Raw genomic sequence first — 113725 nt, 5'->3', positions numbered from 1 at the left:
CGAAGTGCGTTTCCCCGACCCGATGCAGTCGGGCTACCTGGTGTTCACCGCGCTGATGATGGCCGGCCTGGACGGCATCATCAACAAGATCGACCCGGGCGCCCCGGCCGACAAGGACCTGTACGACCTGCCGCCGGAAGAAGAGAAAAACATCCCGCAGGTCTGCTCCAGCCTTGATGCCGCGCTGGAAGCGCTGGACAAGGACCGTGACTTCTTGAAGGCCGGCGGCGTGTTCACCGATGACTTCATCGATGCCTACATCGAAGTGAAGATGAAGGAAGTCACCAAGTACCGCGCCAGCACGCACCCGCTGGAGTTCCAGATGTACTACTCGCTGTAACAGGCGATTCATGCGGGAAGACCACGGACGCTGCGGCGTCCGTGGTCGTTTTGGGGCGGCGGATTCGGGCACACTTTCGCCCACGTTTCATGTGGTCGGCGTAACCTTGGTGGTTGCCGTTGGCCGCATCTCGTGGCGCGGCCGCCCCTCACATCCCCGCAGGAACAACGCCATGGCCAACGCAAACGCCGCCTCATCGGGCACTTTCAAGATCGGCGGAAATACCGCCATCCATCGCCTTGGTTTCGGCGCCATGCGCATCACCGGCAAGGGCATCTGGGGGCCACCGGCGGACAAGGCCGAATGCCTGCGCACGCTGCGGCGGTTGCCCGAGCTGGGCGTCAATTTCATCGATACCGCCGATTCCTACGGGCCCGATGTGTCCGAGGGGTTGATCCGCGAAGCGCTGCATCCGTATCCCGGCATGCTGGTGGCCACCAAGGCCGGGCTGACCCGCAGCGGGCCGGACCAGTGGCAGCCGCTGGGTCGCCCCGAATACCTGCGTCAGCAGGCGCTGAAAAGCCTGCGCTGGCTGGGTGTGGAGCAGATCGGTCTGTGGCAGTTGCACCGCATCGACAACAAGGTGCCGCGCGATGAGCAGTTCGGCGCGATCAAGGCGTTGCTGGACGAGGGCATCATCGCCCACGCGGGCCTGAGCGAGGTGTCGGTGGATGACGTGGTCGCGGCGTCCGCCGTGTTCCCCGTGGCCACCGTGCAGAACCGCTACAACCTGGTCGATCGCGGCAGCGAGGACGTGCTCGACCATTGCGAAAAACACGGTATCGGCTTTATCCCGTGGTATCCGCTGGCCGCCGGCAGCCTGGCCGGCAAGGGCGGGCTGCTCGATCGCATCGCCGCCGCGCATGACGCCACGCCCGGCCAATTGGCGCTGGCCTGGCTGCTGCGGCGCAGCCCGGTGATGCTGCCGATCCCCGGCACGTCGAAGGTCAGCCATCTGGAACAGAACGTGGCCGCGGCCGGCATCACGCTGTCCGACGAGGAATTCGCGGAACTGGACGCGGGCGGCAAGGCGGAGTCCAGCTCCGCCACGCCCGACTGATCAGCGACGTCGGCGCGAGCGTCGCCAGCGCAGCCAGCGGCGCTCCACCCACAGCAGGGTCCGCAACATCGGGCGGCGCAGAAAGGGCAGGTCCTCGGCCAGCAGCAACAGCCCCAGCGGCAACATCCACAGGCCCAGTATCGGCAAAACGCTGAAGATGCCCCCGGCAATCAGCAGCAGGCCCACCGGCACGCGGACCCAGCGCGACGAGGGCACGCGCAGCCATCGTATCGGCCGCGCAATCCACCCGGGCAACTGGGTTTCCATGCGATGGAAATGGCGGTTGAGCCGTGTCTCGTCCTTGTCGATCATGCGGCGCGGCAATCGGCGGTCATCATGCAGGCATTGTATGTCGCGACCTGTCCGCTGACCGGCTGCGGAGGGAGTGGCAGATGCCGTGGTTCATCTATCGAACCTTGTCCGGACGCCGCTATTCCTCCTCATCGACCCCGTTGCCGCGCGCCTGGTAGGAGGGGTCCGCCGCATCGCGCACATGGCGTGTCGCCTCGCGCAGCCGTGGCTCCAGCCGCGCGCAGTCCAGCACCACCTTGCCCGAATGCACGCCGCGCACCGCCGACAGCGGCAGCTCGAAGTCGCCCGCATTCTCGATATAGATCACCAACTCCGGCGGCTCCGGCCGGATTTCCCGCACCGAGCCGATGCCCTCGCCCCCGTCGGAGACGAAAACCATGTCGCCCAACTGGATGGATTCGTGCATGGCCAAGGCCCTCTTTTTTGTGGTCGCCGCATGCCGCCCGGATGCGCGGTTGCGTGCTTGCAGCATGGTTCGACACAGTGGCGGCAATGCGGTGAATGGCCGGTAAAAAAAGCGCGCGACGGCGCCGTGACAGGAGGTCGTAGCCGTTCACCGGTCTTCCGGATGCCGTCGTACGGCACTTATAGCGCCGCACGAAACTCCACACCCCAGCGGCGTGGCGGTGTGATGTACGCCCACGGCGTGCCCAGCACATCGTTGGTGACGTTGCCCAGCGATTCCACGTAGCGGTGGTTGAACAGGTTGGTGGCGTAAAGCGCCACGCCCCAGTGCTCGTTCACCGCCGACCAGTCCAGCCGCAGGTCGGTGCGCTGGCGTGCGCCGCCCACGGCGAACGGCGTGGCGGGCGCGCACTGGCCCTGCAGGCGCGAATCGGCATTGCAGCGGTTGGGGCCGCGGTAAGCGTGGCTGGCAGTGAATGTCACGTCGCCGCCGGCCACGTCGTGCCAGCGGTAGTGGCCATCCAGCGCGTAGGCCAGCGTGGGCTCGCCGGCGGGCTGGCCGGCCAGGTCCAGGCCCGCCGCGGTGACGGCGTGGCGATACGTGGCATCGGTCCAACTGGCGCGCAGGCCCAGTTGCAACGCCTCCAGCGGCTGCCAGCGGGCGGCCAGCTCCATGCCGTGGGCCTGCTGGTCGGTGTTGCTGACACGGTATTGCGGCACCCCGGCGCCGCTGCTGGTGGGGATCAGCACCAGCGCCTGGCGGTCGTTGTAGCGGTAGGCGAAGGCGGCCACATCGAGCAGCAGGTGCAGGCCCGGGTACGCGGTCTTGAGGCCGCCCTCGAGGTTCCAGACCTGCTCGGGCGCGAACACCGAATTGACCTGCACCGCGTTGTAGCCGCCGGCCTTGTAGCCCTTGGCCAGCGAGGCGTAGGCGGCGGCGTTCGGGGCCAGCGCCCAGTTCAGCGCCAGCCGCGGGCTGACGTCCCGCCAGCGATCGTGCCGCCGCACGTGCTGGCCCACGGCGTCGGCGTACAGCAAATTGCGCGACAGCGCCGCGCGCAGCATTTCCGGCGTGGTGTGGGCCGCCTGTGCCGCCAATGCCAGCACGCCCGCCTGAGCCATCGCGTCGAGGCTGCGGTCCAGGCCGGGGGCCAGCCGCATCGGCGTGAACCAGGAAAAGCGCCGCGTGTCGCGGGTGTAGCGCAGGCCCGCGGTGAGGTCGAGGCGGGTGCCCACATGCCAGGTGGTGTCGGCGAACGCGGATACCGCGTGGCTGCGGCTACGATTGTCGATGCGCTCGGTGATGGGCTCACCCAGCAAGCGCCACGGCAGGCCGAACTGGCGCAGCAAGCCATCGAAGTAGGCGTACACGCTGCCGTCGGGCGTGCCGGTGGGCAGGCCGCGGTTGCGCGCCAGTGTGTCCACCGTGTCGGTGTTCGAGCGGGCCAGGCTGGTCTGCACCGCGTCCTCGTACCAGAGGCTGCTGCCGACGGCCCAGTCCAGGCGTGTGGTAGCGCCGGAGAGCCGCAGCTCCCCGTAGCCGCTGTGCCCACGCCCTTCCACGCCGGTGTCCAGATGGGTGACTACATGGTTGGTGGCATCGGCGTCCTCGGTATGCGAGAGCGTGTAGCCGGTCCACGCGGCCAGCGCCTGCAGCGTGGCGTCGCCGAACCGGTGGCGGACGTCGAGTTTGAATGCATCGTAGCGGCGGTCGGAGTGGCCATTGCCGCTGTCGTCGTGGAATGGGGCGTGCCGCGGGTCGCGGTAATCGCGGGGGGCGGCGGGGAATGGCGCCGGTTCGCGCGGGTCATCACCCAGCGGCGCCACGCCGATGCCCACGCTGGCGGGTTCGGCCAGCCGATCGTGCGTCCACGAGGTCAGCACGCGGGTCGCCGGAGAGATGTCCCAGCGCCAGGTGGCGCGGGTGCCCCATTCGCCGTTCCTGCCGTAGCGACGGCCGCTGTCAGCGTCGCGGATCCAGCCGTCGCTGCGGTTGTCCAGCACGCTCAGTCGCAGCGCCTGGTGGGTGGACAACGGCAGGTTGAGCAGGGCGTCGGCATAGCGCTGGCCCTGGTTGCCCAACCGCAGCCGCGTGTTCGCTTCCAGCGTGTCGGTCGGTTCGCGGGTCACGATGGCGATGGCGCCGGCGGCACTGTTGCGCCCAAGCAGCGCGCCCTGGGGGCCCTTCAGCACCTCCACCCGCTCGACGTCATTGAGCGCCAGCAGGGCGCCGCCCGCGCGGGTCTGGTAGACGCCGTCGATGTACACGCCCACGGCCGGCGCGGTGCCGATGCCGTAATCCAGCGTGCCGATGCCGCGCAGGCTGAACATCGGTTCGGTGGGCTGGTGCGCGCGGATGTCCAGCCCCGGCACCAGCAGGTCGAGGTCGGAAAGATCCACCGCCGCGGCATCGTCCAAGCGTTCGGCGCCGATCACGTCCAGGGTGATCGGCACGGTTTGCGCGTCCTGCGCGCGGCCCTGGGCGGTCACCAGTACCGGTTGCAGTGCGGTGGCCTGCTGCGCGCGGACGGGCGCGGCGAGTGCGGTGGCGAGAAAGGGAAGCAGCACAAGGCGACGCGTCATGGCATGTCCGGGCAGATCAAACGGTGGTGGCGAGCACGCCCTGCGCGGCCATGCCGTCGAGGTAGCGCCGCGCGAATTCGATGAAGGCGTCTGCGGAGGTGGCTTTCCGCGCGCTTGCATGGAACGGCAATGGCCGCGCCTCGAAACCCTCGAACAGGGTCTGCAGGCGGCCGGCCTGCAGGTCGTCGTGGCAGGCGTACATCGGCAGTTGCACCAGGCCCATGCCCGCACGGGCCGCGAGCAACAGCGCCGGCAGGTGGTCGCTGACCAGTCGCGGCTGCAGGGTGCGGGCGGCCACGCCGCGCAGGTTCCAGGGTGCGCCGGCGAACGCCAGCCAGTGGCGATCCTCGACCAGCTCCGGCCGGGTCGGGTTTTTCAGGAGCTGCAGCAACGCCGGGCTGGCCACCACTACCAGGCGCAGACTGCCCAGCGGATGCGGCTGCAGTCCGCTGGCCTGCGTGGGCACGCCCACGTCGAGCAGCAGGTCGGCACGTTCGCCCTGCACCGCGGCCACGTCGGCGTCGGCCCAGCGCGACACCAGCCGTTCGTCCGGATGGGCCGCGCCCCAGGCGCCCAACAGTTGATCGAGCAGCGGTCGCAGCAAGGCGTGCGCACCGACCCGCAACAGCCCGCTGCGGCCACTGCCCGCCGCGTGCAACGCGGCCTGCGCGGCCTCACACATCAGCACGGCGTGGCGGTAGACCTCCTCGCCGGTGGCGGTGACGCTGAGCCCGCGGGTATTGCGATTGAGCAGTTTCGCGCCCAGCCGCGCCTCCAGCGCCAGCAGCCGACGGCTTACCAGCGACCGGGTGGTGCCCAGCGTTTGCGCGGCGGCGGCCAGGCCGCCGGCATCGATCACTTGCACGAGCAGATGCAGGTCGGCCAGATTGTCGGCCTGTTCCATTTCCATCCCCGCACGATAGCAGCCGACGATGCGAGGCTAGAATGATGGGCTCGCATGGGGGAGCCATGACCGCTACGCCGCCACACATCCTGGTGATCGACGACGAGCCCGACTCGCTGGGCGCGGCATTTGCCGCCATGCGCGCCAGCGGCTGGCGCGTGAGCCTGGCCACCGATGGCGCGCAGGGTTGCCGCCGTGCGGAACTGCTGGGGCCGGACCTGATCCTGCTGGACGTGCGTATGCCGGCCATGGACGGCTACGTGGTGTGCCGACGCCTGCGTGAATCCTCGCGCACCTGTGCAATCCCGGTGTTGTTCCTCACCGCCGCGGGTGCGTCCGAAGAGCGCCTGCAGGGGCTCACCCATGGTGCGGTCGACTACATCGTCAAATCGTGCGCACCGGCCGAACTGCTGGCGCGCATCCAGATCCACCTGGAGCTGGCCCGCCGCAACGCCGCGCCGGTGCGGCAGGCGATGGCGCCGATGCCCGATGCCGAAGTGACCTTGCGCGCCGCGATACGGCTGATCGACGAGGAGCTGGCGGCGCTGCCGCCACTGGCCGACATCGCCGCCCGCGTGGGGGTCAGCGCGCACCAGCTTTCCAACATCTTCCGCAGCCAGCTCGGCACCACGGTATTCGCGTGGATCCGCGAGGAACGCCTGCGCCAGGCCCGGCGCCTGCTGGCCGACACCGCGCTGGACGTACAACAGATCGCCGGCGCCGTGGGCTTCCACGGCGCCGGCAACTTCAGCACCGCGTTCCGCGAACGGCACGGACTTACGCCCAGCCGCTACCGCGAGGAACTGCGCGCGGGACAGCCCGCGGGAGATACCGGGCCGTGATGGCAGTGCCGGCGGGGCGGATGGTAAGAGGTCTGCTGCTTGCCCTGATGTTGGGTCTCACGCCGCTACTGGCGCACGCTGCCGTGCCCTCGTGCGCGGTAACCAGCCGCGACCTCTCGCCGATGACCGAGGTGCTGGAGGACCCGCAGGGCGTACTTACCCCCGACGCCGCGCTGCATGCCGCCGACTGGACCCCTGCCAGCGTACGCACCTTGCAGCCCGGTTACAGCGCATCCGTATGGTGGTTGCGCATCCGGTTGCGCAATCCGTCGCACACTGCCTGCTCTGCCTGGTTGCTGGCCGGCCCTGCGCAACTTCACGATGTGCGCGCCTTCCTGCCACGTCCGGCTGGGGGCTGGACGGAAAAGGTCGCCGGCGCCGGCCATCCGTTGGCGGCCTGGTCGGTGCCGGTGCGGCAGCCGGTATTTCCCCTGGTCTTGCCGGATGACGGCGATTCGACCGTGTTGTTGCGGATAAGCAGCCCCGGGCGACGCATGGCTTTCACCCCGCAACTGTGGTCGGAACACGCGTTCGAGCGTGCGGCCGTGTTCGAGAGCCTGGTCGACGGTGCGGTGTTTGGCGCCATGCTGCTGCTGGTGTGTTTCGGCGTGGCGCTGGGCCGGGTGTTCCGCCGGCCACGGCTTATCTACCTGGCGCTGGCGGTGTTGTCGTACACGATCTACGTGGCGGTGCTCTACAACTATGGTTACGTGCACCTGTGGCCCGGCAATGGCGCGTTCAACAATTGGCTCACCCGCTGCGCGGTGGCGATGACGTTTTTCGCGGGCAACCTCTATTTCTGCGACGTGTTTCGGGTGGCGCGCCTGCACCGCGGTTTTGGTCGTGCGTTCGCGGCCTTCCGCTTCGCCTATCTGCTGCTGGCGCTGGCCAGCCCCTGGATCGAGCCGGGCTTGTGGCAGCTCATGGTGCATAGGATCGACCGGGTGGCGGTGCTGTTGTTCATCGTGGTGCTGGTGATCCAGTGGCGCCGCCGTGCGCTGGGCTGGTTTCCACCCACCCTGCTGGCATTGGGCCTGATGGAGCCCCTGATGCGGGCGGCGTATCGCGTGGGTCTGCATACGTTCTACACCGCCGACAACCACCTGTTTTCGGTCACCGTGTTGCCGGGCGGAGTGATCCTGATCGCCACCCTGATCAGCCAGATCGCCAAAGCGCGACGCAACGAGCTGCGCGCCAAGGCGGCGCTGGAGCGCAAGCGCGAAACCGACCGCATCCGCCTGGAGCAACTGGTGAGCCTGCGCACGGGCCAGTTACAGCAGGCGTTGCGGGCGCGCAGCGGCCTGCTGGCGCGCATCGGGCACGACCTGCGCGCGCCGTTGGCGGCGATGCTCGATTCAGCGCGGCAATGGCAAGCGGGCGTGGACAGCAAGGACTTCCCACGCGCGATCGAGCGCAGCGCGCGCCAGCAGATGGAGCTGATCGACGAACTGGTCGAATTTTCCCGCGACGAGCTGGCCGAGCTGGAGCTGGTGGAGGCACCCGGCTATCTGCACAGCTTCCTGCACGACGTGGCGGACCAGGCGCAGCGCGATGCGGCCCGCCGCGGCAACCGTTTCGAGTGCCGCCTGGATCCGCGTCTGCCGCACGTGGTGGTGGCCGACTTCCGCCGCCTGCGGCAGGTGCTGGCGAACCTGCTGGGCAACGCGGCCAAGTTCACCCGCGACGGCCGCATCGAGTTCGCGGTGGACGTACAGCCGGCGCCGGCGCCGGACCAGGTCCGGTTGCGGGTGACGGTGCGGGACAACGGCATCGGCATCGCGCCGGACGACCGCGCCCGCCTGCTGCTGCCGTTCACCCGCGGCAGCAATGCACTCGGCCACGAAGGCAGCGGGCTGGGCCTGTCGATCGTGGCGCAGTTGCTGCAACTGATGGGTTCGGCCCTGCAGATCGATGCCGCGCCCGGTGGCGGCAGCCGGTTCTCGTTCGAGCTGCACCTGTCGCTGGCGGGGGAGGAGGCGATCGAGGCGGGTACCGACCTGCCGGCCGGCACGGTGGATGGCGGCGGCCGGGTGGTGCTGGTGGTGGACGACCAGGTGCAGAACCGCGAGCTGCTGTGCGACCTGCTCGATGGCAGCGGCTTCGTGGCCCTGGCCGCGGCCGACGGCCACGCCGCCCTGCGCCTGCTGCATGAAAAGGAGGTGGCGCTGGTGCTCACCGACCAGCGCATGGATGGCCTGGATGGCTGGGGCCTGCTGGCCGCGGTGCGCCGCCAATGGCCCAGCCTTCCGGTCGTGTTGTGTTCCGCTGCGCCGCCGCAGCGTCCAGTGGGTTTCGATTCGGCGCTCTCGTTCGACGATTGCCTGCTGAAGCCGGTGGCGTCGAGCGAACTGCTGGTGCGGGTGGACGCGCTGGCCGCCAAGCTGGCGATCGATGGCCAGGGCGACAAGGAGTCTTCTCGCGCCCGCGCGGCCGGCTCGGCCCGCCGCTCCCAGGGTGGAGCCGGGCACGGCGATACCGACGGCTGAAAAAAATTGCCGCTTTTCGCGCCTGCAGGCGTGTGTTGCGGCAAAAGTGGGGTGCTCCGCCAAATCGCGCGGATAGTGAACTCCGTCCATTTCAGCTTTTGAGATTCGCAAATATTGTCACGACCTTCGTGACATAGAGTCGCCCAATAACGCGTTCTTTACGCTGCGCAATACGGCTAGGATGCGCCAGCGCGGCATTGCGTGGTCGATTCCATCGTCCACGCCCGCGCCTCGGGCAAAGCCTTCAGGGGGCTCCTCCCAAGTCATCCAACCGGCCGGCAACGGCTGGATGGGCGTGTTTTGTCGATCGAAAACCGGCACGTCGGAAGGCGCACCGGTTTGCCGTGCAGGCCAGCCTGCGCGCGCGCAGCAGCGAGAGCCGGGTCCATGTCCAGTCAATTGCAGGGTTTGTTCCGTCGCCGCGGTACCTCACCAGCCGCGCGCAGACCGGCCAGGCACACGTGGCGCGCCGTCATGGCGCTGGCCGCGATGTTGTGCAGCGCGCAGGCGTTCGCAGCGGTGGACCTGGTGCTCAACCACAGCGATACCGGCTTCGACCCGGTACCCGCCGGCGGCATCGTGGAATACGTGCTGCGAGTGGACAACAACGGCAGCACCGGCGCCAGCGCGGTGGTACTGACCGACAACCTGCCGGCCGGCACCAGCTACGTAGGCAGCACCAGTACCCAGGGCACCTGTTCCGCACCCGTGGGCGGCGTTCTGACCTGCAACCTGGGTTCGATCGCCGCCAGCGGTACGGCCACGGTGACCGTACAGGTGCGCGCGCCGACGGCGGGCCTGATCAATGCCATCGCCTCGGTGGTGTCGATCGAGTCGGATACGGATACGTCCAACAACTTGAACATCGGCCAGCAGACGACGGTCACGCGCGGCGCGGACCTGGGCCTCTCGCTGGCGGCAAGCGCCCCGGACGTGCAGGCCGGCGGTGCACTGGCGTATACCTTCACGGTTGCCAACGCCGGGCCGGACGACGCCACCAATGTCCGCGTAAGCGGAGGCTTGCCCACGGGCTTCGTCCCTTCCGGTTCGCTGCCCGCCGGCTGCAGCGTGGCGGGCTCGACGCTGACCTGCGACGTGTCGGGCACGATCGCCAGCGGCGGCTCGCGCATGATCGGCCCCATCAACGGCATCGTCGCCACCGCGGGCGGCTCCACGGTGACCTTTGCCGCGACGGTCACGGTGACCTCCGGCGCCGCGCCGCAGGACCCGAACAACGCGAATGACACCGCCACTGTCGATACCGCGGTCACTGCGGGCAGCGACCTCCGGTTGGTCAAGCAGGCCAGCGTGTCCCCGGTGGTGCTCACTGGCACCGACTTCACCTACACGCTGAAGACCTTCTACACCGGCGACATCCCGCAAAACCTGGTGGTGAACGACGCCGTCCCGGCCAACTTCCAGATCCTCAGCCCCGCGTCGTTCAACAGCAACGGCTGGGCCTGCTCGGTCAGCGGACAGAACCTCAGTTGCACGCGCGCTTCCGGCGGCAGCGCCGCTGGCAACAACGTGAGCATCGGCGACATCGTGCTGTCGGTGAGGGCGGTAGGCACGGGCAACGGCGTGATCAACCAGGCCGAGGTCTCCAGCAGCACCGGCGACCCGAACCCGGTCAACAACAACGGCCAGACCACGCTCGATGTGCTGGCACCCACCGCCGACCTGCGCGCCAGCAAGACCGGCCCCAACCCCGCGCTGGCCAGCGCCGGCTCGCACTGGAGCTGGACTATCGGCATGGGCAATGACGGCCCCGCCGCGCTGGTCGGCAATGCGGTGATGACCGACACCTTGCCGCTCGGCATCACGCTGGAGAGCTACACCGCCCTGAACGGCTGGAGTTGCCTGCCGGCGGCGCCGTTCACCGCCACCGCGGGCAACCGCACCATCACCTGCACGCGCGCGTACACCGGCGCCGGGCTGGCGGTGGGCGGCAATACGCCCAAGGTCAGCTACGAAGTCAGCGCCGCCAGCGATGGCAGCTACAGCAACTCGGTCTGCGCCTCGGCCACGACCAACGGCAGCGACATTCCCGCTGCCGACGGCAACAGCGGCAACGATTGCGCCAGCTCGGGCGTGGGCGTGCAGCCTTCCACCGAATCGGCCGACCTGCAGTTGCACAAGAGCGTCAGCCCCGCCACGGTGCCGGCTGGCGACGTGCTCACCTACACGCTGGAGATCGTCAACGCGGGCCCGGTCGCCGCGGCCAACGTGGTGTTGAGCGATACGCTCGACACGCTCATCAACAACGGCGCCGGCGCCACCGGCCAGGGTTTCATCGACGCCACCATCGCCGCGGGCAACGCCACCGGCGGCAGCTGCAGTTCCAGCGCCGCAGGCACCAACCGCCGCGCGCTGAGTTGCAGCTTCACCAGCCTGCCGGTTTGCGTGCAGGGCAGCACCTGCCCGGTGGTGACCGTGCGCGTGCGCCCGGGCGGCGACGGCGGCACCCGCACCAACAGCGCCCTTGCGGTATCCAACACCACCGCCGATCCGGATTACGCCAACAACGGCGATGACGCCTCCAGCCAGATCGATCCGCGTGCCGACGTCAGCGTGACGAAGAGCGCCACGCCCACAACCGCGGTGGCCGGCCAGACGCTGACCTACGTGGTCACCGCGCGCAACGCGGGCCCCAGTCGGGCAGCAAACGTCGGCATCATTGATACCTTGCCGCTGGACGTGACGTTCGAATCCGCCGTTGCCAACGGTGGCGGCACCTGCGGCACCCAGCCGGCCGCCGGGGCCACCATCATCGGCGCCAACAACACGCTGGCGTGCAGCTGGGGCAGCATCGGCAATGGCGGCCAGCAGACGGTGACGGTGAAGGTCCGCCCGAACACCGGCACGCGCGGCACCACGCTGAGCAACAGCGTGACCATCAGCACCGCCACCGTCGAAACCGACGCCACCAACAACAGCGCCTCGGTCGACACGCCCGTCTCGGTGCCCGCGCTGGACCTGCTGGGCAACGTGGTCGACAACCCCGACCCGGTGGCCGTCGGCGACCAGATGACCTACACGCTGCGGGTCACCAACAACGGCCCCTCGTTCGCCGAGAACGTGCACATGTCCGATGTGCTGCCGGCGACCAGGCTGAGTTTCGTGTCGATCGCCGCCCCCGCTGGCGCCACCTGCACCACGCCGGCGGTAGGCGCCACCGGCGGCACCGTCGACTGCCAACTGGGCGGTCTGGCGTCCGGCGCCAGCCTCAACGTCACCGTGACGATGAAGGGCGAAGCCAAGGGCACCGAGGACAACGTATTGACCGTGAGCTCGGACGAGACCGTTGCCGGTTTCGACAGCCAGCCGGGCAACAACGTCGTCACCGAAAAGACCACGGTGCGCCCGAAAGCCGACATGGCAGTGGTCAGCAAGACCGCCACGCCCGGCACGGTGGGCCTGCGTGAGGCGTTCAACTACCAGATCAAGGTCACCAACCACGGCCCCGGCGTGGGCGACGCCGTGCAGGTGAGCGACAACCTGCCCGCGGGCATGGTGCTGGCCGGTGTGCCCAGCGTGACACTGGGCAACGCGTCCGATTTCCCCTCGCTGCCGCCCACCCAGTGCACGGGCAACGCCGGCGCGGCCAGCTTCGTGTGCAGTTTCGGCGACGACGTCGCGATTGACGCCAGCGCCACGATCAACGTGCCGGTGATCATCACCGCGGCCAGCGCCACCAGCTTTACCAACAGCGCCACGATCAGCACCGTGTCCAAGGACGAGGTGCCCGGCAACAACACCAACTCCGGCGACGTGCAATTGCAGACGGCCAGCCTGGCCGGCCACGTCTACAACGACGCCAACAGCAATGGCAGCCGCGATGGCGGCGAAGCGGGTATCGCCGGCGTCACGGTGAAGATCGCCGGCACCGCGCCCGACGGTACGGCGGTCACGTTCACCGCCACCACCGCGGCGGACGGCAGTTACAGCTTCAGCAAGCTGCCGGCTGGCAGCTACACCGTCACCGAGACCCAGCCGTCCACCTGGCTGGACGGCGGCGACAGCGCGGGCAGCGCCGGCGGCACCGCCCTGGCCACGCCGGGCGACCAGATCAGCGGCGTGACCCTGGCTTCCAACACCAGCGCCACCGGCTACAACTTCGGCGAGTACACGCAGGGCACGCTGGCCGGCGTGGTCTACCGCGACCTCAACAACGACGGCGCACAGGGCGGTGCGGGGGAAACCGGCATCGCCGGCGTGGCGCTGGCGCTCAGCGGCACCGATGACCTGGGCGGCGCGGTCAGCCTCACCACCACTACCGCCGCGAACGGTAGCTACAGCTTCGGCCCGCTGCGCCCGGGTACCTATACGGTGACCGAAACCCAGCCCGCCGGCTTCCTGCCCGGCCGCGCCACGCCCGGCACCGGCACCGCCACCGCGGGCACCGCGGCCGCTGACGGCAACAGCATTGCCACCATCACGCTGACCGCGGGCCAGGCCGGCGCCGCATTCAACTTCGGCGAGCTGCCGCCGACCGGCATCTCCGGCTTCGTCTACGTCGATTCCAACCGCAACGGCAGCCGCGACGGCAGCGAAACTGCTGGCATCGCGGGCGTCACGGTGACCCTCACCGGCACCGACGACCGCGGCACGGCGGTCAGCCTCACCACCACCACCGACGCCAGCGGCGCCTACCACTTCGACAACCTGCGCCCGGGCAGCTACACCGTCACCGAGACCCAGCCGCCCGTGTGGGACGACGGCGGCGACAGCGTCGGCGTCGTGGGCGGCACGCCGCGCGGCACGCTGGGCAACGACAGCGTCAGCGCGATCACGCTGGCCGCCGGCGAAAGCGGCAGCGGTTACAACTTCGGCGAACTGGGCCAGGGCCTGGGCGGCTTCGTCTACGTCGACAGCAACGGCAACGGCGTGCGTGATGCCAGCGAGCCGGGCATCGCGGGCGTGACGCTTACCGCCACCCCGCTGGGCGGCGGCGCGGCCGTCACCATCAGCACGGATGGCAGCGGCGCCTACCTGTTCGCCGACCTGCCGGCGGGTAGCTGGCGCATCGACGAAACCCAGCCGGCCGACTACCTCGACGGCGGCGACAGCGTGGGGTCGCTGGGCGGCTCGCTGGCGGGCAACGACCGCATCACCACCATCCCGCTGGGCGTGGCCCAGGTGGGCACCAACTACAACTTCGGCGAACGCGCGGGCCGCGTGGCGGGCAGCGTCTACATCGACGGCAACGGCAATGGCGTGCGCGATGCCGGTGAGCCGGGCATCGCGGGCGTCAGCGTCAGCCTGACCGGCACCGACGTGCACGGCACGGCGGTAAGCCTTACGGCGATCACCGATGCCAGTGGCGGCTACCTGTTCAATGACCTGCTGCCCTCCAACGGCGCCGGCTACACGCTCACCGAAATCCAACCTTCCGCCTATGCCGACGGCCTGGAACACCCGGGCAACCTGGGTGGCAGCGCGGGCGCCGCCGGCACCAGCACCATCGGCGGCATCGTGCTGGCGGCGGGCGGGCAGGGCAGCGCGTACGACTTCGGTGAATTGACCGGCGGCATTGCGGGCAGCGCCTACGTGGATGCCAACAACGACGGCGTGCGCGATGCGGGCGAGAAGGGCATTGCCGGCGTCACCGTGCGCCTCACCGGCACCGACGTGGACGGCAACGCGGTGGATCGCAGCGCGGTCACCGGGGCCGACGGCAATTACGTGTTCGACGGCCTCACCCATGCCGGCCCCGGCGGCTACACCGTCACCGAAACGCAGCCCGCGGGCTACCTGGACGGCAAGGCGGTGCCCGGCATGGTCGACGGTGCGCCCTGCGCCAGCTGCGACATCGCCACCACCAATCGCATCGGCACCATCGCGTTCGATCCGGCCAAGGCGTTTGCCGGTTTCGACTTCCCCGAGCTGGCGCCGGGCTCCCTTGCCGGCAGCGTGTATGACGACGTGGACGGCAACGGCGTACTGGGCGCAGACGAGGCGCTGGCCGGCGTCACCGTGACCCTCACCGGCACCGACGACCAGGGCCACGCGGTCAGCCAGACAGCAACCACCGCCGCCGACGGCAGCTACCGCTTCGACCACCTGCGCCCGGGGACCTACGTGGTCACCGAGACGCAACCGGCCGGGCTGGCCGACATCGGCAGCCACGCGGGCAACCTCGGTGGCAGCACGGCGACCAACGCCATCTCCGCCATCGTGCTGACGTCCGGTGCGGCCGGCACCGGCTACGACTTCCTCGAACAGGGCGGCGTGCTGGCCGGTTCGGTGTTCTTCGACAAGAACGCCAATGGCCAGCGCGACGCCGGTGAACCGGGCCTGCCCGGCATCGCCATGACGCTGTCGGGCGACGCCAGCCGCAGCACGGTCACCGATGCCGACGGCCGTTACCGCTTCGTGGGCCTGGTGGGCGGCAACTACGTCGTGGGCGAGACGCAACCGCTGCTGTACAAGGACGGCGGCGTGCACGTGGGCAACGTGGGCGGCACCGCGGCGACCAACGCCATCGTGGCGATCGCGCTGCCGGCCGGCGGCCACGCCAGCAATTACGACTTCCCCGAACTCACCGGCGCCGACGGCAGCATCGCCGGCACCGCCTGGCTCAACCAGCCCACTGGCAACCCGGTGGCGAAGGATCCGGGCGAGACCAGTCTCGCCGGCTGGCAGGTGGAGCTGTACCAGAACGGCAAGCGCGTGCCCGGCGTGGATGCGGTCAGCACCGATGCGGCCGGCCATTACGTGATCACCGACGTGCCGGCGGCCAGCGGCTACGAGATCCGCTTCCTCAGCCCCAATGGCGTGCATTACGGCTATCCGGTGTCGCAAGGCCCGGATCCGCAATGGAACGGCACGGTCGATCATGACGCCGCCATGCCCGCGATCACCGGCGTCACGGTAGGCTCGGGCGTGGCGGTGATCGGGCAGGACCTGCCGGTCGATCCCAGCGGCGTGGTCTACGACAGCGTTACCCGCAAACCGCTGGCCGGCGTGCGGGTGACCCTGATCGACCCCTCCGGCCAGCCGGTGCCGCCGCAATACCTTGCTGGCGGCGCGGGCAACGTCACCCAGACCACTGATACCGACGGCTACTACCAGTTCCTGCTGTTGCCAGGCGCGCCGGCAGGCGCGTACAGCCTGCGCATCGAATCGCCCACCGGCTACCTGCCGGCGCCTTCGGGCATCCATGCACCGGCGGCCAACGCGCTGACGGTACCGGCGGGCAATACGCCATACCACGTGTCGCCGCTGGCCGGTCCGCCGTCCGAGGGCGAGCTGCCGCCGTATTACCTGAGCTTCGTGCTCAACGGCCTTTCGGCTGGCGTCACCGGCAACCACGTACCCATCGACCCGGTGCTGCAGGGCGCGCTGCGCGTGCGCAAGTCCACGTCGAAGGTCAACGTGACCAAGGCCGACCTGGTGCCGTACACGATCGAGATCACCAATACGCTGGCGGTGCCGCTGGGCAGCATCGCGGCGCGTGATCTGGTACCGGCGGGCTTCAAATATCGCAGCGGCAGCGCACGCGTGGACGGCGTGGCCCGCGAGCCGCAGATTCGCGGTCGCGAGCTGAGCTGGCCCGACCTCAGCTTCGGCCCCAATCAGACCCGCAGCGTGCAGTTGGTGCTGATCGTCGGCACCGGCGTGGGCGAGGGCGAGTACACCAACCAGGCGTGGGCGCTCAACACCATCGCCGACCGCGTGGTGTCCAACGTGGGCACCGCCACCGTGCGCATCGTGCCCGACCCCACGTTCGACTGCGCCGAGCTGATCGGCAAGGTGTTCGACGACCGCAACGGCAATGGCTACCAGGACCAGGGCGAACCCGGCCTACCCGCCATCCGCCTGGTCACGCCGCGCGGCCTGCTGGTCACCACCGACGCGGATGGTCGCTACCACATCCCTTGCGCGGCAGTGCCCGAGCATGAGCGTGGCGCCAACTTCGTGATCAAGCTGGACGAACGCACGCTGCCCACCGGCTATCGCCTCACCACCGAGAACCCCGGCGACGCGCGCGTCACCGCGGGCAAGATGGTCAAGATCAACTTCGGCGCCACCATCCACCGCGTGCTGCGGGTGGACGTGAACGCGGCCGCGTTCGACGGCGAGCACCTGCTGCCGGCGTTCGAGGCGCAGCTCTCGAAGCTCTACGCCACCTTGCAGGGCACGCCCTCGCTGGTGCGCATCGCCTACCACCTGACCGGCAGCGAAAACCGCGACCGCGCACAACCGCGGATCGACGCGCTGCGCCGGCGCATCACCGACGACTGGAACAGCCAGGGGCGTCAGTACCCGCTGACCGTCGAGCAGGAAATCATCGAGGTACAGCCATGATCGCGGTTCCCCGCAAGACCCTTGCCGCGCTGGTGTGCCTGGCACTGGGCACGCCGCTGGACCACGGCTTTGCCGTGTACGCGCAGGCCGCGATGCCGGCCTGCGCCGATGGCGATGCGCTGTGTCATGAGCGGCACCACGGCCGCGTGGTAAACGATGCCGACGTGGTGCGCGCGGATGCGCCGCCTTCCAGCGAAGCGGAACTCGCCACGCTGGCGGCCAGCGGGCTGGCACCCAGCGAACTGCGGCGCATGCGCGCCGATGCCGTGCAGCCGCCCCCGGCCACGCCTAGCCAGGTGTCGGCCCAGATGGGTGACGACGCGCAGGCCAATTTCATCTCCGGCCGCGCCGAGCTCACCCAGGCGGCGAAGGCCTCGCTGGAGGCGCTGGCCGCGGAGCTGGATGGCTATACGATCGAGCGCGCCATCGTGGTGGGCCACACCGACAGCCAGCGCATCAGCGCGCGGCTGAAGCCGGTCTATCCGGACAACCAGGCGCTGTCCGAAGCCCGCGCCGCCGCGGTGGCCGGCTATCTCAAGCAGCGCCTGGGTCTGTCCGCCGACGCGTTCGCCATTGCCGGCAAGGGTCCCAGTGAGCCGCTGGCCAGCAACAACACGCCCGCGGGCATGGCGCGCAACCGGCGCGTCACCATCGAGGTATGGGGCACGCGCAAGGCCGCCGTTGCCACCGCGCCCGCATCGTCGGCACAAACGCCGTGTGGCCCCGCCGACGGCAGCGTCCCCACCACGCTGGCGCAACCGTTCCAGCTCAGCGTCGACGGCGCGCCACTGGACGGCCAGGTGCCGGCCGAGGCTGATCGCGAGCGCTGCGTGGACGTGGCGCTGGCCAGCGATACGTTGCAGGTGCGCTACGACCCGATGGATATCGCACCGGCACTCAACGCCTGGGCCGCCAGCGGCGCCGAGCGCAGCCAGCCGGTGGTCTTCCGCAGTTGGAGCAACTACGCCGCCTGGGTCGAGCACGCCGAGATCCGTGTGTTCGAACGTGGCCAGAGTACGCAGGACACGCCGCTGGCCGTGCTGCCGATCCCGCTGGGTGGGCAGGCGCCGTGGCAGGCGCCGGTCGACGCGCCCGAGCAAGTGTTCTACGTGCTGCGGGTGAGCGACGCCAAGGGTCGCTTCGACGAAACCACGCCCAAGGCGCTGACCCTTGTCGAGCACCTCACCGCGCACGGCGACGTCGAAAGCGCCGAGCGCGAGGCATTGATCGGCTATGGCGAGAACACCCGCGAGGTGGCCAACATCCCCGTGCATGGCGGCACCGTGACCGTCAACGGCCACGTCGACGATGCCGCCACCACGGTGGCCGCACTGGGCGAGCAGGTGCCGGTGGGTCGCGACGGCAAGTTCGCCATGCAGCAGATCCTGCCCGCAGGCAGCCACGCGGTGGTGGTGACCACGCGCACGCCCGACGGCACCGAATCCAGCTACCGCCGCAACATCGTGATCCCCGGCAACGACTGGTTCTACGTGGCCGTGGCGGATGTCACCGCGGGTCACGGCAGCGCCAGCGCCAACGCGCTGGTGGTCGATCCCAGCCTGAAAGACGAGACCAAGCACAGCTTCGTCGATGGCCGTCTGGCCTTCTATACGAAAGGCCAGTTCGCCAACGGTTACCAGCTGACCGCCTCGGCCGATACGCGCGAGCAGCCGCTGTCGGACCTGTTCAGCAATTTCGCCAGCAAGGACCCGCGCTACCTGCTGCGGCGCATCGACCCGGACCAGTACTACCCGGTATACGGCGACGATTCGACAGTGGTGGACGACGCGCCCACGCAGGGCAAGTTCTTCGTCAAGCTGAAGAAGAACGACAGCGAGCTGATGTGGGGCAACTTCCTCACTGCGTGGACCGGCAGCGAGCTGGTGCAGTATTCCCGTGGCCTGTACGGCGCCAACCTGCTGTGGAAATCGCAGGACAGCACCACGCAGGGCGAGCGCCGCAGCAGCCTCAACGCGTTCGCGGCCGATCCCGGCACGGTGGCCTCGCGCGAGGATTTCCGCGGCACCGGCGGCTCGCTGTACTACCTGCACCGGCAGGATGTCACGGTCGGCTCCGAACGCATCTGGGTGGAAATCCGCGACCGCGACTCGGGCATGGTGCTGCAGCGCACGCTGCTGGTGCCGGGTGCCGATTACGACCTCAGCTACCTGCAGGGCCGCATCCTGTTGCGCGAGCCGCTCTCCTCGGTGGCCGACGGCAGTGGGCTGGTGCATACCGGCAGCCTGTCCGGCAACCCGGCCTACCTGGTTGTGAACTACGAGTTCGTGCCCGGGATCACCGCGATCGACCAGCTCGCCACCGGCGCGCGCGGCGAGCACTGGTTCAACGACCATTTCCGCCTGGGCGCCACCAGTTACCACCAGGCCGGCGATGGCACCGACCAGAGCCTGGGCGGGCTCGACGCCACCCTGCGCTACAAGCCGGGCACTTTCCTGCGCGCGGAGTCCGCACGTTCGAAGGGCGACGGGTTGGGCAGCTTCAACTCCATCGACGGCGGTTTCGGTTTCCAGCAACAGGCGGCTGGCGATGTCGGTGGTTTGTCCTGGGCGCAGCGCATCGAGGGCGCGCTGTCGCTGGCTGATTTCGTCAAGAACTCGCGCGGACAGGTCAGCGCCTATTGGCAGGACCGCGACGCGGGCTTCTCCGCGCCGGGCCAGATCACCCTGGGCGGCGAAGCCACCCGCCAGGCCGGCGCCCGCGCCGACCTGCCGCTGGGCGAGCGCACCGATATCTCGCTGAAGGCGGATCGCCGCGATGCACCCAGCCAGGACATGCGCGTGGGCGAAGCCTCGGTACGCCAACGGCTGGCCCCGCACTGGACCGGCAGCCTGGGGATGCGCTCGGAGAACCGTGGCGTGGCCGACACCACGCTGATCCGCAGCGACATCCTGGCTGAAAACGGCACCCGCACCGACGCCATCGCGCGGCTGGATTACGCCTCCGAAGCGGTCGATGCAACACCGGTGGTAACCACACCGTCCGCGCTCAACGCGTGGAATACCTACGGCTTCGTGCAGCAGACGATGGTGCGCACCGGCACTCGCAGCGACAACGACCGCGCCGGTCTGGGCGGGGGCTGGCAGGCCACCGACCGCATGCATCTGGATGCGGAGGTGTCCGACGGTGACGGCGGCGTGGGCGGCAAGCTGGGCACCGATTACCGCATCAACGATCGCAGCAATGCCTATGCGCAATACCTGATGGAAACCGAGCGGCCGGACCTGGCCTATCGCGGCCGCTTCGGCACCTTGCTGGGCGGCGTGCGCAGCAAGCTCAACGACCGCGTCAGCGTGTACCAGGAATCGCGCGAAACCACCGGCAGCGGGCAGGACAGCCTGGTGCATGCGTTCGGCATCGACCTGGCCGCCAGCGACCGCTGGACCACCGGCCTCAAGCTGGAGCAGGGCACGGTCAGCGATCCGCTGGCCGGCGACATGCACCGCCAGGCCGCCGGAGTCTCGCTGGCGTACAAGGACGACGTCACCAAGTGGACCTCCAGCCTGGAATACCGCTACGAGGACGGCAAGCTGTCCGGCCGGCGCACCTCCTGGCTCACCCGCAACACGCTGGGCAACCAGCTCTCGCCCGCGTGGCGCCTGCTGGGCAAGCTGGACATGGCGCGCTCGAGTTCCAGCCAGGGCGTGTTCTTCGATGGCGACTACACCGAAGGCGTACTGGGCGCGGCCTACCGCCCGGTCGACAACGACCGCTGGAACACGCTGGTCAAATACACCTACATGTACGACCTGCCGTCGCCGGGGCAGCTTTCGCCCTCGTCCGGCTATGGCGGCGGTTCCAACCTGTATGCCAGCACCGTGGCCGACTACAGCCAGAAGAACCAGGTGTTCTCGATCGACACCATCTACGACGTCAACCCGTGGCTGTCGATCGGCGCCAAGTACGGTTACCGCTGGGGCAGCCTGAAGCCCACGCGCACTGCCGGCGATTGGTTCGACAGCACGGCCGACCTGATGGTGTTGCGCGGCGAGTGGCATTTCGTACGCCACTGGAGCGGGCTGGTGGAGCTGCGCCGCCTGCATGCGCGCGAGGCGGGCGACACCAAGAAGGGCGTGCTGGTGGGTGTGTACCGCCAATTGGCGAAGCACGTGAAACTGGGCGTCGGCTACAACTTCACCGACTTCTCCGACAGCCTCACCGACCTTTCCTACGACCATCGGGGCGTGTTCGTAAACGTGCTGTCCACCTTCTAGCGAGAGGTCTGAAGTCGCCCTATTGCACCAATCGAAGGCATTGCCCACAATGGTGCAATGAGCGACCTCGACTGGCAGGCGTGTGCGGAGCAGATGGCGACCGGCCTGGCCGTGGTCGACACGGACATGCGCCTGCAATGGATCAACCCCGCGCTGGCCGAATGGCTGGAGTGGGGGCCGCGCAGCGCGCTGGGGCAACCCCTGGCCGCTTTGCTCGGCGACGCCTCCCGTCAGGCACAGCGGAGCCTGGCGCAGCAGCGGCCGGTGCAATTGCGTGGAGTGGTACTGACCGCTGTGAGCGGCCGGCAAACGCGGGTCGACATCGCCCTGCAACCACTCGATGGCGGCTTGTTGCTGGAGGCGCACGCGCTGGCCGAATCGCCGTCCGGCCAGTCGCCGCTGTCGGCCACACTGCGTGGCTTCGCGCATGAAATGAAAAATCCGCTGGCCGGCCTGCGCGGTGCTGCGCAGTTGCTGCAGCGGCGCGTGACCAGTGAGGACCTGCAGGCGCTGGCCGGCCTGATCATCGATGAGGCCGATCGCCTTGGTGCGCTGGCCAACCGCCTGCTGCATAACGACGGTGCGCCGAAGCTGGCGCCGATGAACATCCACCAGCCGCTGCAGCGCGTCGCCGACCTGTTGCAGGCCGAGCCGCAGCCGCCGCGGCTGCGGCTCGATTACGACCCCAGCCTGCCCGACCTGCACGGCGACGCCGACCGCCTGCAGCAGGCGCTGTTGAACCTGGCCCGCAACGCGCTGGAAGCCGGCGCCACCACGCTCACCCTGCGCACCCGCGCCGAGTACGGCCTGCGCCTGGGCGAGGGCGTGGCGCGGATGGCGCTGCGCGTGGACGTGGCCGACGACGGCCCCGGCGTACCCGCGGCCTTGCGCGACACCTTGTTCGAACCGCTGGTGTCCGGCCGCGTCGACGGCACCGGCCTGGGCCTGGCGCTGTCGCGCGAAATCGCCCACGAACATGGCGGCGAACTGCGCTACATCAGCCGCGCCGGCGACACCGTGTTCTCGCTGTACCTGCCACTGGAGTCTGGCCATGACTGATACCCCGGCACCGGAAATCTGGATCGTCGACGACGACCGCGGCGTGCGTTTCGTGCTGGCCGAAGTGCTGCGCGACGCCGGCCTGGCAGTGCGCGAGTTCGGCGAGGTGGAGACCGTCCGCACGGCGCTGCACGACGACCGGCCCGCGCTGCTGCTGACCGACGTGCGCATGCCCGGCGAGGATGGCCTGAGCCTGCTGCGCGAACTGCAGGAGTTGGGCGTGGGGCCGGTGATCGTGATGAGCGCCTTCACCGATGTGGCCACCGCCGCCGCCGCCTACCGTGCCGGCGCGGTGGACTACCTGGCCAAGCCGTTCGACCTCGACCACGCCGTGGCGGTGGTGCAGCGCGCGCTGGCCAGCGCCGCGGCACCGGCTGAACCGATCGTCGAACCGGTGGCATCCAACCATGCCCTGCTGGGCGAAAGCGCGCCGATGCGCGAAGTCTTCCGGCTGATCGGCCGCGTGGCCGCCAGCGACCTCAACGTGCTGATCACCGGCGAAACCGGCACCGGCAAGGAGCTGGTGGCGCGCGCGCTGCACGAGGAAAGCGCACGCCGGCAGAAACCCTTCGTGGCGCTCAACACCGCCGCCATCCCCAGCGAGCTGCTGGAAAGCGAACTGTTCGGCCACGAGGCCGGCGCGTTCACCGGCGCGCTGCGCCGCGTGGCCGGTCGCTTCGAACAGGCCGAGGGTGGCACGCTGTTCCTGGACGAGATCGGCGACATGCCGCTGGCGCTGCAGACGCGGCTGCTGCGTGTGCTGGCCGGCGGCGAGTTCTACCGCGTGGGCGGACGCGAACTGATCCGCGGCGACGTGCGCATCGTGGCGGCCACCCACCAGGACCTGTCCGCGCGCGTGGCCGCGGGCCTGTTCCGCGCCGACCTGATGCACCGGCTGGACGTGGTGCGCATCGAACTGCCCGCGCTGCGCAACCGGCGCGGCGACATCCCGCTGCTGGCGCGGCATTTCCTGGCGGCGATGGCGCAGGATCTGAAGCTACCGCCGAAGCGGTTCTCCAAGGCCGCGCTGAAACTGATCGCGCAACGGGATTTCCCCGGCAACGTGCGCGAGCTGGAAAACCTGTGCCGGCGACTGGCGGTGATCGCGCCCGGCAGCGAAATCCTGCCCACCGACCTGGACGGCATGCGCAGCGCGCCCAGCGGCGGTGACTGGACCGACGCCCTGCGCGACTGGGCCGCCGAAGCCCTGGCCGCCGGCGAAGTCGAAATCCACGCCCGCGCCCGCGAGGCGCTCGACCAGACCCTGCTCCAGGCGGCATTGCAGGCCTGCGATGGCCACCGGCAGAACGCGGCGCAAGCCTTGGGCGTGGGCCGCAACACGCTGACCCGCAAACTCGGGACGTCGCGGACGCGCAAGTCGTCTTGAGGGGGCTTCCCGCAAACGCTGCACCTCAACGCCACAAAGAAACCGTAATCCCCTCTCCCCTGCGGGGAGAGGGTAGGGAGAGGGGGCACACGCCGCGGGGAAGCTCAACGAAGCTTGCTCGCATCGCCGAACCCCCCCGGCCTCCCCGCAAGCACCGACCCCTCTCCTCAATCCTCTCCCCCAAGGGGGAGAGGAGTCTTAGCGCCCAGCGTGACCCGCAACCGGTGCACCCGCCCATCGTCCACCAGCGCCACGGCCTTGCCGGCATCCAGCGTTTGGCCGTCCATTTCCATCGCCCGCACGCCCCGGCAAACCCGTTGCGGATTCTCCACGCTGACCTCGTAACAGCTGACGTGCTGCTTGCCACGATGCCGATAGGTGAGCGTGAAGCCTGGCCAGTGCTTCGGCATACACGGGTCGATGCGCAACTGCTCGCCGCGTAATTGGAACCCCAGCAATGCTTCCAGCCCGGCGCGATACAGCCACGCGGCGGAGCCGGTGTACCAGGTCCAGCCGCCGCGGCCGACGAGCGGGGGTTCCGCATAGACATCGGCGCAGACGACGTAGGGTTCGACCTTGTAGCGCTGCACGGCCTCGGCGCTGGCGCTGTGGTGGATCGGGTTGAGCAGGCTGAATAAATCGCCGGCGCGGTCGCCGTCGCCCAAACCGGCCCAGGCGAAGATCGACCAGATCGCGCCGTGCGTGTACTGGCCGCCATTCTCGCGCACGCCGGGCGGGTAGCCCTTGATGTAGCCGGGGTTCTGCGGGCCGCCGTCGAACGGTGGGGTGAACAGTTTCGCCACCTGATCGGTGTGATCGACCAGCAGCCGATCGACTGACGCCATGGCCTGCGTAGCGCGTTCGCGGTCGATCGTGGCCGGGTCGCCCGCGCTGGCCATCACGCTCCACGATTGCGCGATCGTGTCGATGCGGCACTCGTCGTTTTGCGCCGAACCCAGCGGCGTGCCGTCGTCGTAATAGCCGCGCCGGTACCACGCGCCGTCCCATGCCTGCGCCAACGCCTGGCGCAAGGTGTCGGCATGGTCGCGCCAGCGGCGGGCGCGTTCACCATCGCCGCGTTGCTCGGCGACAGGTGCCAGCGCCGCGATGGCGGCCAGCAGAAACCAGGCCAGCCAGCTGCTTTCGCCGCGACCGGCGGCGCCCACCGCGTTCATGCCGTCGTTCCAGTCGCCGGTGCCGATCAGCGGCAGGCCATGTGCGCCGATGGCGAGGCTGCTGTCGATCGCGCGCGCCGTGTGTTCGTACAGGCTTGCCACGTCGTCATTGTGGCCGGGCAGGAAGAACGCGTCGGTCGCGCCGTCCTCGATCGCCGGGCCGGTCAGCCATGGCAGCGCTTCGTCGAGTACGGCGTCGTCACCGCTGACGCGCACGTAGTGCATGGCCACGTAGACCAGCCAGAGTCGATCGTCGCTGATGCGGGTGCGGATACCCTGGCCCTGCGGCGGCAGCCACCAGTGCTGTACGTCGCCCTCGGCGAACTGGCGACCGGCGGCGCGCAGCAACTGCTCACGCGCCACGTCGGGGCGGCTCACGCACAGCGCCATCACGTCCTGCAATTGATCGCGGAAACCGTACGCGCCGCTGGCCTGGTAATAGGCCGTGCGCGCCCACAGGCGGCAGGCCAGCACCTGGTACAGCAGCCAGTCGTTGAGCAGGATGTCGAGGGCGCGATCGGGCGTGCGCACCTGCACCGCGTCGAGCACGTCGCTCCATTGCGCGGCCACGGCGACCAGCACGTCGTCGATGTCGATGCGCCGGTAGCGGTCGATCAGCGTTTGCGCCTCGGCTTCGGCACTGGCGTCGCCCAGCAGGAACAGCAGGTCGACCTGGGTGTGCGGCGGCAATTCGATGCGCGTCTGCAGCGCGCCGCAGGGGTCCAGCCCGGCGCCCACGCGACCGGCCAGCGGCGCGCCGTCGTGCAGCGCGGCGGGATGTTCAACCGTGCCCAGTTCACCCAGGAATTCGCGCCGGTCGCCGCTGATCGATTGCTGCTGCCCCGCCATGTCGAAAAACGCCACGCGCTCGCCGAAATCGGGCCGCCACGGGTTGCGCGCCAGCATCGCGCCGGTGGCCTCATCATGCGCGGTGATCACGAACGGCGCCGGCGTGCTGCCGTTGGCGCCCAGCGCCCATTGCACATAACCGGTCACCGACAATTGCCGCGTGCGCGCCGAATGGTTGCACAGGCGCAGTCGCGACAGCTTGACCGGATCGGCCAGCGGCACGCATTGCACGAGGTCGGCTTCGATGCCGTGGGCGTCGCTGCGGAAGCGACTCCAGCCCTTGCCGTGAGTGGCGGTGTAATGGGCGCCGGGCACGCGGATCGGCAATGCCGTGGCGCTCCACACATCGCCGGTGTCCTGGTCGCGCAGGTAGATCACGTCGTGCGGCATGTCGCTGACCGGATCGTTCGGCCACGGCGTCAGCGGGTTCTGCTGGCTGTTAAGCGACCACGCGTAGCCGCCGCCCTCGGCCGACACCAGAAAGCCGAACGCAGGGTTCGCGATCACGTTCACCCATGGCGCCGGCGTGGTGCGGCCGTCATCGAGATCGATGCGATAGGCGCGGCCATCGTCGACGAAGGCGCCGCTGCCGTTGGCGAATTCCGATCGTTCGGCGCTGGCGGCGGCCGGCGGTGCGGCCGGGGTGCTGGCGCGGATCGGCGGTGCTGCGACGGCGGCGGCCGGTGCATCGGGCATGTGCGGTACCGGTTCGGCGGCGTCCAGCACCAGCCGTGCGACGGTCAGCAAGCCTTGCCGCAGTTCGGTGGCGAGAGTGTCGTCTTGCAGCACGAACAGCTGCGCCTTCGGCCCACCATCGTCGACCGCCAGTCGCGCCTGTTGCGCCTCGACCAGTGGCGTCAACGCCTGCTGCAGCGCGCTGTCGCCGGCGGCGGTATCGAGCAGCACCACGTCCACCGCCAGTCGCTGGCTGCGCCACCAGGCCTGCGCCTGCAGCAGCTCGCGCACGCGCACCAGCGTGTCGGTGCCGCGCACGTACAGCAGGGCGATCGGTCGATCGCCGGAAATGCCGGCGGCCCACAAGGTGGGTGGGCCGCCGCGGCCGCGGGGCAATTGATCGACGGGCGCGCGTTGTGCGGTGTCGGCCACCAGCAGCGCGCTTAACCACTGCGCGCAGCGGGCCGCGCAGGCGGTGTCGATACCGTGCCGCGCCCGTTCCGCCTCGGCCTGGCGGGCGGCGCCATCAAACAAGGCCGCGGCAGCGCCGGCTTCGGTCAGCCGTGCGGCCAGCGCCAGCGCACCCTCGCGGGTATCGGAAAGCGTGGTCCACAACAACAGCGTCACGCTGCCGCGAGGCACCAGGGTGAGCGACTGGCGCAGCGCGAAAACCGGATCGAGCACGCAGCCCACCGTACCGGACAGCGCCGCGCCGGGCGCCATCGCCTGTGCCCGCGCCAGTGTGCGGCCGCGTCCAAGGAATCGTGCGCGGTCGGTTTCAAAGCTGACGCCGTCGGCGCGCTGGCCTTCGATCTGCAGCGCCTGCGCGCACCACGCCGCGGGGGGAGCGGCGTCGCGCGCGCGGCGATGGGCCAGCAGCAGGCCACGCGCCGCGTCCCATTCGGTCTGCACGAACATCTTGGAAAACGCCGGATGCGCGTCGTCGGTGGCCGCCGTGCCCAGCACCAGTTCGGCGTAGCTGGTGAGCGTGAGCATGCGTGTGCGGTCACCGTGATTGCTCAGCGTGACGCGGCGCAGTTCGGTGTCCGAGTCCGATGCCACCGCGACCTCCAGCTCGCTGTGCACGCTGTGGTGGCGGCGGCTGAAGCGGGCGTGGCCGATGCCGAATTCCACCGCGTCGTCGGGTGTGCGGCTGGCGCCGGGTTGTTGGGTCAGCGACCACACCTCGCCGCTGTCCTCGTCGCGCAACAACAGGTAGCTGCCCCACGGGTCGCTGACCGGGTCCTCGCGCCAGCGGGTCACGGCCAGGTCGCGCCAGCGGGTGTAGCCGGAGCCGTTCGCGCTCAGCATCACGCTGAGCTTGCCGTTGGACAGCAGGCAGTGCTGGCGCGGGTCGATGGTGCGGGAAGATGGCGACATCGGGGTTCCTGTGATGAACAGGTCCCCGATGATGCGCCGACAACAGCATCGGCCGCGTCAACCTGCGTTTCATCGCGGTGGGGGGTACCATGCCGTGCTCATCGGCCACGCGATCCGCCGCCGACTTCCTGCAGCGAGACAGGCCACTCCCCGATCCATGCGTTCGTCCCCGTCCAGCCCGCCGCTCCGGCCCGACCCGTTGTTCCAGCGGCTGCAGAGCAAGGCGTTTGCGTATTTCCAGTACGAAACCAACCCGTTGAACGGCCTGGTATCGGACAAGACCGCGCCGGACTGGCCGTGCAGCATCGCCGCCACCGGGCTGGCGCTCAGCGCGTATCCGGTGGCGGTCGAACGCGGCCTGCTAAGCCACGCGGAGGCGTTGCAGCGGGTGCTGACCACGCTGCGTTTCTTTCGTGACAGCCCGCAAGGGCCGGAACCGGACGCCACCGGCTACCGCGGCTTCTACTACCACTTCCTGCACATGCAGACGGGCCGGCGCGCCTGGCAATGCGAGCTGTCCACGGTGGACAGCGCCTTCCTGTTTGCCGGCATGCTGACCGCGGCCGCGTATTTCAACGACGACAGCGCCGAGCAGAAGGAAGTACGCGAGATCGCGCACGCCTTGTACGAACGCGCCGACTGGCTCTGGGCGCAAGCCGCCGATGGCACCATCGGCCATGGTTGGCATCCGGAAAGCGGCTTCATCCCGCACCGCTGGCAGGGCTATGACGAAGGGCTGCTGCTGTACGTGCTGGCGCTGGGTTCGCCCACCCATCCGCTGCCGCCCAGCGCGTACGCGGCCTGGGCCAGCACCTACGAATGGAAGCACTGCTACGACCTCGATTACCTGTACGCGGGGCCGCTGTTCACCCATCAGCTGTCGCATGCGTGGATCGATTTCCGCGGTATCCAGGACGCGTTCATGCGCGGCAAGGGCATCGATTATTTCGAGAACAGTCGCCGCGCCACCCTGATCCAGCAACGCTATGCCATCGACAACCCGCTGGGTTTCAAGGGCTACGGCGCCGACTGCTGGGGCATCACCGCCAGCGACGGCCCCGGCCCGGCCACGTTGAAGGTCAACGGCATCGAGCGGCACTTTTACGATTACCAGGGCCGCGGCGCACCGTTCGGTATCGACGACGGCACGCTGGCGCCATGGGCGGTGGTGGCCTCGCTGCCGTTCGCGCCGGAGGTCGTGTTGCCCGCGGTGCACCACTTCATCCATACGCTGCAGCTGCACGATCATCATCCCTACGGCTTCAAGGCCAGCTTCAACCAGAGCTACGTCGACAAACCCGGCATGGCGCTGGATGGCTGGGTGTCGCCGTACTTTTTCGGCCTGAATCTGGGGCCGATCCTGCTGATGGTGGAGAATTACCGCAGCGGCCTGCCGTGGCAGCTCATGCGTGGCTGCCGCTACATCATCGATGGCCTGCGCCGCGCCGGTTTCAGCGGTGGCTGGCTGGATACCGATCGGCATACGCGATAATGCCTTCCCGGGTGCTGCCGTGTGGCGCGCCCTTTTTTTGTTTTCTGTGACGGAGTAGTGCGATGGAACTTGGCATGGTGGGTTTGGGGCGCATGGGCGCGAACATGGCCGAACGGTTGCTGCGTGGCGGCCACAAGGTCACCGGCTTTGACCCGAACGTCGACGCGCGCAAGGCGCTGGAAGGCAAGGGTGCGGCCAGCGCCGATTCGCTGCAGGCCCTGGTGCAGGCGCTGCCAGCGCCGCGGGTGGTGTGGCTGATGGTGCCCGCCGGCGCGATCACCGATGACACCGTCAACACGCTGCTGTCGCTGCTGTCCCCCGGCGACACCGTGATCGATGGCGGCAACTCCAATTACAACGACACCTTGCGTCGCGCCGCGCTGTACCGCGAGCACCAGCTCGACTACGTCGACTGCGGCACCAGCGGCGGCGTGTGGGGCCTGGCCGAGGGCTACAGCATGATGGTCGGCGGCGACGAGGCGGTGGTGAAACGTCTGCAGCCGATCTTCGAGACGCTGGCGCCGGGCAAGGATGCGGGTTGGGGCCGTGTGGGTCCGGTCGGCTCCGGCCACTTCACCAAGATGGTCCACAACGGCATCGAGTACGGCATGATGCAGGCCTATGCCGAAGGCTTCTCCATCCTGGAGCATAAGCAGGAGTTCGGCCTGGATCTGGCGCAGATCGGCGAGATCTGGCGCCAGGGCAGCGTGGTGCGTTCGTGGCTGCTCGACCTCACCACCGACGCGCTGACCAAGAACCCGAAGATGGACGGCATCGCGCCCTACGTGCCCGATTCCGGCGAAGGCCGCTGGACGGTGGACGAGGCGATCCAGCTCAACGTGCCCGCGCCCGTGATCACCTTGTCGCTGATCGCCCGCCTGCGCTCGCGCGACACCGAGTCGTTCACCGACAAGCTGCTGTCGTCGATGCGCAACGAATTCGGCGGACACGCGATCAAGAAGGAATGATCGGGTTCGCTGGGAGGTTCCTCTCCCTGTAGGAGCGGCTTCAGCCGCGACCGTTTCAGCTTTGCAGTTTCGGAGCAAAAGCGGTCGCGACTGAAGTCGCTCCTACAGGCGCGCTCCCATAGTGCGGTTTAAAGCAGATCCGCTTGCGCCGGCGCATAGCTCAGCTCGCCATCGACGATGCGCGCGGGCGAGGTGTAGGGATGCTCGGTGCTGTGGGTGGCGTCCATGATGTGGATGACCTCGATGCCGCGCAGCTTCAGCACGTCGGACACCAGCGAGCGATGGCAGCGCCACCACACCGCCTCGGCGCACATCATCGCCGTGCGTCGCTGCGAGGCCAGCGCCAGCAGCGCCTCCAGCCCTTCGGCGAATTCGTCGGTGGCGGTGTAGTCGGCGTAGCCCTGGAACGAGGCATTGCGCCACGCCGTATTCGGCGAGCCCGGTTGCACCTTGCGCCGCCCGCCCAGTTTGGGCATCCATTGATAGGCGATGCCGTGGGTGGGCAGCGACTCGGCCAGTGCCTCGCTGGCGAAATAGGGGTAGCGACGCGAACCGGGGAAGCGGCGTACGTCCGCGATCGCCTCGATGCGGTAGGTCTGCAGCAGGCCAGTGAACTCCTCCAGCGTGCGGGTGGAGTGGCCGATGGTCCACACGGTGGCAGGCTTGACCACCATGCTCAGTCGATCTTGTGCAGCGCGGCGCCCTTGTGCATCGCCACGTGATCGGTCTTGTCGCTCTTGATCTCGTACTGCGGATCGTCCTCGCTGCAGCGGCGCATGTGGCCTTTGTATTCCGTGTCGCGCGTGTGCACCTTGGTGAGGGTGCCACTGACGTGGCCGGCTTCGGAATTCCAGCGCACGTGGTCGCCGACTTTGAATGCGTGGGACATGAGGGCCTCCGGTGGATACCGCACGCATGAAAGCAGAGACCGCTTCATGCGTGCGTGAAGCCGCGATTACCCCTGCAGCAACGCCTTCGCCCGCGCCACCACGTTGTCCACCGTAAAACCGAACTCGCGCAGCAGCACATCCGCCGGAGCGGAGGCGCCGAAGTGGTCGATGCCCAGCACGCCGCCGCGGTCGCCCACGTAACGGTGCCAGCCTTGCGGCGAGCCCAGCTCCACCGCCAGCCGTGCGTGCACGGCCGGCGGCAGTACTTCGTCGCGATAACTCTGCGGCTGCGCGTCGAACAGCTCCCAGCTGGGCATCGATACGCAGCGCACGGCGATGCCTTCGGCCTGCAGTTTTTCGGCCGCCTGCAGGATCAGGCCCACTTCGGAGCCGGTGCCGATCAGGATCAGCGCGGGCTTGCCGTCCTTCGCGTCGCTAAGCACGTAGGCGCCCTTGCGCAGGCCGTCGGCGCTGGCATAGCGCTGGCGATCCAGGGTGGGCACGTTCTGCCGCGTCAGCGCCAGCAGTACCGGCGCGTGGCGGGTTTCCACCGCCACCTTCCACGCCACCGCGGTTTCGTTGGCGTCGCCGGGACGGATCACGGTGAGGTTGGGGATGGCGCGCAGGCTGGCCAGTTGTTCCACCGGCTGGTGGGTGGGGCCGTCTTCGCCCAGCGCCACGCTGTCGTGGGTGAACACGTGCACCACGTGCAGGCCCATCAGCGCGGCCAGGCGGATCGCCGGGCGCATGTAATCGGAGAAGATCAGGAAGGTGGCGTCGAACGGAATGAAGCCGCCATGCGCCGCCAGGCCGTTGCTGATCGCCGCCATCGCGTGCTCGCGCACGCCGTAGTGGAAGTTGCGCCCGGCGCGGCTCCAGCCGCCGCCGTCGGAGCCTTCGGTGTCTTCGCCCGGCGTCGGCGCGGGATTGAAATCGCCCAGGCCCTTGAGCGCGGTGTGGGTGGAGGGGTCCAGGTCGGCCGAGCCACCGCACAGCGCCGGCACCGCGGCCGCGAACGCATTCATGATCTTGCCGCCGGCTACGCGGGTGGCCATGCCCTTGGCGTCGGCGGGGAAGGTCGGGATATCCGCGTCCCAGTTCGGCGCCAGTTCGGCGCGCAGGCGGCGGTCGAGTGCCTTCGCCTCGTCGGGGAAGGCCTTGGAATAGCCGTCCATACGGCTGAGCCAGTCCGCTTCCGCCTTCGCGCCGCGATCCCGCGCCTGGCGCATGTGCGCCAGCGCCGGTTCGGGCACCAGGAAATCCGGCTCGGTGGGCCAGCCCAGGTTCTGCTTGGTCTTGGCCACATCCTCGGTACCCAGCGGGGAACCGTGGGCCTTGTAGCTGTCCTGCTCGGGCGAACCGAAGCCGATGTGGGTGCGCACCAGGATCAGGGTGGGCCGCTCGGTATCGGCGCATGCCGCCTTCAAGGCGTTGTCGATGGCGGCCACGTCGTTGCCGTCGGGCACGGTGATGGTCTGCCAGCCGTAGGCCTCGAAGCGCTTGGCGCGATCCTCCGAAAACGTCATGTCGGTGCCGGCGGACAGCGTCACGTAGTTGTCGTCGTACAGGCACACCAGCTTGCCCAGTTTCAGGTGGCCGGCCAGCGAGGCCGCCTCGCTGGCCACGCCTTCCATCAGGTCGCCATCGCTGACGATGGCCCAGGTGCGGTGGTCGATCACCGTGTGCCCGTCGCGGTTGGTGCTGGCCGCCAGTTGCGCCTCGCCCAAGGCCATGCCCACGGCATTGGCCAGGCCCTGGCCCAGCGGGCCGGTGGTGACTTCCACGCCGGGCGTGTGGCCGTATTCGGGATGCCCTGCCGTCTTGCTGCCCCACTGGCGGAAGTGCTTGATGTCGTCCAGCGACAGGTCGTACCCGGTGGCAAACAGCAGGCTGTAGAGCAGCGCCGAGCCGTGCCCGGCCGACAACACGAAACGATCGCGGTCGGTCCACTGCGGGTTGGCCGGGTTGTACTTCATGTGCCGCGTCCACAACACGTAGGCCATCGGCGCCGCGCCCAGCGGCAAGCCGGGATGGCCACTGTTGGCGTGCTGCACCATGTCCACCGACAGGAAGCGAAGCGTGTCGATGCATTGCTGGTCGAGGTCGTTGGACATGGTTGTTTCTCCGGAGGGATGAGGTTTTTGTAGGAGCGACTTGTAGGAGCGACTTCAGTCGCGATGCTCTTTCTCTGGGCTCCAGGGCAAAAGCGTCGCAACTGAAGTCGCCCCTACAGTGCACAGGGCACAGGCCTTGGCGGAATCAGGCCAGCGCCGCATCCACGATGCTTTGTGCCTCGCTCAGCAGCGCCTGCAGGTGCGCCTCGTCCCTGAAGCTTTCCGCGTAGATCTTGTAGATCGCCTCGGTGCCGGACGGCCGCGCCGCGAACCAGCCGCTGGCGGCCACGGCCTTGATGCCGCCGATGGCCGCGCCGTTGCCGGGCGCACGATCCAGCACCTGCTCGATCTTCTCGCCGGCGAGCTGGTCGGTCTTCAGCTGCTCGGGTGAGAGCTTGGACAATTTCGCCTTCTGCGCCGGCGTGGCCGCTGCCTCGACGCGGTTGGCGAACGGCTTGCCCAGTTCATTGGTAAGCCGCGCATACAGCTCGCCCGGGTCCTTGCCCTCGCGGGCGGTGATCTCGGCCGACAGCAGCGCGGGCACCAGGCCATCCTTGTCGGTGACCCAGGCCGTGCCGTCGCGGCGCAGCAGCGAGGCGCCGGCGCTTTCCTCGCAGCCGAAACCCAGCGAGCCGTCGAACAGGCCCGGCGCAAACCATTTGAAACCCACCGGCACCTCGTAAAGCTGGCGACCCAGCCGCTTCGCCACGCGGTCGATCAGCGCGGTGCTGACCACCGTCTTGCCCACCGCGGCCTGCGCGTTCCACTGTGGCCGGTGCCGGAACAGGTAGTCGATCAGCACCGACAGGTAATGATTGGGTTCCAATAATCCGCTGGAACGGGTGACGATGCCGTGGCGGTCGTGGTCGGTGTCGCAGGCGAACGCCACGTCGTAGCGGTCCTTCAGCCCGATCAGCCGCTGCATCGCGTATTTCGACGAGGGATCCATGCGGATCTTGCCGTCCCAGTCCACGCTCATGAAGGCGAACTGCGGGTCGACCACGTCGCTGACCACGGTGAGGTCCAGCCGATAGCGCTCGGAGATCGGGCCCCAGTAGTGCACGCCGGCGCCGCCCAGCGGGTCCACGCCCATGCGGATGCCGGCGCCGCGGATCGCGTCGAAATCGATCACGTTGGCCAGGTCGGCCACGTAGTGATTGAGGTAGTCGTGCTCGTGCGTGGTGGAGGCCTTGCGCGCCTGCGCCAGCGGCATCCGCTTCACCTCGCGCAGGCCGCCTTCCAGCAGCGCGTTGGCGCGGTTCTCCACCCACTTGGTGATGTCGGTGTCGGCCGGGCCGCCGTTGCTGGGGTTGTACTTGAAGCCGCCATTGTCGGGCGGGTTGTGCGACGGCGTGATCACGATGCCGTCCGCCAGGCCGGATGTGCGGCCCCGGTTGTAGACCAGGATGGCGTGCGAGACCGCCGGCGTGGGGGTGAACTCGCCGCCGGTGGAAACCATCGTCTCCACGCCATTGGCGGCCAGTACCTCCAGTGCATTCTCGAACGCCGGCTGCGACAGCGCGTGGGTATCGGCGCCGATGAAGAGCGGGCCGTCGATGCCCTTGGCTTTCCGGTAGTCGCAGATCGCCTGGCTGATCGCCAGGATGTGCCAGGCGTTGAAGCTGCGCTCGAACGAGCTGCCGCGATGGCCTGAGGTGCCGAACGCCACACGTTGGGCAGGTACGGAGGGATCGGGTTGCAGGTCGGTGTAGGCGGCCAGCAGCCTGGGGATGTCGACGAGTATCGATGCGGGCGCCGGCTTGCCGGCGAGTGGGCTGATCTTCTGACTCATGTGCTCTCGAAAACCTTGCGGTGACTTTCTTGGTCGGACGTGATGTCCGGGATTCGTGCTTCAAGGCGGTAAGTGTGATCCCTGCAGCGCGAAAGAAAAGGCAATGTGGACGGGTATGGGCTGGTGACGCCGGGGATTCGCATACGCGCTGCGACTTCTGGCCGGCCCCCGAAAAAAGCGCGACCCCGCAGCAGAATGGCTCCTATCGCCCGCCCGACATGGGCCCCGGCTGCCCCTGCTGGCTCAGTTGCGCATTCTGCGCCTGTATCTGTGCCATCCACTGCGTTTGCTGCCGATCGTATTGCTGCACGTCCTGCATGGTCTGGGCGATGGTCGGCGGAGGGGTCGCGATGTCCATCCGGCCGTATCCGCCGCCCAGTTGGGACGAGCCGAAGTGGATGGCGCCATCGTTGGTCCCCATCGCCGAAAGATGCTCCGGTTGCCGGATGCCCGCCTTGTAACAGGCGGCGGTGGCCTGATGCAGCCGTTCGTTGGACGTGCCGGCAGGAAACATGTCGTGCAGCTTGTTGAACAATGCATGTTGCGGATGGTCCGGGTCGCCGAAAGGGCGCAAGGCCTGCATTCCGTCGGAGGCCTGACCTTGTTCCCGCTGGGGTTGCGCAACGCGTCGGGTGGCATCCAGCTCGCGGCGCAGGTTGCCCTCGGCCGCGTTGGTGCCCCAGAGCAGGCCGGGCGTGTTCCATTGGCCATCCATGCTGCGGGTGTAGGTGTGGCCATCCGATGCCCGCAGCGTATCCGACGGTTCGTGCAGGGCATGGGAGACGGCTTCGGGTAGATCACCGTACTGCGACCAGCCGCGTTGTTGATAGGCCGTCTGATACCGTTCGGCGATGCCCCGACGGGAGCCGGCCAGGTTGGCTTCGATGGTCTGCCGCGCGGCCTCGTCGAGCTGCGCGGCACGTGCCGCGCTGGCGTGCTCGATGTGCGTCGCGGCCATGCCATGCTCCAGCATCCGATCGGTGACCACGCGCGACCATTGCTGCGTCTGCGCATCGCGCTTCCAGGGAGCGGCGACGTGGCTGTGCGTATCGTGCGGTGCCGCTGGCTGGGTGTAGGGATCGCGCGGTTCGGCCGGATGGGCCAGCGCAAGGTTTACCGCGGCGTTGTTGGCGTGAAACGTCAGGCGATCGGCGAGTGCCGGATCGGCGCTGATCGTGCGCATCACCGGCACGGGCAGGGCGCCGTATCCCAGCGTCGGAGCCTTCGCGAGCTCGCTCGTTGGCACCTGCCGTGTCCAGCCTTGTTGCGGCTTGTCTGGATCGTAGTTCCAGGCCACGCCGTGCGGGTCCGTCTGGCTGTAGATCTGGTGCTGGTCGTAGGCCTCGGCCAGCTTCTCGCCGCCTATCGCGCCACCCATGCCGCCGAGGCCTGCCACCAGCACATCGAACGGCCCGGATTCGATGCCGGCCGCGCCCAGCACTTGCGCACCCAGCACGGCGCCGCCCAGCGCCCCGAGATTGCGGCCGCCGAAATGCATGATTTCCGATTGGGCGCCAACGCGGTTGCCGTGCTCGCGCAGATCAGCTGCCCGTGACGCGGTGGTGGTGGCGTCGTAGGCCACGGCGGCGCCGCTCACGGCAGCGAAGCCGCGAACAGCGTTCCGCGCAACTCCGCGTTCGGCTTCCGCCGCGATGGCGGGCGTGTTGTCGACAAACCGGACAAGTTCCGGGTTGTCGAACAACTTGCGGTTGGGCACAAGCACCTGCTCGGCCCCGCCAGCTTTGGTGACCAGGCCGTCCAGCTCGGAGGTGGGCGCGACGGTGGTGATGAACACCTGCGTGGGCTCGCGTGCCGTCATGCGGTACATGCCATAGCGCGGTGCTTCGCTGCCAATGGGAAGTCCGTAGAACTGAGAAATGTTCTCGCCGGCCTCGACAGCCGCGTTGCCTGCCGATTCCCTTGCCCAATATGGTGAGAATTCGCCTGGTTCAAAACCGTCCGCGACGAATTTGACGAGCACTTCGTTGGTGCCGATGGTTTCCATGCGCGGAAGTTCGCGGCCGGACTTGAGCTGATTGACTGCGCGCTCGGTGATGAACTTGGAGTCAGTGCCCGGAGGAAACCCCTCGGCGATCTGGGACCAGTAAATAGCGCCGTCGTCGGTATCGAGATAAGTGAGCGCCGCCTTTTCGCTTATGCCTTGGGGTTTGAAGGTATTGGCCCTCAATATCTGATCTGCGTATTGCTTCTTGATGGCGTCGGAAAGGAGGCTAAGGCCGCTCATCGCTTGGAACCATTACGCATGGCATCCATGCGTGCATTGATTCGAATTTCCTGCTCGGTCAATCCTCCGCGCACTTCGATTGAGAAATTGACGTAAGCCTCGTCAACACTCGGGTTCCCATAGGGAATGTAGCGACCGTCCCCAAAGTTGTATGCACCGGGAATATCCGCTCGATCCTTCGGCTCCGTTATTTTCGCTTCCTTGGCATCCTCGATCAGCGGCACCAGCGAACGCAGCAGGCTTTGCACCTCCTCGCTCTCGGGATACTGCTGCAGCACCCACTCGAGATGCTCGGCGGCGGCCTTGAGCTTGACGGGATTGATGGTCTGGGCCATGGCTCAACGTCCTTGAAAAGCTTGGGAGGGAAGCGTTGTTATACCGCGATCGCCGCGTAGGCATCGAGGCCGTGGTGCCCTCTCCGATGCGGGATCTGGTCGCGGCCGTCGTACGCGGAGCCTGACGCGTTCCAGCTGCGCCGGTTTAGGTGACCGTATGGCGGATCAGCATGCCGCGCCGTGTCGAGGGCACCGGGCTGAGCATCGGGCCATCCTTGGCCGATGCCGGTCATCGTTTTGGCCGCGTGTATCAGCCGCTGCTGGCGGACGTGCCGTCCCGCAATTGCCGGTAGCGGCGGATCAACGCATTGGTGGAGCTGTCGTGCGCCAATGCCGGCAGCTGGGCTGCGGTGAGTTCGGCGATGGTGGTCTTGGCCAGTTGCTTGCCCAGTTCCACGCCCCACTGGTCGAACGAGTCGATAGCCCAGATCACGCCCTGCACGAACACGCTGTGCTCGTACAGCGCGATCAGCGACCCCAGCGCGAACGGCGTCAGCTCGGCCGCCAGCAAGGTGCTGCTGGGGCGGTTGCCGTCGAAGGTGCGGTGCGGCACCAGCGCCTCGGCGGTGCCTTCGGCGCGCACTTCGTCGGCGCTCTTGCCGAACGCCAGCGCCTCGCCTTGCGCGATCAGGTTGGCGATCAGCAGGTCGTGCTGGTTGCCCACCGGGTTGCGCGTCTGGCCGAAGCCGATGAAGTCGCACGGCACGATGCGCGTGCCCTGATGGATCAGCTGGTAGAACGAGTGCTGGCCGTTGGTGCCCGGCTCGCCCCAGTAGATCGGGCCGGTAGCGTAATCCACCGCCTGGCCGTCGAGGGTGACGCTCTTGCCGTTGCTCTCCATCGTCAGCTGCTGCAGGTAGGCGGGAAAGCGCTTCAGGTACTGCTCGTACGGCAGCACCGCCACCGTGGCCGCGTCCAGGAAGTTGGTGTTCCAGATCCCCAGCAGGGCCATTGTCACCGGCAGGTTGCATTCGAACGGCGTGTCGCGGAAATGCACGTCCATCGCGTGGAAACCGGCCAGCATGTCGCGGAAATGCTTCGGCCCGATCGCCAGCATGGTGGACAGGCCGATCGCCGACTCCATCGAGTAGCGGCCGCCCACCCAGTCCCAGAAGCCGAACATGTTGGCGGTGTCGATACCGAACTTCGCCACTTCGTCGGCGTTGGTGGAGACCGCCACGAAGTGCTTCGCCACCGCGCTGTCATCGCCCAGCGCCTGCACGGCCCATTGCCGCGCGGCCTGCGCATTGCTCAGCGTTTCCAGCGTGGTGAAGGTTTTCGAGCAGACGATGAACAGCGTCTCGGCCGCGTCCAGGTCGCGCACGGCCTCGGCGAAATCGGTGCCGTCCACGTTGGAGACGAAGCGGAACACCATGTCGCGCTGGCTGAAGTCGCGCAGCGCCTCGTACGCCATCACCGGCCCGAGATCGGAGCCGCCGATGCCGATGCTGACCACGTTGCGGATGCGCTTGCCGGTATGGCCGCGCCAGCTGCCATCGCGCACCTGGTCGCTGAACGCGGCCATGCGGTCGAGCACCGCGTGCACGTCGGCCACCACGTCGTGGCCGTCGAACAGGATCTGCTCGCCGGCCGGGGCGCGCAGGGCCACGTGCAGCACGGCGCGGTCTTCGGTGGTGTTGATGCGCTCGCCGGCGAACATCGCGGCGGTGCGCTGGCGCACGCCGCGGTCTTCGGCCAGCTGGCGCAGCAAATCCATGGTGTCGGCGTTGACGCGCTGCTTGGCGTAATCGAAGTACAGGCCCACGTCCTCGATCACCAGCCGCTCGCCGCGCTGCGGATCGGCGGCGAACAGCTCGCGCAGGTGGCGTGAGCCGACCTGCGCCGCGTGCTGTTTCAGCGCCAGCCATGCAGGGCTGCGGGTGAGGTCGGCGCTCATGCCTTGGCGGCGCCGAGGCTGTCCACCTTGTCCGACAGACGTCCCAGCAACTGGTGCCACGACTTCACGAACGCTTGCGCGCCATCCTGCTGCAGCTTCAGCGCCAGGGCGTCGATGTCCACGCCGGCGGCGGCGATCTTCGCCACGGTCGCGTCCGCGTCGCCGCCGTCCTCGGGCATCACGCCGTTCAGTTGGCCGTGATCAGCCAGCGCCAGCAGGGTTTTCTCCGGCATGGTGTCGATGGTGTCGGGTGCCGCCAGGGCGCTGATGTACAGCGTGTCGGACGCGTTCGGGTCCTTGGTGCCGGTGCTGGCCACCAGCAGGCGCTGCGGCTGGGCGCCGGCGGCGGCCAGCTTCTGCCAGCGCGGCGAGGCCAGCAGTTCGCGGTAGGCGCGGTAGGTCTGCTGGATCACGGCGATGCCCAGCTTGTTGTGCAGTTCCGGCGGCAGCTGCTTGTTGCTGGCCACGTCCCAGCGGCTGACGAAGACCGACGCCACCGAGCCCACTTTCGGGTCCAGTCCGGCGGCGATGCGGCGCTCGATGCCGCGCATGTACGCCTCGGCCACGGCCAGGTACTGCTCGCGGGAGAACAGCAGGGTCACGTTGATCGGGATGCCGGCGAAAATCGCCTCCTCGATCGCCGGCACGCCCTCGGGGGTACCCGGAATCTTCACGAACAGGTTGGGGCAGTTGCCCTGGTCGTGGATCTGGCGGGCGGCCTCCAGCGAGCCGGCGGTGTCGGCGGCCAGCAGCGGGGAAACCTCCATCGACACCCAGCCGTCGACCTGGTTGGTGGCGTCGAAAACGGGCTTGAACAGCTTGGCGGCACGGCGCAGGTCTTCCAGCGCCAGTTCGGTGAACAGCGCCTCGCCGGACAGCCCGGCCCTGGATTTGGCCTTGATGCCGTCGTCGTAGGCGTCGCCCTCGGCCATCGCCGCTTCGAAGATGCTGGGGTTGGAGGTGAGGCCGGTCACCGAGAAATCGGCGATGTAGCGGGCCAGCGTGCCGTCGTCCAGCATCGTGCGGGTGATGTTGTCCAGCCACAGACTCTGGCCGAGTTCATGCAATTGTTGTGTCGCTTTCATGCGGACTCCATGGTGCCTTGTTGCGGATTGATCGGATGGGGTATTCATTATGGACGTATGGACGGCTCAACCGGATGGCAAGCTCGTCGACGGCAAACTGATGACCGCCCCGGTGGGCAGGAAACTTCCAAGCTTACGCCCGCGCAGGTCACCGATGCACGCAATGGTGATGTCGGGGGCCGGATCGATGGTGTCGCCGGCGGCATTCTCGGCGTAATGGCCCTGGCGCACGAACACGGTGGTCAGCCGGCTGCCCATGTGCTGTTTCATGCGCGCCAGCAGGTGCGGCTTGTCGTCCACCATCACGTAATGCGCGGCCGGGTAGCGCTGCTGCATGGCCACCAGCATGCGCTCCTTGTGCAGGTAGACCATGACGTGGCCGCCCAGCGCCTGCCACAGCCCGGAGCGGTGGATCTTGCGCGGCTGGAACACGATGTCGCCGTCGGACAGCAGCGCCGTGGGGCCCAGCGATTGCAGGTGCGCCACCGTTTCCAGCGCCTGCGGGTACAGCCGGTCGGCGAACGGGTAATCCAGCAGCCAGCCGGACATGCTCAGCAGCTGCGGGTCGTTGTCCAGCCCGGTGCGGAAGCATTCCAGCGTGCCCAGGTAGTCGGCGTAGCCCAGCTCCTCGCGGCGCTGGTCGTAGATCGTCCAGTAGCGGTCGCGCGCCGCGGTGCCGAACAGGCGCTCCAGCTCGTCGCCCAGGTCGTCGCGAAAGCGGTCGTTGTCCAGCAGGGTATTGTCCACGTCGCACAGGAAAACGACGGCCGGGGTAGCGTCTTGGGTATCGGTCAACATGGTTCGCTGGTCTCCGCTTGCGGGTCGTGCCAGCCCTCGGCGCTGGCGACGACGTCAGCGGCGGCGGCGGGCCCCCAGGTGCCCGGTTCGTAGAGCGCGACCGGGCTTTCGTGATTCAGCACGCGGTCGACCACGGCCCAGGCCGCCTCCACGCACTCATCGCTGGTGAACAGCGAGTTGTCGCCGCGGATCGCGTCGCCCAGCAGCCGCTCGTACGGCGATTTCTCCGGCGTCGTGTCGTGCCGCGCCACCAGTTCCACCGGGTTGCCGCGCATCGCCTCGCCCGGCCGCTTCACCCGCGCACCCTCGGCGATCACCACCTCGGGGCTGAGCCGGAAGCGGAAGTAATTGGATTCCGGCGCACGGATATCGTCGAAGATCGACATCGGCGGCGTCTTCATGTCGACCATCACCTCGGTGGTGGTGATCGGCAAGTTCTTGCCCGCGCGGATGTAGAACGGCACCCCGGCCCAGCGCCAGGTGTCGATGTACAGGCGCAGCGCCACGAAGGTTTCCACGTCCGAATCCGGCGCCACGCCGTCCACGTCGCGGTAGCCGGTGAACTGGCCGCGCACCACGTCGGCCGGTTCCAGCGGGCGCATCGCGCGGAACAGGCGCAGCTTCTCGGCGTTGAGCGAGGCCGGGTCGTTGCCTACCGGCGCGTCCATCGCCAGCAAGGACGTCACCTGCAGCAGGTGGTTCTGCAGCACGTCGCGGATCGCCCCCACGCTTTCATAGAACCCGCCGCGCCCGTCCACGCCGAATTGCTCGGCCATGGTGATCTGCACGCTGTCCACGTAATGGTGGTTCCACACCGGCTCGAACACGGTGTTGGCGAAGCGGAAATACAGCAGGTTCTGCACCGGCTCCTTGCCCAGGTAATGGTCGATGCGGAAGATCGACGGCTCCGGAAAAACCTCGTGCAGCGTGGCGTTGAGCTTGCGCGCCGAGGCCAGGTCGCGGCCGAACGGCTTCTCCACCACGATGCGCGCCTCGTCGGCGCAACCGGCCTGTTTCAGGCCGCGCGCCACCACCCCGAACAGCGCGGGCGGTATCGCCAGGTAGTGCAGCGGCCGCTGCGCCTCGCCCAGCGCCTGCTTCAACAGCGTGAAGGTGGCCGGGTCGTTGTAGTCGCCATCGACGTACTGCAGCTTCGCCGCCAGCTTCGCGAACGTAGCCTCGTCCAGCGTGGTGCCCTGCGCCTTGGCCGCGTGCGCCAGGCTGTCGTGGGCGCGCTGGCGCAATTGCTCCAGTGTCCAACCCGAATGCGCGATGCAGATGATCGGCAGGTCCAGCCCGTCGCGCTGGATCATCGACTGCAGCGCGGGGAAGATCTTCTTGTAGGCCAGGTCGCCAGTGGCGCCAAAGAACACGAGGGCATCCGAGCGGGAAATCGGCATAACGGGGACTCACTCCATGCGGGTGGGAAGGCAGCCGGTCAGCTGCCCGGCGCGGAAAAACGCCATCCGCCGATGGTTGCACTGTCGCGGCGGCAACTCCACTACGCAGCCTGCGCGAGGCACGGTTAAGGCGGCGCATAGGGAATGGGGACTTGCGAAACCGCCGCTTCTGCCCCTCCCCCTGCTTGCGGGGGGAGGCTGGATGGGGTGACGCTTTTCGCTCCGCGTGACGAAGAGCGACCCCTCCCCAGCCCTCCCCTGCGAGCAGGGGAGGGAGCCAGTTCGGCTATGGCGTGGCGCGAAGGCGGGCGAGCCGGTGGGTTGTCCAGGCCAGCACGCTGGCAACGGCGCCGAGGATGAACGCCCACAGCGGCATGAAGATGAAAGCCAGCGCCGAGGTGGATGAGCTGGTTCTGGCGCCGCCCCAGTCGAACAGCCACGAGAGATGGAACCAGACCATGAACAGCGTGGCGACCACGGCGAACGCCAGGCGTCCCCATGGCATCGCGCGGCGGCTGCGATGCCCGACCAGGAGCATGCCCAGCCCCGCCAGCATCGGCAGCGCATTCCACAGCGCGAACCCGATGGAGTCGCCGCCCTGCACATAAACGGCCAGCGCCATCGCCAGCAGGAAGGGAGCCACCAGCAGTGTTGTTTTCATGCGTGTCTTCCGAGGGTATTGGCGTGAATCAACACGTCCAGTAAGTGTGGTTCACCAGGTCGACCACTTCCGGCCCCTCGCTGCAGCCACCGGCCTCGGGGGTGGTGCTGTCCGACGCCGCCGTGCCGATGACCCACTGCCTGATCGCCACGTTCCACATCAAGGTGCCTTCGGCCACCACGCCGTGCGGAAAGATGCGGGCCTTGCCCGGGTTGATCAGCACGATGTGGTGGCCGCGGATTTTCGCCGTGAGGGAGATGCTGGGCAGGTCGGGCTGCTCCGCGAACCGGTGCCGGAACGTGTACTGGCCGGACGCTATCGGCAGCGGTGGCGCCGAACCCGCGACAGCGGCAGACATCGCGAAAAATACGAGGACGAAAAGCGGTTTGCGCTTCGTGCCGATCCTGTCGTGCCGTGTCATGAGCAAATCCTCAGCGGTGTTCGGCCCACAACTCGGGATGGTGCGTCGGAGAAAAACAATGCCTGCTGTCGATCGGTGGTTCCAGCAGCGCGCCCGCCAACGGCGTCAGTAGCGACTCCAGCTCGATCGAGGCCTGCAGCGAACGCGGCGTGACGCTGTATGTTTCCGCGTCGGTGACGCCGATGAGAACGCGGTCGTCGAACGTGTCGATATGGGGCGCTTGCCCCTGCGCCCGGGCCCTGGCGAGCAGTTGTTCACCGAGCTCGCGCGTAAACGCATCCGGTGCCAGCGCCACCACAAACTCGTCCTCGATGATGGAGTGGCCGCCGTAGTGACGGTAGTAACGAAAAAACTTCAGCAGGCGTGCCCACTCGACCAGCGTCGAGCGCGCAGGCGGTGACGGGCGCGTCCATGATTCGCTCATGTCACGCGTCCTGATCCGCCGCTTGCGGTGCGCTGAGGCCCTTGCTGTAGAACCCGGAGGGATCGAAGCAGCAGACGCGTCGCTGTCCGCCGCCGAGCTTGTCGCAGGCCTCATCCACCCGCTTCTGCCGCGTTTTTGCCTGCTTGGCCGATTCGATCCAGTGAATCCAGTCCACCCGCGCCAGCGTCGTGGTGCCGTCCCAGACCGCGCGCGCCTCCGGGCACGCGGCCAGTGCGTCGCGCAGGTCGGATGGCAACTCGGGCTCCGGCTCCTGCGTCACCGGATCGATCCGCACCGTGACTGTCTCGCCCACCTGCACGCCAGCGACCTTGCGCAACGCCTCGTCCACCTTCAGCCAGTGGCTCAGCTGCCCGTCCGGCTCCAGCGTGGCCTGAAAGGCGTGGCCGTTGAGGTGGCCATCCACCGTGGTCCTGCCGCGTCGCGGAAGCCGATCGCTGGCGGCTTTGGGCAATATCAGGAACGCCCATGACGCACCCTTGCCGACCTTGGCGGGGCCAAGCAGCCTGGCCTTGAACGTGGATTTTCCGCCGGCGTCAGTCATGGGATCGCCCTGCGGGTATCGATCGGGTTGCCTGATGATCGGCGTCGGCACGACGAAGTTCACGCCCCGATTCCGACAGGACCGTGATCGCGGACCGGGTGAACAGTGCCGCGATGGCGACGCCCACCACCATGTCGGGCCACCCCGAGTGCGTCAGCAACACGCCACCGGCCGCGGCGATGACCGACACGTTGGCAATCAGGTCATTGCGCGAGCACAACCACACCGAGCTCATGTTGATGTCGTCGGTGCGATGGCGCCACAGCAGGGCGAAACACACACCATTGGCCAGCAACGCCAACAAGCCCATGGCGCCCATCGCCTCGAAAGCGGGAACCTGCGGTACCAGCAGCCGGTAGACCACCTGGCCAAACGCCGCCAGCGCAAACGCGGCCATGATGAGACCCTTGATCCGGGCCGCGAGCGCCTTCGTCCGCAGGCTCTCCGTTACCGCGTAAAGGCTGAAACCGTAGACCAGCGCATCGCCGAGCATGTCCAGCGAGTCCGAGACCAGGGCCACCGACCCCGCTGCCCATCCCGCGGCGAATTCGGCGAAAAACATCGCCGCGTTGATCAGCAACACGATCTTCAGCGTCGATGTCTGCCGGCGACGCAGTGCGTCGAGCTGGCATGCCTTGCTGGAGCAGCAATCACTCATGGGGTCTCCGTTTCGGACCGGCGATGGAGCCTGCCGGCGACAAACAACACAATGGCCAGCAGCGCGAACAAGCCTGCCGGTACCGCGAGCACCGCGTCCTGTGCGTGATGCACGACCAGCTCCTGCGGGTCGAGGTAGCGGCCTTCCTCATTGAACAAGCCGCGGTAGCGCCAGTAAAGCGCGTAGTAGAAAAAGCCGAACAGCACCGCCGCCATGGCGCATGCGCAGGACGCGCCAAACAGCAGCCGCGACGGAAGGCGTGGTCGGTGCATCAATGCCGAAACCGCGTCGGCCGGCAACGCATCAACGATGGCCTTCGACGTACCTGACGAAGTTGTCCAGGATGGCCTGCCAGCCCTGGCGCTGCATCTCGGCCGGGTTGTCCGTTTCCGCGTCGAAAGTGACGCGCACCATGATCCCTTCCGGAACCGCCACGAACTCGACCAGGCCCACCCGGTCGCCAAACGTGTATTCGATCAAGGCGTGGGGCTCGACCCGGGTATAGGTGCCGGCGAAGTCGAAGCCGACGCTGCCGTCCTTCGCCTCCATGCGCGACGAGAATTCGCCGCCCACGCGCAGGTCGACGTTGGCGCGGGTAGTGTGCCAGTCGTCGGACGCGGCGTTCCACTGCCTGATGTCCTGCGGCGTGGTGTAGGCCGCCCACACCCTGGCGATGGGCGCGTGGGTGACGGCTCCAACGGTGATCTTCATGTTGTGGTTCCTGCTCGCTGCGGTCGGGCGCGGGCTACCGAGGCTAGAACATGCCGAGCTGGTTTGGGGAATCCCGCGGGATTTCCTGGGCCACGTCCCACATCTCGGCAATCCTGCCTTGCTCGAAGCGAAGGATGTGGACCACGGCGTACTCCAGATCGACCTGCGCGCGGCGCAGGTGCGACATCACCGCGACGCGATCGGCCGACTCAATCGTCTGCCGCACGGTGAACGACTTGTTCGGCTCGGACTGCGCGCTTTGCTCCATCGCGGTCAGCAGGGCATCGCGATCGCCGGGGAAATACGCATTGTGGTGCCGGAAGTTTTCGGCGACGTGGCGGTCGTAGGCTTCCCGCACCTTTCCGGATGCGCACAGGGACAGAAACTCGGTGGCGATATCGGCTTTGCTGGCCATGGCCTGCTCCTCGTTGTCAGGTAGGGAACGCTACGCGCTTCCGGGTATTCAGCCTGAACGCCGCGCCGGATGCGTGAACCTGCAGCTCGTGCCTCATTGCCCCGGCGGCGCGGCCACCACGGTATTTTGATCCTGCATGATCAACCACCGCGTACCGCGTTTGGCCAGGACAAACGTGCGTATGTGCTGCTCGTTCACGTGCCTTATGCCGTCCGGGCTGGTGAACGTGCTCATGCGGCTGGTCACGGTCGCGACCGCGGCGTCCTTGCCCGCAAACCGCACGTCCAGCTGCTCGATGTTGTCCGACACGCCCTTGAGAAAGCTGCCGTGCACCTGATGCAGCTCCTTCAGGACCTGCGCGCGGCCGTGGGTCCTGCCGCCATACGGGTTGATGTGGTTCCAGTCGTCGGTGGTGAAATCGGCCGCATGGTCGAACCCGTGGGCGTTGAAGGCCGCATAGAAGGCCTGCACCGTCTGCCGCACGGCGGCTTCGGCATTCGAGGGTTGTGCCGAGGTCGCCATGGACACGGCCAGCAAGACGATTCCAGTGATCAGCGCTTTCATGGTGCCTCCGTGGCTCAGTGGCCAGACGTTGCAGCGAAGCGGCGGCGAGCCGCCCATCGCACGGAGACTACGCCAGCGTGCGCTCGACTTCCTGCTGAATCCGGTTGATGAGCTCCGCCAGCTCGGGCCGGTCGCCGTACATGTCCAGCTCCCGCGTGGCGATCAGCCCCATGGAGAACGGGCCGGGGCGATCCGGGCCGGGTTGGCCGGACGCCAATGCCACGCACCAGCGCAACTGCCGGGCGATGCTCTGCGCCGGCGCCCAGCCCTGCGCCGCGAGCGGTTCGATCTGCTCCAGGGCCGACCGGGCCATCGTCAACAGCGGCTCGTGCGTGGCCGGCGTCATGCTTGCGGTACGCCGCGTCCCTTGCGGGTATACGGCAGCGCAAACAGGTACAGGCCGGTAAACAGCTGCAGGAAAAGCGGCGGCAGCGGCGCGTAGGTCAGCCATGGCGATGGCTCGCCTGGCGCCAGCGCACGGGCGATGAAGTTGGCGGCCACGGCTGCCGTGAAAACGATGGACAGCCAGCGATGGCTCTGCCGCATCCAGCCGCCCCGTTTCATTGCGCCTCCCGCGACGGCGAGCTTTCGATCATCTTCCATCCATTGCCAGAAGGGTCGCGGAAGCCGGCGTCCACGGTGCCGTAGCGATCCACCGGCTCCTGCATGAACTCGACCCCGCTGGCGCTCATGCGCTCGTAGGCTGCACGGCAGTCATCCACCACCAGCACCAGCGGCGGCATCGCGCCCTTGGCCACGGCCTCGCACAGTGCCTGCGCGGTGGCTGCGTCGTGCATCGGCGGCCCCGGCTTGAACAGGCCGAGCTGGAACGAGGGTTGCTCCGGGTGCTGCACCGTGAGCCACCGGTAGTCGCCGTTGCGGGCATCCGTGTGCACGCGAAAACCTAGTTTGTCGACATAGAACGCCAGTGCCTCGTCCTGATCGCGCACGTACACGCCCGCTACATTTATGCCTTGATTCATGGAGCCTCCGTTGGTTGGATCCCTGTTTTACCGTCTGCCTCCCGCCGCCGCTTCTCCGAAACTGCGGTCTTGAGATCCGGCCGATGCGCGGCACGCACCAGGCATTCGGGCGCCTCATCCCGCCCGTGCGGGGCTGGCCGCTCGCGGGCGCGAAGTTCGCCGGGGCTCTCGCCGGTGATGTCGCGAAAAATGCGCCCGAACGTGCCGAGGCTGTTCCAGCCGGTCCGGTACGCGACCTCGGTAACGGGCAGGTCGGTATCGCGCAGCAGGGCGATGGCGCGCTCGATGCGGCGCGTAAGCAGGTAGCGATGCGGCGGCACGCCGAAGGCCTGGCCAAACTGGCGTGCAAAGTGCGCTTCGGACACCGCGCTCACCTGCGCCAGCCGGCTGATCGGCCACGGCTCATGGGGCGCGGCGTCCATCCGGTCCTTCGCGCGCAGCAATCGCCGCAATAGTTCGGGACTCTGACTCATCGTGTCTCCGTGCCCGGTGCCGGAGTCGCGCGGCGCAGGCCTTTCCGCGCGTTACACCGACATGCCCATGATGTTGTCGTCGTAGCTCTGCCCGCCGACGTCGAACTGGCGGCTGCCCAGTTTGCCGAAACCGACCCGCTCATAAAACCCGATCGCGGCCGCATTGCCCGCATAGACGCCAAGCAACAGGCGCGCGGCGTGGCTGGCGCGTGCATGCGCCAGGGCTTCGGCCACCAGCTTCTTTCCCGTGCCGCCACCCTGGAACTTGCCCAGCATGTAGATGCGCTTGATCTCCCGATCCCGCGGGGAGAGATCGGGCAGGGGCAACCGCGCCGGCGCCACCACCATGAAGCCGACCGGCGCACGGCCCTGCGGCGTCTCGACCAGCCACAACTGGTAATCGGGATCGGCCAGCCAGTCCCGATACAACGCCACCGCATGGGCGTTGGCGCAGTGGGCGATGATGTCCGGGCCGGCCAGCAGGCCCGCAAAGGTTTCGAGGAACGTGGCCTGTCCCACAAGCGCAAGCGCGTGCTCGTCGCCGGGCAGGCAGGGTCTGATCAGTGTCTCGGGCGGCATAGGTTTCCAGCGGTGTCGGACGATACGGTGAGCAGCCATGGACCGGCCTGCCCGGGATCAGGGTCGTGCCCCATCGTCGGGCCCCGGTGCGCTAACGACGCCCGGCCCGAGCCATGCGGGAAGCACCGATGGCGATGAAAGCGGCCGCGATTCCGTAGAAGGCGACCTGCGTGCCGAGATACGCCGCCAGAAAGAACGCGCAACCGGCTGCCATGAAGAGGTAGCCACTCCGTTTTGCACCGCTCATGTCGCTCTCCTGTTGAAAGCCCGCAACCTGGGTTGGGACGGGCAAAGCCACCGGTGTCTCACGTTCGGCCCGACGCAATAATGGCCGGCACCTACGACGGGAACGCATCGAAACCAGGTGCCAATGCCAGGTCACGATCCCAGGCGGCCCTGCTCGCCATGAAAACATGGGCATCGGGGACGACGGGAGACGGCGTATCCAGACTGCCCGCGGGAACCACCAGCATCCCCGGTGAGGCGAAGGGTAGCGCCGAGCCACAGACCGAACAAAAGCACCGCAGGTGCCGCGTCCGTGGCAGGTTGAAGGTGTTCACCTGTTCCCGACCGGAGAGCCACTCAAGCGTAGCTGTCGACGAGAAAAGATTGGCGGCGTGCGCCGAACCGGTGTCCTTGCGGCAATACGCGCAATGGCAGAGATAAAAGCGCTCAAACGTACCGGTCACCTTGAAGTGCACGGCACCGCAAAGGCACGACCCACGATGTTCTGCTTGCATGAAAACCTCCAGTGCATGAAATGCCGCACATCACCACCTCCACGCCGGCCGAGCGGTCAAGGCCGCTTGATGTTCTCGATCACGAACGTGGCGCCGCTTTGGCTTTCAATGACGGCCCGGCCCGGTTGTGGCTTGGGGCGAATAGTGAAGCGATCACCTGAGGCCTCGCTATGCCGCCGGCTTCAACCTCAGGGACAGCAGCAACAGCAAGACAGAAGCCAGTGCGGTTGCGCCACCGCCCAGCCAACGATGCAGCACCAGGGAGAGGGCGATCACGGGGATGAACCACAGCGCTACCGACGCGAACCTCACCCCGAGCGTGACGCCCTCACCGCAGTGGGGACAGATCTTGCGTTTTCCGAAGCGGTTCATCTCTTTCGAGAACACGCTGATCGAGGTGTTGCAGTGAGGACATTTCATCAGGGACCTGCTCCGTGTGGTCTGGGATGTGGATGGGCACGCCGAGTCCTGCTGCCACGGCGAGCAGCCATACAGAGCGCGTTGATCTCTCCGCTTTGCCCAGTGCTGCAATCAATGAGTGGCGAGTCGCCGATTGAATGAGCTGTTGGCGCGCAGCAGCAGCACGAGCGCGACAACCGCAAACAGGTTCAGGCCGATGAAGAGCTCGGCGGCTTCATCGCCGAAGAAGAACTGGCCATTGGCACCCAGGTTGACGCTCAAGCCCAGTGGAACGCTGCCCGTGCCAAGTTGCACGGTCGGTGAAAGTTCGGCGCCCGTGAACCATTGATACCGGATGCCTTGCAGCGAGAACATCGGGATCTGCGACGCAAACAGAATCGGCGCCCAACGCCGACCGTAAGGTGTGCCCTGCCACAGGCGGATGCCGGTGAAGGCTGCCCACGCGAAAAGTGCGGCAAGCCCAGCCAGTGGAACGAGCAGCAACCAACCCTGTGGAAGAAGCTTGAGACCCAGGATCATGACCATGGCGACACCGACGCCGCCGCCGGCCACGAGCATGACGCTGAAAAACCGTGTGGTCTTGTTGAATTGGCTCACGAAAGATTCCCCTGTGCACTACAACCCTGAGATCAGCCATGCCCGTCCGGTGATGGCCGCCCGAATGAACGGTCAGGCGGCAGCAGCCACCCATGCAATAGCCGCAAGCGCCGCCATCACGGCCGCCACCAACCACTTCGCCGGCACCCTGATTTCGCCGGCGGACAACGGCTCCCATACCAGCGACTCCTTCCATGCCGAATCACCTTGGGCATATTTTTCAAATACGTCCTGGATCACGTCGAGCGGCAACGATTTGTTGCTGGCTTGAAAATGAGACGCCTCATCGCCGTCCCGATACTCCAGCACAAACCCGCTCGAGCCGGAGCCGGAGGTCTGGACATAAACCTGATCAGCGCGCGCCAGGATCGCGAACGCATTCGATTTTCCATCGAGAGAGGAGAGAGCCTGCGCGATTTGCCCGGAAGACGGGTTGGTCAGCGTCGTTCCGTGCTCTGTTTCCAGGCGTAATGTCGTCATGTTCTACCGCCTGATAACCGAATTGAACCGATCCGCGAAGCGGCTTCATCTGAACGAACATCATGCGTGAAGGTAGCCGGCGAATTGACGCCGTGCAACGGCTGCCGCAACGAACTGGAATCCCCCCGGGAGTGGTTGGCTTTCACCGCTGCATGCCAATGATTTGTCGCCATGCGCCACACAGCCGGAAAGCAGTACGCCACGTGCGCTGCAACGGGCGACAAACGGTTTCGATGTTGCTGCCATCCTGATCCGGAACGAAAGCGTCGTGATAACCGGGCGGGTAACCCTGGCGGGTGTCCCGACATCCAGGAGCACCTTTTGTCGCCGCCGCCAGCAAACGCTGTCATGTGGAATACATCGACCATGTCGCGGCTTTGCGTGCGATTCAGGGCAACAGTTCCTTGACCGTTTTGCCCTTGGCATCCAGAACGGAAATGCTGGACTCGCCGTTCTCCGCGACCTTCATGACGATACGCTTGTTGCCGGCGCCATCGAGCAGCGCCAATGAGGCTTCGCCATCATCGCCGCGCCCGAGCCAGATCCTGCGGCGAACGTCGTTGCCCGACGGGCTGTCGGAGATCGCCAGCCCGGCGAAGCGGTCTTCCGAATCATCGACGCCAAGCAGTTGCACCACCTGGTTTGCTTCATAGCGATCGAATGAAAGGCTGCCGCCGGAATCACGCACCTTTCCGTCCTTGTCTTTTCTGCCGCCGAAGATCAGCCCGCCAATCTCGGAGCCCTCGTCATTGAGGAAGATCAGACCGGCCTGGGGTCGATCCAGCGGCTTCTCCTTGCCATGTACCAGCACGCCGGGCAGCTTCGCGTGGTTGGAAATAATCAGCCGTGGCGTGCCATCCGGTTCGACAATGTTGATGCGTTGAACCGTTATCTCATCGGTTGTGATGGCGCGCTTTCCAGCGCCATAAGCCAGGCCTCCCAGCAGCAAAACAGTCAGCAGGCCGGCGTATACGGAAAGAAATCCATTTGCTTTCGACATGGGCGTTTCCTGGTGTGGGTGCAGGGTGCAGCGAATCGTTGGGTGACATCACTGCCGTACATAGCGCAAATGGGTGGCGGCCGAACCGTCAAGAATGCGGTCGATGCGAAACGCCGGACCGGGCTCGTGCAGGTTTTCGAACAGGCGTCGGCCGCTGCCGAACAACACGGGCGCCAGTGCGATCTCCAGTTCGTCGATCACATCCAGGTTGAGGTATTGCTGGATCACATCCGCGCCGCCCGAAACCCGGATGTCGCGGTTGCCCGCGGATTCCCGGGCCAACTCCAGCGCACGCTCCGGCCCGTCGTTGACGAAGTGGAACGTCGTGCCGCCGGGGCGCACCCACGGCTCGCGCTTCTCGTGGGTAAGCACGTAGACCGGCGTGTGGAACGGTGCCTCCTCCGGCCAGGCGATCTCGCCCTGGTCGAACATGCGCTTGCCCATGATGTTGGCGCCGCTGCGCTCGGCAGTCTGGCGAACCAGATCATTGACCGGGCCGGTTTCTCCCCCATCGAGCTTCAGCAGCTTCTCGCGAAAGTACTGCTGGTTGAGTATCCAGGCCATCATCGCGCCCCATTTGGCGCCCCAGCCCTTGTACTCGGGCCTGCCCATGGTCATTCCTTCCGGTGCCATGTAGCCATCGAGGCTGAGTCCGATATTGACGAAAACCTTGCTCATGATTTCCTCGCGCTATCGACGCGTTGCTCAGGCACCCGGGCCCACCGGCGGGTACTTCCGGAACTCGGGCGTGCGCTCCAAGCGGGTGGACAGCGCCACCAGGCCCGGATACTTCTCCGCCACCACGATCGACGCCAGCATGGACTGCGTGAACTGCCAGACGACCGCGGTGGTGATGCCGGCCTGACGGCGTGGCTCCACGAAAACAGGCTGACGTGTCTGCACCTCGCGCTCCAGGGCGGCACAGGCTTCCAGCAGTTGCCCCTGCACCCGCTCCACCCACGGCTCGTACTGCGCGGACGGCGGCCGCAGCTTGCGCTCGTAGACGATCTGCACACTCTTCTCGCAAGCCGCCAGCGCCAAGCTGACGGCGCGCATCTCGTGCTGCATGCGCGTGGCGTCGCCGAGACTCCACAGCGAATCGCCGCCGCTCCGGGTCGCTTCGACGAACTGCAGGATCAGCGAGGAATCCATCAACACCTCGCCGTCATCGCACACCAGCGTCGGCGCCTTCACCACCGGGTTAATGCGCTGAAACTCCTCGTACGTGCTGAACACCGAGATCGGCTCGAGCCCGAACGGGATGCCCAGGCATTCCAGCGAAATGGCAACGCGCCGCACGTAGGGTGAATCCAGCATGCCGATCAGTCGCATCACTTTGCCTCCGGATGGGATGGCGCCGCCGCGTCGGGCAGATTGGTACGATCGCCGGCCGTCGTGGGTGACGATATGACGAGGAACACCACGTCGGCGTCCGAACGGTTGGCGAAACGGTGCCGCGTGCCCGGCGGCACATGCAGCCCCTGGCCGGCAGCGAACGTCACCGCCTCATGCTCGAACTCCATCGTCGCCGTGCCCGAAAGCACGTAGAAGAACTGGCGTGCCTGCGAATGAAAATGCGACGTCTCGCTCGCCCCCGGCGGTACGCGCTCCTGGATCACGCTGAGCGTGGGGTCCTTGAGCAGGTGCCAGCCATCGCAGACGCCGCCCCATGTGTAGTGCTCCGCCGTGTCGATGCCTGAAATACGATGATCCATGATGCGATCCAGCGTGGGAGTTGAGTGGCGGCGAAGCCATCCGCTACGGCATGGCGGTGTAGACATCCGGCGCATAGCGCTCCATGAGCGTCTGCGGATGTGCAGGTGCCGTAAACCCGAACCGGGCGTACAGCCCATGCGCATCTCCGGTGGCGAGGGTGAAGCGGCGCAGGCCCTGAAGTTGCGGGTGGGCAAAGACCGCGTTCATGAGCGCCTTGCTGTAGCCCTTGCCGCGATGTTCCGGCAGGACGAAAACGTCCACCAGATTGGCGAACGTGGCGTAGTCGGATATGACGCGGGCAAATGCGACCTGCCGCTTGCCGAGAAAGCCGCCAAAACAAAGTGAGTTGGCAACGGCCCGCTCGACCACGGCGAAAGGAATGGCTTTGGCCCAGTAAGTCTGTTCCGAGAGAAAGCGATGGATGAGCTGGAGATCCAGCTCGGCCGCTTCTGTGGTGATCCGGAGTTCTTCCATAGGGCGAAAATACTTGAGGGGTTGATGCCTGGATCAAGTCGCGCGAAGGAACGCGAGCTTGAGTGACTCGTCAGCCCTGGCCCAGATCAAGCGCCAGATGGTGGCAATTCAACTGCAGTCCCTTGTGCAGATACAACCGGTGCGCCGCATGCCGGGTATAGCCCGTGTCCAGGTGCACGCCCTGGCAGCCGTTGGCCCTGGCATGCGTCACCATCCAGTCCATGAGCGCGCCGGCAAAGCCCTGTGACGTGGCCCCGGGCAGGGTCGTCAGGTCGTCTATGTAGAGGACTTTTCCCCACGCCAGGAACTCCGCGAACCGAAAGCCGGCGGCGCTCTGAACCTTGCCGTCATGCTTCAACGCCACGATCTGGTAGGACTGTGCCTGCTGCCGACGTACCTGGGACAGGAACGCCTGCTCCTGAAGGTGCGGCCGCAGCGCACTGAAGGCGGCAAAGCACGACAGGATGTCCTCATCCGAATGGGCCACGAAGATGTCGCCGGTCATGTGAAATCCTTCATGCGGTGCCCGATGCCGGAGTGAAAGACGGCGCAGTCCGTCGGAATGAAGCGTCAGGTGTGCATCTTGCGAAATGCCCACCAGCCGACCCCACCCAGCGCCAGAACCCACAGCGTAACAATGAAAACCGCCATGACGCGACTCGTTGGCCGGGTGGCCGCGGCCAGCGCCCGCTCGCTTGCGGCGGCCATTACGTCGGCGGGAATGAGGCGGAGCACCAGCGCCAATCCGAGTGGCACGATGATCAGGTCATCCAGGTAACCCAGCACCGGAATGAAGTCCGGGATGAGGTCGATGGGGCTGAGTGCATAGGCCGCCACTGCCAGCGCCAGCAGCCGGACAAACCACGGCGTGCGCGGATCGCGGGCGGCGTAATACACCACCGTGGTCTGATGCTTGAGTCGTTTCGCCCATTGCCTGATCGGCATCACGACCGCGCATGCCGAGTCGTTCGCGGCGCTCTGGCCAACCCGGACAGGCGCGGACCCCGATGCGTCACCACAGCCATCGCGCCAACCGCATCAGGGTGTCGCAGATCCAGCCAAAGACGTTCGGGGCAAGACGAGGGAAGGCGAACGACAGGGCGGCGAACCCGACGATGGCTGCGACCAGCGCCGACAGCGGCAACACGCTGTCCGAGATGGGCGCGATCTGGTTGTTGATGATCAGCCAGATCAGGCCCATGAGCGGCACCGAGAACAGACACGACGCGACGGCGGCTATAGCGCGTCCGCCAAGCGTGAGATCCGAATCGGTGCTTCGACGTACCCGGGTGTTCGACATGCGAGTGGATGCTGAAGTTGAGCGGAGGCAGAGCCGGCGCCGGCGCAAGCCCGTTGTCAGCCGTCGTTGAGCCACCGGCAGCTGCCACCGCCGATGGTACCTGCTGACCAGGAGCCGGTACCGGAAGCATCGAGCGAAGCAAGGAAAGACAGCTCGGGTGTCACCGCGAAGGAAATCCGGCCGCCTGAATCGCCGATGGTGAAGTCCGCCTTGAACTCCGCATGCTTGAACCTCTGCAGAAAGGTTGCGTTCGGTGACGTGGTGGGGGATGGCAGCGCCATGAGCACGACGTCACGCGTATCCATGGCAAACACGGCCTCGCTGCCGGCCACGAGCAGGAAGCCCTGATCCCGGTTTTCGTGGTCGCGTAACACGATGGTTGGCATGGACGGCTGACACCCGGGTAAAGCTGCCTGAGTTACGCCGCGTCAAGAAGTGGCGGCAGCGTGAACGCCGCTGTCGATGATAGTGCGTATACCGCGGCTACCCGGGGCTTGAGAATGGCCACGAGAACGACGTGGAGGCAGAAGAACGCCAGGGTAGTGAAAAGGCATGCGTCACTCACGAGACTATTCAAGTGGCTTGAGGCTCAAGTGAAGCTTCGGGCGGAGCGTATCCGCTAGTCCCCTGGATGATTGTCAAACGCCAACGCTCTTGCCCAGCGCCGCCCCGATCACGCGCTCGGCGGGTGCCAGGTTGGCGACAAACTCGGGCGGGAGTCCATGGCGTTGGACGATGGTTGCCGCCGAGGTAAAGCACACGACAACCTGCCCCGGCACGGCCTCGCTGACAAGTACCTTGAGCGGCAGATCAACGCCCACTTGCGGATTGGCGAGCATGAGCGGTGTACCCGCCTGAGGGTTGCCGAAGATCACCAGAGTCGTCGGCGGCATTGCCAACCTGGCCGCACTGGCCTCGGCCTGCTGATCAATGACCGCGAAAACCTTGATGCTCTTCGCGGCAAACGCAGCAAGCAAACGCCGAACCGTGTCGGAGAAGGTGTACGGACTTTCGAGAGTGACAACGCTGGATGATGACATGGGTCTGTGGGTACCTAGTGTTTGAATCAGGCCTGCCGCGAAATGGCATCGCCTTGAACGAATGGTCAGGCATCAGCGTGCTCTTCCGCTCGCAACGCGCAAAGCAGGGCGTAGCCCTCCGGCCATGGGCCAAACCCGCTGGACGCATTGATGTGCCCCGCACCCTGCAAAAGCACGAAGCGGCTGCGCCAGGCGTCGGCGTACTGGCGGGCTCGCGTCGGCTCTATATACCGATCATCGGCGCTTGCGACGACGATCGAGGGAAAAGGAAGCGGCAGCAGCGGGACGGGGCCGAAACCGACAGGGCCCGGCGGGTAATTGGCGCCGTCAGGATCACTCGGGGCTACAAGAAGGGCGCCACAGACTCGCTCCAACTGCGGCGATGACGCCGAGGCGGCCCAATGGGCCACCAATGCACAGGCTGAACTATGCGCAGCGAGAACGACCGGGCCATTGCGTTGCCCCACCACATGGTCGAGGCGGTCAACCCAATCCCGGCAACGAGGCGTATCCCAGTCATTTTGTATCACCCGCTCGCATGAAGAATCCTGACGCTCCCAATGGCTCTGCCAGTGGTCAGGGCCGGAGTTGCCAAGGCCTGGCAGGATAAGTACAGGATGCATGCTTCTCGCCTTTGATGATGTCGGGTTTGATGTTCGGCGCCGGAGTTGAGCACCGCCTTGCGCGAAATGTCAGGTTGCGCCTGCAGGCCAGCTCAGGAACTTGCCCGTGCCGGCGCCATCCCGGCGGCGTATGCGTGCGTCCTCAAGAGCATGCGTTGGAAAGAGCCGCGCATTGATGCCGCGCCGATCGCGTTTTGCGTCGCGAGGCACCCAGTGCGTGACGCAGCCGCAGGTACGGCACCGATGAAAATCGACATTGTGCCCAGCCCACGCATAGGTGTCGGTCAGCGAGCTGTCCGGCACGGAGATGACGTCGCCAGCCGCGTAGTAGGACCAGAGCACGCCGTAACTGTGGCAGAGCGAGCAGTTGCATTCGGTCACTTCCGTCGGAAAGTGCGCAACGGCTATCTGGACGGCGCCGCAATGACAGGAGGCGATCATTTTCATGGGCATGATGACTGGTGGTTCGGGTGGTCAGATCGAGACGTGTAGTGGAGCAGGGCGCAGGGCAAGCCGCATCCACCGGGTGCTTTGCAGAACGAGGAGGCTCCGGCTCGAGCGCATTGTCAGTCCACGCTCGCGCGCACCTGAAAGACGTTGCCCTCCGGATCGCAGGCATTGCGAACCACAAAGCCGGGGCCTTGCCATTGCTCCGGAAACACGTTCCCGCCCAATGCTCGCGCTGATTCCTCAGCACCCGAAAGACTGGGGACGGTACAGAAGAACTTGATGGCGACATTGTCGCGCAGCCGCGGTGGGCGGGTGATTGCCACTTGCGACGCAATGTCCGCAGGCATCGCGTGAACGACGATCTGCAGATCCGGCGAGCAAAGCACGATCATCTGATCAGTGCGATGAGCGACTGTCATGCCCAGGACGGATTGGTAAAAGGCCGAAAGGCTTTCCGGATGCTTGGCGTAGATGAAAATGCCGGCGCGAGCGGGTAATGGCACGATGACTCCACGGTGCGAGTTCTATTGGTGGCAAAGGTCATGCAAGACCCAATCCCTGAATCAAGCCGCACCGCATGGCGGCGCCGGCCTGAATGAATGGTCAGCCCGGCCGCGGCGCGAACATGATGATCGACATGCCCAGCAGGCAGAACCCGACACCGATGAAGTCCGCAACGGAAGGTTTGACGGAATCCACGGCCCAGAGCCAGAGCAGCGCCACGCTGATGTACACGCCACCGTATGCCGCGTACACGCGGCCGGCAGCTTGGGGATGGAGAGTGAGAAGCCACGCAAATGCGGCCAGACTCAGCGCGGCGGGCACAAGCAGCCACGCCGAGTGGCCCTGCTTCAGCCACAGATAGGGCAGATAGCAGCCGATGATCTCAGCCAACGCGGTGAGCGCGAACAGGCCCAGGGTTTTGGAAAGCTGGAAGAGCATCAGTATCTCGCTGGCATTCCCGGCGCTGGATCAAGCGGCGCCCGGCTTTTCGCGTGCGCCCTGCACAAACCGTCAGGCCGTAGCCTCGAATGACGCATGGTACGCGACTGTGCCGGACGGCATGTGGCCGTTGAAGGCGACAGCCTGGAAATATTGTTGTGGAACGTCGGGGAGCACCAGCGACGAAGCCGCAAAACCAAAGCGCTGGTAATACCCCGGCTCCCCCAGCACGACACAGCCGGCCGCGCCCAACGCCCGCAGCCGCGCGAGCGAGCCCTGCATGAGCAACGTGCCGACACCACGACCCTGATGCTCCGGTAGAACGGAAATGGGTCCGAGGCCGTACCAGCCAGCTGACATACCCGTGATGGCGACAGGCGACACCGCCACATGGCCGATGATGACACCGCCGTCCTCTGCGACGAGGGCGACAGCGAGTTGCCCGGCGTCGCGCAGCGCACGAACGATAAATTGTTCCGTGTGGCTTGCATGTGCGGCATGACGAAATGCGGCAATGGTGACCGCGTCAATGGCGGCTGCGTCGGAAGGAAGCTCGTCCCGTAGTTTCACCATGCCTCACCTGCGGCCTGACGCCAGAATTGAGCCGCACCGCGAAACGGCTTCGGCTTGCATGGATTCAGCCGCGCTCGCGCCGGTAGTGCAAGGCGACCGCGCCGTTGCGGAGCGGCTTCGCGGAAACCAGATCGAGCCGTCGCGTGCCAGGCAGCCCACTCTGATACAGCGTCGGGCCGTGGCCCGCGATCCTGGGGTGGACGAGAAACACGTACTCGTCGATCAGATCCAGCCGGTCCAGCTCGGTCGCGAGCTTGCCGCTACCCAGAAGCACGCCGGCCGGCGTCGCATCCTTCAGTTTCTGCACCTCCGTGCGAAGGTCGCCGGCGATGCGGTGGGTATGGTTCCATCGAAAGTCATTTCGCGTCGACGACACCACGTACTTCGGCTTGGTCTCCAGCTTGACCGCCCACTCGCGGATCGCCGGCGCTGCCTCCACGTCGCCTCGGGCGACTGCCGGCCAGTAGCTCTCCATCATCTCGTAGGTAACGCGACCCCACAGCATCGCCCCGCCTTCATCCATGAGGCGGGTGAAGAAAGCATGTGTCTCGTCGTCCGCGATCCCTTCCTGGTGGTCGACGCAACCGTCGAGGGTGACGTTGATGCTGAAAGTCAAAAGCCCCATGGCCGTGAATTACTCATAGCGGGTGACGCTGGAGTTGAGTGGCGGCGAAGCCGTCCGCCCCGCACGAATTATCAGATGGCTCCCGACAAGCCCGGCTCTGCCAAACGTAGTTTTTCAGCTTCCTGGTATGCAGCGGAATAGGGAGCGGGTTGCTCGAAAACCAATGCTTTGTTGTCTTGCAGAAAGCTGACCATGCTACTCAAGCCAAACATTTCCTGGCCATCTGTTGCCTGCAGCCCGTTGGGCTGGGCGTAACGCTCTGGTGCGATCTGGCGAGCCAACAGGCCAAGCTCATACGTTTCGCCGCATGCATCCCGGAGTGAGATGGACAGGCCGGAATAGTAAGGCTCACTTGCCACATGCAATGTGTGAGTGGCGCTGGAGAAAGTAGCGGCATAGTCCCGGTCCTCGATCAGCAGCAGCCCCAGGGAAGCGAGCTGCGGCTCAACCTTCTTCATGGCAACACCGGCAGCACCGATCATTGGGTGGTTCCCGTTGAATGACGAGAACGTGTAAACACCATCCAGCGTCCGAAATCAGCAGTGTGCACAGCGCATCCGCTGCATTGACTTGCTAGCTTGCCCGCTGGCCATTCTCGCCGCCATTCAGGGTGAGCGCAGACGGCCAGATGATGGCTTGCGCAACGATAACTCTCTCGCCATCGAAAGTTGCAGCAGGCGAACCGTAAAGCCGATAACCCAGCGCCAAAGCCTCGCTGACCCTGTGACAGAACCTGGCGTCATCCGGGCCGGTGAGGATGCGATAGATTGGCAACCCCTCGGGTGGTTGCTCCGTAACTTTCCGGGGCGGCATGTAGTTGACCTTGGCGGGTTGGACGGAATTTCTGGCAGGCTAACGTAGAGCTGAGTTGCGTACCAAGGCAGTCAAACCAAGCCGTCGTGGCGCATCAGCTTGAGCGCCGGGTCACGCCGCACTCGCCGGCCCTTGCAGCAGCGCCATTTGTACGCCCTCGTAAAACGTGTCGTCAAAGCGCAACGCGCACGGTGTTCGAGCTTCGATGCGAAACCCCACCTTCTCGTAGAGGCGGATCGCGGCCCGGTTGTCCGCGCGGGCCTCCAGCGTGACGCGAAAGATCCCCTTCTGTTCGGCATGCGTCAGCGTTGCCCGGAGCAGGCGTTCGCCGATGCCGCGGCCGCGATACTCCGCGCGAACCCCCATGCCAAGGCTGCCGACATGGGCGATGGCGTAAGCCCAGTGGGAGAACACATCGCACCATCCGATGACCATGCCGTTCTCGACGGCGACATACTGCGCGGCATCGGTGGCTACCGACTCGGCGACAAACTGTTCGATCTGCTCGATGGGCAAAGCCTCGACCTGGGCAAGAAATCGGCGCTCCCGAGCGACCGAATCCAGGCATTCTCGATAGCTATGTGCGTCGGCGAACTGAATTTTGCGGACTTCCAACGTCATGGCAAAAGTGGTGACTACGGTTCCCGGATGGTAGCGAGGTGAGGGCTGCGGCAACCGACAAGGCCGGGCAAAAGCTCCGCATCCCAAGCGCGACGAAGTGTTTTCCTCAGACGCCTGACGCCTGAATCAAGCCGGCCCGCCAAGCGGAATCAGCTTGAATGACTTGCCAGACCGCAAACGAGCGCATGCGGCGCGCAGGCAGAGCGAGCCAACAAGAAACAAAGCTAGTACAAGGAGCCTTACTTTTCATCAGACGATTCTTTGGCGGGCACGGCAATCGATTTGCGCTTATGAGCGTCAATCATGACGCCTAGGAAAAAGCCGAAGATCATTCCAAGCGCCAGCTTGCCGAGAAGTATTCCGATAAACGTTCCGAGGATCGTTCCCACAACAATCCAGTGGCCGGGTCTATAGGGCTTTTTAGTTGGTTGCATGGGGGTTTCCTTATCTGCGGTCCAACGCTGGAGTTAAGCGGCGCGCGGCTTTTCGCGCGTCCGCTTGGACGAGTTGTTAGGCTCCAACCCGGAGCCCATGATGGAGCCCAAGAGCACTAGCATGCCGGCGAGGCCGACAAACCAGATAGGCGTAGCCCAGTAAATACGTGCGGGCAGGATAACAAACGCGAGAAGGGTGGCCGCCGCTCCTGCGGCCAGGCAACCGACCAAAAGTCGTTGGCGCCAACGCGCTAGCAAAAAGAAACGTGGGCCGAGATAAATACGAATTGATGCCCCCAGCAGCCCGGCCAAACCACTGAAGCCGAGCAAGAAAGATGTCGGGGGACCCAAGAGTGCCAGTAGCGAAAGTGGTGCAAGCATGAGCCAAGCAAACAACAGAACGGCCACGAGGCAGCCATGGGCGATTCCGCGATCTACCAAACTGGCCATTTTTCTGAGCATTAATGTCTAACGCTTGAGTTAAGCGGCGGCGAAGCCGTCGGCCTTGGACGAACTGTTAGGGCGATGGTTTGTCGTAGTTGATCCAAACGCGATAAATCGTGACGCCTTTGACCGTGTAGCTGTCGAAGGAGCTGAATATGAAGCGGTCCTTGCTCTGCGATAAAGGAGCCATCTGAACCTTCGTACCATTGCTGACAAGTGCTTCTGCTTGATTGGCCAGTGCTCGGGCGTTCTCGCCTCTAAGCCCGGGAGTCTCCAACGCGCCGTGAAGCTTGGCGAGGCAATTATATGTGGAAAGCCAATTGTTTGTGGCTTCGTTAAGGCCCGTGCCCTCATACGTGACCACGACGATTCGCAAGAGATGGCCACCCCGGAGGTAGAACTGAACATTCTGCTTTTGGTCGCAAAGTGTTGCGTTGTATGTCTCGAGGTCGCCGTTCTTGAAGGTGCGATAAGGCCCATGGCTTGACACCGCACGAATCTCGGCAGCCGTCATCCCAAAATGCCACGGTCCAAAGCCGCTCGCGGATGCAGTAGATGCAATACTGGTCAGCGCGAAAAATATCAGAAGCCGCATTCTTGAGTCCTAACGCTGGAGTTAAGCGGCGGCGTAGCCGTTCGCCTTGAACGAGTTGTTAGGCGCCACTCTAGGTGAACGGTTTGATCATGTTGAAGCTTGAAACTTTGTACCCCACCGACTCGTACAAGGTCTGCGCAGCGGGGTTGGGGGCGAAGACTTGGAGCGCCATGCCGGAGAGTCCGCGCTGCCGAGCAAACTGCTCGACAAAGCCAAGCGCTTCGCGAGCGTGACCTTGGCGTTGCGACTTGGGATGGACCTTCAGTTGGATGACGAATGCCGCCTTGGTCGTTCCACTTGGCATCACGGCGACCCAGACGTAGCCAACCGGTTCTTGCTCGACTGTGGCGAAGATCTCGAATATGTACTGATCTGGGGTTTCAAGCCCCCGTGAAAGCATGTTCTCCGTTTCGCTCCTTGAAAGGCCAAGCGCTTCTTCGGCCCGCCAGCGGCCGACCGCAATGTTTTCTTCGGCATAGAATGCGACAGCCTCTTCGAAGAAGGCTGGGTATGCTTCGGTACGCATTGGGGCAAGAGTTGTCATGCGGATGGTCTCTGATGCCTAACGCTTGAGTTGAGCGGCGGCGAAGCCGTCCGCCTCGAACGGGTGGTTAGGCAGCCTGTGGCTCACCTGAGCTGCCCTGTGACTGCCGCAACAAGCAACGTACCGCCGACGCACGCGATGAAGATACACAGCGCCTTTAAGCATTTGCGACGATACCGCAAGCCATCGTCTGTGAGCGATGGTATCGCCGAGTAGCACGTTGGCAGGGTTCCACAACGTGTCGCGACCCCGGAGATTGACGCTCGGACGCGCGTGACGTATGGCCTTGATGGCGTAGAGGACACATGCAAACAAGGCGATGGGGGCCGTTGACCTACTGCTGCAAAAGCCACGAGTGCCACACCTGCGAGAACTTGGGACATTCCTGTCTCCGTGCCTGACGTTCAAACTCAGCCGCCCGCCTGCCGCCGCACAGCCGAGGCGTGCCGGTCGGCTGGATCGCCCTGTCGGGCGTCGCCTCATGTCCCTTTTACGTAACCCATTGCTTCAACAATGCGTCCGCCACAAACCCGCATCAAATTGATGCCGCGGATCGAACTGGCGTCGTCCGTGCCCCAGCAGTAACGCCACCTGATAACCGCCCGTTCACCGACGACAAACACCTCTTCGCGCACGAACCGGGCACTCGTCGAACTGGCGAGGCCTTGCCAGTTCGCCAGGCACGCAGCCTTTCCAAGGAGGCGGGCACCGTTTGGGGCGGGGTTGGTATTCTCAATGACGCAATCATCAGCCACGAGAGCTTCCATGGCTTGTGGATCGTGACGGTCGAACGCCTCGTGAAACTTGCGGATGACGTCCCTTGTCTCGCTCGCCGCATTATTTGCAGGCCCCAGAATCGCGATCTGATCCGGGGCGAGGGATGGATAGTTCATAAACTTTCTCCTTGAACGGGAATTGCGATGCCCGACACCTGAATTCAGCGGCCGCGCGGAGCGGGTTAGGCTTGAGTTGTCAGGCGTCACTCCGCACCGCTGGCTCAGTCAATCCTGTCCGGTTATCCGGCCTTCAAAGGCCCGGCGACCTTGTAAGTACTGAGGATGACGCCGGAAGGCATGGCTTCCGAGCCGAGGAGCTCGAATGAGCACGCCGGAGTCCCCTCCGCAAGGAGGCGCTTCCCCCTGCCCAACAGAACCGGATAGACGATCAGCAGGACCTCATCCGCAAGCCCATGCTCGAGCACCGGCGACGCAAGCGTGGAGCTACCCCAGAGAATCAGGTCCGGGCCGTCCTGCGACTTGATGCGGCGAACACTTTCGACAATGTCCGGTCCCAAGCCCTCGAACGGGCCCCATTCAAGGCTCTCCGGACGGTGGGTAGCGACATGTTTTGTTGCCGCATTGAGGCCGTCCGCCATCGGACTGCTCGGTGCCTTTGGCCAAAAGCCCGACCAGATATCGTAGGTGCGACGACCAAGCAGCAAATCGAAGCGCGCTCCCAGCGCGGCCGTGAGTGCGTCCAGGCCGACGGGGGTTCGATAGGGCGTGGTCCAGTTGCTGTAAGGGAAATCGCCGTCATCGGCGGAATGCTGGATCACGCCGTCCAGCGAGATGTGTTCGATGATTCTGAGCTTTCTCATTTGGCTCTCCGGGTTCTGGAATTCTGCGACACCGATGTACGGGCGACTCGGCTTGCGACCATACGACGAACCACAGTCGAGACTTTCGACAGTTCGAGGTGCTGGCTAACCCGGACAACTTCGAGCAGAGGCTGGACGGCCCGTGCGGCCTACCGCCCGAGTTCAGCTGCAAAGAATTCAAACAGGAGGGCGCGCGCGGCGCGCACAATCAATAGCGATCCTTTGTCAGCTGCAACGATCGTCAGACGCCGGGCGATTGGACATGTGCGGGTGAGCCCAGAATATGGACTCACTGCGCGAGTGGAATATCGCGTTCAGGCTGGGACACACGTCAGCTGAATCGCGTCCCTGCCAACGCGATCGCAGCCCACAATGCGGGTGGTGGGTCGGACGCCGGCAAAGTACGGCTTTCCCCCGCCCAGCACGAACGGCCGGAAGTAGAGACGATATTCGTCGATCAAGCCGAGATCGGTGAGGCTCCGCCGCCAGGGTGGGCCCGGCGACGTCGATCCCACCGTCGACGTGCTCCTTCAGTCTGCGCACAAACGCGTCGCCGTTCTCGGCGACGAGTGTCGCGTTCGGGCCGACCGATTTCGGCTTACGTGAGACGCCCCATTTCGGCTGCGCCTGCCATGCCGCGGACGTGATCGTTGAAATGAAGGCCACGTGCGGCGCCAGGGAGGAGGCAATGTCAGTCGCCCCGCGGCGTCATCGACGTATCCGTCGAGGGATTGCATCATGCCGAAAACGAGCTTGCCCATGCCTTCAGCCTCCGCATGGATGTCCGACGGGGTTTCTCGCGGTAATCGGACCTCAACGGCGAGAGATCGCACCCGCGAACAACACCCGCAGGCTGGCCGGGAGCGAAACGAAGAAACGATGCTTATTGCGAAGCCTGGTTGCGACGCTGGCGCTGACTTGGCAACAACTCCGAAAAGCTCTTGAAGCCTAACGCTTGAATCAGTGGCGCGCGCAGCACGTACGCTGGATCGAGCAGTCAGGTGGTCCGCAGGTACGCAGGTGCATCTGCATGTTCTTCGAAGCCACCATACTTGATCCCGGACGGATAATACTCAGCAGCGAACTGCACTTTTCCCGCAGCTTCTTCAGACGCGACGCTAGCAATGAACGCCAGCATGAGGTCAATACCAGCCGACACCCCCGCGGATGACCATATGTTGCCGTCACGAACAAAGCGTTCCTCCACGACCTTTACATCACCCAGTGCACGCATGCGCTGCAGCGAACCCCAGTGTGTGGTGGCCATCCTGCCGGTGAGAAGTCCAGCTGCATGCAGCAGGAATGAACCGGTACAGACAGACAAGATGGCTTGGCAGGATGCCGCTTGCTGTGCGATGAAATCAACGAGCTGTCTGTTGTTGACCTCTGTCCGCGTGCCCTGCCCACCGGGAATCAAAAGGTAGTTGAGCGCGGGGCATGTTTCGAACGACGCGTGTGGCGTGATTTCCATGCCTTTAGCACAGATCACAGGCTCCAGCGACTGGGCAACCATGAGGCAATGTTCTGGTCCTTGTGCGTGTTTGGCCCACATGGTGAGCATCTCCCATGGCCCCACAATATCAAGCTCTTCCGCCTGTGGAAAAATGAGAACACCAAAGTTCATGGACATAATATTGGGCACCTAACGCCGGAGCTGAGCGGCGGCGTAGCCGTCCGCCTCGAACGAATTGTTAGGTTGCACCCGCCCGATTGATGGCAGCATGCAACCGACGACCTACGGCAAACAATCCTGGCAACAAGGCCAACATACCCAAGACTACTGCCGGTCCCGCCCAATAGAAAGTTGGTAATGTGACGTGCGCCTCCGCCAAGGTACGCGACAGGTACAATAAGCCAAGCGGCAGATTGAGTAGGACTGCGGTTGCAGTGCCCGGCATGTACCTGCGCGTGGCGACCGTAGCCAGCACATGTGGCGCAAATACATTCAGAACCATGGCTAACGCATACCCCGCCATCAAGTACGCGGCAATACTGCCCGGGCGAGAAACTGAAGCTGCCACTGTAACCGTTACAAATAGCGCCGAAAGAATAATGACGGCTGTACGAAACACCTGAGCCGTGACCGGCTTGTAGAACCGTCCGGCGTGTTGAGACCAAGCAGGCAACAACAGGGCTTCCTCGGCGTTGTGCAACAACGCACCGAGAGTAAACAGCCAGCCAATTGCGATAAGTGACATGTGCAACCTAACGCTGGAGTTAAGCGGCGGCGAAGCCGTCCGCCTTGAACGAAATGTTAGACCGCAACCCCGCCATAGAACTGCTCGGTACACGTTAGCGCGAGCCGCCGCCACGGGGCGACCCGCGAAGACGCCGACCGACAAAGCGCCCAACTACGCGAACGCACAACAAGTACACAACCACCACGAGGAAGAACCAGACACCCCCATCAAGCGCAGCCTTTAGCTGAAAATAGAAGGCGCTGAAGAGAATGACGCCAGCAAGGTAGATGAGAAATTCCATGCCTGTCGCTTGCGGCCTAACGCTGGAGTTAAGCGGCGGCGTAGCCGTCCGCCTTGAACGAGTTGTTAGGCCGCTCCAGCGGAAGACGTGGGTAGCGGGTAGGCAAGAACATTTGAATATGCGTTGTGCCACAGCATATCTTGCGCATGTGCCATCAAATCGCGAGCATCCGCGCCTCGAAGGATCTCCTCAACCTGCGCTTCGGGCAAGAAAATTTGATGAGCGTTGCCCGCTTCGATTGCGACTGGACAACCGTCAGAAACGCCGAAGTATCTGAAGCTTGTATGCACCCAACCCAAGGTTTTCGGAAACCGCCGGTACTTGATGACGAATGCTAGCTTTTCGCGAATTGACGCGCATCCGGAACGGTACAGAGGTCCAACTGATGCCAAGTGAACCGTATGGCTCGACTTGTTTTGTACAAAAATATAGACCCCTGGACCTTGCTCGGGATGCAGACCAAAGGTAAGGCGCGCTTTTACCTTTGGCTTTGCTCGCAAGACGTTCCATGCGAAGACCACCGTTGAAAGAATAGCGGCATAGACCGCGAGCCAATCAGTTACCTTCAAGATGTGCCCCCGTGGCGCATTGAGCGGCCTAACGCTGGAATTGAGCGGCGGCGCAGCCGTCCGCCTCGAATGAGATGTTAGGTGCCAAAACCATCTCGGTTACTATTTCGGCGAGCACGAAAGTAAATGAATAATGGAACTAGAAACGCCCATATGAATGGGACTATGACGATACGGAAGAACAAAGCCAACCACCCGTTTGTTGCCCCAACAACCCTTAACGCCACCATTCCCGGAGCACCCCAAACTTCGAGAGGCAAAGCACCTGCAAATATCAAGGTGAGAGCGGCGTGAGCGCCAGACGGCGAAGGATGATCCATGGCGAGGGATCCCATGAACGTGACCACAAGTGCTAAGGCGAGAGCGGCAAACCCCAAGGCGACAGAGATGGCCAAACCTATGAAATATGCTCGTACGAGTCGACTCTTTTTCATGGCACCTAACGCTGGAGTTAAGCGGCGGCGCAGCCGTCCGCCTTGAACGAAATGTTAGACGACCTGCTCGATATCCTTGACGAGCCTTTGAGCGCCCAGCCTAAGTATTTCATATACGCCAAGTCTTGCTTGTTGAACGTCGAACAAATTGACCATCGCTTGGACGTCCGACAAATCATAGTTGCGATATCTAACGATTGCCGCCAATTGCATAAATTTCTCAGCGTCTAGGTTATCGATAATCACCACGTCCATCGACGTTTCTTTCCCCGCAAACGTTATATCAATAGATTTCTTGGATATGGGCTGTGATCCGACATGAATCTGATAGTTGCGTAGCAAACGCATGAAATGTAGTAGTGGGCTACACGACGAAAGGATACTGAAAGTGTACCCCGCAGTTTGAACAGATTCTTCAATACCTACGAATTCAACAAGCGCGGCTCTTATATATGCCGCTGCGTGCATTTCTAGTGTGTAGCCATCCCGATGTGTGTAGTTACCGATGTTGAAGAGCATGTGGAGGCACGAAGCGGCGCGCTCGTAGAGGTGCGGGACCTTCTTCAGCGTGTCCGGAGGCGGCCGCCAAAAAATATCTCCCCGAACTATGTCAGGGTAGTCTTGAAAGTCTAGTTGAACCTTCATCAAGTCGCCTAACGCTGGAATTGAGCGGCGGCGTAGCCGTCCGCCTCGAATGAGATGTTAGACCACGCGCTAGCCAACACTTGGAAATGACCAAGGTTCTAGAACATAGCCGCGTTCTTCAAGGCTTGAGCGGGCATGAGCTATAGCTGCCTCCAGTCGCCTTGAATTTGTTGCCTGTTGCCTGAGCATATCGTCTGCGGAAAGCAGAGGCTCGTCACCGTCGAATACGCGAAACCTGAAGCGATTGTCGTAGTCCCAGGGCTCCGCAACGCAGCGAAGAGGCGCGAACGCAGAAGCAAATATTGATGAAGCCCGCTCAATAGTCAGCTCATGGTTCATCGATAGCTCCGGAAGGGATCTAACGCCTGAGTTAAGCGGCGGCCCGAGAGGGCCGTCCGCTTGGACGAGGAGTTAGACGGTTGCGACGCAGCTTGCTCGGGCGACAACGACCGTCACGACGAGCGCAGAGCTTGAACAACCGACTACCCCAAAACAACCAGCTCTGAAAGCTGAGGCTTGCGACGACGCCGCGCGAAAAGCTGCTGCGACGACGGACGACAAGCCAGCGCGAAGCTGGGCGAAACACATGCAACGAAGAACCACCACGAGCTACCGACTAACGCTGGAGTTAAGCGGCGGCGAAGCCGTCCGCCTTTGAACGAAATGTTAGACGCCGTCGGCTAAACCCAAACAGCGCCCACCTGAATGAACGTGCCTATGACTATGAGCCAAAAACCCACTGAGGTGTTGAAGAACGCAAAGCCCTTTGACCAACTGCGGAAAGGCGTGTCAGGGTTGTAAATGATTTCGCGAGTGATGTACGACGGCGGCCCATAGGGATACTTTTTGTCGTCGCCATATTCACCGGAAATTTTGGCAAAAAAACCACTAACCTCCAGCTGCACGACACCGGCAACTGTGCAAAGAAGGCCCGACGTTGCAATGAGCTTGGAGGCGTTGGACCAGCCAAAAACTACACAATACAGTCCAAGCAATCCGGTTGCGAAGGTGGCGAGTAATAGCGCTACGAAAGCCTTGCGTTCGTTGCGCTTGAAGTAATTTGCCATTGTTCCGCGCTTGGACTGAAGGAGTGGTGACGGGTCTAACGCTGGAATTAAGCGGCGGCGAAGCCGTCCGCTTGGATGACTGGTTAGGGGTTGCCTCAGTTTTCGAGGACGACAACACCTTTACCAGCAGCTGCGATTTGCACCAGCTCATGCGTCGGACGTAGCGCTAGGCCGGTGAACGTGACCTGCGCACCGCTGCCTTTCGCAGCGGCAGCAATTTGTACAAGCTCATGTGTAGGCTTCAGACCCGCCTTAAGACTGAAGCCTCCGCCAGCGGCAGCGATTTGAACCAGTTCGTGTGTTGGTTTGAGTTCGAAGCTCATGGATTACCCCCTAACGCTGGAGTTAAGCGGCGGCGAAGCCGTCCGCCTTGAACGAACTGTTAGGCCTGCCGGTACGTTACCGATTGAGTTCATGCGGCTCTAGAACACGCTCGATCTTGATTTGGTAGACCAAGAATATTTCTCGCTGTATCCCTGCACGATCTTTGACGGATGGATGACACAAATGTTCTCGGGCAGACGCTCCAGAGGCTGACAGATAGTAAGACCTGCCCTGCTTGTAGACCCATACACGATCTGGCTCACCAGAGCCGTTGGTGCCTTCTGCTACGAACAACAAGCTTCGTGATTTAGCCAAGAACAGCCTCCGTGTGTAAGGCCTAACGCCGGAGTTAAGCGGCGGCGCAGCCGTCCGCCTTGAACGAAATGTTAGGCGGCTAACGTTACGGCCAAAAATTGCTCGCGGATGGTATATAGCCTTGCTTTACCCACCTAGAACCAAAGTAACCGACACATACGACCGAAACGATAAGGTCGCCAAGATAGATAAGTAGAGGCTGACCAAGGGCGGTGATGATCCAGTCCAGTAGAAAGTGAATCGCCAATACTGTTAACCCAACTAGGGCTGCTTGGCCTGGTGGAAGCTTTGGCGCGGCCCACTTCATTCCTAAGACTGCGATGACCGTCAAAATGGGAATGGCGAGTGGGTATGCTGAATAAGTGGTGCTAAGCGAAACATAAGCAATTGTCGCCAAAGCGAGCATTTGAAATGCAACGGTTAGCTGGATGCGACGCGGATAGAACGGAGGCTGGCTCATGATGAATCCTTTCAATACGACGGTTGTGAAGCCTAACGCTGGAGTTAAGCGGCACGCGGCACGCGCGTCCGCTTGGACGACTGGTTAGAGTGCGTGCCACAGGGACTGTTACTCGCCATCCTTGTCGATGCCGCGACGCACGCGCTCTATGCGAGCAAGACCAGCGGCCATAGAGGCAAGCTCAAAGAAATGCATGTCGTACGCATCTGGATGGCCGGAGGATTGCCATTCTTCGATTGCGGATAAAAGGCCCATGACCACGCCATGCTCGCACGCGGCGTCTTCGAGCTTTTTGACAGTTTCGGCGTCGAAGCCTTTGAGCGTCGGTGACATGATTTGATAGCACTCCCTGGGAGCTCTAACGCTGGAGTTAAGCGGCGGCGTAGCCGTCCGCCTTGAACGAAATGTTAGACGGTTGCGACGCAGCTTGCTCGGGCGACAACGACTGCCACGACCAGCGCACTGCTTGAACAACCGACTACCCCAAAACAACCAGCTCTGAAAGCTGAGGCTTGCGACAGCGCTGCGCGAAAAGGTGCTGCGGCGACGGACGACAAGCCAGCGCGAAGCTGGGCGAAACACATGCAACGAAGAACCACCACGAGCTACCGACTAACGCTAAGTAGATTTCAAAGTGCAGTCTAATCCTGCAGCCTAATCCCTGCATCCCGCGGCTTGCCAGGGCCGGCAGCCTACACGAATCAATGGGTTGCGCTTCTTGGGCCCGCCTAATCTGGCAACCTAATCTCGCCGTCTATTGCAGACTGGGGACACGGATGACTTCCTTTGGCGACGCGGGGAAACGGACGGATGGGGCAGCGGCGGCATCGTCGCCGAAGCTGCTCGACCAGGTGCGCGACCGGATGCGGCGGCTGGGCATGTCCAGGCGCAGTGAGGACGCTTATGTCGGCTGGATTCGCCGTTTTATCCTGGCCAACGACAAGCGCCACCCGGCCGGACTCGGTGCGCCGGAGATCGAGCGTTTCCTCACCGCGCTGGCGGTGCATGCCCATGTCGCTGCGGCTACGCAGAACCAGGCCTTGTCGGCGCTGCTGTTCCTTTACAAACAGGTGTTGGGCATCGAGCTGCCGTGGCTGGACGGGATCGAGCGGGCGAGGCGGCCGCAGCGTCTGCCGGTGGTGCTGACCCGACCGGAGGTGACGGCGCTGCTGGGCGAATTGACGGGCCTGCCGTGGTTGATGGGGAGCCTGTTGTACGGCACCGGGATGCGGTTGATGGAGTGCATGCGCGTGCGCGTGAAGGACGTGGATTTCGAACGTCACGAAATTCTGGTGCGCCAGGGCAAGGGGGCGAAAGATCGTCGCACCATGCTGCCACGTACGCTGGCCGAGCCATTGCGGGCGCAGCTGTCGGAGGCGGAGCGAATCCACCAGCGGGATCTGGCGGCCGGCTTCGGCCGGGCCTGGATGCCTGACGCGCTGGCGCGCAAGTTTCCTGGCGCTGCGGCGGAGTGGGGCTGGCAGTACGTGTTTCCCGCGGCGGCGCGCAGCGTGGACCCGCGCGACGGCGCGGAGCGTCGCCATCACGTGGACGAGTCGCGGCTGCAGCGCGCGGTCAAGTCGGCGCGGGAGCGCGCGGGCATCCTCAAACCCGCCACATGCCACACGTTGCGCCATTCGTTTGCCACGCATCTGCTGGAGGCTGGCCAAGACATCCGCACGATCCAGGAACTGCTGGGCCACAAGGACGTGGCGACGACGGCCGCTCTTGCGCATCCATGCGCCCGCGGCATTGGCACATCCGTGTGCAGCACAGATCTATACGCATGTGCTCAATCGGGGCGGGCAGGGAGTGGTGAGTCCGCTGGATCGTTGAGCGGATTGGCTGGGGTGAGGGTGGGGTGGGACTGTTCGCGCTGTCGGGCCCTCACCCCAACCCCTCTCCCCGAGGGGACAGGGGCTATTCGGGCATGGGGTGGGGGTGTGCGTGCTGTCGGGCCCTCTCCCCCAACCGCTCTCCCCCGGGGAGGAGAGGGCTATTCGGGTGGCGAGTCAGTGGGGGCGGGGGTGGTTGATCAAGACGTGATGGTCCGCGCCATCGTCTTTCAGCGGGATATGGGCGTCGGGTCGCGCGATGCCGTCGAGGTGGACGGTGGCGGGGCTGTCGGGCGGAACCACGCGCAGTTCGATCCGGTACGTGGTGTCGCCGTGGCGATAGGTCATCGAGAAACCTTCCCACTCCGGCGGCAGCACGGGCGCGAAGCGGAGGTGGCCGGCTTCCAGTTTCAGGCCCAGCAACGACTCCACCATCAGGCGATACATCCAGCCTGCCGAGCCGGTGTACCAGCTCCAGCCGCCGCGGCCGGTGTGGGGTTGGACGGCGTAGACGTCGGCGCAGATGACGTAGGGCTCGACCTTGTAGACGTCCATCTCGGTGGCGTCGTTGGTGTGGTTGAGCGGGTTGATCATGCGCAGCAGTTCCCACGCGCGGGTGTGGTCGCCGCGTTCGGCGAAGGCCATGGTGGTCCAGATGGCGGCATGGGTGTACTGGCCGCCGTTTTCGCGCACGCCGGGCACGTAGCCCTTGATGTAGCCGGGGTCGTGCGGGGATTTGTCGAAGGGCGGGTCGAGCAGCTGGATCAGGCCGGCGTCGCGGCGCACGAGATGGCGGTCCAGTGATGCCATCGCCTGTGCCTGGCGTTCCGGCGTGGCCACGCCGGACAGCACCGACCAGCTCTGCGCGATGGCGTCGATGCGGCACTCCATGTTTTCGCTGGAACCCAGTGGGGTGCCGTCGTCGAAGTAGGCGCGGCGGAACCACTCACCGTCCCAGCCGTGCCGTTCCAGTGCGGCGGTGAGTTTTTGCACTTCGTCATGGCAGCGTTTGGCGAAGGCTTCGTCGCCGCGCAGCTGTGCCACTTCGGCGAAGCGGTTCATCACTTCGCAGCTGAAGAAGCCCAGCCACACGCTTTCGCCGCGGCCTTTTTCGCCGACGCGGTTCATGCCGTCGTTCCAGTCGCCGCCGCCAATCAGCGGCAGGCCGTGCACGCCGCGGCGCAGGCTGTGTTCGATCGCGCGCACGCCGTGCTGGTACAGCGTTTCGATGAGGCCCGAGGGTTGCGGCAGGTCGTAATAGGATTCCTCGTCGGGATGCAGCGCGCGTCCTTCGATATAGCCCACGCGCTCGTCCAGTACCGCGGTGTCGGCGGTGGCCAGCACGTAGCGGCTGATGGCCAGCGGCAGCCACAGGTAGTCGTCCGAACAGGTGGTGCGCACGCCGCGGTCGAGCGGCGGGTGCCACCAGTGCTGCACGTCGCCCTCGGGGAACTGGTGGGCGGCGCACAGCAGCAGTTGCGCGCGGGAAAGCTCCGGCGCCGCGTGCAGCATCGCCATCGAATCCTGCAGCTGGTCGCGGAAGCCGAACGCGCCGCCGGACTGGTAGTAGCCGCTGCGCGCCCAGAAGCGGCAGGCGATGGTCTGGTACATCAGCCAACCGTTGGCCAGCATGTCCAGCGCGGGCTCGGGCGTCCTGATCTGCACCGCGCCCAGCGTGCGTTGCCAGTGTGCACGCACCTGGGCCAGCGCGTCGGCAGCGGCGCTGGTGCCACGGAAGCGCTGCACCAGGGCGCGGGCGTCGGCGCTGTCGCGGCCCAGGCCCAGCCGGAACACGATCTCGCGCTGCTCGCCCTGTTCCAGCGGCACGGTCATCTGCAGGGCGCCGCAGGGGTCCATGCCGGCGCCGAGACGGCCGGAGAGATGCGCGCGCTCCAGCGCCGCCGGCGTATGCATGCTGCCGTTGCGGCCCAGGAACTCGGTGCGGTCGCCGCCCACGCGGCGGTCGGGGTCGTCGACGTCGAAGAACGCCACGCGGTCGGGGAATTCGCCGTTGTAGGCGTTGCGCGCGAACAACGCGCCGGTGGCGGGGTCGGCTTCGGTGACCACGTGCATCGAGGTTTTTTCGCGCAGGTCGCCGAGCAGCCATTCGACGTAGCCGACGATGCTGAGCCGGCGCGGGCGGTCGGAGCCGTTGCGCAGTTTCAGTACCGAGAATTTCACCGAGGCATCCAGCGCCACGTACATCCACAGTTCGCCGTGGATGCCGTCCTCGGTGTGCTCGAACACGCTGTAGCCGAAGCCGTGGCGGGTGACGTACTCGCCCTCGCCGCGATGCGGCAGCGGGGTGGGCGACCAGTGCTGGCCGGTGTCCTCGTCGCGCAGGTAGATGGCTTCGCCGCTGCTGTCGCTGACCGGGTCGTTGTGCCACGGCGTGAGCCGGAATTCGTGCGCGTTCTCGCCCCAGGTGTAGGCGCCGCCGCTTTCGGACACCACGGTGCCGAAATGCGGGTTGGCCAGCACGTTGGACCACGGTGCCGGGGTAGCGTCGCCGGGGCGCAGCACGATCACGTACTCGCTGCCGTCCGCGCTGAAACCGCCGTGCGGGTTGGGCAATTGCAGCGTGCGCGGCTCGGGCGTGGCCGTGATGGTTTCGGTGGGGGCGGCGGCGCGGCGGGTGCGGTCGGGTTCGAAGCGCGGGGCGTGGGTTTCCACGCGGCGGCGGCTGATCTGCTCGGTCAGGCTGCCGCGGGTGTCGCCCAGGATGATGCGGGCGCTGGCCTGCACCACCATCCGATCCTCGCTGGACAGTTGCTGCGACGGCCGCACGAAGATGCCACCGGGGCGATCGAGCAGGCTCGCTTCGCTGCCCGACGCGATCAGGCCCATGATCTGGTCCTGCAGCTCCTGCCGGTAGCCGGCGCGGTCCTCGTTCCAGATCACCAGGTCCACTGTCAGGCCTTTCAGCCGCCAGTACGCGTGGGCCTGCACCAGTTGGCGCACCAGCTCGATCCGCGCCGGGTCGGAAATCTGCAGCAGCACGATCGGCAGGTCGCCGGAAATCGATTGCCCCCACAGCCCCGACTGGCCGCGCCGGTTGCCGCGCAACACGGCCGGGTCAGCGCGCAACTGCGTGTTCGGGTAGATGATCGCGGTGGCCATGTGTTCGTACAGCTGCGCATCGGCCAGGCTGGCGTTGAGCTGGCGCAGCAGCACCTGGCTGTGCGTCCAGGCCAGGTCGAACACGCGGTCGGCCAGGTGGCGGTCGCGGTATTTGCCGATCAGCTGCAGGCAGCCGTCGCGGCTGTCGGCCATGCCGGTGACCAGGTCGATGGTGGCCGACTGTTCGGGCTCCAGCGTGATGCGACAGCGGATCGCCACGATTGGATCGAGTACCGAGCCCTCGCTGTTGGACAGCCGGGCCTGCTCCAGATCCAGCACCTGCGGTTGCGCGGTGCTGCGGCCGCGGCCGATGAAGCGGGCGCGATCGGTCTCGTAGGAAATCTGGTCGATGTGCGCGTTGTGCACGGCCAGCAGGTGGCACATCCACGGCACCGCCTCACCTTGCGAACGCGGCCGGCGGCTGCACACGATGGCCTGCAGCTCGGGCAGCAGCTCGGTCTGCACGAACAGGTTGCTGAAGGTCGGGTGCGCGGCGTCGGTGATCGGCGGCGCCAGCACCACTTCGGCGTAGCTGGTCAGCTCGATCGTGCGTCGGCCACGGCCGCGATTGGTGATGCGGGTGCGGCGCAGTTCGATGTCGTCTTCGGGCGAAACCACGATCTCGGTATGGGCGTGGAAATCCTTCTCGCGCACGCGGAACTCGGCCCGCGCGTCGGAGAAGATCGCCTCGAACAGTTCGGTCTTCTTCAGCGTGGGCTGGTAGGTGGTGGCCCAGTACTCGCCGCTGGCCACGTCGCGCAGGTAGCAGAACATGCCGTAGTGGTCGCGCGTGATGTCCTCGCGCCAGCGCGTCAGCGCCAGCTCGCCACGGCGGCTGTAACCGCCGCCGGCGCTGCTCACCATCACGTGGTAGCGGCCGTTGGACAGCAGCTGCACGGCGGGGCGCGGGCGGTCGGGGTCGGTGAAGATGCGCAGCCGCGACTCGGCCATGCGTGGTGTGCCGTCGAATTCGGGGAAGCCCGACGCATGCAGGTATTCGGCTGCGGTGCGCGGGATGCGCTCCTGCAGCAGCAGGCTGGTGGCCTGGAACGGCGGGTACGACTCGAACCGCCGCTGCATCGGCTGGCCCAGCAGCGCGTGCGCCAGCGCCAGCAGGCTCATGCCCTGGTGATGCGCCATGAACGACTGCACCAGCGCCGAACCTTGCCCCACCGGCAGCCGCGCCGGGGTGTAGTCGATCGCCTCGTACAGGCCAAAGCGCCCCAGCGCGCCGGCTTCCGTCGCCAGCCGTTGCAGGTTGGCGGTGGCGGCGGCGGGCCGCACCATCATTGCCAGCGCGGTGGCGTAGGGCGCGATCACCACGTCCTCGCCCAGCCCGCGCTTCAGGCCCAAGCCGGGCACGCCGAACGCGCGGTATTGATAGTTGAACTGCGCGTCGCGGGTGTTGTAACCGGATTCGGAAACGCCCCACGGGACATTCAGCTGGTTGCCGTATTCGATCTGCCGGCCCACGGCCGCGCGGCAGGTCTGGTCCAGCAGGGTGTTCTCGTAGCTGGGCATCACCAGCATCGGCATCAGGTACTCGAACATCGAGCCGGTCCACGACAACAGCACCGGCTCGCCCGCGCTGGTGGTCAGCAACCGGCCCAGTGCGAACCAGTTTTCCTGCGGCAGCTGGCCCTGGGCGATGGCCACGAAACTGGCCAGCCGCGCCTCGGAGGCCAGCAGGTCGTAATAGCCTTCGTCGCGGCGGCGTTCGTCCACGTTGTAGCCGATCGCCAGCAGGTCGCGGCCGGCGTCGTACAGGAAGTGGTAATCGACCACGGCCATCTCGCCGGCCTGGTCGGCCAGTTGCTCCAGCAGGGCGATGCGCTCGCGCGCGCGTTCGCGGATCGCCTCGGCGCCGGCCTCGCAGGGCCAGCACAGCGGCTCGATACGACCCAACTGGGCCAGGGTGGGAATGCCGCTGAAATTGATCTTCTCGTCGGCCGGGGGATCGAGCTGGAAGGCCTGCACGTCGTCGTACAGCTCGTGGCATTGCTGCACCAGCGCAGCGCTCCAGAATGCCACCTCGTTGTCCGGTTCCTGCGGCAATTCCAGCGCCAGTGCGTTGGCGTGGTCGCACAGGCGTTGCAGCAGCGCGACAGCCTCGCCGAGCGTGGCCGGTGGCGTTTCCACCGCGGCATCCAGCGCGCGCCGCATCGGTTGCAGCACGGTCGGGCGCACGCTGCCCAGCGCGTCGCGCAACACCGCCACGGTATCGCGCAGGCCGTGCAGCAGGCGCGGGTGGAACAGCGGCTCGTCGACCAGCGCCAGCAGGCCTGGCTGCAGCGTCAACAGGTGGCCGGCGAGGTTGCCGCTGTCCACCGTGGAGACGTACAGCGGCTGCAGCGGCTGCAGGGTCTGCGTGTCGTACCAGTTGTAGAAGTGCCCGCGGTGACGCGTCAGCGCGCGCATCGTGGCCAGCGTGTGGCGGGTGCGGTCGAGCAGCCGGCCCATGCTGAGGAAACCGAAATCGTAGGCCGCCAGGTTCGCCAGCAGCGCCATGCCGATATTGGTGGGCGAGGTGCGGTGGGCGACCACCGGCTCCGGGTCTTCCTGCATGTTGTCCGGCGGCAGCCAGTGCTCGGCCGGGCCCACATGGGTATCGAAATAGGCCCAGGTGCGCCGCGCCAGCGAGCGCAGGAAACGCTGCTGGCTACCGCTGGGCGCAAACGCGCTGGCGCGTCGTGGCTGGCTGATCCACCAGGCGAAACCTGGCGAGCACAGCCACAGCAGCAGCAATGGCTCGGCCAGCAACAACACCATCGGCCGGTGCAGCGCCAGCACCACGGTGAGCACCAGCGCCAGCAATGGCCCGATCCACATCAGCCGCCACAGCGCGCCCAGCGCGTTGCTGCTGGTGCGTTCGGCATCGCTGGAGGTCTGCCATTGCAGCAAATGGCGACCGCTGAAACCCATGCGCCACAGCGTGCGCACGATGGCGTCGAGGCTGTACAAGGTTTCGTGCGGCAGCCACGCCAGCCCCAGCAGCATGCGCGCCAGGTGTTGCGCGGCCGAGCGGAAGGCCGCGCGCAGATGCTGATCCAGTTGCACCTCGGCCGGCTTCTGCACCAGGTCCAGCAGCGCCGCCAGCATCGGCGGCAGCACCACCATCGCCAGCACCGCCAGCATCCACGACAGCGGCGGCGACAACATCAGCCAGCCCACCGCCAGCAACACCACCAGCGACGGCGGCACCAGGCTGCGGCGCAGGTTGTCCAGGATTTTCCAGCGCGACAACGCGGTCAGCGCATTGCGGCGCCAGCCGTCGTGCGCGGTCGGCGCCCACGGCAGCAGCCAGGGCAGCAGTTGCCAGTCGCCGCGGATCCAGCGGTGGCGACGCTTGACGTCGGCGCTGTAGCGGGCGGGGTATTCCTCGTACACCTGCACGTCGCTGAGCAGGCCCGAGCGCGCGTGGCAGCCTTCCACCAGGTCGTGGCTGAGGATGCGGTTTTCCGGGAAGCGGCCGTCCAGCGTCAGCTCGAACGCATCGATGTTGTAGATGCCCTTGCCGATGAACGAGCCTTCCTGGAACACATCCTGATAGACGTCCGAAACCATCCGCGTATACGGGTCGATGCCGGCGTCGCTGCCGTACAACTGCGCGTAGCGCGAGCGTGCGGTGCTGGGCAGGCTGACGCCCACGCGCGGTTGCAGGATCGAGTAGCCGGCCACCACGCGTCGCTGCTCCGGGTCGTACACGGCGCGGTTCAGCGGGTGATCCAGCGTGGCCACCATCTCCTGCGCGGAGTCGCGCGGCAGCTGGGTGTCGGTGTCCAGCGTGATCACGTAGTGCACCGGCCCCAGCGTGTCGATGTCGCCCACGATCAACTGGAAGCGGTCGTGGCCGTTGCCGCGCAGCAGGGCATTCATGTCCGCCAGCTTGCCGCGCTTGCGTTCGTGGCCCATCCAGCATTGCTCGGCATCGTTCCAGCGGCGCGGGCGATGGAACAGGAAAAAGCGGTCGCTGTCGGTGGTGGCGTAGCGCTCGTTGAGCGCCTCGATGCGCCGCTGCGCCAGCGCCAGCAGCGCAGCGTCGCCGGGCAGGGTTTCGCTGGCCGCGTCGGTGAAATCGGTGAGCAGCGCGAAGTGAAGATTCGGATCGCGGTTGCCCAGGAAACGCACCTCCAGCGTCTCCACCAGATCCTCGATGTCCTGCGCGTTGGCGAACAGGCTGGGCACCGCCACCAGCGTGCGCGCGCTGGCCGGGATGCCGGCCGAATAATCCATCCGCGGCAGCCGCTGCGGTTCCACCATCAGCGTGGCCAGCCAGTTGAGCAGGCTCATGCCCAGCTGGCTGGCCACGATGGCGGCGGGGATGGCGATGGCGATGATCCCCCACAGCGGCAGGCCGTCATGGAACGCGGTGAGCACCAGCGGTCGCGCGAACAGGAACGTCAGCAGCGCCAGCAGGCCCAGGTGCACCGGTAGTGGCGTGCGGTCGAACTGGCGACGCAGCGCCTCGCCCAGCAGCGGGCGCACGCCCAGGCGTTGCTCCAGCGTGCGGCGGCCCTCGTCGATCAGGTAGAAACCGACATGCTGTTGCAACGCGGGCGGCTCCGCACGGCCACACAATTCCAGCGCCGCGTCGGCCACCTGTTGTTCGGTCAGGTGGTGATTGCGCGCCATCGACTCGACCACGTGGCGATAGCGGTCGCGGGTGGCGAAATCCATGGTCGGGTAGATGCCGGCCGGCTCCTTGCGCAGGCGTTGTTCGACCAGGCTGGTGTGCTCCACGAAATCGCGCCAGTCGATCGCCGACAGCGCGCGCAGGCTGCCGATGCTGTTGCTGATCGACACCTGGTGCGCGGCCTGCTGCTGCGCCTCCAGTTGCACCAGGTGCTCGATGCTCTGGCCCGATTCGGACAACCGCTGTTCGATCCAGCTCAGCGGCAGCGCCAGCGCGGGGCTCTGGCCTTGCAGCCGGCGCGTCATCTCGGCCACGAACGAGCTGGCCATGGCCGGGTCCGAGCGCGCCATGTCGGCCACCACCAGCACCACGTTCTTGGGGTCGCTTTCGGCGCTGGCGGTGAGCGCGTCGGCCCAGCCCACGGCTTCGCTGCGGTGGCGCCAGTCGGCCATCACGCGGGCCGCCACGCGGCGCAGGTTCTCGATCAGCGCCAGCCGCAGCATGATCGGGATCGCCCACAACTCGCCCAGCTTCAGCGGCGTGATCGTCTGGTAGGCCATCACGAAGCGGCTGAGGCTGGCGATGTCCACCCGGCCATCACCGTGCGAGATGATCTCCAGCGCGATGTCGTACACGCGCGGCAGGGTGATCGACGGCCCCTGGCTCAGCCGCGGCAGTTCGCGGCTGTAGCCCTTGGGCAGGTGGCGCCGGGCGAGGCGGATCTGCTCCTCGATCAGGTACAGGTTGTCCAGCAGCCATTCGCCCGCCGGCGTGACCCGGCTGCGCTTGCGCGTGGCCGCGGTGAGGCGTTCGCAAGTGTGCAGCAGCACCGCTTCGTTGTCGGCCAGGCGCGCCAGCAGCAGGTCGGCGTTGGAGCGCTCGCTGATCTTGTGCTGCGCGGCCAGCACCGCGCCGTGGCGCTCCATCTGTTCGGCGCTGAACAGCTCCGAGCGCAGTGCCGGCTCCTGCTCCGGCCGCGCATGCGCCGCGACGCGGCGGCGGCGGAACGCGCGCAGGCGACGCAACTTCAACAGATCGAGCAGGCTTGCGATTTTCAATTCCGGTTTCCTTGGGCGCTGGCCACGCGCAGGCACCGGCGTCCGCTGCGTGCGATCGCCCGACCCTGTCGTGTGAGGAGCAGACCGCCTCGGCGGCTGACTCTGCTGCCAGCGTACGCGTCGGCGTGTGAAGACGATGCGCTAGCATGGCCCGCTCCCCCTCCACCGGAGCCACCCATGCCGCCCCTGTCGATCCGCCCGGCCACGGTTGCCGACATCCCCGACCTGCTGGCCTGGAACAGCGCGATGGCGTGGGAAACCGAGCACAAACGGCTGGACCCCGCCGTGCTGGAACGCGGCATCGCCGGCGTGCTGGAGCAACCGCGGCGCGGCTTCTACCTGATCGCCGAGCGCGACGGCGTGGCGGTGGGCGGCTTGTTGCTGACCTACGAATGGAGCGACTGGCGCAACGGCGATTTCTGGTGGATCCAGAGCGTGTACGTGATCCCCGCCGCGCGCCGCAGCGGCGTGTTCCGCGCGCTGCACGCGGACGTGGCGCAACGCGCCCGCGCAGCCGGTGCGGTGGGTTTGCGGCTGTATGTGGAAACCGAGAACGAGCGCGCGCAGGCCACCTACGCGCAGCTGGGCATGCAGCGCTGCCCGTACTGGATGTATGAGACGGATTTCACGACGGGCGACCACAGGTGATTTTCTGTGGGAGCGGCTTCAGCCGCGATGCCTTTTGCTTTTGGCTTTCAAAGCAGGAGCATCGCGACTGAAGTCGCTCCCACAAGTGGGGCTGAGGACCGCTATTGGGTGGGTGCCGACAACCGCCCGCTCTCATCCAGCACGACCTCACCACGTGCCTGCAGCTCGATGGCCATGCCGTAGCGTTCGGAAAGTCGGCTCAGCAGCGCGTCGCGCGCCTGCGGATGCAGCGGGTAACCGTGCGCCAGAACGCGCACCGAACCGTCGGCATCGCGCTGGCTCAGCGTGATCGCCACCACGCCCAGGCCCGGCGCCTCGTGCGCATACAGCGTGGGCGTGCTGCCGTTGGCGGCGGCGGGCGCCAGTGTTTCCAGCAGATAGCCGCGGCCGGCTTCGCTGTCGTCGCCGGCCATGGCCAGCGGCAGTTGGTGGGCGTCGAGCAGGGCGGCGTACTGGCGCAGTTCGAACACGATGCCGGCGAAATCGTGGGCGCGTTGCTGCGGCTCGCCGTGCTGCGTGGCCAACCATTGCGCGGGCGATTGCGCGGTGATGGTGCCCTGCGCGTAATGCCAGCCCAGGCCGCGGGCGCTCATCGCAGACTCGTCGCGCTCGGGCGTCAGCAGGGCCGCTTCCAGCAGCGCCCACAGCGGCGCCAGGTTGACATGCTCGTACTGCACGCAGGTCAGCGCCATCAGGTCGTGGCGGGTGAGGTAGCGCACGTGCTCCAGCGGAATGCCCAGCGTGCGCATCAGCCAGTCGGCGGTGTGCGCGCCGGCTTCACCGCGGCCGATCAGTTGCAGCTCCCACTGCTCGGACAGCGTCTCGGCCAGCTCGGCGGGTGCCAGCAGGCTCAGCGGCAGCAGGCGCATCGGGCCGTCGGCGTAATGCGGTGAGGGCTCCAGGGCAGGCGCCGGCATCTGGCCGTCGTTGCTGCCAAAGGCCACCACGTTCTCCAGCTGGCCGCGCGGCACGCGGCGCGCCAGGTCGCCCAGCGTGGACCACACCGGGAAATTCGGCCGCAGCAATTCCACCGGATCGAACAGCGCGCCAGCCAGCGCCAGCCGCGCCGCGTCCACCTGCGGTACCAGCCCGCGCAGGTCGGTGGCCACGTGCTCGGCCAACTCATCCGCCTCGTCGCGCGTCAGCGTGAGCCGGGGCGGCGTCTGGCCGGCAGCGATTTCGAGGGCGAGTACAGCGGGCAGGTCGAGCAGCGTTTGCGCTTCCACGTGGGGAATTCCGGGCGGGAAGACCAATTCTAGCGGGTATGGGGGATGGGGGCCTGGGAGTCGAAGGACGATGACCACAGAAGCCCGAGGGCACTGTGATCTCCTCTCCCCATTGGGGAGAGGACACAGGAGAGGGGGCTGGTGCTTGCGGGGGAGGTTGATGGATGGAGTTTTCGGCGGTGTGGTTTCGCTGGGGTTTCCCTGCTGCGTGTTCCGCTTCGTCGCGGTTTCCCCGCGGCGTGTGCCCCCTCTCCCTGCCCTCTCCCCGCAGGGGAGAGGGGGATTACGGCTTTTTTGTGGTGCCGAGGGGTGGCGGTTGCGGTTCGCCGCGGCTGAATGAACCTGCCACCCCGCGCCGTGGTGGGGTTTCCCCCGGATGCACTGCGGGTTAGCCTTGTGAGACTTGATATTTTCGGATCGTCCTGAGCATGGAGAACACGCAGAAGCGCGTCGGTGTGGTTGGCGGGGTACGTATTCCGTTCTGCCGCAACAACACGGCCTACGCCGAAGTCGGCAATTTCGGCTTGTCGGTAAAGGTGCTCGGCGCGCTGGTGGAACGCTACGGACTGCATGGGGTGGAGCTGGGCGAAGTGGCGCTGGGTGCGGTGATCAAGCATGCGGCGGACTGGAACCTGGCGCGCGAGGCACTGCTGTCGTCCGGGTTGGCACCGACCACGCCGGGCATCACCACGGCGCGCGCCTGCGGCACCTCGCTGGACAACGCGATCATCGTGGCCAACAAGATCGCCGCCGGGCAGATCGAGGCGGGCATCGCGGCCGGCTCGGACACCACCAGCGACGTGCCGATCGTCTACGGCCGGCGCCTGCGCAAGCGCCTGCTGGCGATGAACCGGGCCAAGACGCCGCTGGACAAGTTGAAGGTGGCGCTGCACGGCTTCTCATTCCGCGAATTGAAACCCGCGTTTCCCGGCGTGGCCGAGCCGCGCACCAACAAATCGATGGGCGACCACTGCGAGCTGATGGCGAAGGAGTGGCACATCAGCCGCGAAGCGCAGGATCAGTTGGCGCTGGACAGCCACCGCAAGCTGGCGGCGGCGTACGAGAGCGGCTTCTTCGATGATCTGGTAGTGCCGTTCCGCGGGCTGAAGCGCGACGGTTTCCTGCGCCCGGATTCCACGCTGGAAAAACTGGCTTCGCTGAAGCCGGCGTTCGACAAGCGCTCCGGCCAGGGCACGCTGACGGCGGGCAATTCGACCGGTTTGTCAGACGGCTCGGCCGCGGTGCTGCTGGCCAGCGATGACTGGGCCGCTCGCCACGGGCTGAAAATCCAGGCCTATCTGCGCGATGCGGAAGTGGCCGCGGTGGATTTCGTGCACGGCGAGGGCCTGCTGATGGCGCCCACCGTCGCCGTGCCGCGCCTGCTGGCGCGCAACGGCCTCACCCTGCAGGATTTCGATTACTACGAAATCCACGAGGCGTTCGCGGCACAGGTGTTGTGCACCTTGCGCGCGTGGGAATCGGCCGAGTACTGCAAGAACCGGCTGGGGCTGGAGGCGCCGCTGGGTTCGATCGATCCGGCCAAACTCAACGTGCACGGCTCCAGCCTGGCGGTGGGCCATCCGTTCGCCGCCACCGGCGCGCGCATCATCGCCACCTTGGCCAAGCTGCTGGAGCAGAAGGGCAGCGGCCGCGGGCTGATCTCGATCTGCACCGCCGGCGGCATGGGCGTCACCGCGATTCTCGAGCGGCCGTGAGTCGCGGCCCGTATCGACATGCCACGCCTTCGCACCACCACCGGTCTTAGCTTGCTGCTGCTGGCCGGAGGCATTGCCGGCACCGGCTGGCTCAGCACGCTGACGGCCGGCTGGAGCGGCCCGGTGGCGAAGACGCCGAGCCGCCATTCGGCCACCATCGCCAAGGCACCCGTGCAGCGGCATGCGCGTGCGCCGGTGCACGTGGCGAAGGCGAAGGTCGTTCGCACCGCGCCGCAGGAAGTGGCGCCTGCGGCCACGCCATCACCGCCCGCTCCGCTGGAGCCGGTGGCGATGCCGTATGACACCACGCAACCGTGGTACAAGCTGCGCGGCCATCTGGACGGCCGCGTGGTGGTGCACGTCGATACCGATGGCCGCGGCCAGGTCGACCGCGCCAGCCTGGTCGAATCCAGCGGTGACCCGGTGCTGGACGAACACGCCTTGCGCAGCGTGCGCGGCTGGCGCTTCGCCGTACCGGCCGATCACCCCGCCGGTGTCAGCGGCGAACTGCCGATGCGCTTCTCCTCGCACCAGGACAGCCTCGCCCGCGCACCGTAAACCGCGCTGCGACCGGAGCGCGCCGCCCTCCGATTCCCATTCCCTGCTTCCTCAAAGAATCCCTTTCGCACCCACGCCGAACGCGGTAATCAGCCGCGTGATGATCAGCTTCGGCGACAGCGCCACGTCCGGGAAATCGCCCACCGGCCGGTAGCAGTTGAAGAAGTTGGGGTCGCTGGCCAGCAGGGGCTGGCAGCCAGCCTTCAAGTCGTAGCTGGTGGCGTAGCGGAACGGCCACAGGTCGAACAGCGGCAGGTGTTCGGAGACGGTGCCGATGGCCTGGTTGATGTCCGTCAGCACCGGCACCACGGGGCGGCGTGGCGCGATCACCCAGGCGTTTTCCGGTTGCGTGTCGCGCAGGATGGAGCTGCGCAGTTCGTCGGCAAAATGCCGGTCGTAGACGATGACGCCCGATTCGGTGTTGTAGTGATCCGAGCGTGGATCGAAGTTGTGCGAGCCGACCATGGCAAAATTGTCGTCCACCACGATCGACTTGGCGTGCAGGCCGAAGCGGCGGCCTTCGCTGAGCAACGGCGCTGGCCGGCTGCTGCTGCCGCGGCTGCCCAGCAGGTGGAAGCGCGCCTGGCGGGCGCTGGCCGGCGTGGCGGTTTCCGGTGCCGGCGTCGGCGAATCCATGCCCAGGTTGGCCAGCTCGTTGTCGACCGCCGCGGCCACCGCGTGCGGCTTCATCTCGTGGATCTCGAAACCGAATTTGGTGAGGTAGCGTTTGCGGTGCTTGTACGACATGGCGTACACGGCGAACGCGTCGGTGGACGCCAGCGAGTTGGTGGACACCACGATGCGCGGCGGTTCGGCGCGCTTGTGCAGTCGGCGGAAAATCTTCTGCGCCTGGTCGCTCATCACCAGGTACGGCGTCTGCAGCAGTACCTCGCGTTTCGCGCTGGCGATCATGTGCATGATGTGGCGGGTGAATACCTGCGCGCGTGCCCGCTTGGGCGCGCGGGTCTTGGTCGGCATGTCGCTGAAGTAATCCACGTTGCCGACCTCGATGCCCGGCGCGACCAGCCACGCATGCAGCCACGACGGATCCTCCGCGGCCTGTTGCACCTGCGCCACGCGCAAGGGTCGTCGGTACTGCGGTGGGCGCCAGGTCGGCGCCTCGGCGTCGGACAGGATGCGCTTGTTGAGATCGCGCAGGTGGGTCAGCGGCACGGAGCGGCGGTGGTTCCAGAACAGGTCGAAACTGTCGGCCATCTCGCGCGCCGCCGGCCCGGCGACCATCACGTCGCGGTCGACGTAATTGAAGTCGTCATCCCAGTTGAAGTAGCGATCCTCGTAGTTGCGCCCGCCGGTGATGCCGATGCTGTCGTCCACCAGCAGCAGCTTGTTGTGCATGCGCTGGTTGAATTTCATGAAGCAGCAGATCACGCCCGCGGCGAACTCCAGTGGCGGCGTGCGCGCGTTGTGGAAGGTGGGGTTGTACAGCCGCACGTGCAGATTGACGCTGGCGCGCACCAGCCGGTCGAGCAGGTCGAGGTCGTTGAAGGAGAACAGCTGGTCGGCCAGGATGCGCACCTTCACGCCGCGTCGCGCCGCCTGCACCAGCTCGTTCAACATCAGCTGGCCGGCGTCGTCCTGGGCCCAGATGAAGGTCTGCACGTCGATCGACTTGCGCGCGGCGCGCACCAGGTTCACCCGCGCGGCCAGCGCCGGCTCGCTGTCGTCGAGCAGGGTGACCACGTGCACCGGTTGCTCCGGCGTGGATTGGGCCAGCGCGCTGTCCGCCGCCTGCAGCAGCGGCGAGGGCTGGGCGCAATGGTCGGCTTGCTGGCAGGTGAGCTGGCGGTCGATGGTGTCGGCCACCGCCAGGTCGGCCTGGTGGATTTTCGCGCGCGACACGGCGCAGCCTTGCAACAGCAAGGCTGCGAGTAGAAGGGACAGGGAAAAGAGGCGTGACGACATGCACGCATGATACGGGCAGTGTCGTGAGGGCGTTGATGACGGAGGCGCGGTGCCGCGCCCGGTGCTCAGCCCGACGCGGCGATCACGGCGACCAGAACGCGTCCAGCCGGGCATTCCCCGGCTCCAGCATGCCATCCAGATGCAATACCGCCAGCGCGCCCGGCGGCATGCCGCGGAAATCGTCCGAGCGGCCTTCCACCAACAGGGCCACCAGCCGCTCGATGCCGGGGTTGTGGCCCACCAGCATCACGGAACCAATATCGCCATGCTGGTCGAGCAGGGCCAGCAGCTCGCCCGGCGAGGCGTCGTAGATTTCCCCAGCCAGTTGCGGCACCGGCAGTGAATCCAGCGCGGTCAGCGCCAGTCGCGCGGTTTCGGTGGTGCGCCGCGCCGGCGAGCACAGCACGCGCTGCGGACGGATATTGTGGCTGGCCAGCCACAGCCCCGCCGCCTGGGCCTCCTGCTCACCGTGGCTGCTGAGCGGGCGCTGGCGATCGTCGCCGCTGGTTTCTATGGGGACAGCCTCGGCGTGCCGCAGCAGGATCAATTCGTGCATGAGTGACTCCGTGATGGTGGGGGCGTGTCGATCGATCCTGCTCCGAGGGTCATGGGTGGCGCTTGATCCAACGCAGCAATGCTTTCCAGTCCTGTTGGTGGTTGCGTACCTGCTCGGATTGGTAATCGAAAATGCCCTTGCCCAGCGCGCTCAGCAGCACGTAGGCCTGGCTGTCGCGCAGTTGCGCGGCGATCGGGAAAGGCGACTCCTCGGCCAGCCGCGTCAGCGCGTCCTGGCTGGCGTGGGTCCACGGCTTGAGCCGGTTGGCGACCAGCGCCACCGGCAACTTGCCGCGCTTGATGCGGTTGATGGCCTTGAGTTCGTCCAGGAAACGCAGCGTGGCGTCGAGGTCGAACGACGACGGCAACACCGGCACCAGCAGCACGTTGGCCAGTTCGAGATAGGGTTCGAGTTCACGCTCGCCGACGCCGGCGGGGGTGTCGATCAGCAATTGCTGCGTATCGTCCGGCACCCGCTGCAGCCCGCGGCGGCCGCCCTCCAGCGCCAGCACGCCGGGTACGTTGTCGGGTCGCAACTCGGCCCAGTGGAAACTGGAATGCTGCTTGTCGGCATCGACGATGGCGGTACGCTGCCCCGCCTGTGCCCAGTGTGACGCCAGTTGCGTCACCAGCGTGCTCTTGCCGCAACCACCCTTGCTGCATGCCACCAGCGTCGTAAGCATCGGTTGACCCTTGCCCCGGAAGGTGGATCAAGCCTAACCCGCGGAAGGGGTAAAGGGGAACGGGCGAGCGGAAAGCGATATTGAAGATGGCGAACCGGGGAGCCGGGAATGACAACGGCGTCGCACAACTCCACCATTCGCCCTGAGCGTAACCGTGCCAAGCCGTCAAACATCGAGGCTCGAAGGCACTGTGACGTCCTCTGCCCTTGGGGGGAGGACACAGGTTTGGTGTTTGCCGCGTTGTTGGTGGCTGGGTCGATGAACACAGAAGCCCGAGGGCACCGTGACCTCCTCTCCCCATTGGGGAGAGGACACAGGAGAGGGGCCGGTGCTTGCGGGAAGCGGCCCCTCAGCTCCCGGGTTTCCAGTCCGCTGGCGCTTCGGCGGCGATACTGGCGTTGCGCAGGGCGGCCAGCATCAGGCTCATTTCGCTGCCGCCGTTGCGGGCCAGGGTCAGCAGGTGCTGGGCCACGGCAGGGTCGGTTTGCGCGCGGGCGGAGAGGGCGGCGAAGTTCTGCACCTGCCACACGAGGTTGCGGCGGGCCTGGCGGGCGTCTTCCTGTTGCGCCGCATCGTCGGCCAGGGTTTCGCGCAGGTGCAGGCCCAGCGAGCGGGCCAGCGGGCTGGAGCCCCACTCCAGTACCTTGCCCAGTTTCAGGCAATCGGCCTTCAGCGCGGCATCGTCGGCCGCGCCTTCGCACAGCTTGGCGGCGGCCGGCAGGTTCGGTTGCGGTTGGGCGCGGGCGCTGCCGAACACCATCATCACCTGCAGGCCGGCGGCGCCGGCGGTGTCGTTGGGATCCAGCGTGGTGGCCGGTGGCGGCAGCACGGCGACGGTGCTGGCGAGGGCCTTCAGGCTGATGCCGGCGTAATCGTCATACAGCTTCGCGCCGGCGGCGCGTGCCAGATCCTGGCGTGCCGCGTCGTCGTGCAGCTGGCGCTGGTCGTCGCCGAGTTTGAGCAGCCAGACGGCGGCATTGTCGGGCGCCTTGGCCTGCAAGGCGCTCAGCGCCTCGCGGTTGGGGCAGGCATCCGCCTTGGCGTCGCAATCGGCCAGGCGCACCCAGTCGGTGGCCGGGCCCGCGTCCTGCGCCTGCGCCGCACGCTCGATCAACGCGTGGAAGCTGTTGTACTTGGGCTGGTTGGGCAGCGGTCGGGCCAGCAGGGCGGCACCGAGCAGCGGCAAGGCATCGGCGCGCGGCGCCAGCACGCTGACCAGATCGCGCTGGAAACCGGCCAGCGCCTTGTCGCGGGCCACATCGGCCTTGTGGTTTGTCGCGGGTTTTGGATGGCGAGCGGCCCACGCCGGCGCCGCCATCGTGGTCAATGCGCAAGCCAGCCATACATAGCGCAATCCGCGCATGATGCTCTCCAGACAAACAAAGTCCCCAGCTTAACGGCTGAATCTTAAGCGCGGCTGATCGCACGGTTTGCACGGCGAGCGCGCTTGCGCGAGGCTTGGCGGTACGAATATGGCCGTCTGTTCAGCGCGAAGGCGCAGCGGCAACCCAAAGGAGACCGCCGTGAGTCAATTTCCCACATGGGCCGACGGTGCGCCGTGGTTCGCCGGCTGGGGCACGCTGGCGTTGATCAACGCCGCCCTGGCACAAGGCAAGAACCGCAGCGGCCTGCTGTGGTTCCTGCTGTCACTGATACTCGGACCGCTGGCGACACTGGTGCTGGTGCTGCTGCCCAAAGTGCGATCAAAGATGTTCTGAAGGCACCCGCGGCCGGCTCATGCGTAGCCGTAATTGCCAAACCTCAGCGCCAGATCAAGCCGTAATACCCTCTCCCCTTGGGGAGAGGGTAGGGGAGAGGGGACACGCCGCGGGGAAGCCCCAGCGAAGCTGTCCACGACGCCGAAAAGCTGCGCCAACAGCTCCCCCGCAAGCACCGTCCCCTCTCCTGTGTCCTCTCCCCAAAGGGGAGAGGAGATTACGGCCCCGGCGGGCTTTTCCGTTTATCGATAAGGCAAGGACACGCCGCGGGAAAGCCCCGCTACTCCCCCAACTCCTCGCGCATGAACTCCGGCTGCGCCAGCGCGCCCTTGTGCACTTCGGCGTTGTAGTAGCGGGTGGGGAAGTTCTTGGCGGCGGCACCGCGCTCGCGGAAGCCGGACAGGTCGCCGCCCTTGCGCGCCATGGTGCAGCTCCACCAGCCGGTGGGGTAGCACGGCTGCGGGAACGGCAGCGTCTTCACCGCGCTGAAACCCGACGTGCGCATGGCCGAGCGCATCGACTTGATCAGATCCAGGTGCGCCAGTGGTGATTCGCTCTGCTGCACCAGCAGGCCGCCGTGGCGCAGCGCCTTGTAGCAGCTGGCGTAGAAGGCCACGTTGAACAGGCCCTCGGCCGGGCCCACCGGGTCGGTGGAGTCGACGATGATCAGGTCCAGCGAGTCGGGCTCGGCGTCGGCCATGTACTTGATGCCGTCGATGAACAGCAGCTCGGCGCGCGGGTCGTTGTTGGCCTCGCACAGCTCGGGGAAATACTCCTCCGCCAGGCGCGTCACGCGCTCGTCGATTTCCACCTGCACGGCATTCTCGACTTCCTCGTGCTTCAGCACCTCGCGCAGCGTGCCGCAGTCGCCGCCGCCGATGATCACCACGCGCTTGGCCCGCGCATGGGTGAACAGCGCCGGGTGGGTCATCATCTCGTGGTAGAAGAAGTTGTCGCGCGTGGTGAGCATCACGCAGCCATCGATCACCATCAGGTTGCCCCAGTCGGTGGTCTGGTAGATCTCGATGTTCTGGAACGGGGTCTTCTCCGCGTGCAGCAATTGCTCGGTGCGGAAACCGATGGAGGAACCGGAGGCCTGGTGGGCTTCGGTGAACCAGCTGAGCTGCTGCGACATGGCGGGTGTCCTGAAAACCGTGGGATGCAAGGCCGCTCATTGTAGCGGCAACGCCTGCGGGCCGCCGTGTCCCTATCGTCACGAGCCGCCATTACAATGGCCGCTGGCATCCGGGCGCAGAACGCGCTGGTGCCGACAAGCCCGATCGGCCCCGCGGCGTGCGAGGCTTCCGGTCGTACGGGCCTGGTGGCTACACCGAAGTACTCCGTCAAGGTCCGCCGCTGCGACGATCATCCGTGGAAACGTGGCCCGCGACGGTGGATGCCGTCAGCGCCGGCTGCACAGGAGATGACATCGATGGCGAAACAGTGGACTACCGACGACGCCCGCCACACCTACGCCGTGCCGCACTGGGGCGATGGCTACGTGGACGTGAGCGCCGACGGCGAGATGGTGATGCAGCCGCGCGGCCCCGGCGGCCCGGCGCTGTCGCTGCCGGCGATCGTGGAACGCGCCCGCGCCGACGGACTGCGGCTGCCGCTGCTGGTGCGTTTTCCCGACATCCTCGCCGACCGGCTGGCGCACATGCAGGCAGCGTTCGCCCAGGCGATTGCCGAGTACGACTACGCCGGTGGCTATACCGCCATCTACCCGATCAAGGTCAACCAGCAGCGCGGCGTGGCCGGCGAGCTGGTGGCCGCCGGCACCCACGGTTTCGGCCTGGAAGCGGGCTCCAAGCCCGAGCTGATGGCGGTGCTGGCGATGGCGCGGCCCGGTTCCATCGTGATCTGCAACGGCTACAAGGATCGCGAATACATCCGCCTGGCGCTGATCGGCAAGAAACTCGGCCTGCGCGTGCACATCGTGATCGAGAAACTGTCCGAGCTGGACCATGTCTTCAGCGAGGCCAAGGCGCTGGGCGTGGAGCCGCTGCTGGGCGTGCGCGTGCGCCTGGCCTCGATCGGCGCGGGCAAGTGGCAGAACACCGGCGGCGACAAGGGCAAGTTCGGGTTGTCGCCGAGCCAGGTGCTGACGCTGATCCAGCGGCTGGATGCGGCCGGGCTCAAACACACATTGAAGCTGCAGCACTTCCACATGGGCTCGCAGATCTCCAACGTGCGCGACATCGCCAACGGCATGCGCGAGGCCACGCGGTATTTCGTGGAGCTGAGCCGCATGGGCGTGCCGCTGGAGATCGTGGACGTGGGTGGCGGCCTGGGCGTGGATTACGACGGCTCGCGCTCGCGCAGCTACAACTCGATCAACTACTCGATCGAGCAATACGCCTCCACCATCGTGCAGTCGCTGTCCGAAGCCGCCGCGGCCGAGGGCCTGCCGGCGCCGCACATCCTCACCGAATCGGGCCGCGCCATGACCGCGCACCATGCGGTGATGGTGGTCAACGTGACCGAGGTCGAACAGGTGCCCGCCGGCACGATTCCACCCCCGGCGGCGGACGAGCCGATGGTGCTGCGCCACCTGCGCGAGATCTGGGCCGAACTCGATCACCGCCCGCCGCTGGAGCTGTTCCACGAAGCCCAGCACCACCTGGCCGAAGGCCAGACGCTGTACGCGCTGGGCCAGCTGGCGCTGGCCGACCGCGCGCGGCTGGACGAGATGTACTACGCGGTGGCCAACGCCGTGCGCACGCGCCTGCTGCCGGCCGAGCGCTCGCATCGCGGCGCGCTGGATGAGCTGGACGAGAAGCTGGTCGACAAGTATTTCGCCAATTTCTCGGTGTTCGAATCGATCCCCGACGTGTGGGCGATCGGCCAGATCTTCCCCATCGCGCCGATCGCGCGGCTGGACGAGGAGCCGACGCGTCGCGGCGTCATCGTCGACCTCACCTGCGACTCCGACGGCCGCATCGACCACTATGTCGATGCCGAGGGCGTCGACGTGAGCCTGGCGCTGCATGCGCTGAAAGACGACGAAAGCTACCGGCTGGGCATCTTCATGGTCGGCGCCTACCAGGAGACCCTGGGCGACATCCACAACCTCTTCGGCGACACCGACGCGGTGAACGTGCGAGTGGAAGGCGACGGCTTCGTGTTCGCCCACCAGCGCCGCGGCGACACCACCGACCTGATGCTCGATTACGTGGGCTACGATCTCGAAGCCCTGCGCCGCAGCTACCGCGAGCGCATCGCCGGTGCCGACGTGACCGGCGCCGAGGCCGATCAGCTCTACCGCATGCTCGATGGCGGCCTCACCGCATACACCTATCTGGCCGAAGACACGCATTGATCGCAAGCCCACGATTCACGCAACGCAGGAGCAACGCATGACAAGTCTCAATGGCAAGGTTGCATTGGTCACCGGCGCGGCCAGCGGTATCGGCAAGGCAATCGCGGAGGTGTACGCCGAACGTGGCGCGAAGGTGGCGATCGCGGACATCCGCCAGGAGGCGGCCGATGCCGTGGCCGCGCAGATCAACGCGGCCGGCGGCACCGCCATGGGTGTCGCGATGGACGTGACCGACGAGGCCTCCGTCGATGCCGGCACCGACCAGGTGGTGGCGGCATTTGGCCGTCTGGACGTCCTGGTTTCCAACGCCGGCGTGCAGATCATCAACCCGATCGACCAGTTCAGCTACGCCGACTGGAAGAAGGTCATGGCCATCCATCTCGATGGCGGTTTCCTCACCACCCGGGCCGCGCTGCGCCACATGTACCGCAAGGACGAACAGGGCCGGAGCCACGGCGGCATCGTGATCTACATGGGCTCGGTACATTCGCACGAAGCGTCGCGGCTGAAGGCGCCGTACGTGGCGGCCAAGCACGGCCTGCTGGGTTTGGCGCGCACGCTGGCCAAAGAGGGCGCGCCGCACAACGTGCGTTCGCACGTGATCTGTCCCGGTTTCGTGCGCACCCCGCTGGTGGAAAAGCAGATTCCCGAGCAGGCGAAGGAGCTGGGCATCAGCGAGGACCAGGTGGTCAGCGACGTGATGCTGAAGGACACCGTCGATGGCGTGTTCACCACCGTCGAGGACATCGCCCAGACGGCGCTGTTCCTGGCCACCTTCCCCAGCGCGGCGCTGACCGGCCAGTCGGTCGTGGTCAGCCACGGGTGGTTCATGCAGTGAGCAACCCGTCGCTGGCCGAGACGGTAGCCCGCGATTACCGCACCGTCGCGCTGGTGTTGCAGGGCGGCGGCGCGCTCGGTGCCTACCAGGCCGGCGTGTTCGAGGCGTTGGACGAGGCCGGCCTGCAACCGAACCGGCTGGCCGGCATCTCGATCGGCGCGCTGAACGCGGCGGTCATCGCCGGCAATGCGCCCGGACAGCGGGTGGAACGGCTGCGCGAATTCTGGGAGGCGATCTGCCGCCCGCCGCTGTGGCCGGATGTGCCGACGCTGCCGTGGTTCGATGCGGTCGCCTGGCCCACGGCATGGCTCAACGGCGTGAGCGGCCTGGCCGCGTGGCGCGCGATGACCGAGGGCCAGGCCGGCTTCTTCCATCCGCGCCAGCCACCGCCGTTCCTGGGCGCGCATGCCACGCCCGGCAGCGTGAGCTGGTACGACACCACGCCGCTGCGCGCCACGCTGGAGCGGCTGGTCGATTTCGATCGCCTCAACGATGCGCGCACGATGCATGTGGCGGTCGGCGCGGTGAACGTGCGCACGGGCAACTTCGCCTACTTCGACAACCGCCGCGAGCGCCTGCGGCCCGAGCATTTCATGGCCTCCGGCGCGCTGCCGCCGGGCTTTCCCGCGGTGGAGATCGACGGTGAGTTCTACTGGGATGGCGGCATGGTCTCCAACACGCCGCTGTACGAGGTGCTGAGCGAGCGCCCCGGTTGCGACACGCTGGTGTTCCAGGTCGATCTTTGGAGCGCCCGCGGCACGCCGCCACGCGACCTCGCCGACGTGGCCGAGCGCAGCAAGGAAATCCAGTACTCCAGCCGCACCCGCCTGGTCACGGAATTCATGCGGCGGACGCAGGAGCAGCGTCGCCTGCTGCATGACGTGATGGCGCTGGTGCCGGAGGACCGGCGCAACGACCCGGCGTACCGCCATGCCGAGGCGCGCGCCGCCGAGGCACTCACCAACGTGATCCACCTGATCTACCAGGACCGGCCGCACGAAGGCCACTTCAAGGATTACGAGTTCAGCGCCACCAGCATGCGCAGCCACTGGCAGAGCGGCCTGGACGACATGCGCCACACCCTGGCCCACCCGCACTGGCTGGCCGTGCCCGACCCGGAGCGCCCGTTCGTGACGCACGACGTGCATCGCAAAGGGGCTGGCTGAGCGGGTTCAGCTGTCGCGATGCACCTGCAAGCCGGCCGCTGACTGGTTGACAGGCATCACTTCGACCCGGTTGATGTTGAGGTGCGGGGGCAGGTTGGCGATCCACCAGATGGTGTCGGCGATGTCGCCTGCGGTGATCGGGTGGACGCCGGCATAGAGCTGGTCGGAGGCGGTCTGGTCACCGCCGGTGCGTACCAGGGTGAATTCGGTTTCGGCCATACCCGGCTCGATCGACGACACCCGCACGCCGGTGCCAAGCAGGTCCACGCGCAGGTTCTGCGAGAACTGGGTGACGAAGGCCTTGCTGCCGCCGTACACGTTGCCGCCGCGGTAGGCGTAACTGCCGGAAATCGAGCTGATGTTGACGATGGCGCCACGGCGTTCGATCAGTTGCGGCAACAGCAGGTGGGTGATCGTGACCAGCGCGGTGACGTTGGTGTCGATCATCTGCTTCCACTGCGCCAGGTCCGCCAGCTGCGCCGGCGCGGTGCCCAGCGCCAGGCCGGCGTTGTTGACCAGCAGGTCGATGTCGGCAAAGGCCGGCGGCAGCGCCGCATGCGCCGCGCGCATCGCGGCTTCGTCGCGCATGTCGAACGCGGCGATATGCACGTTTTCGGCACCGTGGCGGTCCACCAGTGGCTGCAGTCGCTCGGCGCGACGGCCGCTGGCGATCACCCGCCAGCCACCGGCCACGAAGCGTTCAACAGCCGCGGCGCCGAAGCCGGAGGTGGCGCCGGTGATCCATGCAGTCTTGGTTGTCATGAGCGAAAGCCTGGCAGAAACGTGAGACTCAGCGACCTTCCTTCAAGGCGATCGCATTGATACCCGCGCCGGCCAGCCGTTGCTTGGTTGATTCCAGGTCGGTGGCGGACGGGAACGGGCCCAGCCGGACCCGGTGGTAGGTCTGGCCGTTGACATTGACGGTCTGCACGTTGGCGATGAAACCCTGCATCGCCAGCTTGGCTTTCAGGGTCTCCGCGTCAGCGGCGTTGGGGAACGCGCCGACCTGCAACAGGTAACCGCTGCCCGCCGCCGCTGCGGCCGGAGGCGTGCTGCGCGGCGCGGCGACCACGTCTTCGCTGACCGCAGCCGGCGCATTCGGGTTGCTGACCGGCGCCGTGGCCACCGGCGTGGTGCCGGCCGCCGCTTGCTGCTGGGCCTGCGTGGCCGCCTGCTGTTTCTGCAACTGCTCGGCGCGCGCCTGGGCGCTGATTTCGGCATCGGGGATGCGCACTTCGCGCTCCGACAGCACCGAGTAGAAATCGTATTGCGGCTTTTTCGGCGCGTCGTCGTTGTTGCCCGTTTCGAGCAGGCCCGGTTCGCTGGCGTGCTTGGCGGTGGCCTGCGGATTGGCCTGCGGGCCCTCGGGTTTGTGCAGGCTGGTGAGCAGGCTGCCGCGCAGCATCATCACCATCAGCACGGCACCGACCAGCAAGCCGACGATCGCGTAGCCCCAGGCGGGGAAACCACCCTTTTTGTTGCGCACGGCCTGCCGGCCCTTGCCCTTGCGTGTTGCCATTACATCTTCTCCGGGGCGCCGAGGCCCAACAGGCCCAGGCCATTTTTCAAGACTTGTTGCGTGGCCACCACCAGCGCCAGGCGCGCGTTGCGCAGCGCGGCGTCCTCGACCAGGAACTGGTGCGAGTTGTAATAGGTGTGGAACGCGTTGGCCAGTTCGCGCAGCCAGCCGGCGACCAGGTGCGGCTCCAGGTTGAGCGCGGCGGTCTCCACGATTTCCGGGAACTTCGACAGCTCGGTCAGCAGGATCTGCTCGTGCTCGTTGTCCAGCCGCGCCAGCTGGGCGAGGCCGTCGGCGAGGTCGAAGCTGAAGCCCTTTTCCGGCGCCTGCCGCAGCACGCTGCAGACACGGGCGTGGGCGTACTGGATGTAATAGACCGGATTGTCGTTGCTCTGCGAGCGTGCCAGGTCGATGTCGAACACCAGCTGCGAATCGCTCTTGCGCGAGATCAGGAAGTAGCGCGTGGCGTCGCGGCCCACTTCGTCGATCAGGTCGCGCAAGGTGACGTAGCTGCCGGCGCGCTTGGAGATCTTCACCTCCTCGCCGCCGCGCATCACGGTCACCATCTGGTGCAGCACGTATTCGGGCCAGTTCTTCGGGATGCCCACGTTCAGCGCCTGCAGGCCGGCCTTCACCCGCGCCAGCGAGCCGTGATGGTCGGAGCCCAGCTCGGTGATGGCGCGCTCGTAGCCGCGCTGCCACTTGCTGAGGTGGTAGGCCACGTCGGGCAGGAAGTAGGTGTAGGTGCCGTCGGACTTGCGCATCACGCGGTCCTTGTCGTCTCCGAAATCGGTGGTGCGCAGCCACAGCGCGCCGCCCTCTTCATAGGTATGGCCGTGCGCCACCAGTTCGCGCACGGTTTCCTCGACCTTGCCGTCGCTATACAGCGAGGACTCCAGGAAGTACGTGTCGAAGCCCACGCCGAACGCCTGCAGATCCAGGTCCTGCTCGCGGCGCAGGCTGGCCACGGCGAAGCGGCGGATCGCATCGAGGTCGTCGACGTCGCCGTTGGCAGTGACGGTTTCGCCATCGGCGACCACCGCATCGCGATCGAGGAACGCCCGCGCCACGTCGGCGATGTAGTCGCCGCGGTAGCCGTTTTCCGGCCAGTTGCTGTCATCCGGCGTGACGCCGCGGGCGCGCGCCTGCACCGAGACGGCGAGGTTGGCGATCTGCACGCCGGCGTCGTTGTAGTAGAACTCGCGCCTCACGTTCCAGCCGGTGGCTTCAAGCAAGCGGCTGAGGCAATCGCCGATCGCCGCGGCGCGGCCGTGGCCCACGTGCAGCGGGCCGGTCGGGTTGGCCGAGACAAACTCCACGCCCACGGTCTTGCCGCCGCCGGCGCTGCGACCATAGGCGTCGGCTTCAGCCAGGATGCGCCGCAGTTCGGCGTGGTACGCGCTGGCGGCCAGGAAGAAGTTGATGAAACCCGGGCCGGCGATCTCCACCTTCGCCACCAGATCGTTCGCCGGCAGCGCCGCCACCAGCTTCTCGGCCAGCTCGCGCGGTTTGGCGCGTGCGGGCTTGGCCAGCAACATCGCCACGTTGCAGGCAAAATCGCCGTGTTCGCGGCTGCGCGCCCGCTCGATCACGAAGCCCGGCAGGGCCAGGTCGGCGGGAAGAGTGGCATCGTCCTGCAAGGCCTGAATTGCCTGCAAAATCAGTTCACGCAGCTGTTCTTTCACGGGCTTTCAATATCGTGATGGAACCGACAATCCTAGCAGACCGCCACCATCGGGCGGAGCCGATGCCGCAGCCGTGGTGCGGCGAGGCAATCACCTCGGGTTTTTGCTGCACTGCAGTGGACGGGCCTGTGGATAAGTCTGTGGGGAAAGCTTCGCCCGCTGGCGGGCCGCCGAAGCGGTGAGCCGGTCAATCCACGATTTTTTGGGAAAAGCCTTTGATAATCATCACGGTATATCGATAACCTGTGGTGAAGAGGGCGACATGACCGCCAAGTGACCGTTCCGCGGATTTGTGCATAAGTTTCGACGACTTGCCGCGCCTTGATGCACCCGGAATGCAGTAGTTGGCTGACGCCGGCAGCCGCGGCAGGGGTCCGCGGCACGGGATTGGCCAGGTCAGATCAGCCCGCGCGCGGCCATCGACACCGGCTCGCCGCTGCCGATCACCAGATGGTCCAGCACGCGTACGCCGATCAGGCGCAAGGCGTCGCGCAGCTCATGGGTGATCGCACGGTCGGCGGCGCTGGGCTCGGCCACGCCCGAGGGGTGGTTGTGGGCAAAGATCACCGCGCATGCATTGTGCTGCAGGCAGGCGCGAACCACCTCGCGCGGATGCACGCTGGCGCCGTCCACAGTGCCGCGGAACAGCTCCTCGAACGCCAGCACGCGGTGGCGGTTGTCCAGGTAGAGGCAGCCGAAAACTTCGTACGGCAGGTGGCGCAGGCGGGCGCGCAGGAAATCGCCGCTGTCGCGCGGGTTGCCCAGGCTGGGCCGCTCGTGCAGTTGCTCGGCCAGGCTGCGACGGGCCAGCTCCAGCGCGGCGGCGATGCGTGCCCGTTTGGCCGGCCCCAATCCACCGACCCGGATCGGATGATCGGGCCGCCCGAGCAGGGCGCCCAGGCTGCCGGCGCCGGCGATCAGTTCGCGGCCCAGCGCCAGCGCATCCTTGCCGCGGCTGCCGCTGCCCAGCAGCACCGCCAGCAACTCCGCGTCGGACAGCGCGCCGCTGCCGCGCGCCAGCAGTTTTTCACGGGGACGTTCGCCTTCGGGCCAGTCGCGGATACTCATCGTCATAGCGTGTCCGGCCGGCGATCGGGGCGATAGCAGACAGCCGGAATGATTCCGGTAAGCTAGGCGTCTGCCCGTCTGTCAGGCCCGCCTTACATGTCTCTTGCCCAACGCCGCATTCTGCTGGGAGTGTCCGGCGGCATCGCCGCCTACAAGTCCTGCGAGCTGGTACGCCGGCTACGCGATCTCGACGCCGAAGTGCGCGTGGTGATGACCGAAGCGGCCACCCATTTCGTCACCCCCACCACGTTCCAGGCGCTGTCCGGCCAGAGCGTGCGGGTCAGCGGCTGGGATGCGCAGGCGGAAGCGGCGATGGGCCATATCGAGCTGGCGCGCTGGGCCGAACGCATCCTCATCGCACCGGCCAGTGCCGACCTGCTGGCGCGGCTGGCGCACGGGCTGGCCGACGACCTGCTGTCCACCCTGTGCCTGGCCAGCGCCGCGCCGCTGTACCTGGCGCCGGCGATGAACCAGCAAATGTGGGCGCACGCGGCGGTGCAGGCCAACCTCGCCACGCTGCGTCAGCGCGGCGCGCATGTGCTGGGGCCGGCCAGCGGGGAGCAGGCCTGCGGCGACGTGGGATCCGGCCGGATGCTGGAGGCGCTGGAATTGCGCGATGCCCTGGTCGGTTCGTTCGGCAGCGGTGCGCTGGCGGGGCTGAAGATCATGGTGAGCGCCGGCCCCACGTTCGAAGACATCGACCCGGTGCGTTTCATCGGCAACCGCAGCTCCGGTCGCATGGGCTTCGCGGTGGCGCAGGCCGCCGCGCAACAAGGTGCGGAGGTCACCCTGGTCGCCGGGCCGGTCAGCTTGTGCACGCCACCGGGCGTGGCACGGCGGATCGACGTACGCAGCGCCGCGCAGATGCACGACGCCGTGTTGGCGGGCGCGAAACAGGCCGATATCTATATCGCGGCGGCGGCAGTGGGCGACTATCGCCCCAGCGAAGTCTCGCCGCGCAAACTGAAGAAGCAGGCCGGCGCGGACCTGTCGCTGCAGCTCAGGGAAAACCCGGACATCCTGGCCGCGCTGTCGGCGCAGGCCGCGCATCCCTTTCTGGTGGGTTTTGCCGCCGAAACCCACGACGTGGCGCACTACGCGCAAGGCAAGTTGAAGCGCAAGGGCCTGGACATGATCGCCGCCAACCAGGTCGGCGAGGGCCTCGGTTTCGAAACCGCCGACAACGCCATCAACCTGTATTGGGAGGGCGGCATGCTGGAACTGCCGCGCGCGGGCAAGGCCGAGCTGGCGCACCAGTTGCTGGCCTGCGTGGCCGAGCGCTACCGGGTCGCACGCGGATGAGCGCGCGCCCCGTCGTCGATATCGAACTGAAAATCCTGGACCCGCGCCTCGGCGACAGCATCGCCCTGCCCGAGGCGGCCACTGCCGGCAGCGCGGGCATGGATCTGCGCGCCGCGCTGGAGCAGCCGCTGACCCTGCAGCCGGGCGACAGCGCGCTGGTGCCCAGCGGCATCGCCATTCATATCGGCGACCCGGGCTGGTGCGCGGTGATCGTGCCGCGTTCGGGGCTGGGCCATAAACACGGCTTGGTGATGGGCAATCTGGTAGGAGTGATCGACGCCGACTACCAGGGGCCGTTGATGATTTCATGCTGGAACCGCGGCCATGCGCCGTACACCATCGAAGTCGGCGATCGCATCGCCCAGTTGCTGCTGCTGCCGGTGGCGCAGGCGCGGATGAACATCGTGTCCGCGTTTGCCCCGAGCCAGCGCGGCGACGGCGGTTTCGGTTCCACCGGCATCAATTGAGTGGCGGCCCGCGCCGCGGGCCACGCTGCGACAACCTGCGGGGGCGGGCAACAACGATGAAGATGGCGAAGGGGATGTCGTTCGACTGGCGTGGGCTGCTGCCGTTGGCGGCGGGCACGCTGCTGCTGCTGCTGGGATTGTTCTGCGGCTGGCAGGCGTGGTTGATCGCGGACGAGGGACAGGCGGCGGCACGCGTGCATGTCGCCCAGGATCAGGCGGTGAAAGCACTGGCGCAGGAGCTTGCCACGCAACGTGCCACGGTGACCGCTGCGGTGGCCACGCTGGATCCGGCCGTGGCCATGCAGGACCCGGCGCAGGCCACCGCCACGTTGCGCCAGCGTCTGCCCCAGGCGCAGGCGCTGGAGCTTTACAGCGGCACGCTCAATGAAGTGCTGCACGCCAATTACCGCGAATTCGGTTACGCCAAGGCGGCGCAGTTGATGTCGGCGCAAACAGCCGATGGCACGCCGCCGGCGCAAAGCGTGTCGCACGGCGGCAGTGATCGACGGCTCAGTCTCGTCGTGCCCCTGGGTGCCCCGGATCGGGCGCAGGGCTGGGCCTGGGTCGAGTTGCCTTTTGCGCCGTTGCGCCAGCGGCTGGATGCGATCGACCCGGCCGGCGGCCGCCTGGATCTGCGCCAGGGCGATGAGCGCGGCGACATGCGCCTGCTTTCCCACGGCGCCGCCTCGGCCGAAAGTGAAACGGGCGGCAAACCGGTGCCCGGAAGTGCGTTCAGCGTCGGCGCCGCCCTGCCGCGCGCATTCATCGTGCTGCCGCATTCGGTGCTGCTGGCCGCCTTGCTGGCCCTGTTCGGCCTGGGCGCGGGAGCGTTCCTGCTGTGGCGGCGCACGCGCTCGGTGGTCGAAATATCATCCGAACCCGAGGAGCCAGTAGTGCCCACAGAAATTCCCCAGATTGTCCGCGAGCCGGCGAAGGTGGCGGCCCCGCCGACAGCGCCGGCGCGGTCCGGCGGTGACGCCAGGGCTGCCGTGGATCCTTCCATTTTCCGCGCGTACGACATCCGCGGCATCGTCGGCAAAACCCTCAGCCGCGACGTGGCTTACCTGCTGGGCCAGGCGATTGGCAGCCTGATGCGGGAGCGGGATCTGCACGAGATCGTGGTCGGGCGCGACGGGCGGCTGTCCGGCCCCGAGCTGGCTGGTGCGTTGTCGGATGGTTTTCGCGCGGCCGGCATCGACGTGATCGACATCGGTGCGGTGCCCACGCCGGTGGTCTATTTCGCCACCTTCCACTTCGAAACCGGCTGCGGCGTGGCGGTAACTGGCAGCCACAATCCGCCCGACTACAACGGCTTCAAGATCATGGTCGGCGGCGAGACGCTGGCCGAGGATGCGATCCAGGACCTGTACCAGCGCATCGCCAGTGGCGCGCTGGTGGCCGATGGCCAGGGCGCTTATCGGCATGTGGACGTGGCCCCCGACTACATTGATCGGATCACCTCCGACGTGCAGGCCGAGCGCAGCCTGAAGGTCGTGGTCGACTGCGGCAACGGTATCCCCGGCGCGCTGGCGCCGCAGGTGCTGGAGGAGATCGGCTGCGAGGTGATTCCGTTGTATTGCGAGGTGGACGGCACCTTCCCCAACCATCATCCCGACCCGTCCGAGCCGTCCAATCTGCAGGACCTCATCGTCTCCGTGCAGAAGTCCGGCGCGGATCTGGGCGTGGCGTTCGACGGCGATGGCGACCGGCTCGGCGTGGTCACCCGCACCGGCGAAATCATCTATCCCGACCGCCTGCTGATGCTGTTTGCCCGCGATGTGCTGTCGCGCCAGCCCGGCGCCACGATCATCTACGACGTCAAATGCACCGGCCACCTGAAAGGCCAGATCCTGGATGCCGGCGGCAGCCCGCTGATGTGGCGCACCGGCCATTCGCTGATCAAGGCCAAGATCCGCGAGACCGACGCGGAACTGGCCGGCGAAATGAGCGGCCATTTCTTTTTCAAGGAGCGCTGGTTCGGCTTCGACGACGGCATCTACGCCGCCGCGCGGCTGCTGGAAATCATTGCCGGTGACGCGCTGGGGCGTTCGCCGGACGAGATCTTCGCCACCTTGCCCAAGGGCGTGTCGACCCCCGAGCTGAAGGTGGAAATGGTCGAGGGCCGCAACTACCGCTTCATGATGAATTTCCGCGCCAAGGCGGCTTTCGAAGGGGCCACGCTGATCACCATCGACGGCGTGCGCGCCGACTGGCCCGATGGCTGGGGCCTGGTGCGGGCGTCCAACACCACGCCGGTGCTCGTGCTGCGTTTCGACGCCGACAATGCCGCGGCGCTGCAACGGATACAGGACGTGTTCCGTGAGCAGATGCTGGCGGTCGATCCGTCGTTGCAGCTGCCGTTCTGATCCGCCTGCCGCCCGCCGTGGCTACGGTTCCGGCGGCGCGTCTTCGGCGGCCTTGAGCTCGCGATAGCGGGCCAGCTGCTTCGCCTGCGCGGCCACGGTGCTGTCACGCTCGGCCTGCTGCCGGGCCAGAGCATTGCGCTGCATTGCCACCACGTTGCGCTGCTTGGAAATGTTGTCCGCCATGAACTTGGGCACCGGCTGCTTGGCCTGCTCGAGTTCCGCGGCGCGGTCGAGCAGGCCGGTGAGCGCCTTCTCCTGGCTTTGCAGGTTGATCCGCGTGGTGCGGATCTGCTGGTCGAGGGCGTCGACCGTTTGCTGCAGGGACATCTTGTAGGAGGCCTCGTCCGGGTAGGCGCTCATCATCTGCGCCTCGGCGCGGGCGACATCCTGGCGCGCGCGCTCCTTCGCCGCGGCTTCCTTCGCCAGCTTGTTGGCCACCACGCGCTCGGCGGCGGTCAACTGGCGCGGCACCCGCTGCACCACCATGCCGCGATCGTTGACCACGTCGTAGCCGGCCTTCATCGCCTCGGCGGTGAGGCTGTCGCTGTAATGCGGCAGCCCCTGGGGGTCGACCCACTTGTAGCGGTTGCCATTGGCTTTCTGGGCGTGCGCGGCCACGCCAGCCAGCAACGTGCCCGCGATGATGACTGACAGAAACTTGCGCATGAATCCCCCCTTTGCGGGCCAGTATAGCGGTGGCGATTGCGCGGGCGGCGGTGGACAGGGGCCTCGCCGTCACGTTTTCGAGTACGAAGCGGCGGTTTCGCCACCGGCGGGTGGGTGCTTCGTTGGGATGCTTTCACAAACCTTGTGATGACGATTGCACGCCGTAGCGTTCGCGATAGCTCAGCAGACGGCCATGCTCGGCGGCCAGCTGCGGTTGTTCGCCCGCGTACGCCAGTACGTCGTCCAGGCTGGTGATCGCGATCACCGGGATGCCGTGGTCGGCGGCGACTTCCTGCGCGGCGGAGCGCTCGCCCTGGCCGCGCTCCTGCCGATCCAGCGCGATCAGCACGCCGGCGGGTGTGGCGCCTTGCGCCCGGATCAACGCCAGCGATTCGCGCACGGCGGTACCGGCGGTCATCACGTCGTCCACGATCAGCACGCGGCCTTTCAACGGCGCGCCCACCAGGGTGCCGCCTTCGCCGTGATCCTTCGCTTCCTTGCGGTTGTAGGCCCAGGGCAGATCGCGCCGATGCTGGTCTGCCAGCGCGATGGCGGTGGCGGCAGCCAGGGCAATGCCCTTGTAGGCGGGGCCGAACAGCATGTCGACCTGAAGCCCCGAATTCACCAGGGCATTGGCGTAGGCGCGGCCGAGCTGGGCCAGCGCGGCACCGGAATCGATCCGGCCCATGTTGAAGAAGTAAGGGCTGAGGCGGCCTGATTTCAGGGTGAATTCGCCAAAGCGCAGCACGTCGCGCGCCAGGGTGAGTTCGATGAAGTCGCGCTGGTAATCGTGCACGGGCGGTCTCGCGGCAGGAGGGTCAGGGGAGGGCGCGCAGCAACAGTTGCTGTGGCCCGCAACGGCCGCCATGGTAGCGCGCGCCGCCGTCGACGAAGCCGGCGCGTTGGTAGATCCGGGTGGCGGCGCGGTTGTCGCAGTCGACGGTGAGCACCAGCAGCCGCGTGGCCGGATGGCGCACGGCCAGATCCTCCAGCAGCAGGGCGACGGCGCGCGCGCCCAGCCCGCGGCCCTGCCAGTCGGCATCCACGAACAGCGAGCGCAACCCGCGCGCCGGCTGCGCGAAATCGCGGCCGGCCACGCTGCGGGCGCTCGCGTCGATGCGGTAGTAACCGATGGGCGCGTCGCCGCGCATGATCGCCATCGGCTCACTGCCCGGGCATTGCGTCACGTCGGCAAGCAGGTCGGCCATGCTGCCGACGCGATCGCGTTGTGCCGGCCGCACACGCAGGCGCAGCAGTGCGCGATGCAGCGACGGTTCCACCGGCACCACGCGCAGGGCGTCCGGTGGCGTTGCCGCGGCGTCACGGTTGTTATGATCGGGGATCACTTTCGGGAGATTCCATGCGCATCATCAGCCTCAACGCCAACGGTATCCGTTCGGCCGCCAGCAAGGGCGTGTTCGAATGGTTGCGCGACCAGAACGCCGATGTGGTGTGCCTGCAGGAAACCAAGGCGCAGGAGCATCAACTGACCGATCCCATGTTTCGCCCCGACGGCCATCATTGCTTCTACCGCGACGCCAGCAGCAAAAAAGGCTACAGCGGCGTGGCGATCTACGCCAGGCGCGAACCGGACGAGGTGCTGACCTCGCTGGGCTGGGATGAATTCGACAACGAGGGTCGCTACATCGAGGCGCGGTTCGGCAACCTGTCGGTCGTGTCGCTGTACTTTCCGTCAGGCTCCTCCGGCGATGAACGGCAGCAGTTCAAGTTCAAGGCGATGGAGTGGATCACGCCGATCTTCGACGCGTGGCTGAAGAGCGGCCGCGACTACGTGATCTGCGGCGACTGGAACATCGTGCATACCAAGAACGACATCAAGAACTGGAGCTCCAACCAGAAGAATTCCGGCTGCCTGCCGCAGGAACGCGCGTGGCTGGATCTGTTGTTCCTGCAGCGCGGCTGGGTGGACAGCTTCCGCTCGATCCGGCCCGAGGCGGTGGAATACACCTGGTGGTCCAACCGCGGCCAGGCGCGCGCCAACAACGTGGGTTGGCGCATCGACTACCAGGTGTGCACGCCGTCGCTGCGCGAGCGGCTGCTGGATTGCTCGATCTACCGCGACCAGCGCTTCTCCGATCACGCGCCGTATATCGTCGACTACGCTGACTGATCAAGCCGGTTGATTGGGCTGGCCAGTCAGGCCGAGGCGCGAACGTCGACCTCGGCGATGGCGCGATCGACCAGGCCGCGGTGCATCATCCAGGCGAACAATGCCACGCCCGGCAGCGCGACGATGGTCGTCATGAGATAAAAATCCACGTAGCCCATGCTCTGGATCAGGCCGCCGGCCGTGGTGCCGGTCACCAGCCGGCCCACCACGGACGCGGCAGCGGACAGCAGCGCGTATTGCGACGCCGTGTAGGAGAGGTTGCACAGCGCCGACAGGTACGCCACCACGACCACGCCACCGATGCCGCTGGCGATGTTTTCAAAGCCGATCGTGAACGCCAGCATGTCGTTGTTGTGGCCCATGTGCGCCAGTACGGCAAACGACAGGTTCGACACCGCCATCAACACCAGGCTCAACAGCACCGCGCGCTTCATCCCCAGCCGCACGTACAGCATGCCGCCGATGAAGATACCGATAAGGTAGGCGACAAAACCGAAGCCCACGTCGTAAGTGGCGATTTCCTCGTTGCTGAAGTGCAGGTCCTGCAGCAGCAGGCGCACCGTGAGGTTGGCCAGCGTGTCGCCAATCTTGTGGATCAGCACGAACAGCAGCACCAGCCACGCGCCGCTGCGGCGGAAAAATTCCGCCAGCGGCCCCACTGCCGACGACAGCGCCACACCCAGGCCCTTCACCGGAATGGGGTCCCGGTGGCGGGCCGGCTCGCCCAGCCAGAAACCCACGAACACGGCCGGCAGCACCAGGAAAGCGCACAACGTATACGCCAGCGCCCAGCCCGATGACGCGGCCACCAGCAGCGCGATGGCGCCGGCGCTCACCGAACCGATGCGCCAGCCGTACTGCGACATGCCGGAGCCGACGCCCAATTGCCGTGGTTGCAGTATCTCGATCCGGTAGGCGTCGATCACGATGTCGAACGTGGCGCCGGCCACGCCGACCAGCACGGCCGCCAGCGCCACCGTCTCAAGACTGGCCTGCGGGCTGACCACACCCAGAAAAACCACCGATGCCGCCACCGCCAGCGCCGCCAGCCACAGCCACGAGCGGCGTTGGCCGTACCTGCCCAGCAACGGCAGACGCGCCCGATCCACCACCGGCGCCCACAGGAATTTCAGGTTGTAGACCAGAAACGCCAGTGAAAACGCAGTCACGCTGCGCTTGTCGATACCGTCCTGGGCCAGCCTCGTGGTCAAGGTGGCACCGATCATGGCGTACGGAAAACCGGACGAGATCCCCAGCAGCAACGCGCCGATCGGCGCAGGCTCCAGATAGGGTTTGAGCGAGGCGAGAATGCCCGGGGAGCCGCGCGATGCTGTGGTGGTCATGGGCCTATGCTAACCAGCTGGCGCGTCGTTGACGGGCGCCGCGTGCAACGCGCCCAATACCCGCAGCCCGCGTGCGCCGGTAACCGCCGGCAGGTTGCCGGGTAGCCCCAGTACGCGCTGCCGCGCCAGCCAGGCAAAGGCGGTGGCTTCCAGGTAATCCGGATCGACACCTTCGCGCGCGGTGCTGAAAAACGCACGCGGCGCCAGCAACTCGGCCAAGCGATGCATCAGTGCGCCGTTATGCACGCCGCCGCCACAGGCCAGCACTTCGCCGGCGCTCGCGGCACGACGGTCGATCGCCGTCACCACGCTGCGCGCGGACAGCTCCAGCAACGTTGCCTGCACGTCGGCGGGGTCGATCGCTGCCTGTTGCAGATGGCCGTCCAGCCACGCCAGGTGGAAATACTCGCGTCCCGTACTCTTGGGCGGCGCCAGCGCGAAATAGGGATCATCGAGCAATGCCTGCAACAGTGCCGGGTGGACGCGGCCACTGGCGGCGAATGCGCCGTCACGATCATAGGCTTCGCCGCGGTGACGCTGGCACCAGGCGTCCAGCAGGCCGTTGGCGGGGCCGGTATCGAAGCCAAGAACGCTACCGTCGGCGCCGAGCACGGTGATGTTGGCAATGCCGCCCAGGTTCAACACGACGCGTGCGCGGCCGGGGCGTCCCAGCAACATCACGTGCACGGCCGGCAGCAAGGGCGCGCCCTGGCCACCGGCAGCCACGTCGGCGCGACGAAAGTCGGCCACCACATCGATGCCGCAACGCTCGGCAATGACGGTGGGGTCTCCCAGTTGCAGCGTGAAAGGGTGGGGGCCGGAGGGCCGATGCCGCATGGTCTGGCCGTGCGATCCGATCGCCCGGACATCACTAGCCGCGGTGCCGCTGTGCTGCAGAAGCGCCAGTGCGGCATCGGCGAAACAGTGCCCGATCCGGACGTCGAGACGTCCAAACGTATCCAGGTCCAGGGGTTCGTTGCCTTGCGCCAGCGCCAGAATCTGCGCACGCAAGTCCGCGGGCCACGGCAGATTGTGTGCCGCCTGCAGATGGGGTTTGCCTTCTGAAAAACGGACCAGCGCCGCGTCGATGCCATCGGCGCTGGTACCCGACATCAGGCCCAGGTAAAGGGCCTTCTCGCTATCCATGGGGCGTCGCAGGTCAGCTGTCGGAGTTGCGGGTGGGTTTGTCGCTGCGCGCCAGCCGCATGCGCGAATCAAGCGCTTCCAGGCGAGCCAGCTGGGGCTTGACGACCTGTGCCTTGAATTTGGCCAGCTGCGCGGCAGGCAACGGCTCGGGTTGCGGCAGGGTCACGGTTTGCGGATTGCGCTGCACGCCGTTGACGCGGAATTCGTAGTGAAGATGCGGGCCGGTGGCCAGCCCGGTCATGCCGACGTAGCCGATCACTTCGCCCTGGCGCACGTGTTCGCCCACGTGCTGACCCTTCACGAAACGCGACATGTGGCCATACGCGGTACTGATGGTCTTGCTGTGCTGGACCACCACGAAGTTGCCGTAACCGCGCTCCCAGCCGTGGTACTTGATCACGCCATCGCCCGCAGCGTGGATGGGCGTCCCGCTGGGTGCGGCGTAGTCGACGCCTTTATGCGCGCGCATGCGGCCAAGGACCGGGTGCATGCGTGCGGTGGTGAACTTGGACGAGATGCGGGTGAAATCCACCGGAATGCGCAGGAAGGATTTCTCGATCGGCCGCCCGTCTTCGCTGAACCAGCCGAACTCGCCACTGGCCTTCTTGAACCGGTAGGCAGTGTAGCGCTTGCCCTGGTTGACGAATTCCGCGGCAATGATGTCGCCGTGGCCGTAGCGCTGGCCATCGCGGTAGACGTCATCGTAAATCACGGTGAAGCGGTCGCCCGCGCGCAGGTCCTGCACGAAATCGATGTCGTACTTGAACAGGTTGGCGAGCTTGCCGACCATCGCGGCGTCCATGCCGGCCTGGCTAGCCGAGGCATAGAGACTGCTGCTGATGACGCCATGGGCGATCTGCTCGCGCACGTCCATGTCGCGCTTCTGGATGGCCAGCGTGGGCTGCACGCCATCGAATCGAATGGTTGCGCGGCTGGATGCGTCTTTTTCGAAACGGAAGCCGTCGAGGCTGCCGTCGTTATCCAGCAGAAAATCGAATTCCTGCCCCGGCCGGATGCTGTGCAGCGCGCTGCTGGCGCCGCCGGCGGCGTCCATCACCGTTTGCAGGTCACTCATGCTGAGGCCGCGGTCGGCGAAGATGTCCGACAGCGTCTGCCCGGGTTGTACGCGCACGGATTGCCAGTTGTCCTGTTCCGGCGCGGCGATGCGGGGCGTGATTTCGGGTACGGCGAGCGGCAGCAGCGCGTGAACTTCAGGCAGTGGCGACGGGCGCATCGCACTGGCCCAGGCGGGCATGATGAAGCCGGAAAGCAAGGTGATCAGCATGGCCGTTCCGGCCAGCACCCAGCGTTCCCGGTGCCACGAAATCGGTTCCACTTCACCGCTGCGGTTGAACGACCAATGCGCACAGCGCTCGTAGAAGTGGGAATGCCGCTGCTGTGCCTTTCGGCAAATGGCTTGCCTGCGCGCGAGACGCGCCCCCCGATTGTCTTCTGCCATGCCGTGCGCCCCGCGGTACAAAGTAACAAACTGCGCGTACCATAGCGGCCATGTGTAAATGGCGTCAACGCCTTTCCCATCAAGGGTTTGCGCGACATTTCTGGTTAACGCACAATTAACGCGAGCAGCACGGTCGGCGACGACTGCGGCTTGCCCCCAACGATCCATCAGAGAGGAATACATGAGCGAGCTGGAGCAGGCGCTGGCCACGATTGCGCGTGGCGCGGATGAAATCATCAAACGGGAGGATCTGGCCGAACGGCTGAAAAGCGGGCGTCCGCTGCGGATCAAGGCCGGCTTCGATCCCACGGCACCGGACCTGCATCTGGGTCATACCGTCTTGCTGAACAAGATGCGGCAGTTTCAGGACCTGGGCCACCAGGTGATCTTCCTGATCGGCGACTTCACCGGAATGATCGGCGACCCCACCGGCAAGAACGTCACCCGCAAGCCGCTGACCCGTGAAGACGTGCTGGCCAACGCCGAGACCTACGCCGAACAGGTCTACAAGGTGCTCGATCGGGAGAAGACCGAGCTGCGGTTCAATTCCGAATGGTTCGGCCAGATGTCGGCCGCCGACATGATCAAGCTCGCCGCGCAGCACACGGTGGCGCGCATGCTGGAGCGTGACGACTTCACCAAGCGCTACGCCGCTCAGCAACCGATCGCCATCCACGAATTCCTCTATCCCCTGGTACAGGGCTATGACTCGGTGGCGCTGAAAGCCGATGTCGAGCTCGGCGGCACCGACCAGAAATTCAACCTGTTGATGGGGCGCGCGCTGCAGGAACACCACGGCCAGTCGCCGCAGATCGTGTTGACGATGCCGCTGCTCGAAGGCCTCGATGGCGTCAACAAGATGTCCAAGTCACTGGGCAACTACATAGGCATCGACGAGCCGGCCATCGACATGGTCACCAAGACCATGAAGATCGGCGACGAGCTGATGTGGCGGTGGTTCGAGCTGCTGAGCTTCGATGTGTCACTGGATGAGCTGGTGCGGATGAAGAGCGATATCGCCAGCGGCGCGCTCAATCCGCGTGATGCGAAGTTGCGCCTGGCTCGCGAACTGGCCACGCGTTTCCATGGTGCAGCAGCGGCGGAACAGGCCATTGCCGGCTGGCACGCGGTTGTGCGCGGCGAAGGCGATACATCGTTGCTGCCCCAGACCGAGTTGTCCGTGCCCGCCGAGGGTCTGCGCCTGGCAGCGCTGCTCACGGCGGCAGGCCTGACCGCCAGCAACTCCGAGGCCAGCCGTAAGCTTAAGGAGCGCGCCGTGCGCATCGACGCCGAGGTGGTTGAGGATGCGCAGCGCTCCTTCGAGCCAGGTTTCGAAGGCGTACTGCAGGTAGGCAAGCGAAATTTCGCCCGGGTGAAGCTCGTTCAGGCCTGACAACCACGCCACCCGGGCTCGTCGGGTGCGTGAAGCTTGCGTGATTGGAAAGAAATATTTTCAGCCACACCAATGGCTTGCCGAACATTTCCGCTATTTCTCTCAACAATCGCTTGCCAAATTTCATCCAGCTCGTATTATTCGCGTCCCGCAGTCGCCCAACGTCGCAAGACGGACCGCCGGGACCTCGAAAAAAGCTTCAACGAGGGTGTTGACGGTAAGGAAAAGCGATGTAGAATGGGCGGCTCACCTAGGACGAAACGTCTTGGGGCGGTACCGGGAAAACCGGTGCCAAGCGAACGATCTTTGACAGTGTGCGCAGGTGAATTGTGTGGACGTCTTGTGTTGAATGGGTCACGACCTGTCCAAGCAATGCAAGCGTCCCACCAAGAA

The 113725-nt window shown here is 66.1% G+C and carries 106 protein-coding genes and 1 pseudogene (1 of these 107 cut by a window edge); 23 read left to right on the top strand and 84 right to left on the bottom strand.

What is annotated here, in order from left to right; all coding sequences use genetic code 11:
• Positions 1-340, top strand: the end of a protein-coding gene (gene glnA, locus ACFPK0_RS16645; protein ID WP_056607187.1) for a type I glutamate--ammonia ligase. Its footprint begins 1070 nt before the window's first position; the window shows 340 of its 1410 coding nt (coding positions 1071-1410); its start codon lies off the left edge, out of view; its stop codon occupies positions 338-340.
• Between the two features lie 172 nt (positions 341-512).
• Positions 513-1400: an aldo/keto reductase gene (locus ACFPK0_RS16640; protein ID WP_377342341.1), complete on the top strand. Its 888-nt coding sequence runs from the start codon at positions 513-515 to the stop codon at positions 1398-1400.
• Here the strand turns inward: ACFPK0_RS16640 and ACFPK0_RS16635 are convergent, their stop codons facing one another.
• The 4 genes from ACFPK0_RS16635 to ACFPK0_RS16620 all read right to left on the bottom strand — a co-directional run bounded on the left by ACFPK0_RS16635 (position 1401) and on the right by ACFPK0_RS16620 (position 5604).
• Positions 1401-1712 carry a hypothetical protein gene (locus ACFPK0_RS16635; RefSeq protein ID WP_056083650.1) on the bottom strand — a complete coding sequence of 104 codons (312 nt, stop codon included), beginning with the start codon at positions 1710-1712 and terminating at the stop codon, positions 1401-1403.
• Between the two features lie 118 nt (positions 1713-1830).
• Positions 1831-2118, bottom strand: a complete 288-nt coding sequence (locus ACFPK0_RS16630) for a hypothetical protein (RefSeq protein ID WP_056083653.1) — start codon at positions 2116-2118, stop codon at positions 1831-1833.
• A 179-nt stretch (positions 2119-2297) separates the two neighbouring features.
• A complete protein-coding gene (locus ACFPK0_RS16625) occupies positions 2298-4700 on the bottom strand; it encodes a TonB-dependent receptor (protein ID WP_377342338.1) in 2403 nt (800 codons plus the stop codon).
• 16 nt (positions 4701-4716) lie between these two features.
• Positions 4717-5604, bottom strand: a complete 888-nt coding sequence (locus tag ACFPK0_RS16620) for a LysR family transcriptional regulator (protein WP_377342336.1) — start codon at positions 5602-5604, stop codon at positions 4717-4719.
• Between the two features lie 65 nt (positions 5605-5669).
• On the opposite strand from ACFPK0_RS16620, the gene ACFPK0_RS16615 reads away from it, so the two are divergent.
• From ACFPK0_RS16615 to ntrC, 6 genes are all read left to right on the top strand, one after another.
• Positions 5670-6446, top strand: coding sequence for a response regulator transcription factor (locus tag ACFPK0_RS16615; RefSeq protein ID WP_377342334.1), 777 nt, complete (start codon positions 5670-5672; stop codon positions 6444-6446).
• Positions 6447-6466: 20 nt separating this feature from the next.
• Complete coding sequence (locus ACFPK0_RS16610) at positions 6467-8932, top strand: ATP-binding protein (protein WP_377342332.1); 2466 nt, start codon at positions 6467-6469, stop codon at positions 8930-8932.
• 474 nt (positions 8933-9406) lie between these two features.
• Positions 9407-17242, top strand: a complete 7836-nt coding sequence (locus ACFPK0_RS16605) for an SdrD B-like domain-containing protein (protein ID WP_377342330.1) — start codon at positions 9407-9409, stop codon at positions 17240-17242.
• Positions 17239-21474, top strand: coding sequence for an OmpA family protein (locus ACFPK0_RS16600; RefSeq protein ID WP_377342328.1), 4236 nt, complete (start codon positions 17239-17241; stop codon positions 21472-21474). Before ACFPK0_RS16605 ends, ACFPK0_RS16600 begins: the two co-directional genes overlap by 4 nt.
• A 57-nt stretch (positions 21475-21531) precedes the next feature.
• Positions 21532-22533 (top strand): two-component system sensor histidine kinase NtrB, encoded by a 1002-nt coding sequence (locus tag ACFPK0_RS16595; protein ID WP_377342326.1) that lies wholly within the window; start codon positions 21532-21534, stop codon positions 22531-22533.
• Positions 22526-23920 (top strand): nitrogen regulation protein NR(I), encoded by a 1395-nt coding sequence (gene ntrC, locus ACFPK0_RS16590; RefSeq protein WP_056083659.1) that lies wholly within the window; start codon positions 22526-22528, stop codon positions 23918-23920. The genes ACFPK0_RS16595 and ntrC overlap by 8 nt, the downstream gene beginning before the upstream one ends.
• Positions 23921-24087: 167 nt before the next feature.
• On the opposite strand, the gene ACFPK0_RS16585 is transcribed toward ntrC, so the two are convergent.
• On the bottom strand, positions 24088-27999 hold the full coding sequence (locus tag ACFPK0_RS16585; protein WP_377342323.1) for a GH36-type glycosyl hydrolase domain-containing protein: 3912 nt from the start codon (positions 27997-27999) through the stop codon (positions 24088-24090).
• A 157-nt stretch (positions 28000-28156) separates the two neighbouring features.
• Here ACFPK0_RS16585 and ACFPK0_RS16580 point away from each other — a divergent pair, with 157 nt between their 5' ends.
• Together ACFPK0_RS16580 and gnd are read left to right on the top strand one after the other, a co-directional pair.
• Positions 28157-29491, top strand: a complete 1335-nt coding sequence (locus ACFPK0_RS16580; protein WP_056083665.1) for a glucoamylase family protein — start codon at positions 28157-28159, stop codon at positions 29489-29491.
• A 62-nt stretch (positions 29492-29553) separates the two neighbouring features.
• On the top strand, positions 29554-30459 hold the full coding sequence (gnd, locus tag ACFPK0_RS16575) for a phosphogluconate dehydrogenase (NAD(+)-dependent, decarboxylating) (protein WP_056083667.1): 906 nt from the start codon (positions 29554-29556) through the stop codon (positions 30457-30459).
• A 128-nt stretch (positions 30460-30587) separates the two neighbouring features.
• On the opposite strand, the gene ACFPK0_RS16570 is transcribed toward gnd, so the two are convergent.
• The 62 genes from ACFPK0_RS16570 to ACFPK0_RS16265 form a co-directional block, all read right to left on the bottom strand.
• Positions 30588-31133: a DUF488 domain-containing protein gene (locus tag ACFPK0_RS16570; RefSeq protein WP_377342320.1), complete on the bottom strand. Its 546-nt coding sequence runs from the start codon at positions 31131-31133 to the stop codon at positions 30588-30590.
• 2 nt (positions 31134-31135) lie between these two features.
• Positions 31136-31348 (bottom strand): hypervirulence associated TUDOR domain-containing protein, encoded by a 213-nt coding sequence (locus ACFPK0_RS16565; RefSeq protein ID WP_377342318.1) that lies wholly within the window; start codon positions 31346-31348, stop codon positions 31136-31138.
• 66 nt (positions 31349-31414) lie between these two features.
• Positions 31415-33463, bottom strand: coding sequence for a transketolase (gene tkt / locus ACFPK0_RS16560; protein ID WP_377342316.1), 2049 nt, complete (start codon positions 33461-33463; stop codon positions 31415-31417).
• Between the two features lie 145 nt (positions 33464-33608).
• Positions 33609-35255, bottom strand: coding sequence for a phosphoglucomutase (alpha-D-glucose-1,6-bisphosphate-dependent) (gene pgm / locus ACFPK0_RS16555; protein ID WP_377342314.1), 1647 nt, complete (start codon positions 35253-35255; stop codon positions 33609-33611).
• A 202-nt stretch (positions 35256-35457) separates the two neighbouring features.
• Positions 35458-37500 (bottom strand): hypothetical protein, encoded by a 2043-nt coding sequence (locus ACFPK0_RS16550; protein ID WP_056083684.1) that lies wholly within the window; start codon positions 37498-37500, stop codon positions 35458-35460.
• A complete protein-coding gene (locus ACFPK0_RS16545; protein WP_056083687.1) occupies positions 37497-37835 on the bottom strand; it encodes a hypothetical protein in 339 nt (112 codons plus the stop codon). Before ACFPK0_RS16545 ends, ACFPK0_RS16550 begins: the two co-directional genes overlap by 4 nt.
• A 250-nt stretch (positions 37836-38085) precedes the next feature.
• Positions 38086-39732, bottom strand: coding sequence for a glucose-6-phosphate isomerase (gene pgi, locus ACFPK0_RS16540; RefSeq protein ID WP_377342310.1), 1647 nt, complete (start codon positions 39730-39732; stop codon positions 38086-38088).
• On the bottom strand, positions 39729-40817 hold the full coding sequence (gene tal, locus ACFPK0_RS16535; RefSeq protein WP_377342308.1) for a transaldolase: 1089 nt from the start codon (positions 40815-40817) through the stop codon (positions 39729-39731). The genes pgi and tal overlap by 4 nt, the downstream gene beginning before the upstream one ends.
• Before the next feature lie 66 nt (positions 40818-40883).
• Positions 40884-41615, bottom strand: a complete 732-nt coding sequence (locus tag ACFPK0_RS16530) for an HAD family hydrolase (RefSeq protein ID WP_377342306.1) — start codon at positions 41613-41615, stop codon at positions 40884-40886.
• Positions 41609-43015, bottom strand: a complete 1407-nt coding sequence (zwf, locus tag ACFPK0_RS16525; protein ID WP_377342304.1) for a glucose-6-phosphate dehydrogenase — start codon at positions 43013-43015, stop codon at positions 41609-41611. Before zwf ends, ACFPK0_RS16530 begins: the two co-directional genes overlap by 7 nt.
• A 286-nt stretch (positions 43016-43301) precedes the next feature.
• Positions 43302-43676 (bottom strand): hypothetical protein, encoded by a 375-nt coding sequence (locus tag ACFPK0_RS16520; protein WP_377342302.1) that lies wholly within the window; start codon positions 43674-43676, stop codon positions 43302-43304.
• A 28-nt stretch (positions 43677-43704) separates the two neighbouring features.
• Positions 43705-44034 (bottom strand): hypothetical protein, encoded by a 330-nt coding sequence (locus ACFPK0_RS16515; protein WP_377342300.1) that lies wholly within the window; start codon positions 44032-44034, stop codon positions 43705-43707.
• 73 nt (positions 44035-44107) lie between these two features.
• Positions 44108-44521, bottom strand: a complete 414-nt coding sequence (locus ACFPK0_RS16510) for a hypothetical protein (RefSeq protein ID WP_377342298.1) — start codon at positions 44519-44521, stop codon at positions 44108-44110.
• Between the two features lies 1 nt (position 44522).
• Entirely contained in the window at positions 44523-45083 is a 561-nt protein-coding gene (locus ACFPK0_RS16505; protein ID WP_377342296.1) for a YdeI/OmpD-associated family protein, read from the bottom strand.
• Positions 45076-45741: a cation efflux transmembrane domain-containing protein gene (locus tag ACFPK0_RS16500; RefSeq protein ID WP_377342294.1), complete on the bottom strand. Its 666-nt coding sequence runs from the start codon at positions 45739-45741 to the stop codon at positions 45076-45078. Before ACFPK0_RS16500 ends, ACFPK0_RS16505 begins: the two co-directional genes overlap by 8 nt.
• Positions 45738-45956 (bottom strand): hypothetical protein, encoded by a 219-nt coding sequence (locus ACFPK0_RS16495; protein ID WP_377342289.1) that lies wholly within the window; start codon positions 45954-45956, stop codon positions 45738-45740. Before ACFPK0_RS16495 ends, ACFPK0_RS16500 begins: the two co-directional genes overlap by 4 nt.
• 88 nt (positions 45957-46044) lie before the next feature.
• On the bottom strand, positions 46045-46452 hold the full coding sequence (locus ACFPK0_RS16490; protein ID WP_377342287.1) for an SRPBCC family protein: 408 nt from the start codon (positions 46450-46452) through the stop codon (positions 46045-46047).
• Between the two features lie 43 nt (positions 46453-46495).
• A complete protein-coding gene (locus tag ACFPK0_RS16485) occupies positions 46496-46867 on the bottom strand; it encodes a nuclear transport factor 2 family protein (RefSeq protein WP_377342285.1) in 372 nt (123 codons plus the stop codon).
• A gap of 93 nt (positions 46868-46960) precedes the next feature.
• A complete protein-coding gene (locus ACFPK0_RS16480) occupies positions 46961-47431 on the bottom strand; it encodes a YybH family protein (protein WP_377342283.1) in 471 nt (156 codons plus the stop codon).
• 67 nt (positions 47432-47498) lie between these two features.
• A complete protein-coding gene (locus ACFPK0_RS16475; RefSeq protein ID WP_377342281.1) occupies positions 47499-47777 on the bottom strand; it encodes a hypothetical protein in 279 nt (92 codons plus the stop codon).
• Positions 47774-47995, bottom strand: a complete 222-nt coding sequence (locus ACFPK0_RS16470; RefSeq protein WP_377342278.1) for a hypothetical protein — start codon at positions 47993-47995, stop codon at positions 47774-47776. The genes ACFPK0_RS16475 and ACFPK0_RS16470 overlap by 4 nt, the downstream gene beginning before the upstream one ends.
• Positions 47992-48414 carry a VOC family protein gene (locus ACFPK0_RS16465; protein ID WP_056083735.1) on the bottom strand — a complete coding sequence of 141 codons (423 nt, stop codon included), beginning with the start codon at positions 48412-48414 and terminating at the stop codon, positions 47992-47994. The genes ACFPK0_RS16470 and ACFPK0_RS16465 overlap by 4 nt, the downstream gene beginning before the upstream one ends.
• Positions 48411-48887 carry a helix-turn-helix domain-containing protein gene (locus ACFPK0_RS16460; RefSeq protein ID WP_056083738.1) on the bottom strand — a complete coding sequence of 159 codons (477 nt, stop codon included), beginning with the start codon at positions 48885-48887 and terminating at the stop codon, positions 48411-48413. The genes ACFPK0_RS16465 and ACFPK0_RS16460 overlap by 4 nt, the downstream gene beginning before the upstream one ends.
• Before the next feature lie 51 nt (positions 48888-48938).
• A complete protein-coding gene (locus tag ACFPK0_RS16455) occupies positions 48939-49466 on the bottom strand; it encodes a GNAT family N-acetyltransferase (protein WP_056083741.1) in 528 nt (175 codons plus the stop codon).
• Between the two features lie 91 nt (positions 49467-49557).
• A complete protein-coding gene (locus ACFPK0_RS16450; RefSeq protein WP_377342275.1) occupies positions 49558-49713 on the bottom strand; it encodes a hypothetical protein in 156 nt (51 codons plus the stop codon).
• A 91-nt stretch (positions 49714-49804) separates the two neighbouring features.
• Positions 49805-50206: a GFA family protein gene (locus tag ACFPK0_RS16445; protein WP_377342273.1), complete on the bottom strand. Its 402-nt coding sequence runs from the start codon at positions 50204-50206 to the stop codon at positions 49805-49807.
• Between the two features lie 168 nt (positions 50207-50374).
• Positions 50375-50626, bottom strand: coding sequence for a hypothetical protein (locus tag ACFPK0_RS16440; protein WP_056607251.1), 252 nt, complete (start codon positions 50624-50626; stop codon positions 50375-50377).
• Between the two features lie 111 nt (positions 50627-50737).
• Complete coding sequence (locus ACFPK0_RS16435; RefSeq protein ID WP_377342271.1) at positions 50738-51223, bottom strand: hypothetical protein; 486 nt, start codon at positions 51221-51223, stop codon at positions 50738-50740.
• A gap of 72 nt (positions 51224-51295) precedes the next feature.
• Positions 51296-51703 carry a hypothetical protein gene (locus tag ACFPK0_RS16430; protein ID WP_377342269.1) on the bottom strand — a complete coding sequence of 136 codons (408 nt, stop codon included), beginning with the start codon at positions 51701-51703 and terminating at the stop codon, positions 51296-51298.
• A gap of 388 nt (positions 51704-52091) precedes the next feature.
• On the bottom strand, positions 52092-52703 hold the full coding sequence (locus tag ACFPK0_RS16425) for a hypothetical protein (protein ID WP_377342267.1): 612 nt from the start codon (positions 52701-52703) through the stop codon (positions 52092-52094).
• 48 nt (positions 52704-52751) lie between these two features.
• Positions 52752-53381, bottom strand: a complete 630-nt coding sequence (locus ACFPK0_RS16420; protein ID WP_377342264.1) for a dihydrofolate reductase family protein — start codon at positions 53379-53381, stop codon at positions 52752-52754.
• A 27-nt stretch (positions 53382-53408) separates the two neighbouring features.
• Positions 53409-54035 (bottom strand): glutathione S-transferase, encoded by a 627-nt coding sequence (locus tag ACFPK0_RS16415; protein WP_377342376.1) that lies wholly within the window; start codon positions 54033-54035, stop codon positions 53409-53411.
• Positions 54035-54418 carry a cupin domain-containing protein gene (locus ACFPK0_RS16410; RefSeq protein WP_377342262.1) on the bottom strand — a complete coding sequence of 128 codons (384 nt, stop codon included), beginning with the start codon at positions 54416-54418 and terminating at the stop codon, positions 54035-54037. Before ACFPK0_RS16410 ends, ACFPK0_RS16415 begins: the two co-directional genes overlap by 1 nt.
• Before the next feature lie 43 nt (positions 54419-54461).
• Positions 54462-54893, bottom strand: coding sequence for a GNAT family N-acetyltransferase (locus ACFPK0_RS16405; RefSeq protein ID WP_377342260.1), 432 nt, complete (start codon positions 54891-54893; stop codon positions 54462-54464).
• Positions 54894-54963: 70 nt separating this feature from the next.
• A complete protein-coding gene (locus tag ACFPK0_RS16400; protein WP_377342258.1) occupies positions 54964-55398 on the bottom strand; it encodes a GNAT family N-acetyltransferase in 435 nt (144 codons plus the stop codon).
• Positions 55399-55463: 65 nt separating this feature from the next.
• On the bottom strand, positions 55464-55838 hold the full coding sequence (locus ACFPK0_RS16395) for a YkvA family protein (protein WP_377342373.1): 375 nt from the start codon (positions 55836-55838) through the stop codon (positions 55464-55466).
• Between the two features lie 67 nt (positions 55839-55905).
• The gene (locus tag ACFPK0_RS16390; RefSeq protein WP_377342256.1) at positions 55906-56193 is read right to left on the bottom strand and encodes a hypothetical protein; all 288 of its coding nucleotides are present in this window, start codon (positions 56191-56193) and stop codon (positions 55906-55908) included.
• Between the two features lie 56 nt (positions 56194-56249).
• Complete coding sequence (locus tag ACFPK0_RS16385) at positions 56250-56579, bottom strand: hypothetical protein (RefSeq protein WP_377342254.1); 330 nt, start codon at positions 56577-56579, stop codon at positions 56250-56252.
• Positions 56580-56831: 252 nt separating this feature from the next.
• Entirely contained in the window at positions 56832-57233 is a 402-nt protein-coding gene (locus tag ACFPK0_RS16380) for a DUF302 domain-containing protein (protein WP_377342252.1), read from the bottom strand.
• A 65-nt stretch (positions 57234-57298) separates the two neighbouring features.
• Positions 57299-57856, bottom strand: coding sequence for an RBBP9/YdeN family alpha/beta hydrolase (locus ACFPK0_RS16375; protein ID WP_377342250.1), 558 nt, complete (start codon positions 57854-57856; stop codon positions 57299-57301).
• Positions 57857-57925: 69 nt separating this feature from the next.
• Positions 57926-58303 (bottom strand): GFA family protein, encoded by a 378-nt coding sequence (locus tag ACFPK0_RS16370; protein ID WP_156459008.1) that lies wholly within the window; start codon positions 58301-58303, stop codon positions 57926-57928.
• Positions 58304-58422: 119 nt separating this feature from the next.
• Positions 58423-58809 (bottom strand): VOC family protein, encoded by a 387-nt coding sequence (locus ACFPK0_RS16365; protein ID WP_056083789.1) that lies wholly within the window; start codon positions 58807-58809, stop codon positions 58423-58425.
• A gap of 100 nt (positions 58810-58909) precedes the next feature.
• Positions 58910-59248, bottom strand: coding sequence for a YnfA family protein (locus tag ACFPK0_RS16360; RefSeq protein ID WP_056083793.1), 339 nt, complete (start codon positions 59246-59248; stop codon positions 58910-58912).
• A 72-nt stretch (positions 59249-59320) separates the two neighbouring features.
• Positions 59321-59821, bottom strand: coding sequence for a GNAT family N-acetyltransferase (locus ACFPK0_RS16355; RefSeq protein ID WP_377342247.1), 501 nt, complete (start codon positions 59819-59821; stop codon positions 59321-59323).
• A gap of 64 nt (positions 59822-59885) precedes the next feature.
• Complete coding sequence (locus ACFPK0_RS16350) at positions 59886-60446, bottom strand: dihydrofolate reductase family protein (protein WP_056083798.1); 561 nt, start codon at positions 60444-60446, stop codon at positions 59886-59888.
• A 71-nt stretch (positions 60447-60517) separates the two neighbouring features.
• Positions 60518-60928 carry a hypothetical protein gene (locus ACFPK0_RS16345; protein ID WP_056083801.1) on the bottom strand — a complete coding sequence of 137 codons (411 nt, stop codon included), beginning with the start codon at positions 60926-60928 and terminating at the stop codon, positions 60518-60520.
• Positions 60929-61019: 91 nt separating this feature from the next.
• Positions 61020-61259 (bottom strand): DUF1737 domain-containing protein, encoded by a 240-nt coding sequence (locus ACFPK0_RS16340; RefSeq protein ID WP_082520249.1) that lies wholly within the window; start codon positions 61257-61259, stop codon positions 61020-61022.
• Positions 61260-61370: 111 nt separating this feature from the next.
• A complete protein-coding gene (locus ACFPK0_RS16335) occupies positions 61371-61880 on the bottom strand; it encodes a GNAT family N-acetyltransferase (protein WP_056083804.1) in 510 nt (169 codons plus the stop codon).
• Positions 61881-62119: 239 nt separating this feature from the next.
• On the bottom strand, positions 62120-62314 hold the full coding sequence (locus ACFPK0_RS16330) for a hypothetical protein (RefSeq protein WP_377342242.1): 195 nt from the start codon (positions 62312-62314) through the stop codon (positions 62120-62122).
• A gap of 517 nt (positions 62315-62831) precedes the next feature.
• Entirely contained in the window at positions 62832-63353 is a 522-nt protein-coding gene (locus ACFPK0_RS16325) for a hypothetical protein (protein WP_156458394.1), read from the bottom strand.
• Positions 63354-63423: 70 nt separating this feature from the next.
• On the bottom strand, positions 63424-63897 hold the full coding sequence (locus ACFPK0_RS16320; protein WP_082520250.1) for a GNAT family N-acetyltransferase: 474 nt from the start codon (positions 63895-63897) through the stop codon (positions 63424-63426).
• 479 nt (positions 63898-64376) lie between these two features.
• On the bottom strand, positions 64377-64790 hold the full coding sequence (locus tag ACFPK0_RS16315; protein ID WP_377342238.1) for a nuclear transport factor 2 family protein: 414 nt from the start codon (positions 64788-64790) through the stop codon (positions 64377-64379).
• A gap of 122 nt (positions 64791-64912) precedes the next feature.
• On the bottom strand, positions 64913-65494 hold the full coding sequence (locus tag ACFPK0_RS16310) for a dihydrofolate reductase family protein (protein WP_377342236.1): 582 nt from the start codon (positions 65492-65494) through the stop codon (positions 64913-64915).
• A gap of 314 nt (positions 65495-65808) precedes the next feature.
• Positions 65809-66009, bottom strand: a complete 201-nt coding sequence (locus ACFPK0_RS16305) for a dihydrofolate reductase family protein (RefSeq protein ID WP_377342234.1) — start codon at positions 66007-66009, stop codon at positions 65809-65811.
• Between the two features lie 482 nt (positions 66010-66491).
• Positions 66492-67124, bottom strand: coding sequence for a DJ-1/PfpI family protein (locus ACFPK0_RS16300; RefSeq protein ID WP_377342232.1), 633 nt, complete (start codon positions 67122-67124; stop codon positions 66492-66494).
• A gap of 61 nt (positions 67125-67185) precedes the next feature.
• Positions 67186-67692: an HXXEE domain-containing protein gene (locus ACFPK0_RS16295; RefSeq protein WP_377342230.1), complete on the bottom strand. Its 507-nt coding sequence runs from the start codon at positions 67690-67692 to the stop codon at positions 67186-67188.
• Positions 67693-68040: 348 nt separating this feature from the next.
• Complete coding sequence (locus ACFPK0_RS16290; protein ID WP_377342228.1) at positions 68041-68544, bottom strand: hypothetical protein; 504 nt, start codon at positions 68542-68544, stop codon at positions 68041-68043.
• 488 nt (positions 68545-69032) lie between these two features.
• Positions 69033-69623 carry an alpha/beta hydrolase gene (locus tag ACFPK0_RS16285; protein ID WP_377342226.1) on the bottom strand — a complete coding sequence of 197 codons (591 nt, stop codon included), beginning with the start codon at positions 69621-69623 and terminating at the stop codon, positions 69033-69035.
• Between the two features lie 680 nt (positions 69624-70303).
• Positions 70304-70690, bottom strand: coding sequence for a hypothetical protein (locus ACFPK0_RS16280; RefSeq protein WP_377342224.1), 387 nt, complete (start codon positions 70688-70690; stop codon positions 70304-70306).
• Between the two features lie 95 nt (positions 70691-70785).
• Positions 70786-71013 (bottom strand): hypothetical protein, encoded by a 228-nt coding sequence (locus ACFPK0_RS16275; RefSeq protein ID WP_377342221.1) that lies wholly within the window; start codon positions 71011-71013, stop codon positions 70786-70788.
• 401 nt (positions 71014-71414) lie between these two features.
• Positions 71415-71789, bottom strand: coding sequence for a hypothetical protein (locus ACFPK0_RS16270; RefSeq protein WP_377342219.1), 375 nt, complete (start codon positions 71787-71789; stop codon positions 71415-71417).
• A 108-nt stretch (positions 71790-71897) separates the two neighbouring features.
• Entirely contained in the window at positions 71898-72122 is a 225-nt protein-coding gene (locus ACFPK0_RS16265) for a hypothetical protein (protein ID WP_377342215.1), read from the bottom strand.
• A 443-nt stretch (positions 72123-72565) separates the two neighbouring features.
• Here ACFPK0_RS16265 and ACFPK0_RS16260 point away from each other — a divergent pair.
• Positions 72566-73625 (top strand): annotated as a pseudogene (locus ACFPK0_RS16260) (integron integrase).
• A gap of 176 nt (positions 73626-73801) precedes the next feature.
• Here the strand turns inward: ACFPK0_RS16260 and ACFPK0_RS16255 are convergent.
• A complete protein-coding gene (locus ACFPK0_RS16255; RefSeq protein ID WP_377342213.1) occupies positions 73802-82435 on the bottom strand; it encodes a GH36-type glycosyl hydrolase domain-containing protein in 8634 nt (2877 codons plus the stop codon).
• Positions 82436-82612: 177 nt separating this feature from the next.
• Between ACFPK0_RS16255 and ACFPK0_RS16250 the strand changes: the two genes are divergently transcribed.
• Positions 82613-83083 (top strand): GNAT family N-acetyltransferase, encoded by a 471-nt coding sequence (locus tag ACFPK0_RS16250; protein ID WP_377342211.1) that lies wholly within the window; start codon positions 82613-82615, stop codon positions 83081-83083.
• A gap of 101 nt (positions 83084-83184) precedes the next feature.
• On the opposite strand, the gene ACFPK0_RS16245 is transcribed toward ACFPK0_RS16250, so the two are convergent.
• A complete protein-coding gene (locus tag ACFPK0_RS16245) occupies positions 83185-84309 on the bottom strand; it encodes a hypothetical protein (protein WP_377342209.1) in 1125 nt (374 codons plus the stop codon).
• Positions 84310-84737: 428 nt separating this feature from the next.
• On the opposite strand from ACFPK0_RS16245, the gene ACFPK0_RS16240 reads away from it, so the two are divergent.
• Positions 84738-86024, top strand: coding sequence for an acetyl-CoA C-acetyltransferase (locus ACFPK0_RS16240; protein ID WP_056607329.1), 1287 nt, complete (start codon positions 84738-84740; stop codon positions 86022-86024).
• An 18-nt stretch (positions 86025-86042) separates the two neighbouring features.
• Positions 86043-86582, top strand: coding sequence for an energy transducer TonB (locus tag ACFPK0_RS16235; RefSeq protein WP_056083843.1), 540 nt, complete (start codon positions 86043-86045; stop codon positions 86580-86582).
• 51 nt (positions 86583-86633) lie between these two features.
• On the opposite strand, the gene ACFPK0_RS16230 is transcribed toward ACFPK0_RS16235, so the two are convergent.
• The 4 genes from ACFPK0_RS16230 to ACFPK0_RS16215 all read right to left on the bottom strand — a co-directional run bounded on the left by ACFPK0_RS16230 (position 86634) and on the right by ACFPK0_RS16215 (position 91106).
• On the bottom strand, positions 86634-88505 hold the full coding sequence (locus tag ACFPK0_RS16230) for a phospholipase D-like domain-containing protein (RefSeq protein WP_377342206.1): 1872 nt from the start codon (positions 88503-88505) through the stop codon (positions 86634-86636).
• Positions 88506-88587: 82 nt separating this feature from the next.
• Positions 88588-89061, bottom strand: a complete 474-nt coding sequence (locus ACFPK0_RS16225) for a SixA phosphatase family protein (protein WP_377342204.1) — start codon at positions 89059-89061, stop codon at positions 88588-88590.
• Between the two features lie 49 nt (positions 89062-89110).
• On the bottom strand, positions 89111-89743 hold the full coding sequence (locus tag ACFPK0_RS16220) for a ParA family protein (RefSeq protein WP_056083852.1): 633 nt from the start codon (positions 89741-89743) through the stop codon (positions 89111-89113).
• Between the two features lie 349 nt (positions 89744-90092).
• The gene (locus ACFPK0_RS16215; RefSeq protein ID WP_377342202.1) at positions 90093-91106 is read right to left on the bottom strand and encodes a hypothetical protein; all 1014 of its coding nucleotides are present in this window, start codon (positions 91104-91106) and stop codon (positions 90093-90095) included.
• A gap of 160 nt (positions 91107-91266) precedes the next feature.
• Here ACFPK0_RS16215 and ACFPK0_RS16210 point away from each other — a divergent pair, with 160 nt between their 5' ends.
• A complete protein-coding gene (locus ACFPK0_RS16210; protein ID WP_056083858.1) occupies positions 91267-91461 on the top strand; it encodes a hypothetical protein in 195 nt (64 codons plus the stop codon).
• A gap of 280 nt (positions 91462-91741) precedes the next feature.
• Here the strand turns inward: ACFPK0_RS16210 and speE are convergent, their stop codons facing one another.
• Complete coding sequence (speE, locus tag ACFPK0_RS16205) at positions 91742-92596, bottom strand: polyamine aminopropyltransferase (protein WP_056083861.1); 855 nt, start codon at positions 92594-92596, stop codon at positions 91742-91744.
• Between the two features lie 297 nt (positions 92597-92893).
• Between speE and speA the strand changes: the two genes are divergently transcribed.
• The 3 genes from speA to ACFPK0_RS16190 are packed head-to-tail and all read left to right on the top strand — an operon-like array spanning position 92894 to position 96787.
• Entirely contained in the window at positions 92894-94783 is a 1890-nt protein-coding gene (speA, locus tag ACFPK0_RS16200; protein ID WP_377342199.1) for a biosynthetic arginine decarboxylase, read from the top strand.
• Positions 94784-94820: 37 nt separating this feature from the next.
• Entirely contained in the window at positions 94821-95621 is an 801-nt protein-coding gene (locus ACFPK0_RS16195; protein ID WP_377342197.1) for a 3-hydroxybutyrate dehydrogenase, read from the top strand.
• Positions 95618-96787: a DUF3734 domain-containing protein gene (locus ACFPK0_RS16190; protein ID WP_056607340.1), complete on the top strand. Its 1170-nt coding sequence runs from the start codon at positions 95618-95620 to the stop codon at positions 96785-96787. Before ACFPK0_RS16195 ends, ACFPK0_RS16190 begins: the two co-directional genes overlap by 4 nt.
• Positions 96788-96793: 6 nt before the next feature.
• Here the strand turns inward: ACFPK0_RS16190 and ACFPK0_RS16185 are convergent, their stop codons facing one another.
• The 4 genes from ACFPK0_RS16185 to radC form a co-directional block, all read right to left on the bottom strand.
• Entirely contained in the window at positions 96794-97549 is a 756-nt protein-coding gene (locus tag ACFPK0_RS16185; protein ID WP_377342194.1) for an SDR family NAD(P)-dependent oxidoreductase, read from the bottom strand.
• A 28-nt stretch (positions 97550-97577) separates the two neighbouring features.
• The gene (locus ACFPK0_RS16180) at positions 97578-98306 is read right to left on the bottom strand and encodes an SPOR domain-containing protein (RefSeq protein WP_056083871.1); all 729 of its coding nucleotides are present in this window, start codon (positions 98304-98306) and stop codon (positions 97578-97580) included.
• Positions 98306-99991: an arginine--tRNA ligase gene (gene argS, locus ACFPK0_RS16175; RefSeq protein WP_377342192.1), complete on the bottom strand. Its 1686-nt coding sequence runs from the start codon at positions 99989-99991 to the stop codon at positions 98306-98308. The genes ACFPK0_RS16180 and argS overlap by 1 nt, the downstream gene beginning before the upstream one ends.
• A gap of 396 nt (positions 99992-100387) precedes the next feature.
• Complete coding sequence (gene radC / locus ACFPK0_RS16170; protein ID WP_056083877.1) at positions 100388-101059, bottom strand: RadC family protein; 672 nt, start codon at positions 101057-101059, stop codon at positions 100388-100390.
• Between the two features lie 96 nt (positions 101060-101155).
• Here radC and coaBC point away from each other — a divergent pair, with 96 nt between their 5' ends.
• The 3 genes from coaBC to ACFPK0_RS16155 are packed head-to-tail and all read left to right on the top strand — an operon-like array spanning position 101156 to position 105194.
• Entirely contained in the window at positions 101156-102361 is a 1206-nt protein-coding gene (gene coaBC, locus ACFPK0_RS16165) for a bifunctional phosphopantothenoylcysteine decarboxylase/phosphopantothenate--cysteine ligase CoaBC (RefSeq protein WP_056607348.1), read from the top strand.
• On the top strand, positions 102358-102828 hold the full coding sequence (gene dut / locus ACFPK0_RS16160) for a dUTP diphosphatase (RefSeq protein WP_056083883.1): 471 nt from the start codon (positions 102358-102360) through the stop codon (positions 102826-102828). The genes coaBC and dut overlap by 4 nt, the downstream gene beginning before the upstream one ends.
• A 56-nt stretch (positions 102829-102884) precedes the next feature.
• Positions 102885-105194 carry a phosphomannomutase/phosphoglucomutase gene (locus ACFPK0_RS16155; protein WP_056607350.1) on the top strand — a complete coding sequence of 770 codons (2310 nt, stop codon included), beginning with the start codon at positions 102885-102887 and terminating at the stop codon, positions 105192-105194.
• Between the two features lie 21 nt (positions 105195-105215).
• On the opposite strand, the gene ACFPK0_RS16150 is transcribed toward ACFPK0_RS16155, so the two are convergent.
• From ACFPK0_RS16150 to ACFPK0_RS16140, 3 genes are all read right to left on the bottom strand, one after another.
• On the bottom strand, positions 105216-105860 hold the full coding sequence (locus tag ACFPK0_RS16150; RefSeq protein WP_056083889.1) for a DUF4124 domain-containing protein: 645 nt from the start codon (positions 105858-105860) through the stop codon (positions 105216-105218).
• A 133-nt stretch (positions 105861-105993) separates the two neighbouring features.
• Complete coding sequence (gene pyrE, locus ACFPK0_RS16145) at positions 105994-106656, bottom strand: orotate phosphoribosyltransferase (RefSeq protein WP_377342189.1); 663 nt, start codon at positions 106654-106656, stop codon at positions 105994-105996.
• Between the two features lie 22 nt (positions 106657-106678).
• A complete protein-coding gene (locus tag ACFPK0_RS16140; RefSeq protein ID WP_377342186.1) occupies positions 106679-107206 on the bottom strand; it encodes a GNAT family N-acetyltransferase in 528 nt (175 codons plus the stop codon).
• Positions 107207-107220: 14 nt separating this feature from the next.
• Here ACFPK0_RS16140 and ACFPK0_RS16135 point away from each other — a divergent pair, with 14 nt between their 5' ends.
• On the top strand, positions 107221-107991 hold the full coding sequence (locus ACFPK0_RS16135; RefSeq protein WP_056083898.1) for an exodeoxyribonuclease III: 771 nt from the start codon (positions 107221-107223) through the stop codon (positions 107989-107991).
• Between the two features lie 26 nt (positions 107992-108017).
• On the opposite strand, the gene ACFPK0_RS16130 is transcribed toward ACFPK0_RS16135, so the two are convergent.
• The 3 genes from ACFPK0_RS16130 to ACFPK0_RS16120 are packed head-to-tail and all read right to left on the bottom strand — an operon-like array spanning position 108018 to position 111939.
• On the bottom strand, positions 108018-109334 hold the full coding sequence (locus ACFPK0_RS16130; RefSeq protein WP_377342184.1) for an AmpG family muropeptide MFS transporter: 1317 nt from the start codon (positions 109332-109334) through the stop codon (positions 108018-108020).
• A gap of 9 nt (positions 109335-109343) precedes the next feature.
• A complete protein-coding gene (locus ACFPK0_RS16125; RefSeq protein ID WP_377342182.1) occupies positions 109344-110480 on the bottom strand; it encodes an anhydro-N-acetylmuramic acid kinase in 1137 nt (378 codons plus the stop codon).
• A 13-nt stretch (positions 110481-110493) separates the two neighbouring features.
• Positions 110494-111939 carry an OapA family protein gene (locus ACFPK0_RS16120; RefSeq protein WP_377342180.1) on the bottom strand — a complete coding sequence of 482 codons (1446 nt, stop codon included), beginning with the start codon at positions 111937-111939 and terminating at the stop codon, positions 110494-110496.
• Between the two features lie 181 nt (positions 111940-112120).
• Here ACFPK0_RS16120 and tyrS point away from each other — a divergent pair, with 181 nt between their 5' ends.
• Positions 112121-113332: a tyrosine--tRNA ligase gene (tyrS, locus tag ACFPK0_RS16115; RefSeq protein WP_377342370.1), complete on the top strand. Its 1212-nt coding sequence runs from the start codon at positions 112121-112123 to the stop codon at positions 113330-113332.
• Positions 113333-113725: the final 393 nt, after the last annotated feature.

It is taken from the genome of Rhodanobacter ginsenosidimutans, assembly GCF_042655685.1.
Taxonomy (GTDB): Bacteria; Pseudomonadota; Gammaproteobacteria; order Xanthomonadales; family Rhodanobacteraceae; genus Rhodanobacter; species Rhodanobacter ginsenosidimutans.
Note: the sequence above shows the minus strand (reverse complement) of the source record. Positions and strands in the feature narration are given on the sequence as shown.

Excerpts from the sequence above, each read along its gene's own strand:
- ACFPK0_RS16250 (WP_377342211.1), top strand. The coding sequence starts at position 82,613 with ATGCCGCCCCTGTCGATCCGCCCGGCCACGGTTGCCGACATCCCCGAC.
- ACFPK0_RS16615 (WP_377342334.1), top strand. The coding sequence starts at position 5,670 with ATGACCGCTACGCCGCCACACATCCTGGTGATCGACGACGAGCCCGAC.
- ACFPK0_RS16475 (WP_377342281.1), bottom strand. The coding sequence starts at position 47,777 with ATGACGCCGGCCACGCACGAGCCGCTGTTGACGATGGCCCGGTCGGCC.
- zwf (WP_377342304.1), bottom strand. The coding sequence starts at position 43,015 with ATGCCGATTTCCCGCTCGGATGCCCTCGTGTTCTTTGGCGCCACTGGC.
- ACFPK0_RS16300 (WP_377342232.1), bottom strand. The coding sequence starts at position 67,124 with ATGTCCATGAACTTTGGTGTTCTCATTTTTCCACAGGCGGAAGAGCTT.
- ACFPK0_RS16330 (WP_377342242.1), bottom strand. The coding sequence starts at position 62,314 with ATGCAACCAACTAAAAAGCCCTATAGACCCGGCCACTGGATTGTTGTG.
- ACFPK0_RS16465 (WP_056083735.1), bottom strand. The coding sequence starts at position 48,414 with ATGAATCAAGGCATAAATGTAGCGGGCGTGTACGTGCGCGATCAGGAC.
- radC (WP_056083877.1), bottom strand. The coding sequence starts at position 101,059 with ATGAGTATCCGCGACTGGCCCGAAGGCGAACGTCCCCGTGAAAAACTG.
- ACFPK0_RS16485 (WP_377342285.1), bottom strand. The coding sequence starts at position 46,867 with ATGGCCAGCAAAGCCGATATCGCCACCGAGTTTCTGTCCCTGTGCGCA.
- tyrS (WP_377342370.1), top strand. The coding sequence starts at position 112,121 with ATGAGCGAGCTGGAGCAGGCGCTGGCCACGATTGCGCGTGGCGCGGAT.
- ACFPK0_RS16265 (WP_377342215.1), bottom strand. The coding sequence starts at position 72,122 with ATGTCACCGACGCTCAAAGGCTTCGACGCCGAAACTGTCAAAAAGCTC.
- ACFPK0_RS16355 (WP_377342247.1), bottom strand. The coding sequence starts at position 59,821 with ATGGTGAAACTACGGGACGAGCTTCCTTCCGACGCAGCCGCCATTGAC.
- ACFPK0_RS16125 (WP_377342182.1), bottom strand. The coding sequence starts at position 110,480 with ATGGATAGCGAGAAGGCCCTTTACCTGGGCCTGATGTCGGGTACCAGC.
- ACFPK0_RS16415 (WP_377342376.1), bottom strand. The coding sequence starts at position 54,035 with ATGCGACTGATCGGCATGCTGGATTCACCCTACGTGCGGCGCGTTGCC.
- ACFPK0_RS16380 (WP_377342252.1), bottom strand. The coding sequence starts at position 57,233 with ATGTCATCATCCAGCGTTGTCACTCTCGAAAGTCCGTACACCTTCTCC.
- ACFPK0_RS16635 (WP_056083650.1), bottom strand. The coding sequence starts at position 1,712 with ATGATCGACAAGGACGAGACACGGCTCAACCGCCATTTCCATCGCATG.
- ACFPK0_RS16480 (WP_377342283.1), bottom strand. The coding sequence starts at position 47,431 with ATGAAAGCGCTGATCACTGGAATCGTCTTGCTGGCCGTGTCCATGGCG.
- ACFPK0_RS16320 (WP_082520250.1), bottom strand. The coding sequence starts at position 63,897 with ATGACAACTCTTGCCCCAATGCGTACCGAAGCATACCCAGCCTTCTTC.
- ACFPK0_RS16155 (WP_056607350.1), top strand. The coding sequence starts at position 102,885 with ATGAAGATGGCGAAGGGGATGTCGTTCGACTGGCGTGGGCTGCTGCCG.
- ACFPK0_RS16420 (WP_377342264.1), bottom strand. The coding sequence starts at position 53,381 with ATGAGCAAGGTTTTCGTCAATATCGGACTCAGCCTCGATGGCTACATG.
- ACFPK0_RS16400 (WP_377342258.1), bottom strand. The coding sequence starts at position 55,398 with ATGACCGGCGACATCTTCGTGGCCCATTCGGATGAGGACATCCTGTCG.
- ACFPK0_RS16230 (WP_377342206.1), bottom strand. The coding sequence starts at position 88,505 with ATGTCGTCACGCCTCTTTTCCCTGTCCCTTCTACTCGCAGCCTTGCTG.
- tkt (WP_377342316.1), bottom strand. The coding sequence starts at position 33,463 with ATGTCCAACGACCTCGACCAGCAATGCATCGACACGCTTCGCTTCCTG.
- ACFPK0_RS16325 (WP_156458394.1), bottom strand. The coding sequence starts at position 63,353 with ATGCGGCTTCTGATATTTTTCGCGCTGACCAGTATTGCATCTACTGCA.
- ACFPK0_RS16605 (WP_377342330.1), top strand. The coding sequence starts at position 9,407 with ATGGCGCTGGCCGCGATGTTGTGCAGCGCGCAGGCGTTCGCAGCGGTG.
- ACFPK0_RS16495 (WP_377342289.1), bottom strand. The coding sequence starts at position 45,956 with ATGGCGGCGGTGCTGTTCGGCTTTTTCTACTACGCGCTTTACTGGCGC.
- tal (WP_377342308.1), bottom strand. The coding sequence starts at position 40,817 with ATGAAAGCGACACAACAATTGCATGAACTCGGCCAGAGTCTGTGGCTG.
- ACFPK0_RS16440 (WP_056607251.1), bottom strand. The coding sequence starts at position 50,626 with ATGAAATGTCCTCACTGCAACACCTCGATCAGCGTGTTCTCGAAAGAG.
- ACFPK0_RS16570 (WP_377342320.1), bottom strand. The coding sequence starts at position 31,133 with ATGGTGGTCAAGCCTGCCACCGTGTGGACCATCGGCCACTCCACCCGC.
- ACFPK0_RS16220 (WP_056083852.1), bottom strand. The coding sequence starts at position 89,743 with ATGCTTACGACGCTGGTGGCATGCAGCAAGGGTGGTTGCGGCAAGAGC.
- ACFPK0_RS16490 (WP_377342287.1), bottom strand. The coding sequence starts at position 46,452 with ATGAAGATCACCGTTGGAGCCGTCACCCACGCGCCCATCGCCAGGGTG.
- ACFPK0_RS16235 (WP_056083843.1), top strand. The coding sequence starts at position 86,043 with ATGCCACGCCTTCGCACCACCACCGGTCTTAGCTTGCTGCTGCTGGCC.
- ACFPK0_RS16370 (WP_156459008.1), bottom strand. The coding sequence starts at position 58,303 with ATGAAAATGATCGCCTCCTGTCATTGCGGCGCCGTCCAGATAGCCGTT.
- ACFPK0_RS16530 (WP_377342306.1), bottom strand. The coding sequence starts at position 41,615 with ATGTTGACCGATACCCAAGACGCTACCCCGGCCGTCGTTTTCCTGTGC.
- ACFPK0_RS16515 (WP_377342300.1), bottom strand. The coding sequence starts at position 44,034 with ATGTCTGCCGCTGTCGCGGGTTCGGCGCCACCGCTGCCGATAGCGTCC.
- ACFPK0_RS16470 (WP_377342278.1), bottom strand. The coding sequence starts at position 47,995 with ATGAAACGGGGCGGCTGGATGCGGCAGAGCCATCGCTGGCTGTCCATC.
- ACFPK0_RS16520 (WP_377342302.1), bottom strand. The coding sequence starts at position 43,676 with ATGAAAACAACACTGCTGGTGGCTCCCTTCCTGCTGGCGATGGCGCTG.
- ACFPK0_RS16505 (WP_377342296.1), bottom strand. The coding sequence starts at position 45,083 with ATGACTGACGCCGGCGGAAAATCCACGTTCAAGGCCAGGCTGCTTGGC.
- ACFPK0_RS16280 (WP_377342224.1), bottom strand. The coding sequence starts at position 70,690 with ATGGCAAATTACTTCAAGCGCAACGAACGCAAGGCTTTCGTAGCGCTA.
- ACFPK0_RS16545 (WP_056083687.1), bottom strand. The coding sequence starts at position 37,835 with ATGGCCCAGACCATCAATCCCGTCAAGCTCAAGGCCGCCGCCGAGCAT.
- ACFPK0_RS16390 (WP_377342256.1), bottom strand. The coding sequence starts at position 56,193 with ATGTCGAACACCCGGGTACGTCGAAGCACCGATTCGGATCTCACGCTT.
- ACFPK0_RS16430 (WP_377342269.1), bottom strand. The coding sequence starts at position 51,703 with ATGACGACATTACGCCTGGAAACAGAGCACGGAACGACGCTGACCAAC.
- ACFPK0_RS16445 (WP_377342273.1), bottom strand. The coding sequence starts at position 50,206 with ATGCAAGCAGAACATCGTGGGTCGTGCCTTTGCGGTGCCGTGCACTTC.
- ACFPK0_RS16455 (WP_056083741.1), bottom strand. The coding sequence starts at position 49,466 with ATGCCGCCCGAGACACTGATCAGACCCTGCCTGCCCGGCGACGAGCAC.
- ACFPK0_RS16580 (WP_056083665.1), top strand. The coding sequence starts at position 28,157 with ATGCGTTCGTCCCCGTCCAGCCCGCCGCTCCGGCCCGACCCGTTGTTC.
- ACFPK0_RS16345 (WP_056083801.1), bottom strand. The coding sequence starts at position 60,928 with ATGATCGGTGCTGCCGGTGTTGCCATGAAGAAGGTTGAGCCGCAGCTC.
- ACFPK0_RS16395 (WP_377342373.1), bottom strand. The coding sequence starts at position 55,838 with ATGCCGATCAGGCAATGGGCGAAACGACTCAAGCATCAGACCACGGTG.
- ACFPK0_RS16595 (WP_377342326.1), top strand. The coding sequence starts at position 21,532 with ATGAGCGACCTCGACTGGCAGGCGTGTGCGGAGCAGATGGCGACCGGC.
- speA (WP_377342199.1), top strand. The coding sequence starts at position 92,894 with ATGGCGAAACAGTGGACTACCGACGACGCCCGCCACACCTACGCCGTG.
- ACFPK0_RS16405 (WP_377342260.1), bottom strand. The coding sequence starts at position 54,893 with ATGGAAGAACTCCGGATCACCACAGAAGCGGCCGAGCTGGATCTCCAG.
- ACFPK0_RS16130 (WP_377342184.1), bottom strand. The coding sequence starts at position 109,334 with ATGACCACCACAGCATCGCGCGGCTCCCCGGGCATTCTCGCCTCGCTC.
- ACFPK0_RS16335 (WP_056083804.1), bottom strand. The coding sequence starts at position 61,880 with ATGACGTTGGAAGTCCGCAAAATTCAGTTCGCCGACGCACATAGCTAT.
- ACFPK0_RS16450 (WP_377342275.1), bottom strand. The coding sequence starts at position 49,713 with ATGAGCGGTGCAAAACGGAGTGGCTACCTCTTCATGGCAGCCGGTTGC.
- ACFPK0_RS16600 (WP_377342328.1), top strand. The coding sequence starts at position 17,239 with ATGATCGCGGTTCCCCGCAAGACCCTTGCCGCGCTGGTGTGCCTGGCA.
- gnd (WP_056083667.1), top strand. The coding sequence starts at position 29,554 with ATGGAACTTGGCATGGTGGGTTTGGGGCGCATGGGCGCGAACATGGCC.
- ACFPK0_RS16120 (WP_377342180.1), bottom strand. The coding sequence starts at position 111,939 with ATGGCAGAAGACAATCGGGGGGCGCGTCTCGCGCGCAGGCAAGCCATT.
- ACFPK0_RS16625 (WP_377342338.1), bottom strand. The coding sequence starts at position 4,700 with ATGACGCGTCGCCTTGTGCTGCTTCCCTTTCTCGCCACCGCACTCGCC.
- ACFPK0_RS16565 (WP_377342318.1), bottom strand. The coding sequence starts at position 31,348 with ATGTCCCACGCATTCAAAGTCGGCGACCACGTGCGCTGGAATTCCGAA.
- ACFPK0_RS16630 (WP_056083653.1), bottom strand. The coding sequence starts at position 2,118 with ATGCACGAATCCATCCAGTTGGGCGACATGGTTTTCGTCTCCGACGGG.
- ACFPK0_RS16385 (WP_377342254.1), bottom strand. The coding sequence starts at position 56,579 with ATGCCAACCATCGTGTTACGCGACCACGAAAACCGGGATCAGGGCTTC.
- ACFPK0_RS16340 (WP_082520249.1), bottom strand. The coding sequence starts at position 61,259 with ATGCCGCCCCGGAAAGTTACGGAGCAACCACCCGAGGGGTTGCCAATC.
- speE (WP_056083861.1), bottom strand. The coding sequence starts at position 92,596 with ATGTCGCAGCAGCTCAGCTGGTTCACCGAAGCCCACCAGGCCTCCGGT.
- ACFPK0_RS16195 (WP_377342197.1), top strand. The coding sequence starts at position 94,821 with ATGACAAGTCTCAATGGCAAGGTTGCATTGGTCACCGGCGCGGCCAGC.
- ACFPK0_RS16640 (WP_377342341.1), top strand. The coding sequence starts at position 513 with ATGGCCAACGCAAACGCCGCCTCATCGGGCACTTTCAAGATCGGCGGA.
- ACFPK0_RS16410 (WP_377342262.1), bottom strand. The coding sequence starts at position 54,418 with ATGGATCATCGTATTTCAGGCATCGACACGGCGGAGCACTACACATGG.
- ntrC (WP_056083659.1), top strand. The coding sequence starts at position 22,526 with ATGACTGATACCCCGGCACCGGAAATCTGGATCGTCGACGACGACCGC.
- ACFPK0_RS16460 (WP_056083738.1), bottom strand. The coding sequence starts at position 48,887 with ATGAGTCAGAGTCCCGAACTATTGCGGCGATTGCTGCGCGCGAAGGAC.
- ACFPK0_RS16350 (WP_056083798.1), bottom strand. The coding sequence starts at position 60,446 with ATGGGGCTTTTGACTTTCAGCATCAACGTCACCCTCGACGGTTGCGTC.
- pgm (WP_377342314.1), bottom strand. The coding sequence starts at position 35,255 with ATGAGTCAGAAGATCAGCCCACTCGCCGGCAAGCCGGCGCCCGCATCG.
- ACFPK0_RS16550 (WP_056083684.1), bottom strand. The coding sequence starts at position 37,500 with ATGAGCGGCCTTAGCCTCCTTTCCGACGCCATCAAGAAGCAATACGCA.
- ACFPK0_RS16510 (WP_377342298.1), bottom strand. The coding sequence starts at position 44,521 with ATGAGCGAATCATGGACGCGCCCGTCACCGCCTGCGCGCTCGACGCTG.
- pgi (WP_377342310.1), bottom strand. The coding sequence starts at position 39,732 with ATGAGCGCCGACCTCACCCGCAGCCCTGCATGGCTGGCGCTGAAACAG.
- ACFPK0_RS16620 (WP_377342336.1), bottom strand. The coding sequence starts at position 5,604 with ATGGAACAGGCCGACAATCTGGCCGACCTGCATCTGCTCGTGCAAGTG.
- ACFPK0_RS16360 (WP_056083793.1), bottom strand. The coding sequence starts at position 59,248 with ATGCTCTTCCAGCTTTCCAAAACCCTGGGCCTGTTCGCGCTCACCGCG.
- ACFPK0_RS16425 (WP_377342267.1), bottom strand. The coding sequence starts at position 52,703 with ATGTCGAAAGCAAATGGATTTCTTTCCGTATACGCCGGCCTGCTGACT.
- dut (WP_056083883.1), top strand. The coding sequence starts at position 102,358 with ATGAGCGCGCGCCCCGTCGTCGATATCGAACTGAAAATCCTGGACCCG.
- ACFPK0_RS16135 (WP_056083898.1), top strand. The coding sequence starts at position 107,221 with ATGCGCATCATCAGCCTCAACGCCAACGGTATCCGTTCGGCCGCCAGC.
- ACFPK0_RS16610 (WP_377342332.1), top strand. The coding sequence starts at position 6,467 with ATGGTAAGAGGTCTGCTGCTTGCCCTGATGTTGGGTCTCACGCCGCTA.
- ACFPK0_RS16585 (WP_377342323.1), bottom strand. The coding sequence starts at position 27,999 with ATGTCGCCATCTTCCCGCACCATCGACCCGCGCCAGCACTGCCTGCTG.
- ACFPK0_RS16295 (WP_377342230.1), bottom strand. The coding sequence starts at position 67,692 with ATGTCACTTATCGCAATTGGCTGGCTGTTTACTCTCGGTGCGTTGTTG.
- ACFPK0_RS16285 (WP_377342226.1), bottom strand. The coding sequence starts at position 69,623 with ATGAAGGTTCAACTAGACTTTCAAGACTACCCTGACATAGTTCGGGGA.
- ACFPK0_RS16270 (WP_377342219.1), bottom strand. The coding sequence starts at position 71,789 with ATGAGCCAGCCTCCGTTCTATCCGCGTCGCATCCAGCTAACCGTTGCA.
- ACFPK0_RS16500 (WP_377342294.1), bottom strand. The coding sequence starts at position 45,741 with ATGAGTGATTGCTGCTCCAGCAAGGCATGCCAGCTCGACGCACTGCGT.
- ACFPK0_RS16185 (WP_377342194.1), bottom strand. The coding sequence starts at position 97,549 with ATGACAACCAAGACTGCATGGATCACCGGCGCCACCTCCGGCTTCGGC.
- ACFPK0_RS16375 (WP_377342250.1), bottom strand. The coding sequence starts at position 57,856 with ATGCATCCTGTACTTATCCTGCCAGGCCTTGGCAACTCCGGCCCTGAC.
- ACFPK0_RS16240 (WP_056607329.1), top strand. The coding sequence starts at position 84,738 with ATGGAGAACACGCAGAAGCGCGTCGGTGTGGTTGGCGGGGTACGTATT.
- ACFPK0_RS16150 (WP_056083889.1), bottom strand. The coding sequence starts at position 105,860 with ATGCGCAAGTTTCTGTCAGTCATCATCGCGGGCACGTTGCTGGCTGGC.
- ACFPK0_RS16275 (WP_377342221.1), bottom strand. The coding sequence starts at position 71,013 with ATGAGCTTCGAACTCAAACCAACACACGAACTGGTTCAAATCGCTGCC.
- ACFPK0_RS16315 (WP_377342238.1), bottom strand. The coding sequence starts at position 64,790 with ATGAACTATCCATCCCTCGCCCCGGATCAGATCGCGATTCTGGGGCCT.
- ACFPK0_RS16215 (WP_377342202.1), bottom strand. The coding sequence starts at position 91,106 with ATGCGCGGATTGCGCTATGTATGGCTGGCTTGCGCATTGACCACGATG.
- ACFPK0_RS16310 (WP_377342236.1), bottom strand. The coding sequence starts at position 65,494 with ATGAGAAAGCTCAGAATCATCGAACACATCTCGCTGGACGGCGTGATC.
- ACFPK0_RS16180 (WP_056083871.1), bottom strand. The coding sequence starts at position 98,306 with ATGGCAACACGCAAGGGCAAGGGCCGGCAGGCCGTGCGCAACAAAAAG.
- ACFPK0_RS16225 (WP_377342204.1), bottom strand. The coding sequence starts at position 89,061 with ATGCACGAATTGATCCTGCTGCGGCACGCCGAGGCTGTCCCCATAGAA.
- coaBC (WP_056607348.1), top strand. The coding sequence starts at position 101,156 with ATGTCTCTTGCCCAACGCCGCATTCTGCTGGGAGTGTCCGGCGGCATC.